Here is a 109411-nt window from a genome sequence, read left to right as displayed (position 1 = left end):
ACCCATTGGAGAAAACTGAATCATCCATCGGTATAGACTTAGGCATCACTGACTTTGCTATTCTTTCTGATGGTCGCAAGATTGACAATAATAAGTTCACATCAAAAATGGAAAAGAAACTAAAACGTGAACAGCGAAAACTTTCAAGACGTGCGTTAAATGCTAAAAACAATGGTATTAACCTTCTTGATGCAAAAAACTATCAGAAGCAAAAACGTAAAGTTGCTAGATTACACGAAAGAGTCATGAACCAACGTGACGATTTCCTTAATAAGTTAAGTACAGAAATAATCAAAAACCACGATATTGTCTGTATCGAAGACTTGAATACCAAAGGAATGTTACGCAATCATAAGCTTGCAAAATCAATCTCTGATGTATCATGGTCTGCTTTTGTATCGAAATTAGAATACAAAGCGAAATGGTACGGTAAAACAATCGTGAAAATAAGCAGATGGTTTCCGTCTAGTCAGATATGTTCCGATTGTGGACATCAAGATGGCAAGAAATCTCTTGAAATAAGAGATTGGACTTGTCCTGTTTGCCATGAGCATCACGATAGAGATATTAATGCCAGTAAAAATATCCTAGTCGAAGGCTTAAGAACCTTAGTTTTGGCTTAAACAAAATATAGAACCGTAGGAATCTACGGGGATAGCTTGGTCAATAAGAGAAACCTCTGTTGGCAAAGAAATATGTCAACAAGTACGCTCTGTTCCCAAGAATCTCCCACTTCAACTAGACCGTAAGGTCAGTAAGTGGGGGTAGTTCAAGCTAGGTCTAATATTAATTGTCATTGCGTCTGTCCTGGCCCCTTTTTCTCCAGGATTCGGCTGGTTGCTTGGTTTTCGAATGATCCAAGCGATAGGCAGTTCTACATTGTTTCCGGCTGGAATGGGAATCATTCGCCATGTGATTACCGAAAACCAAGCAAAAGCGTTAGGGACACTCTCAATCTTTTCATCTGTTTCAGCAGCGTTTGGGCCATCTATTGGTGGATTCTTGATACATTTTGGAGATTGGCCAGCGATTTTTTTGATCAACTTTCCATTTATCATCGTGTCTTTTCTATTAGCGATTAAGGTTCTCCCAAAGGACCCTGTCCGTGAGAAACAACAAATCAAGCTAGATTACATTGGAATTTTACTATTTACAGGAATGATTGTTAGTTGGTTGTTATTCTTGCTTGGACTAGAAACTGCCTTTAGCTGGTGGAAATTAGCTCTAAGTATCCTGTTATCAATTATATTTTATTTATTTGAAGCTAAAAACAAAGAGCCGTTTGTGGATGTCTTGGCTTTACAGAAAAATAAGAACGTAACGTTCGTTTATTTGCAATTTATTTTAATCAACATTGTTTTTTACTCCGTCTTTTTCGGTGTCCCGACCTTCTTGCAGGACAAAATGCATCTTGAATCGAATATCACCGGAATTTTAATGTTGGCTGTAGCAGGTTTTGGTGTCATCATTGCCCCACTTGCAGGAAAATGGATTGATGCTAATGGTTCGAAACCAATTTTATTAGTTGGTTCCGTGAGTATTATTTTAGGAACCTTAATGTTACTTACGATTCGTCCTGATTCGAGCTATGTCTGGATTTTCTTTGCCCTTTCTATTCTCGGAGTGAGTAACGGTTTTAATAATATTGGGATGCAAACAGCCTTATACAGTTTTGTAACTCAAGAAGAAACAGGAACAGCGTCCGGACTATTTATGACTTCCCGCTATATTGGAACCATTCTATCTTCCAGTTTGTTAGGGATTTTGTTTGGAAAAGAAGTAACAACGAGTCACTTTCATATGATTGGGGTTGTTGGCGCAATCGTAGGAATCGCAGTCCTCTTATTAACGATAAGGATGCCTAATAAAAAGAAGGCTAATTCGACTGCGTGATTGGATCCTATTAAAATACTCAACTGAAGTTTTAGCTATTGATTTAATATGATAGAATGGTGAAAGACGCTAGGAGCCATTCGGAAGTTTGTTTTGGTTTTTTGCTGAAATCGTAAAAGGGGAGCTTGTGAAATCAGGCTGAGAGGATAGCTAGTTTGCTGTCGACCATTTGACCTGATCTGGGTAATGCCAGCGGAGGGAATATGTCTTATTACATATTCTACCTCTCACGCTTATTATAAAGCGTGATTTTTTTTAAAAAAAAGAGGGGGAAGTATATTGGGAAATGAAAAAATTGAAATTGGTATTGATGAAAAATTGCCTATTAGGCAAGGAATATTGTATGGATTACAGCATGTATTTGTTTCTAATGTTTGGCTTGACCCAATCTTTGTCGCAGCGATGATTGGCCTGCCATTGACACTTTCGGCAAATATTGTTAATGCCGTATTTATCTCAGCAGGGCTTGTGACCATTGTCCAAGCAACGAAACTTGTCCGATTGCCGATTATTCAAGGTCCATCTGCGGCATTTGACTCGATTATGATCGCTGCGGGGAAAGCAAATGGACTTGCCGCAGCAAGCGGCGGAATATTCTTAAGCGCAATCATTGTCTTTTTCTTATCGATTACTGGATTAATCGGCAAATTAAAAGCATTGTTTACCCCAGTTATTACGGGCACAGTAATCTTTGTAGTGGGGATTTCATTGTCGGGTTTTACGTTATATGAGTTTTTAGGGGGCACACTTGGAATGGAGACCTTTGCGACAATTGAGACGCTATCGATGTCTATTCCAACAGCGATGATCGTTATTTTTTTATCACTTTTTGGCAAAGGTAAGTGGAAATCATTCTCATTTCTTATTGGACTAGTGATCGGGGATATCATTGCTTTTACCCTCGGAAAAACGAATTTTTCCATGATTGCAGATAAAGGCTGGTTCGGTATGCCGCATTTTTTGCCATATGGTAGCTTAGCATTTGAATGGGGAACATTTTTGACGTTTTTTACCGCCTATATCGTTGCGATTATTGAGACAATGGGAGTATATGAAGCGTCTGCTGACATGCTAAAAATAAACTTAGATTCAAAGCGAATCCGCAATGGCTTTGCTGGAGAATCAGCAGGTTCCCTTGTGTCCTCTTTAATAGGAGGATTTCCTACAACTGCCTACGGGCAAAACGTTGGGTTATTACGGCTTACTGGTGTCGGATCGAGGCAACCAGTTTTAATAGCTGGAATTATTTTCCTTATTTTAGGTTTTGTGCCAAAGGCTGGCGCTTTGCTTGCGTTGACACCAGATGCAGTTGTCGGTGGGATTTTCTTGCCAGCTGCCGCAAGCCTTGTGTTTACGGGAATCTCTATTCTTGGAAAAACAGAAAAAACAGAAACCAACTATATGATTATCGGGTTATCATTGCTTTTAGCAATTAGTTTACCAACATATTTTAAAGATCTTACAGGTACTGCGGGAACATTTTTTTCGAATAGTATTTTTATTGCAGCTATTTCATCCATTGTATTGCAACTCGTTTTAATAAATTTGCCAATGCATTTTAAAAAAGGAGTGAGTAGATGAGACAGGATTCAATTATCATGGCCAACCAAATACTCTCATTCATTGAAGGAAATAGCGAAACTAATTTTAACGGATTGGCAGTAACTTTGTTTCAATATCAATTTCAACATAATCTTCCATATAAAAAATTTTGCCAGACGAAGAGGAAAACGCCATTGACTGTAAAAAAGTGGGATGAAATTCCTCCAATGCCGATCCAAGGGTACAAAGAGTTAATGCTTGCTTGCGAGCCGCCCGAGGAAGCGGCAGCCGTTTTTATGACAAGTGGGACAACGAATCCGGAGACCAAAGGGAAAAATTATCATCCGACACTTGCTGTTTGGGACGGTTCAATGAAAGCTCCGTTTAAAAAGTTTGTCTTACCGGATGTTGATAAAATGATGATTTTTGTTTTATCGCCAGCTGCTGATCTGAATGAACATTCATCCCTTTCTCGTTATTTATCAAATGCGGTAACATACTTTGGCACAGAAAACAGCCGTTTCTTTTTTACGGAAGCTGGGTTGGAAATGGAAACAGTCGCTTCTGCATTGCGTGAGTGCGAGGATCGCGGAGAAGCAGTGATGTTAATGGGAGCGACGTTTGCCTATGTTCATTTATTGGATTATTTTCTAGAAAAAAACCTTCGCTTTCACCTGGCAGCTGGTAGCCGGATTTTTGATACTGGCGGCTTTAAAGGGCAAACACGTGAAATTGAAATGGATAAATTATACGGGATGTTTGCTGAAATTTTCAATGTTAAGCGAAATATGTGTATCAATATGTACGGGATGACCGAATTAAGTTCGCAAGTCTATGACCAAACCATTCTTTCCACATATGAAAGTGGGCAGACCATTTTTGATAAAACGGGGCCCGCTTGGTTGAAAACGATGATTCTTGACACAGACACATTAGAACCTGTGCCAAATGGCAAGTCGGGAGTAATTGCTCACTACGACTTGGCCAATTGGAATTCATGCCTAGCGATATTAACAGAAGATATCGGTTATCGCACCGAACATGGTTTTGTTATACTTGGAAGGGTGCAAGGTTCGGAAGCAAGAGGCTGTTCCATTGCTATTGATCAGCTAATGCAGTCGAACGAGTGATTAGCAAAGGAGCGACATGAATCATGCAAATTTTGCAGGCATATTGGATCCCAAAGGCTGTTGATGTTCCAATTGTTCGTGAACAGTTGATCGGTTCCGCTTACCAACTGGAGTACCCTGTAGTAACTAGTGAAAAGATTCGAGAAATCACTGCTCTAATTCAGCAAAATCGGGTAGATTATTTACAGCGCCTTACAACTGGTGATATCGTCAACAAGATTGATCAAGCCATTCAAAAATGGCTTAACCCTGGTTATCCGCTTCGGATACAGGCAGAAGCTCTGCTTCCAATAATCACTGGGTATGATCCGGAAATGGTTCGGCTTGAATTGAAAAAATATATGAGGACCTTTCGGAAAAAAGAATTACTGCGCTTTTTAGATGAAGAATTTGACCAAGCGGCGATGCTGGATGAATTTCGTCCACGAAAAAGTGGTGGATTAAGCCGAGTCTATGGCCCGCGGTCGATTTTTCATGTTTTTTCCGGAAATGTTCCTGGTGTGCAAATATGGAGTTTGATTATGGGCCTCTTGCTTAAATCAGCTAATCTTGGCAAAACATCTACAGCAGAACCTCTGTTGCCAGTTTTATTTACTCAATCGCTTGCCGAGGTAGATCCGCAATTGGCCGAAACGATAGCGATCCTTCCGTGGAAAGGTGGGATGACGGAACTTGAGAAAGCAGCAGTAAATAGCGCTGAGGCTGTGGTCGTTTATGGATCGGAAAATACAGTAAAAGCAGTCCGGAAAATCGTGCCTTTGTCAAAAACGTTTATAACATATGGGCATAAAATCAGTCTCGCTATTATTGGCAAAGAAGCGCTTAGACCAGACTGCTTCTATGAAACAGTACATAAATTTGCCGAAGATATATCCATTTATGATCAGCAGAGCTGTCTATCACCGCAGGCGGTTCTTGTTGAAGCTGGCAGTGCAATCAGTCCAAAGCAATTTGCACAATTGCTTGCAGCAGAACTTGCTCGTTACGCCCAAAAAAGACCGAGAGCAACGCTTTCTGACGAAGAAACGATGTCGATCCAAAATTTGCGACACCAAACTGAACTGGAAGCAATTAAGAATGAAAATATAGCCATCTATGCAAGCAAGCAAAATACATCGTGGACAGTTATTTATCATCATCAACCTGGTTTTGATGGCTCACCATTGAATCGATTTATTCATGTTTTTTATTCAGAAAAATTAGAAACGGATCTAGGTAAAATGCAACCGTTTGAAAACTATTTACAATCTTGTGGACTTGCAGTCTCGCCCGAGAGGCTTTTCCCGATTGCTGAGCGTTTGGGTGAACTTGGAATGAATCGACTCACGCAAGTTGGAAAAATGAACAGTGCCAAGCCAGGATGGCATCATGACGGGCGGTTCAATTTACTGGATTTTGTGCGTTTTACCGACATAGAACGTGGACTTGAAGATGCTTTAGAGCGATTTGACCCTGATGTAGAGTAGAAGTGAATGATTTTAAGACTTGTTGTTCAATTAGCTGTGAAATAGTGAAAGGAGAAACTAGTATGATGGTTAAAAATAAAGTTGCCTTAGTTACAGGTGCAAGCAGGGGTATCGGAGCAGCGATAGCGAAGAAGTTGGCTAGAGAAGGGGCATTTGTTGGCGTGAATTTTTTTAAAAATCAACAGCTAGCAGAAAACGTAGTTAACGAAATTAAAACATTTTCCGGTCAGGCAGAAGCCTTTCAGGCAGATGTCCGAAACCCAGAACAAGTGCAAGCAATGGTAGCGAAATTGGCAGACAGTTTTGGCGGGATTGATATAGTTGTCAACAATGCCTTAAGCCATTATACGTTTAATCCGAAAACAAGGAAAACAGCGTGGGAAACGAATTGGGACGACTACCAACAGCAATTGGATGGCAGTGTTAAAGGAGCTTACAACATATGTCAATCAGCAATGCCTTTTATGAAAGAACAAATGTCTGGAAGACTAATCAATATTGTCAGTAATTTAATCGATTTCCCTGTCATTCCGTATCATGACTATACTACTGCTAAGATGGCACTATTAGGCTTTACCCGATCATTAGCAGCTGACCTTGGCTCTTTCGGGATTACTGTGAATGCAGTTTCTCCTGGGCTTACTTACCCAACGGATTCTAGCGTGGAAACAACGGAAGATGTTCGCGAATCAATTATTCAGCTGACGCCAATGAGACGTTTGGCAACTCCTGACGACATTGCTAACGCCGTTGTTTTTCTTGCTTCTGAAGGTTCGTCGTTTATAACCGGACAATGTTTAAACATAGATGGTGGATTAGTGATGAGGTAGCTCTAACAAATCACTAGCCGCTAGCATAAATAAGCTTGCGGCTTAAATTTTTTCGTGTTCCTTTTGTTGTATAATTCGCTTTTCATTCAAAGGGGTAGTCTACCATTTTCTGAAAATATGGAACCCACCCTTTAAATCCCAATAGATGGATAAGGTTTAAAAGTTCTTTAGTTGTATTGGCCGTCTTTCCAAAGAATCGTAGTACCATCCTCTAAACTTCTTTGTACATCGATAATTCGTTGATTGGACGAACCTCTGAATAAGATGCGTAAGTCCTTTTTTGCTACTTCAAACCGCCCATCAACAATTACATCAAGATAAGGTAATATCTCTTTTTTAGTCTCAGGCAACTCTTCAAATATATAACCAGTATATAACCATATATTCTTGTTTGTTTGCGCTTTTATTTCCTTAACTAGCCTCAACGTATCCTCATATTGAAAAGTAAGACTATCTCCACCACTTATTGTTACATCTGAGATAGTATTTTCTTCGATAATGTCTATTAATTCATTTATACGGAACTGCATCCCATGGTTTACATTCCAAGAGGAGGGATTATGACATCCCTCACAATAATGTATACAACCTGAGACATAAATGACAGTACGAATACCGTTTCCATTATCTGTTGAATCAGTGTCGATTTTCATAATTCTCATTTCTGATACCCATGTTTTACTCTGTTTTTTTCTTCATTCCATTTTGAACTGTTCCATTTGTCCATGCTTCCTACCAAGTATCCAGTTATTCTTCTTATGCGTTCAATGTTATGTTCCTCGTAATTATTACACTTAGGGCACTCATTATAAATTACACCATTGAACCCGCATTGAAGGCAGCGATCAACTGGTACATTAAAACTGCCATAACCAATCCCATTTTCTTTCATAGCAACAACATAAGTTTCTAGAGCATCAATATTCTTTGAAGCATCTTCAGTTAATTCAATATATGTAATGTGACCGGCGTTTGTTAAAGCATGATAAGGTGCTTCCTTCTTAATTTTATTGATTGCATTAATCCTATACTCAACTGGAACATGATTACTATTCGTAAACCATTCCTTGTCTGTTACTCCTTTTATGATCCCATGCTTTTTGCGAGCAAGTCTTAAAGCTTTGCCTGCATAGGATTCAGCAGGTGTTGCTAGCAAGGTATAATTTAATTTTGTCATCTCTGTAAAATGGTCCATCTTTTCCTTCATAAAAGAAACAATTTTTAACCCTAGTTCCTGAGCATCATCGCTTTCCCCATGATGTTTCCCTGTCAGGGCAACTAATGCCTCAGCTAAACCAACATACCCAACGGACAATGTACCTTGACGAAGAACCTCTTTTAGAGAGGCATCTTTATTTAGTTTTTCTGAATCCCTCCAAATGCCTTGACCATATAAGAATTTGAAATTTACAGGTGTCTTGTTCGATTGATATAAGAATCTTTCAAATAATTGTTGACTTGCTAAGTCCACATAATGCTCTAGCTTCTTGAAAAATTCTTCTAAGCCATCACTTTCTAACGCAATTAAGGGCAGGTTAATAGAAGTGAACGATAGGTTTCCTCTGCCCACCGGAGTGGACTTACCATTCACATTGGCTAATACTCTTGTTCTACAACCCATTGTTGCAATATGAGTTTCAGGGTCGTCTTCTTTATAGTAGGGTAAATTAAAAGGAGCATCCACAAATACATAATTTGGAAAAAGTCGTTTTGCTGTTGTTTGAAGTGACAATCTGAATAGATCGTAATTGGCATCACCTTGATTAAGATTAATACCATCTTTTACTTTAAAAATTTGAATTGGGAAAATCGGTGTTTCGCCACTCCCTAATCCTTTTTGAGTAGCAAGGAGCATATTCCTAACAAGCATTCTACCCTCCCTTGAAGTATCTAACCCATAATTAATACTAATAAAAGGGACTTGCCCACCACCCCGACTATGCATGGAATTACTATTATGAATAAACGCTTCACAAGCCTGATAAACCTCTCGATCTGTTAGTTCCCATGCTTTTTCTTCAATGTCACAGCCGGCTTGAACGTCTTCTAATAATTGAACATTTTTCTTGTACGTCTTATATACATAAGGGGCTAAATCAAAATCGAAGTTACTCATAGCTTGACCACCGTGTTGTTGATTTTGATTAGATTGAAAAATAATAGAGACTAATGCCATGGCAGAAACAATGCTTTTTGGTTCGCGCATATGTCCATGACCAGTATCAAAGCCATTTTTTAATACTTTTCCTAATGCGATTTGAACGCATGTTGTTGTTCCAGTTACATAATAATCCAAGTCATGAATATGTATATAACCATCCTCATAAGCTAGTTTTACTTCTTTAGATAATATATGTTCAATTGCGTAAAACTTTGCACTAGTAGAGGCAAAGAGTCCCATCATTCCCATAGGGCTTTTGCCATCGACATTTGCGTTTTCTTGTATTAAGTCTTGATTCTTACTGCCTGTAATTTCCTTGAATACTTCTAATAGATTTAAAGGGTTTTGCTTTGTTTCCATTCTTTTTCTCCTCCTAAATAACTATTATCACTTATACTTGATTTTTTCTAAATATTATCGAATTTTTAAATCGTAAAGTTTCATGTAACCCCTTCTTTCCTTAATATAAAAAAGCTGCCTATTCAGTAATAGGCAGCATAAAATGGAAACGTTCAGAATTTAAGAAAGTGAATCGTCTCCATTTCTTACTCCCCGAAGAAATGTTTAAATTTGTTTTATATAGGCAGGTCTCCTGGCTTAGCTTCATTCTCCGATTCCCTTCCCATGCGATTGCATAGTGGCATTGAATCATCGTCAGCTTTACAGTTGCGGGGACAGCGTCGGAATTGCACCTAACTTCCCTATTAAACTACATATAGTAGTACCTATATATAACTAAACACCATATATTGTTGTAGAGAAATCAAGTTTATCATTTTTCTAATAAAAAGTAAATCTATCATATACTCAGAAAATAATTCAAGGATTTACGGAGGTAACGTCAAATCTTTTGAGAGGAAAACAACTTTTAATCAAACGTTTTCGAGTTGGCAAACGGGGAAAGATGTTTCAAAAGTATTATCATCGTTATAAAGTGGAAAAGGGAGTAAGCTGTTTAGATTTCCTTATCAATAAAATTATGGAATAATAAAGGAATAAGGGAAGGACAGGTTCTACGGTGATATTGAAATCGAGAAAAAACTTTTTTGTCTCCTTCATAATTCAAGAAATAGGGTGCTATATAAAAACATGATCATCTATATACTATTTATTTTTATCGGGATTATTGGACTTGGGTATGCGGTTGTGAAGATTCATCCGACTTTTGGCGGAAAGCAGTCAAAAGAGAAGATGGAATTATTCGCACAGTCTCCGCAATATCAAAAGGGGAAATTCATTAATCTGAACAGAAACGAGTGGGATACGAGTTTTGGGTCGATGCTTTCCATGATAAGGGAATTTTTAAAAAGTAAGGTCGAAAGAAAACCTCGGACTCCCCTTTCGATCGTACCCTATTCTCCAGGAATAGATCGTTCTAATTCAGCAAGAGTTACCTGGTTTGGTCACTCGGCTTTCATGCTTGAGGTAGAGGGGAAAACGATTCTGTTTGATCCAATGTTTGGGAAAGCGCCAACACCGTTTCCAATCAAAAACCAGCGGTACAGCAGAAAGCTTCCTTTCAAAATCGAGGATCTGCCAGCAATCGATGCTGTGGTACTGTCGCATGACCATTATGATCATCTTGATTATGGTTCAATCATGAATATGAAAGAAAAGGTAAAACAGTTCATCACTCCTCTCGGTGTTGGAAGCCATTTGGCAAGATGGGGAATTCCAGAAGAGAAGATCAGTGAACACGATTGGTGGAATGAATATACTTTCGAAGGCCTTAAGCTCGCGTGCACCCCGGCTCGCCATTTTTCTGGCCGCGGACTTGCCGACCGTAACTCAACGCTTTGGTGTTCTTGGGTCATCATTGCCCGGGATACAAAAATATATTTCAGTGGCGATGGCGGTTATGGTTCGCATTTTAAAGAGATTGGCGAGAAATATGGCCCGTTTGACCTGACGCTGATGGAATGCGGCCAATATGACGTACGCTGGGCAGATATTCATATGCTTCCTGAAGAAACGGTACAGGCACATCAGGATGTGAAAGGAAAGCTTCTTCTTCCGGTACATTGGGGGGCATTTACTCTGTCGCTCCATGCCTGGCATGATCCAATTGAACGGGCAGTCCGGGCTGCAGAGGAATCTGGAGTCGAGATTGCGACTCCGAGAATTGGGGAAACCGTCATCGTAGGTGAAGACCAGTTTCCGGACCTTGCCTGGTGGAGGACAGAATCCTATAGAGTTTTTAATGATGAAACGTAATAAAAACCGCATGGATTAAATCCGTGCGGTTTCTTTCCTTATATCAACTTCTCGAGATTTACTCGTTTATGGATTGCGAGCATTACGGGAATACCGATAGCCATTACGATAAATTCACCCGCGGCTGTTGTTAGCCATGTGAACCAGAACGGCAGCTGGAATGCGAGATTCAATTCAATCGCAATCAGGAACATCGTGAAGGTGAATAACACTGTGTTTACAATCATTCGCCCGATAATACTTTTAATGTATTTAGCGGATAAGATCGTAACCAATAAAGAAATTACTGACTGGCCAACTCCAAACACAAGGTCATAGGCGACCATCGGGGAAAAGAGCAGGTTTGTTAAAAACACGCCTAATACAATCCCAAAGAAATACTTTTTGTTAAAAACAATCAGGTGGTTGAACATTTCCGAAATTCGAAATTGTACATTGGTAAAACCGAATGGCTGGATGACAGCTGATACAGCGATATACAAAGCTGCCAGAATCCCGTTACGGACAATCGTTCTTGTGTTCATTATTCATCTCTCCTAGTTTTTTTACGTGGGATGGTTACGAACCACGATATTTAAACACCAATTATATATTATATAGGATAATAGACCCTGTCACAACAGAATTTTTCAGAATAAAAGAGTAAAGGAATTACTTTTTAACAGATAGAAAAATCTATCAGGAAAAGCAATCTTAGTAAAAAAAAATATTTATTTTTACTCGGCAATTAAGTATGATAAAAATAGAATTAAAATCCGATAAAGGCAAACTCAGGGGAACCTGAGGACGCAAAACTACAGGGGCTAAAGTCTTGACCAGCCAGCCAGTTGCCGAAGCTTCACATAGTCATCTTATGTGTGCTGATCTTCGGATAGCACTTTTTTTGATTTTAATTCCAATATATTATGGGGGGAATTGGAATGAATAAATTAGTCGCATCAACCATTTTAACAGGATTGCTTGCTTTTGGTACGGGTGTCTCGGCGCAGGGTGTCGTAGAAACGGCTGATCCTGGGACGACACCTGACGAGTTTTTATTTACGTTTGATCAATTACTGGAAGAATTGCAGCTTTTTCTTACCTTTGATAATGAAAAGGAGGCTCAGCTACTGCTTGACTTTGCAAACGAGAGACTTGCTGAGGCGTCAGTTATGTCTCAAGAAAACAAGAGAGAACTCGTTCAAGAGACGTTTAAGGATTATTTAATAACGCTTAAGAAAGCGCAAGAGAAGGTCACAGAGGTTATTGTTGAAAAAGAGACCGATGCCACTGGGGAAGCTCGATTGGCAGAAGAGTTGGAAAAAGCAGCTAATCTTGAGGAAGGGATTACTGAAGAACTTGAAGATGGACTAAAGGAATCAGTTACAGAGGAAACAGAGCAAACAAAAATTGTCGCGAACGTAGTAAAAGAGCTTGATCGTGAAATGGTCTCCAAACTGCGCGAACAAAACTTAGGCTATGGACAAATCGCACAAATCTTTTGGCTTGCAAGAACAGCTGGCAAGACAGTAGAAGAGGTTGCCGTGGTATTTACTGAGGAAAATGCTGGACTTGGTCAGGCAGCAAAGCAACTTAAAGTCCATCCTTCGCAAATGAATGGACTCGTATCAGGCAATAAAAAATCTTCTGATGAAGAAGAAATGGATACCGATAAAATAGACGAGAGATCAGTTGATGAAGGGTCTGATGCAGCAACACAGGCTGAAGAAGCGGATACTACAAAAGAACCAGATTTGACTGTACAGCAAGTTAGTACTGGAGTGGCTTCAATCGCAAGTACGGTGATGAGTACGAATGCTTCCGATACAGAAGAAAAAAAGGCAGATACAGAATTGAAAGCGAAGGCAGACACTGTGAAGGTTGCTAAAAAGGAAATGGAAACAGAAAAGAAAGCTGTAGAACAAAAACGTGAAGTGAGAGAGAAGGACGAAGAAAATCAAAAAGAACAAGTGATCCAAGCAGAAGAGAAGCAAGAAGAGAAAACAACAGAAAAAGAACAAGCCAAGACGAAAGAAAGGAAAGAGAATAAAGAGAATAAAGAGAAGCATGATGAAGAAGAATCAGAAGAAGACGACCTCAACGACGAGGAAAGCCAGGATAAGTAAAACAAAAAACAGATAGTAAGGTTTGTAGGGTAAAAACTTGTACTACATTCCTATTATGCGATATGATGATTAATAACAGTCCCTAATAGAATACTTAAGTTTAGATTGATAGGTGATCATTGTCATAGAACATATGGAGGAATCGGAATGACCACAGAACTGCAAACCATAGGTGAAGCAATAGTTAACAGAAAAAATCAAATTGCGAAGGCAGTGCATGAAGACAGGTTTTCAGACGGTGTCTTAACGGAAGCACAGAAACATGATTTTGAGAAAGTTGAGCAGCAAATACTTGAAGTCAGGGCCAACTTTATTGAACTGTTCGGTGAAGCCTTGATCGAGCACGAAGACCCTAAAGGGGTTTTCGATAAGCTGACAACATGGGGAAAAGAAACGGGTGAATATATTTATAATCTTGGTGCCTCTCTTGATGAAGCACTAAAGGATTCTACCTATTATCGTGAACATATTTGGCATGCGATTAGAGAAGTGGCTAAGGACATGTCCACTGCTGTCTTCTTTGATGTTTTGGATATTATTGACCCGTTGATGGACCATGCAATATACAGCTTTAGTCTCACATTTGTTGAAGCACATCAAAAGAGTCTAGAAAATGCCAAAACAGCATTGCTTGAACTTTCCGTACCGGTTGTTCCGTTAATGCCTGGGGTCGGTGTCCTGCCTCTAGTTGGGAATGTGGATACAGAAAGAGCGCGGTTATTGATGGAAGAAACGCTAAGCCAAGCGGTGAAGCTAAAGCTGACCCATCTTATCTTTGATGTATCCGGCGTTATGATTGTAGATACGATGGTTGCCGATCAGCTATTTAAAGTCACTAGCGCCCTTTCGCTTGTTGGTGTAAAAACCATTATGACCGGCATCCGTCCAGAGGTGGCTCATACGATGGTGACACTCGGACTGAATCTGGAAGGAATCATGGTGAAATCTAATCTACACCAGGCTTTTAAGGAAATTCAGCACTTACAAAAAGCATATTAATTGGAAAAAAAGCTGCCATGGCAGCTTTTTTGGCTTATAGAACAGGGACTTGATTTGCCGAGTCGGATTTCGTGTATTTTGCTGGATTAACACCTATACTATAATGTGATTTGATTAAGAGGAGGATTCATAATGCAAATTGAAATGTGGACAGACTTTGCTTGACCATTTTGCTATATTGGCAAAAGGCGTCTGGATGACGCTATTAAACAGATTGACCACCCAATTGAGGTAACGTACCGCTGCTACGAGCTAGATCCAAACAAGGAGCGAGGTATAGATCTCAATATGTATGAATCTCTCTCCAAAAAATATGGGATGAGCATCGCCCAGGCAAAGGCGAGTACGCAAAATATCGTGCAGATGGCGAAGGAATCTGGTCTGGAATATAATTTTGATACGTTGATTTTAACAAATACATTCGATGCCCATCGCTTAGCAATGTTCGCGAAAAGCCATGGATTAATGGCTGAGATGACGGAAAGGCTGTTGCGTGCCTATTTTACGGATTCAAAGGATATTGGAGACCACGAAACATTGGTGGACTTAGCTGGAGAAGTCGGACTGAATCGCGAAGCTGTAGAGAAAATGCTCGCAAGTAATGAAATGGCAGAAGAAGTTCGTGCTGATGAAAGCACTGCCCAACAGTATGGGATCACAGGTGTGCCATTCTTCTTGATCAATAAGAAGTATGCTATTACTGGTGCCCAGTCTACTGAAACGATCGTCCAGACGTTGAAAAAAGTCATCGCTGAGAGTGAAATCACTATTTTGAACAATGATGATGGAATGATTTGTGACGACGATGGTTGTGAAATTCCAAAAAAGAACTAGTCGGAAGTGTTTCATTATAACCTCGATAACAGACAGAAAGACGAGGATGGATATATATTGAAAAGAAGCTGCCTGTTTTTGCAGGCAGCTTTTATCCATGTACAAATTTGATTAGCTTATCTTCTGTTCGAGATCGGCGATGGCTCTTGCATTACGTGACCTGATGAAGAAGACTGTCGTGACGGTAATGGCCAATACTCCAAAAGTGACGCTCATCTAGCATCAAGCAGGAATCCGGTAAGGGGCAGCACTGCCTGAAAGATAAATCGGTCCATCATGTTTCTGAACGAGAAGAAGCGGCCATGGAAATCCTTTGGCACCCTCGTTTGGAAGATTGTCGCAGCAGTCGGGAAAAAACTGCCAACGGAAAAACCGAATATCAGGAAGGAGACAATTGTCAGCACTGGCTGATCGGCAAAATACAACATCAACTGTGAAAAACCCGATTAGCATCGAACTGGAAAACAGAATTTTATAAGGGGAGAATTTATGGCTGATTCGTTTGATCAGAAACGCTCCGGTCATGAACGCAAGTCCTTCGGCAGTATAGATCTAGCCTTTGATCGCAGAACTTTCCTGAAGTTCACTGATATTGATGATGACAAGATTAAAGCCTCCTAAGAATAGGAGTGGAACTAATGTCAAAACCAAGGTCATCATGACAATTGGCAATTTTAAGATAACAGGGAAGACATCTTTGAATCCCTGCTTCTGGTTTTCCGTGACTGTCATGTGCGTCTTCTTTTCTTCAAATTGTAATAACCATGTAAGACCAAAAAGGATAAGATAGGCAGCCATTGATTGAGATAGACAGAATTCAATGGCATGGCCACCAGGAGGATTCCAGCTGCTGCAGTCCCAATGATCCGTGATACTGTAGATACATTCATATAGACGCCGTTCAACTGCAATAAATCCTTTTCCTCTATTTACAAAAATTCGTAAAGCCAAATAAAAAAGATGATAAGCGACCGGTATCGTCAGGGTGGTATGTTTGTTTAGAAAAGTTGTTTAATCCAGTCATCGTAAAAAATGAAGCTAGGATATCTTCTATTTCAAAGTTTGATCATGACCTCGGTACCATCTTGCAATCTTGCATCAACAAGCAATGTTCCTTTATGTCTGCCTAATTCACGGATAAGTTCATTCAGCAGCTGCCTGTTTAGTAGAGTAGTGAAAAGTGCGGCTGGAATTTGATATTGTTCATTATTCTGATTTGCCCATTTATGCATCTGGGTCTGGAACTTTTTCGATCCAATAATCATACTGCCAGCTTTTAAGAAGGTGTAAGGGACAGGGAGGGAGAATGCGACTTTATTGGTTTTTATTTTTATTTTTAACATTTTTTTACTCAATGACGACTTTCACTGTATCGCCATTTGCCGATTGGATATCGACAATGTTCCCATCGAGCTCGTTTTCAATTGCATCGATCAGCAGATTGATATCAAGGTCTTTGACGTATTGCTGGGATTGAGGGATTCCGGCCGCTATGCTGTATCCAGTTTTGAGAAGTGCCTTTACTAATTTGATCGGCACGTTGACGTTTACATTGTCATTTTCCTTGGATACAATGCGGATTTTTAAGGTTTTATCTAAGTAATTATTAGGTTTTTGTGCAAAGACAGTAGATTCTTTTTCCTTGAGTACAGCAATTAGCTGTGCCCCTTTATCTGAATCAATTTTTCCTTCTTGAACCATCGTTAAAATTTTTGAAATTTCTTCTCTCATCAAAAACGCCTCCCTATTCCCCTTTTAAAAGTTTGATTGCATCCTCTGGTGAAATTTCACCCTTCTCCAGCATAGCAACGATTTTCTTTTCGTCCAGTTCATTCTTCTTTTGAGTGTCATATCCAAGTGCAATGATAATATCGTTCAGTTTCCCCCTGACAGTCGGATAAGATATTCCAAGTTCTTTTTCCACTTCTTTAATATTTCCCCGGGAAACGAGAAAGATCTCGATGAACTGAAGCTGGTCCCTGGTTAAAGAAGCAAGCCTTGATAGTTCAAATTCATTTTCAATTGTTGTATCACAATGATTGCATTGCAGTTTGGTAATTTTAAGGGTCTGGCTGCAAACGGGACATTTCGTTAAGACAGGATAAGCCATGACTGCCTCCTTTCTATATTAATGATATTAAATGTTAAAATTAATAAAGTAAAGATAAATTTATAAAATAATAAATAATATTAATACTTATATTAATTTTTAGTGAAAAAAACGAATAATACGCAACCTTTCATTGGATATAAAATTAAAATACTGATTTTTCTATGATTTCTGGTAATATAATATTGAAGTGTTTGTTTCGATTTTTTCTAAGAAGGTGGTGTTCATTCGTGAAAGTATTAATTTCAGGCTTTGAGCCGTTTGGGAAGATGAGTATAAATCCAACTGAAAAATTGCTGTTGGAAGCAGAGAGGTTTTCGCTGGAGAATGTGGAAATTGAAACGATTTTGCTGCCGGTTCAGTATGACAAATGTGCAGAAGAACTGATCAAAAAAATGGCGGAAGCCCAGCCCGATGTAGTGATTGCCTGTGGACTTGCTGCAGGCAGGACGGCAATCACCCCTGAGCGGATTGGAATCAATATAAAGGATACTGGTTCAGGCGATCCTTATCCTGATAATCGGGGAAATACTCCAATGGATGAGGTGATTGATGAGCAAAGTCCAGATGGCTTATTCTCAACATTGCCGAATCGATTAATCGAAAAGAAGCTGAAAGATCTGCAGATCCCGGCCGCCATTTCGAATAGTGCGGGTACATTTATCTGCAACAACACATTGTACGCCGTTTTGAATTATATCCGTAAACATAACCTGGCAATCAGCGCTGGATTTATCCATTTTCCGGCTTCGACAGAAATGTCTGCCCGTAATCCCTCTTTGCCATCCTTGCCACAGGAAGTGATGACACAGGCCTTGAAGGTAATTATCGAGACTTGTGCCCATCATCACTACCATTGCTTCGGTTCGTAATTCAAGTCGCTGAAAAGCTGCTGCTTCTCCTTTTTGCTCAGGTCACGCCATTGGCCGATCGGCAAATTGCCTAGATGGATGTTCATGATCCGAATGCGCTGCAGTCTGAGGACTTCGTAGCCAAGCGTTTCACACATGCGGCGGATTTGCCTGTTCAATCCTTGTGTGAGAGTGATATGAAATTCGTATTTTGACTGCTGGACGACTTTTGCAGGCAATGTTTTTGTTCCAAGAATCCTGACACCTTCAGACATCGCCTTGACAAATTCGGGAGTAATCGGCTTATCCACTGTTACAATATATTCTTTTTCATGCTTGTTCTCCGCCCTGAGGATTTCATTAACGATGTCGCCGTCGTTTGTAAGCAGGATCAGACCTTCTGAATCTTTATCAAGCCTACCAATGTTGAAAATCCTTAGCGGGTGGTTGACAAGATCAACGATGTTGCCCTTCACATTTCTTTCCGTAGTACTTGTGATGCCGACTGGTTTATTCAAGGCGATATATACATAGTTCTGCGACATCCTGATTTCTTCGCCACTAAGCTTGACGACATCACCTGGTTCAACCTGGCTGCCGATTTTTGCGATAGTGCCGTTAATTGTCACGCGTCCTTCTTCAATGAGACGGTCAGCGCCACGTCTGGATGTTTTTCCTGTTTCGCTGATGAATTTATTGATACGCAGGTTAATCCCACCCTTAAACAACTTAAATTATACAATTAAGAATATGCCACTCACAGAATATTTTCAAGCTTGGTCTCTATGAGCGGCAGCGGCTACGAAAAAATGTTCAGGTTTAGTGGGAAAAGGCGAAAAGCTGTTCGAACTAAGGTCAACTTCGGACAGGTTTTGGGGGAAAAGGGGAAAAGTAGTCCGAACTGGAGCGAACTTCGGACGGGTTTAGTGGGAAAAGGGGAAAAGTAGTCGGAACTAGAGCGAACTTCGGACAGGTTTTGGGGGAAAAGGGAAAAAGTGGTCCGAACTGGAGCCAACTTCGGACTACTTTTGCCGGAAAAGAAGAAAAGCGGTCCGAACTAAGGCGAACTTCGGACAGGTTTTGGGGGAAAAGAGGAAAAGTAGTCCGAACTAAGGCGAACTTCGGACTGGTTTTGGGGGAAAAGAGGAAAAGTAGTCCGAACTAGAGCGAACTTCGGACAGGTTTTGCCGGAAAAGAGGAAAAGTGGTCCGAACTAGGGCCAACTTCGGACAGGTTTTGCCGGAAAAGGGGAAAAGTAGTCCGAACTAAGGTCAACTTTGGACAGGTTTTGGGGGAAAAGAGGAAAAGTAGTCCGAACTAGAGCGAACTTCGGACAGGTTTTGGGGGAAAAGGGAAAAAGTGGTCCGAACTGGAGCCAACTTCGGACTACTTTTGCCGGAAAAGAAGAAAAGCGGTCCGAACTAAGGCGAACTTCGGACAGGTTTTGGGGGAAAAGAGGAAAAGTAGTCCGAACTAAGGCGAACTTCGGACTGGTTTAGTGGGAAAAGAGGGAAAGTGGTCCGAACTAGGGCCAACTTCGGACAGGTTTTGGGGGAAAAGAGAAAAAGTGGTCCGAACTGGAGCGAACTTCGGACAGGTTTTGGGGGAAAAGAGGAAAAGTGGTCCGAACTAGGGAGAACTTCGGACAGGTTTTGGTGGAAAAGAGGAAAAGTAGTCCGAACTAAGGCGAACTTCGGACAGGTTTAGCAGGAAAAGGGGAAAAGTAGTCCGAACTGGAGCAAACTTCGGACAGGTTTTGGTGGAAAAGGGGAAAAGTAGTCGGAACTAGAGCGAACTTCGGACTGGTTTTGGGGGAAAAGGGAAAAAGTGGTCCGAACTGGAGCCAACTTCGGACTGGTTTTGCCGGAAAAGAGGAAAAGTGGTCCGAACTAGAGCCAACTTCGGACAGGTTTTGGTGGAAAAGAGGAAAAGTGGTCCGAACTAGGGAGAACTTCGGACAGGTTTTGCCGGAAAAGGGGAAAAGCGGTCCGAACTAGGGCCAACTTCGGACAGGTTTAGTGGGAAAAGAGGAAAAGTGGTCCGAACTAGGGCCATCTTCGGACAGGTTTTGCCGGAAAAGAGGAAAAGTAGTCCGAACTAGAGCGAACTTCGGACAGGTTTAGCAGGAAAAGAGGAAAAACAGTCCGAACTGGAGCTATTCAGACTGCTTTTTTAAGAATTATCTCTTGTTGCGTTCGTTTTAAGGAATTATTAATCATTTCATGAGTGGAGCATTTTATCGTAAATATCAACATTCGCATAGACAGCGGACAGGGTAGGTGCCGCTGTTTGAAGGTCCGCTGCTTTCTTCAGCAAAAAGCCGAATAAGTGGTCTCCTTCTGTCGGGAGAGATTTTTCCATATCACGCTGAAGGGAGGATTTCATGCCGTCGCCAATATCGTTCAGCCTGTTCCATGTCGCATCCATAGCTCCTTCGGAAAGCGGGGCACCGATCGCTGTCATAATCTCGACAGTCTCATGCAGTAGGCGCTTGAGCGTATCGGCCCCCTGTGCTTGATCCCGAATGGGACCGATCGGAGACCTGAACAGGGAGGTGATGCCGCTTAATGGTGTGATGAATAGGTATTTTTGCCACATTTCCTGTTCGATTTTTTCCGAAAGACGGAAATTAGCCTTCGTACCTTCAAAAGTGGCTTGGAGCTGTAGAATTCTTTCTGAACGCTCGCCATTTCGTTCTCCAAAAATCAAATCCTGAACAGGGCTGGTTTGAATTACTTTTCCATTTTCATCCAGTGTTGTTTCGATAAAACAAAGTCCCCCGATCACCTTTTTCGATCCGAAAGCTTCGGATAAAGCATCGAGATGGGCTATCCCATTCAACAATGGAAGAATCATCGTCTTGTCGCCAACATAGGGACGGATGCTTTCAATAGCTCCATCGAGATGATAGGACTTAGTAGAAACGAGAATCACATCATATGGCTCTGGATGCGATCCCGATACAATTGTCTGTGGATCTGGAACATGCAAATCGCCATGGATGCTTGTAACAACGAGACCGTGCTCCTTAAGCTGCTTCTGTCTTTTTTCCCGCACAAGAAATGTCACGTTTGCTTCCATTTCCAGGAGCCTTCCGCCAAAATAACCGCCGATTGCGCCTGCACCAACAATTAATATTTTCAAATCTTTCAACCTCCTGAATATGCCAATTCCCTGATCTTGAATTAAGCCTTTGCTTCAAAAAGTGATGCGATTTCCACAATGGTTTCAACAGATTTGAGCATGTTATCCACAGAGATATATTCGAACCTTCCGTGAAAATTCTCGCCACCGGTAAAAATATTTGGTGTTGGCAAGCCCATATAGCTAAGCTGCGAACCGTCGGTGCCGCCGCGTATCGGTTTGACAATCGGTTTGATCCCGCGGTTCTCCATTGCCTCATACGCGATATCAACGATTTCTTTTACTGGCTCTATTTTATCCTTCATATTATAGTACTGGTCGTTCATTTCAAGCTTAACACGAGTTTCGCCGTAAGTAAGCATCAGTTCATTGGTGATTTTCTGCATCAACTCTTTGCGTGCCTGGAAGCTGTCACGATCAAAATCACGGATGATATAGGTCAGTGTTGTTTCCTCGACATCTCCATTAATCGAGATGAGGTGGAAGAAACCTTCATATCCTTCAGTATGTTCAGGCGCTTCTTCACTAGGAAGTTTGCTGTTGAATTCCATAGCGATTTTGGCTGAGTTCACCATTTTGCCTTTTGCCGTGCCTGGGTGGACGTTCTGTCCTTTAAAAGTTAGCTTAGCACTGGCGGCATTAAAGCTTTCATACTCTAGCTCGCCAAGTGGACCGCCGTCCACCGTGTAAGCAAATTCAGCATGAAACGCTTCTACATCAAATTTATGAGGCCCTCTGCCAATTTCCTCATCGGGAGTGAAAGCAACACGAATTTTGCCATGCTTGATTTCTGGGTGCTTGATCAAATAAGCCATTGCCGTCATGATTTCAGCAATTCCTGCTTTGTTGTCAGCCCCGAGAAGAGTTGTTCCATCTGTTGTTATCAAAGTATGGCCTTTATATTGAGGCAGTTCAGGAAAATCTGCTGGTGACAGAATGATATTCTGCTCCTTATTCAGGATGATTGGATTGCCATCAAAGTTTTCGATAACTTGAGGATGAACATTTTTTCCGGTAAAATCAGTAGCCGTATCAAGGTGCGCCAGGAAGCCGATTGTTGGAACTTCTTTAGCAGTATTGGCGGGGAGTGTCGCCATCACATAACCATTTTCATCAATCGTGACGTCCTCCATGCCGATTGACTTTAGTTCTTCCCCAAGCATATTAGCAAGGGTAAGCTGTCCTTCAGTCGACGGAGTTGACTCACTGTTTCCATTCGATTGGGTATCGATTTTTACATAAGAAGTAAATCTTTCTATTAACTCGGTTTTCATTGCTTTCATCTCCTATCCGTATGTATATTTTCATAGTAGCATAAATAACGAAAAACTCCACTTTAAAAAGAATGAAAATTCCATTTTTTGTTGTATAATACAAGAAAGGGGGCTGGACAGTGTGAGTTATGTTTTCACGTTTATTGTACTGTTTGTTGTGTTTTATTTGATTATGAAGGTCACCCGCTCAAGAAATTTCCCAAGCAATGATTACACTCCATTTGACAATTTAACCGAAGGGAAGAAGAAAGATGATTGATCTTGGCGTTGTGATTGTTTTGATGCTGTCACTCTGGTCCATTACGGTTACCCTAAAAAAATTGACTGCAAGTATTCTCCAAAAGCAGGATCAGCAACTCAAGCTTCTGGAAGAAATCAAGGATAAATTGAAAAATATTAGTTGATGAGCTCGACCCTTTACATATAAAGCAGAAAGAGTTACGATTAAAGGAACTGAATATTCCATGTTCTACTAGGGGCGCCCTGTTGCGGGCTGAGAGGAAGATGCTAAGTCTTTTAACCCTTCGGACCTGATCTGGGTAATACCAGCGTAGGAAAGTAGCGTGAGAGATGTTTTCTTACTTTGCTTTTAAGCCAGGTCCATTAGTTGGAGCTGGCTTTTTATATTTAGGCTAAAATTTTAGGGGGGTAAACGAATGGAAATCAAAGATCAAGTTGTGTTAGTAACTGGAGGCAGCCGTGGGCTTGGTGCCGAAACAGTAAAAGCTTTTGCAAGAGAAGGTGCGAAAGTTATTATTAACTATTTTCAAAACGAAGAAAAGGCAAGGAAGCTGGCAGAAACGATTGGGGAAAATGCACTCGCTGTCAGAGCAGATGTCAGAGATCCAGCGCAAGTTCAAAGCATGTTCCGGATGGCACAAGAGCATTATCGAACACCAGTAACAACGATCGTGAACAATGCGCTTGTCCACTTCAAATTTGACCCTGTAGCCAACAAGGATGCTTTTGCCGTTGGCTGGGCAGATTATCAACAGCAGTTTGAAGGAGCGGTCCGCGGTGCATTGAATACCATTCAAGCTGGGCTGCCAGATATGAAAGAAGCGAAATTTGGCAGAATCGTCAATATCGGCACGAATCTGTTCCAGAACCCGGTTGTCGCCTATCACGACTACACAACAAGCAAGGCGGCTTTGCTTGGATTCACGAGAAATATGGCGAATGATCTCGGCAAGTACGGGGTAACTGTCAATATGGTTTCTGGAGGGCTGCTAAAAATGACCGACGCAAGCTCTGCTACTTCGGATGAGGTATTCAAGCTGATCGAAGCATCAACACCGGTCCGAAAAGTTACTGATCCTGCTGAAGTTGCAGATTCGATTTTGTTTTTCGCCTCTCCATGGTCGCGTGCGGTAAATGGACAAAACCTGGTCGTAGATGGCGGCCTCGTAATGGATTAAAATTCGCAGCCTGAGGAATGGAGGAGGAATTTTTATGGAAAAACGAGAAATTGCTGGTTTGCTGGAAAAGGTGCGCAAGGAGAATCCGCTCATACATAACATCACCAATGTTGTGGTCACGAATTTTACTGCCAATGGGCTTCTTGCTTTGGGGGCATCGCCGGTGATGGCTTACGCACAGGAGGAAGTTGCCGAAATGGCAGGCATTGCGGGTAGCCTTGTGCTGAATATTGGGACATTGCTTCCTGAAATCGTCCAGTCGATGGTGATTGCCGGGAAGGCGGCAAATGAACAGGGAGTTCCTGTTATTTTTGATCCAGTCGGTGCCGGGGCAACTGCTTATCGAACCGAGACAGCAAGAAGGTTGATGGAAGAACTGGAGATTGCAATTATTAGAGGAAATGCTGCAGAAATTGCCAATGTTGCTGGGGAGAACTGGAGCATCCGCGGTGTTGATTCTGGGGAGATTGCCGGAGATGTTTTCAAGCTTGCCGTTTCCGCTGCTAAAAAGCTCGAGACCATCGTCGTGGTTACAGGCAAAGACGATATTGTTACGGATGGTCGTTCAGCATTTGTGATCCATAATGGGCATTCCATCCTGACCAGGGTGACGGGAACAGGCTGTCTGCTAACATCGGTCATTGGTGCTTTTGCGGCCGTTGAAAAAGATTTGCTTAAGGCTGCAGCAGCGGCGGTAACCACCTATGGAGTGGCAGCCGAAATCGCTGCAGAAAAATATGCAGACCGTGGACCCGGGAGTTTCCAAACTGAATTTTTGAACCAGCTATACCTTATCAATGAAGAAGATATTAGCAGCAAAAGTAAGTATGAGAAGCAGGGGGCTGATTGATGTGAAAAGAGCGATGACAATTGCAGGTTCGGACAGCGGCGGTGGCGCCGGAATCCAGGCTGACTTGAAAACATTCCAGGAATTAAAGGTATTTGGCACGTCGGCATTGACGGCTGTTACCGCGCAAAATACGCTTGGTGTTCAGGGGGTTTTTCCAATGGAGCCAGAAGCGGTAGCCAGTCAGATTCAATCAGTGGGAGAGGACATTGGAACGGATGCCTTGAAAACGGGAATGCTTTTTAATGCGGGAATTATTCAAGCGGTATCGGAAAAAATAAAGCAATTCGGCTGGGAAAAAGTCGTTGTCGATCCTGTCATGATTGCGAAAGGAGGAGCCTCTCTGCTCCAGCAAGAGGCTGTTTCAGCCTTAAAAAACCAGCTGCTTCCGCTCTGTCTGATCATCACTCCCAATATTCCTGAAGCTGAGGTGCTGACAGGTATGTCCATTCGCAGTATGGATGACAAAAAAGAAGCGGCCAAACGAATCCATGCCCTTGGCGTAAAAAATATTGTGATAAAAGGCGGGCATGATACGGAAACTAACGAATCTGTTGATATCCTTTTTGATGGCAAGGAATTTGTATTCTTCTCCACGCCAAGAATTGAAACGAATAACACCCATGGTACAGGCTGCACTTTTTCAGCGGCGATTACCGCACAGCTTGCAAAAGGGTCTTCGGTTCGTGAAGCGGTTTCCATTGCGAAGGAGTTCATTCAGGCCGCTATTGCCAATCCGCTGGGCATCGGAAATGGGCACGGGCCGACAAATCATTGGGCTTTCAATAGCAAAACGGAAAGCGGGGTCATCTCATGGCAAGAGTAAGTCCTGACCAAATGAGAAGCTTGCTGAAGGTTTACTTTATCGCAGGCAGCACGAATTGTATCGAGGATCCTGTAAAAGTGCTGGAAGACGCGATTCGCGGAGGGATTACGATTTTTCAGTATCGAGAAAAAGGCGAAGGCTGCCTCGTGGATAAGGAAAAGCTTGCCCTAGGCAGAAGGCTGCAACAGGCTTGCAAGGAGAATGGAATCCCTTTCCTTGTAAACGACGATTTGGAACTAGCATTGGAGCTTGATGCAGATGGCGTCCATATCGGCCAGGAGGATGAAGATGCCGCACGGGTTCGAGAAAAAATTGGCGATAAGATTCTTGGGGTATCGGTCCACAATCTAGAGGAAGCGGAAAAAGCGATACAATCAGGCGCTGATTATTTCGGAGTCGGTCCGATTTTTCCAACGGCAACTAAGAAGGATGCAGGAGCGGTCCAGGGAACAGCTATGATCGAAGAGTTAAAAGGCTTTGGCATACCAATTGTCGGAATCGGCGGGATAAATGCGCATAATGCAGAGATGGTAATGGAGGCTGGTGCAGATGGCGTTTCAGTGATCACAGCGATCAGCCATGCCAAGGATGTAAGGACAGCAGCAACGCAATTAAGCGAAAAAGTCAAGGGAGGCCAAGCATGAGACATACTCAAAAGCTTACCCTCACTGCAATGATGATGGCAATTGGAACATTGACAAGTCATATGCTGTTTATTCCGCTTGGAATCGTGAAGGTGTTTCCAGTGCAGCATTTCATCAATGTATTATCGGCTGTACTGCTGGGACCATATTATGCCGTTTTTCAGGCATTTGGCATTTCTTTGCTCAGGAATGTTATGGGGACCGGATCGATCTTTGCGTTTCCTGGCAGCATGATCGGTGCTTTTCTAGCTGCCTATTTGTATAAAAAAACGGCGAAAGTCGGCTTTGCGTTCGCAGGAGAAGTAGTTGGCACCGGGATCATTGGCGCGATTGCCAGCTATCCGATTGCCACATTGTTTCTTGGCAGAGAGGCCGCGTTGTTTGGTATGGTACCGGCATTTTTCGCCAGCACACTTGTCGGTTCGGCACTTGGTTTTGTGCTTTTGAAAGTGTTTATGAAAAATGCAGCAGGATCGATAGGAGTTGAGCAGCAAACCGCTGTCAAAGAATAAAATCATCTGCCTTTTCGGCCATCCGTTGGTTGAAAAGGTATATTTTTGTGAAAAAATGTTTTTCGTGGTAAAATTGCGAAGAAAATTTTTTAAGAATAGTAATTTTCTAATAAAGAGGCGAGATGCGTACATCACCAAGATTCTTGAAACGAGGGCAGACAGTATGGATAAAACACAAGAGAATGAATTGCACCGAGGTTTAGAGCAAAGGCATGTTACACTGATGGCTTTAGGGGCAGCAATCGGAGTCGGACTGTTCTTGGGATCAGCGACTGCCATTCAGCTGGCGGGTCCAGGGATTCTGCTCGGATATGCGTTCAGCGGGATGATCATGTTTTTTATTATGAGAGCACTCGGAGAAATGGCAATCCAAAATCCGGTTGCCGGATCCTTCAGTAAATATGCCAGGGATTTTCTAGGGCCGCTGGCAGGGTTTATTACAGGATGGAATTATTGGTTTTTATGGATTGTAACCGGCATGGCGGAAATTACTGCAGTCGGGATATACATGGAATACTGGTTCCCAGATATTCCGCGCTGGATTTGGGCGCTGGCTGCGCTAGTGATCATGGCCTCCGTCAATTTCCTGGCGGTGAAAGCATATGGAGAACTTGAATTTTGGTTTGCGCTAATCAAAATTGTAACGATTTTAGCGATGATTGCCTCAGGAGTCGGCATGATTATTTGGGGATTCGGCAATGGTGGAATTCCAACTGGGATTCAAAATTTATGGGTGAATGGCGGCTTTTTTCCTAACGGGGTTCAAGGTGTGCTATTAGCACTGCAAATGGTCATGTTTGCCTACCTTGGAATCGAGATGATTGGCGTTACCGCTGGTGAAGTCAAGAACCCTGAGAAAACGCTTTCCAGAGCGATTGATTCAGTGTTCTGGCGCATTCTGATCTTCTATGTCGGGGCATTGTTTGTGATTATGTCCATTTTTCCATGGAATGAGATTGGAGAAAAGGGAAGTCCGTTTGTTCTTACTTTTGAACAATTAGGAATTCCTGCAGCAGCTGGCATTATCAATTTCGTCGTGCTGACTGCAGCATTATCATCCTGCAATAGCGGGATTTTTAGCACAGGTCGAATGCTGTTCAACCTTGCCAACCACGGAGAAGCGCCACAAAAATTTAGCAAGCTGACAAAGAACGGGGTTCCGGGATATGCTATTTTCGCATCAGCTGGGGTATTGCTGGTTGGAGTCGCCTTAAACTATGTCGTCCCCGCAAAAGTTTTTGCCTGGGTGACTAGTATTGCAACTTTTGGCGCGATTTGGACTTGGGCAATCATTCTCCTTTCGCAAATACGTTCCCGCAAAAACATGAGCAAAAATGAAGTGGACAAGCTGAAATATAAGCTGCCACTGTTTCCGTACACATCTTATTTATCTTTGGCATTTCTCGCTTTTGTTATCGTGTTGATGGCTTTCAGCCCTGACACAAGAATTGCGATTATCATCGGCCCGCTCTGGCTGGTGCTATTAATCGGCGTTTACTACGCGAAAGGTTTTCATAAAAAAGAGCAAGAAAGGCAAAAGTAAAAATGCGCCATATTTGGCGCATTTTTTATATAACATAAAAATAGACACTGATAAAATGGGAAAGGGTTCCGAGCAAGATGAATATGTGAAATATTTCATGAAAACCAAGATACTTTGAGCGAAGGAAATTAGGTTTAAACGCATAAATAACGCCTCCGATGGTGTAGAAGATCCCACCAGCTACAAGCGCGTAAATCCCTCCAGGACTTACTATCGAGGAGAGAGGAGCGATTGCGAAAACCATTATCCAGCCCATAATGAGGTATATGGAGGTGGAAAGCCATCTCGGACTCCTGAACCAGATCATTTTGAACAAAATCCCAGACAAAGCAGCAACAGTGATGATGCCAAAAAGCAGCCAGCCAGTTGTTCCATTTAAGCTGATCAGGCAAAAAGGGGCATAGGTTCCGGCAATTAGTACAAAAATCATCGAATGGTCTAATTTTCGAAGAAAGGCAATGATGCTTGGTCTGCTAATGACCATATGGTAGGTGGCTGATGCCGTATACAAAAGGATCATGCTCAATCCAAAAATGGTTACGGATGTGATCGTTTGTGGCGAACCGGTTGTGATAGAAGCCTTGATGACGAGTGCAAGTAGCCCAGCGAAGGATAGCAAAGCACCGGCCAGATGAGTAAGTCCATTGATTGGTTCGCGGATGTAGCTATTCATAGTATAACCTCCATATCGCTTTAAGTAGTTTTAATAACTACTTATAATAATATTACCATAACGACAAGTAGTCAAGGTTTACGTCTATCTTTTTTTGCCTTATAATAATAATAAAAAATACGAGGGATTTAAATTGAATCATTTAGCCAGCCTGCTTGCCGAGCTTGATCTTAGCAGCCGTATCGCGCTTGAAGACATTCCGGAAATTGATTTATATATGGATCAAGTCATCCAGTTGTTTGAAAAAAAATACGGCAGTTCAACAAGAAATAAAGAAGATAAAGTCCTGACGAAAACAATGATCAACAACTATGCGAAGGGAAAGTTATTCTTTCCAGTTAAAAATAAAAAGTATTCAAGGGAACAGCTGATCCTGATCAGTTTGATTTACCAGCTAAAAGGCGGCCTGTCCATCCAGGATATCAAACAGACACTTGAAGGCATCAACCAGAGGACTGAGTCTGGACAATTCGAATTGAACAAGTTTTATCAAAGCTATTTAAAGCTGCATGAAAAGAATATCGAGATTTTTAACGAGGACGTTCTAAAAACGGAACAAGATGTTAAACACGAAGTAAAGATGCTCGAGGCGGATGAACCAGAAGAACTAGAAACAATATTATTGATCGTATCATTGATCAATATCAGCAATTTTTATAGAAAAACAGCTGAGAAGCTAGTCGATCAGCTTGCAGCCAAAAAAGTAAAAAAGGACTGAACTGTTTTGTACTTGACTATAAAAGAAGCGGCAGAATACTTATCGATCCCTGAGGCACAGGTGGAGAACCTAATCTTTCAGCGGAAAATCAGAGCCATCCACGATGGGGAGCAATATTTACTCAATAAAGACCAATTCAATACCCATCTGAAGCAGATGGAGACATATAAAAAGTTGGTACAAGAGATCATGAATGAACCAGTGCCTGATGACATCGACATCAAGGATGAAGATTAAAAAACGCGAAAGGTAGATTCCTCTCGCGTTTTTCCTTTAGTCGTTTTTCACTTTTTCTCCATGCTTGATTGGCAATTGGACAGTAACCTCTGTCCCTTTTTCCGGCTCGCTGCTGAATTTAATGGTCCCGTTATGGGTTTGGACAATTTTGAAGCTGACGGTCATTCCAAGTCCAGTTCCTTTTTCCTTAGAGGAATAAAACGGCTCGCCGATTCTTTCAATCAATTCTTTCGAAATCCCGATGCCATAGTCCTTGACCTTGATGACGACATGAGTATCAAACCTCTCCAGAGTGATCAAGACCGCATCTCCACCAGTAGAAGCTTCAATTGCATTTTTGACAATGTTGATGAATAGCTGTTTGAGTTGGTTCGGTTCACATTCAATCAAGACAGGATCGTCTTTTAACTCAAATTCCATTTGAATATTATGGAGGCTTGCCTCTGTTTTTAACAAGGAAATGACATCGTGAAGAATCATCTGCAAATCTGCTTCTGTATATTTGATTTGCTGCGGTTTCGCCAACAGGAGTAGTTCACTGACAATGTAATTGATCCGGTTCAGTTCATCGATCATTATTTGATAGTAAAGCTGGTGCTTCTCATCCTCCATTTGAAGCAATTGAACGAGTCCTTTTAAGGAAGTGAGCGGATTGCGGATTTCGTGAGCAACGCTTGCGGATAACTCGCCTACGACAGACAGCTTGTCCGTACGGCGCAAGCGCTCCTCTGTTTCGCGAAGCTCTGTGACATCCCGGGAATTGCAGATGATCCCTGCAATTTTTTCGTTGACGATAATTGGAAGAGAAGTGCTTTGGAAAATGAGCGTTTTCCCAGTTTCATGCTTGAACTCATGCTCAAACATTTGCGGGCTGCGGTTTTCAACTACACTCGCTACCTTTTCCAAAACCTTCTGTCTATAGGAAGTTGGAATCAAGTCTGCATATTTTCCCCCGGTATATTCATCCTGGCTGAATCCAGTTATTTTTTCGAACTGAGGATTCATATTGGTGATTGTTCCATTCAAATCTAGCATCGAAACGATATCTGGACTGTATTCAAACAAGGACCGGTATTGCTGCCGGCTTTCTTCAAGCAGAGTTTCAACATTTTTTCGTTCGGTAATGTCCCGGCCAATAATAACAAGCCCCTGACGGCTGCCATCATCATGAAAGAGAGGGACTTTAATTGTATCAAATGTTTTGACGGATCCATCTGGCTGGGGCAAAATTTCCTCGATATGAGTGATTCCACCTGCTTTCCAGGCCGCTTCATCGGAAATCTCGCAATATGTTAGCACATCGCTGAAATGGCTGCTATACTCTGCCAGGTCTGAATCCGTTTTGCCTCTATAGTCTACGTTCTCTATGTTAAATAGTTTTAATCCAAAATCATTGGCCTGGATCCACCGGCCTTCTCCATCTTTGAAAATAACGAAATCCACCATTGAATTGATCAGAGTAGAAAGTCGCTTTTCTTCTTCTTTTGAAGCGCTAAGTTCTTCCATTTTCGAGATGAAATAATAGAAAAACCATCCTGCAAGCAAAACGTAAAGAAACTCCTTCAAGTGCTCGATCATCTCAACAAAATCTGAAGGGGCGTATAAACTGAGCAGATAGTTTGTCCCATAAATCCAGACTATGCTGAGAATGAAAAACATAAGAACATATTGCTGTTTTTTCATATTTGACTCCTAAATAAGCAGAAAAGCCTGCATGATTTCAAAAAATGTTGCCAATCTATCATAGCACAATTTCTTCTATTTTTATGAATAAAAATGAACCAAAGCCTTTTCTAGTTTGGAGGAAAAGAAACAAAAAAATACCACTTGTTTTATAAGTGGTGTAGCGATTATCAGGAAATTCTTCTCTGCTTTCAAATCTGCTCGTCCTAAGCACCGCCATTTAGCATGGATGCTAATCAATATCCGGCTTAAATCCAATCAATTTCGCTTTTTTATCAGCCTGAGGATTGGTGTCTGGGAAAGAAATGACGGATGTGATATAGTCCCAGCGCAGAAATAGATGGGTAGTGCACATCTCTTCCACCTGGTCTTAGGAAGGAATAGGACTATAAAAATAACACCATTAAATTGTCATCATAATAGGTCCCCTCAATTCTCATGGCATTTTTCTCAATTCCATATGCTTTGAAACCAAGAGAAGCATAAAGTTTTTTAGCGGGTTCATTGCTAGAAGTCACCGTGAGATGGATCTGTTCCACGCTGTTTAATTGTGTTGCTTGTTGAATCGCTGTTTTTACGAGTGCCTTGCCAATGCCTCTGATACGCTGGGAGGGAGTCACATACATGGCAAAAATATTTGCTTTGTGCTTTAGCTTAACTTTCCCCTCTGGAACGAGTGTAACAACCCCAACCAGCTGGTCTTCGTCAAACGCACCAAATGTATAAGTAAGTGCGTTTTCTAGTCTTTCCCTGTAATGTGCCGCTTCGTTACCATTTTCATCTTCAAAACTGGAGCTGAAGGATTCAGGATTCTTCAGTAAGGCCTCAAGACGAAGGGTTCGATAACTCTCTGCGTCCTCACCTGTTAATTTTCGAATTTCCAAACTACTCACCTCATCTAAATTGATTGCTATACTTTACTTCTATATGAAGAGGAGATATCCTTTTTATAATCTTGACAGGTTTGGGGTTAAACAGGGGAAAGTTGTCAAAATCGAATCAGTGCTATGTCAGCTTTAAAGGAAAACCCCACCGCTGTACAGACTCGCTAACATTTATAACCACAAAAAAACCTCCCTGGAATCGTACACCCATGGGAGGCCAAATTATCAACAGATTAAAGTTTAAACGAGCTCTTAAGCGATACAATTCGATTAAAGACTTTCTTATCTGCTGTGGTGTGCTTCGGATCGACGTTGAAGTAGCCGTGACGGAAGAACTGGAATTTGTCTTGCTTTTGTGCGTCCCTCATGTTGGGCTCGATAAAGCCGTTCAGGATTTCCAAAGATTTTTCATTTACCTGATCAAGGAAGGAAATGTTCTCGCCTTCTTCTGCTTCATCATCAAGGATCAGTGGCTCATACAGGCGGAATTCTGCAGGAAGGGCATGTGTTGCTTCCACCCAGTGCAGTGTCCCTTTAACTTTTCGGCCAGTGAAACCGGATCCGCTCTTGGTCTCAGGGTCGTAAGTGCAGTGAAGCTCGACGACTTCGCCATTTTCGTTCTTGATGACGTCATTGCATTTGATGAAATAAGCATGCTTCAGACGGACCTCGTTGCCAGGGAAGAGTCGGAAGTACTTGGCGGGCGGATTTTCCATAAAATCATCCTGCTCCACATAAATCTCGCGGGAGAATGGAATCATGCGTGTGCCCATTTCTGGATTTTCCGGGTTAATATCGGCATCAAGCCATTCAACTTCACCTTCAGGATAGTTAGTAATAACAACTTTTAAAGGACGAAGTATAGCCATCGTTCGAGGTGCCTTCAGCTTTAGATCTTCACGGACAAAATGCTCGAGCATTTGGGCGTCAACTGTAGAATACCCTTTGGAAACTCCTGCCGCTTTTATGAATTCACGGATTGCTTCTGGTGTGAAACCACGCCTTCTCAAACCGGAGATTGTTGGCAGACGTGGGTCATCCCAGCCATCGACAAACTTTTCTTCCACCAGCTGCCTCAGTTTGCGCTTGCTCATAACGGTGTTTGTCAAGTTCAGGCGACCGAACTCAATTTGCCGCGGAGTTGCTTCCATTTCGGTTTCACGGACAACCCAATCGTAAAGTGGCCGCTGGTCCTCAAACTCGGTAGTGCACAAGCTGTAGGTAACGCCTTCGATAGCATCCTCAATCGGATGGGCAAATGCGTACATTGGATAGATACACCACTTATCCCCAGTATTATGATGGGTCGCATGCGAAATTCGATAGATAACTGGATCGCGCAGGTTGATATTCGGTGAAGACATGTCAATCTTGGCACGCAATACTTTTTCCCCATTGGCAAATTCGCCATTCTTCATGCGTTCAAACAGTTCAAGATTCTCTTCCACTGAACGATCGCGATAGGGACTTTCCTTGCCAGGCTCCGAAAGGGTCCCGCGGTATTCGCGGATTTCATCGGCCGATAAATCATCGACATATGCCAAACCTTTTTTAATCAAAAGGACAGCACGGTCATACATTTCATCGAAGTAGTCAGATGCAAAGAACAAGCCTTCCCATTCATACCCAAGCCATTCGACGTCTTCCTTGATAGCATCGACGTATTCCTGGTCTTCTTTCAGCGGATTCGTGTCATCGAAACGAAGGTTTGTCCTGCCGCCGAACTCATCTGCGAGCCCAAAATTAATGACAATCGATTTTGCGTGTCCGATATGTAGGTATCCGTTTGGTTCTGGAGGGAATCGGGTCACGACTTTATCCCGCTTGCCGCTCTTCAAATCTTCCTTAATAATCGTTCTTAAAAAATTCGAGTTCTCTTCCAATTGAATCAGCCTTTCCTTTGATCAGTCCTTATACTTATTTTAATGATTACCATACTATATTTCCACTGAACTATATAGTAATAAGAAAAAAGCGGAAAAACAAGAGGTGATCGAAAAAAGGTTCATCTGGATAAGGCAGCTGAAACTTATTTTGCTAAAAGCTTCTTGATGACCTCATTGGTGAGATTTGGGACAATTCGAACAGAAAAGTCAATTTCCATCCTTTCATACCGTTTATGGGCATCCAGCCCGTATGGCCCAATGTTAACGACTGGGATATTCAGTTCGCGTATTTCTTGATAGTCAACAAAAAACTTTGTTCCCCAGCTAGGATTATTACGAGCGGCAGCATCCAACGCTTCATCATCATCGCTCAAGCCGACAAAGCTCATATCAGATATATATGGAAAGAAATTGCGAATGACAATTGGTTCTTCGTATTTCGGCTGAACTGTTTGCACAGCGTATTCCAAAGCTTCAATCAATCTTTGTTCTCCAGCTGTCTCTCCAGTCATTTCAATTCTTGGTGAGTAGAGGGAGGAGTAGAAAACGATCACTGCCGGGCTTTTGTCAGGCATCCATTTCCATGCCTCCTCCACCACTCTCGCAGCATACATTCTCAGGTCAAGTGTTCCATCTAGAAGCAGGTTTTCCTTGAATTCTACCATATGGGCTGTGTATTCCGAATTATGCACCTTGATCAGTTCCGTTTCCATCTCTTCGAATGTCATTACCCGTGGCTGCCAAGGAAGTTGCCTGCAAGGCTCGCCGCTGATTTTACAAAAATGTTTGTAGCGGTCCTCGAACAGCTTCAACCCGTTAGCAAAAGCGATCCGTGCTTGCTCTTTCATTTTTTCGAGAACATCCTTTGGAGTCCAGGAATGAATAAAGAAATTGTAATATACATACGCCGCCAGCGCCGTCTGCACAGTGTAGTTCGGCTTAAGGTCCATCTGCTTTAAAGAGACTGGCGGCATCGTCGTTTCCCCAAAAGCCTCGTTGCAAAGCTCAGGATTATAATCAATTTGTCGCGTAAGTTCTGCTGCAATCAAATTTGGATCCAAGCCCTCGAATGCTGAGCCAACATGTGTTTCAGCACCTGTGATGAAAAAGGAAGGGAGAAGTTTTCCAACTGTCCCCTTATAAATATAGCGACTGCTGTCCCCGGGAAATCTAGGGGAAACGAAATCGCTGTTCACAAGCGCGATATACTCAAAATGATGTTCTTCCTTCCAGTTATGAAGATCCTTAACCGCGGAGAGAATCCCGTTCGAGCTGTCCTCTTCGTCACATTCTGCCAAAAAGATAAGATTTCCTTCAAGTTCATCTGGATGCTCGGAATAATACTTCAGCAAATAAAGATTCGAGGCAACTCCGCTTTTCATATCCAGTATTCCGCGGCCAAACATCCAATCACCTGATTCAGCCTGTTCCTTCACAAGTGGAGGCAATTTTTCCTTTTTTAACTCAAGAAGAAGCTCATCCGGATGGAACGCAAAGCCAGCAAGCTGTGTAAAATCTTCTATCCCGACCGTGTCCAGATGTCCCATTAGTATCACCGTACGGTTGCTGCTGGCTTTTGTCCCTTTTACAAAAGCCAGTACATTGTACCGTTCGAGCTCATCATTCAGAGTTTGCGATTTGATGACATTGGTAGGATTCTCTTTAAAATAAGGAAACGATGCAATCATCGTATAAAGTGCCTGAGCAATTTCAATTTCTCCATTCGTATTGACGATGCTTCCGATATTCACAAGCTGTTTTGTATAAAATAGTACCTCATTCTGACAATCAAGCATCAAAGCATCTCCTTTCAGAAAATTCGCGTTTTCCTTAAAACTAAACCATATTTACTCGAAATACAAGATTTGGAGGAGTAGCTTATGTAAAAAGTACTAATTAACATAATGTTCACTATTTCACAATATGTCCAAAGCTTCTCGACTCTTTTGTGACCTTTCGTTCTCTGTGCAGAAAACTAGCGAAAAAAGGGTAAAATGGAAGTGTAAAAAGAAAGGAGCGAATATCATGCCAAAAGAAATCATTAAAGCCACAGCTTCATTGCAAGAAGGAGTAAAGGTGGATGTTCAGGCAAGAAACTTTCACATCACCATCGATGAGCCTGAAAAGTTAGGTGGGACCAACGAGGGGATGAACCCAGTTGAAATGCTTCTTGGTGCATTGGGTGCATGTCAAACAATCGTTGCGCGCGTATACAGCCATAAATTCAAAGTGGAACTAGAGGAGTTTCGCGTTGAAATAGAAGGAGATATTGATACTGATGGGTTTATGAATAAGTCCGATGTACGCCGTGGCTATTCGGATATCCGCTACACCTACTATATAAAGTCACCATCTCCAGAAGAAAACATCAGGGAATTAGCAGATTTCATTGCTAAAACCTGCCCTGTAGATGATACGATTTCTAATCCAGTCCATGTATCAAGAACAAATATTGTTATTGAAAAATCAGTTTAAGTCAGCCGTTTCATGGCTGGCTTTTTCTTTTATTGCTAATATACTCGTTTTTGATTTAAACTGATAAAGAAATTAATAACGTTCGGATTGGTATGTGAGGATCATTATGGATAATCAGGATCAAACATTTGAAGTGATGCGGGCCTGTTTGCTGGCAGGGAAAATTATGCTCCGCAGCGGCGCGGAAACGTATCGCGTCGAGGATACGATGTCGCGGATGGCTTCTGCGCTTGGCATCGCCAAGACCCACAGTTATGTGACTCCGACTGGAATTATTTTTTCCGTGGAAGGTGTCGGGCCAGAGAGGACGAAGCTTGTAAGGATCTCAGACAGGACGACTGATCTCAGAAAAGTAGCCATGGTCAATGCTGTTTCACGAAAAATCAGCAGCGGCGAGGTAGGGCTTGCCCAGGCGTGCAGGCTTCTTGAGGAGATTGAAGAAGCGAATCTAGCTTACTCGTTTCAGATCCAAATTATCGCAGCTGCGATTGCAAGCGGCTGTTTTACAATTATGTTCCTAGGTAGCTGGCTTGATTTCCTACCCTCGATGACCGCAGGGGGAATCGGTTTTTTCCTGGTCGTTTATTTTCACAGAATTGTACCTGTAAAATTCTTTGCTGAATTTCTGTCGTCCTTCTTTATCGGGATGATCGCCTTTTTGTTTGTGAAATTCGGGCTCGGCCAGGAGCTTGATAAAATCATCATCGGTTCCGTGATGCCACTTGTGCCGGGGCTGCTAATTACAAATGCGGTCAGGGATCTGATGGCAGGCCATTTGGTTTCTGGGTTGTCAAAAGGAGCAGAAGCACTATTAACGGCGTTTGCGATCGGCTCAGGGATAGCGGCAATTCTATCTTTCTTTTAGACGGGAGAAAAAGCGATGGTTTATATCGAACAGCTAGTTACTAGTTTTATTGCTTCGGCAGCCTTCGGGATCATTTTTAACGCACCGAGAGAGTCCTTGGTGAAGTGCGGAATATCCGGGACGGTCGGCTGGATAGTTTATTTTTCACTGGATAAAAACGGATCCGGCACTGTTTTTGCGACATTGATGGCCTCCTTTTTAATTGCAGTCGTCAGCCAGTTGTTTGCGAAGGCATACCGAATGCCGAGCATCATCTTTAGCGTCGCCGGAATTATCCCGCTTGTGCCTGGCGGACTGGCGTATGATGCGATGAGGAATTTTGTGGAGAATGACTATGGAGCTGCCGTTTCGCTCGCTGCGAAAGCATCCATGATATCTGGAGCAATTGCCGTTGGACTTGTTTTTTCTGAAGTAATCAACCAGGTGATCAGAAGGTCCAGCCTGGGGCCGGTAAAATAATCATCCGAAAGTGCTAGCTGGCAGTAAGGAAACAACTTGCAGGGTGAATGGAATAACTAGATTAATAGTGGCTTTGTGCAGTGTATAAAATTGAATGGAATAAAAACAGCCCGAATTCACAGAATTCGGGCTGTTTTTTCCTGCTAGAAGTCGGTTGGGTTAATCTTCACAATGGTTCTGCCGCGGTTTTCGCCTTTTAAAATGCGTGTAAGGACGGCTGGCAATTCTTCCAATGACACTTCACTTTTGATGGTATCCAACAGTCCCTCCGGCTTCAAATCTGTGGCCATTCGCTGCCATAGAAGCTTTCTTGTTTTCATCGGGCAGTATACGGAATCGATGCCAAGGAGGTTGATTCCTCTCAGGATGAACGGGAATACCGTTGTTTGGACGTCTGTTCCGCCGGTCAACCCGCTGACTGCGACTGAACCGTTGTAATCGAGCTTAGGCAGGATGGCCGACAATGTCTTGCCGCCAACTGGGTCGACAGCCGCTGCCCATAACTGCTTATCAAGAGGTTTTATTTTTTCTCCGACTAATTCTTCCCGGGTGATGATCTCTGCTGCCCCGATTTTACGGAGGTATTCATGCTCTGATTGTTTTCCTGTGCTCGCTACCACGTGATACCCGCGTTTGGCGAGCATCGCGACTGCTACGCTGCCAACTCCGCCGGTTGCTCCTGTCACAAGGACTTTTCCTTTTTTCCGGAGTTAGACCGTTTTCTTCCAGACGATGGACAGACAAGGCTGCCGTAAATCCCGCGGTTCCGAAAACCATTGCTTCTTTTAAAGTAAGACCTTCAGGCAATGGGACAATCCAATCCCCTGGTATCCTCGAATACTCGCTGTACCCACCATAGTGGGTAACCCCTATCTCATAGCTGGTCGCAATCACTGCCTCTCCTTCCTTGAAACGGCTGTCGTCAGAGGCGACAACTGTCCCGGCAAGGTCGATTCCAGGGATAAAAGGGTAAGACCTAACAATCTTGCCGTTTGGGATGCTCGCCAGCCCATCCTTATAGTTGACACTGGAATAGGCGACTTTGATCAGCACATCTCCTTCAGGAAGGTCCTTCCGTTGGATCGTCCTTACTTCAGCAGAAAAATCCTCTTCCTTTTTGTTTACGATAAAAGCTTTGAAATTGTCCATAATTTCCAACCTTTCTTGGCTTGATAGTTCTAGTATAAGGAAAACTTTGCCTTGCTACTAATAACTCCACTTTACTAAATAGAATTGTTAACTCCGACGAAAACTTATTACGATTTTGTGTCCAGTTAGAATGGTGTGACGGACTTCACATATCTTTTAATCTGCCTCCCTTAAGATTTAGGTACGTAAGGTGCTCAGTGAGGGTAGGGCTGGAAAATAGGAGCCTATCAATTTTTCACTATCCGCAATTTATTTACAATTTCACCCTATTTTATCTGTTTTTCCTATTTTTTAAATCGAGTACGATTTTACTGGAGGTAGCAAGCTTGTATAAATTCGAGAAATCCTTTTACTCCAAAACAAGTATGTATTCCTTTGTCGCTGTGATGATTTTATTTTTCTCTATGTGGTTTTCCACTTCAAACTTTGTCCATATTGACATGGCGCTTTTGGGATATGCCATTTCGTCAGCGGTTTTCGCGATTGGCTTGACAATCAGGATGAGCTTCTGGATGTGGCGCAAAGCGACGAACAGAGTGGCTAAACGAAGCATCGGGAATCTTTTTACGAAAGAAAGAATGAAACGGAATGGAAAAGCGCTAGTCAGAACATTGATCGATAACATCATCTTGCAGAAATTCATTTTTAAGCGCGGATTATACCGTGGGATTCAGCACTTGATGATTTCATGGGGCTGTATCATTTCATTTGGGATCACTTTCGGATTGACGTTTGGATGGATGCGCTTCGACTTGATCGATTCGGAAACATACCAAATTATCGTGTTCGATATGCCAACCATCACGATGGCAGCGGACGGGATTTTTGCAGAAATAGTCTACAACGGCCTGAATATCGGAGCGATTATGGTGTTAATCGGCACGGGGATGGCCCTTTACCGACGGATTACTGACTACGATGTAAAGGTCACACAGCGCTTCGAGTTCGATATTTTGCCATTGATTATTCTGTTGGCAGTAACAGTTACAGGGTTGTTCTTAACCATCATGTACACTTTCCTGGGTGGCTGGATGCACCATTATATGTCATTGATTCACCAGGTTACAGTTATCATTATGCTAATGTACTTTCCGTTTGGTAAATTATTTCACGTGCCAATAAGACCGCTCGCTACAGCTGTACCAATGAGTTATCAAGAGGTGATAAAGGTGGATACAAAATCATGTAAAAGCTGCGGACAGCCATACAGCAATGATGACCAGATCGCGGATGTCCAGGCTATTTTAAAAAGCCAAAATTTCGATTTGCAGCTTGCTGATGGCACCTATCTTTCCGATTACTGCACAGGCTGCCGCCGGAGGATGAGGGCAATGAAGCAAATGAATCTTGAATCTCCACAAGGAAACCCATACGGACCAGTAAACACAAATAATGGAATTCACTTATCAGGCTTCAGCAAAAAACGCTCGGAAGAGTTCTATGGACTTGACCAGGATGCAAAGGAGGAAAAAATCGATGAACCAATATCTCGTTAAAGAAGGCGTAAAGAACCAGATTCGCAAAGGGGAAAAGCTTGTCTCAACGCATTGCTGCTATTGTGGCATGCAGTGTGGCATGCACATTCGTGTTGATGAAAAGAACAATAAGGTTGTCGGTGTGGAACCACGTTATGACTGGGTTTTAACAAAAGGGAAAATGTGCCCAAAAGGGGTAACGGCTTACCAGACAATTGATCACCCAGACCGCATTAAGACCCCTTTGATTAAAAAGAACGGCCAGTTCGTCGAAGCAACTTGGGAGGAAGCGCTGGACTTGATTGAAAGCAAATATCGAGGACTCCAGGAAAATTACGGGAAAGATGCAATCGGCGTTTACGGCGGCGTATCGATGACGAATGAAAAATGTTACCTTGTCGGCAAATACGCCCGCGTAGGTCTTGGAACTCGCTATATTGATTACAATGGTCGCTATTGCATGAGTTCTGCTGCTGGTGGTTTTAACAAAACGCTTGGAATGGACCGCGGCTCAACACTTCCTTGGACGGAGCTTGAGCATTCAGATACCTTTTTTATGGCAGGATCCAACACTGCGGAATGCCACCCGACAAGCATTCAGTGGTTTTGGAAAGCGAAGGATAAAGGTGCGAAATTTATCGTCGCTGACCCTCGGGAAACGACAACTGCCCGCTTGGCAGACGTTCACCTCGATCTTCTGCCAGGAACAGATGCAGCGCTGGCAAATGGCATCATGCATCTTTTGATTAAGCATGATTATGTCGATCACGAGTATGTCCGGGAACGCTGCAATAATTTCGAAGAACTAAAAGAAATGACAGCCAAATTCACCCCAGAATATACGGCGAAAATTACCCGTGTGGCAGAAGAAAAAATTATCAAGGCTGCACACATCTTTGGGAAATCTCCTCGTTCAGTCGTCATGTTTGCGCGCGGAGCGGAACAGCAGACTGCGGGTGTTGATAACGTAAGCTTATACACATCCATGGCATTACTAAGAGGACAAATCGGAAAATTCGCTTCAGGTGTGGCTACTTTTACCGGTCAGGGCAATGGCCAGGGCGGTCGCGAACACGGACAGAAGGCAGATGCTCTTCCCGGATACCGTAAAATTGCAAATCCTCAGGATGTGGAGCATGTTGCAGGAGTTTGGGGCATCAAGCCAGAAGAAATGCCGAAAGAGGGCGTATCTGCATATGAAATGTTCCATCTAATGCAAAACAAGACGATCCGCGCTTTGCATGTCATCTGCTCGAATCCGGTTGTTTCATCGCCAAATATCAACTATGTCCAAGATTCATTAGAGAAGCTCGACTTCTTGGTTGTAAATGATTTCTTTATGTCAGAAACAGCGGAGCTAGCGGATGTCGTACTTCCGGCTGCAACCTGGGCTGAAGATGAGGGAACAACAACGAACATCGAAGGACGTGTGATCAGAATTCGTAAAGTAGTCGAGCCACTTGGCGAATCGAAGACTGACTGGGAAATCATGAGCTTGATTGCAGAACGGCTAGGAAAAGGAAAATACTTTGACTACAACGAACCAAGAGAGATTTTTGACGAGCTTCGGCTTGCTTCAAAAGGCGGAAAAGCAGACTACTTTGGGGTAACTTACGAAAAAATTGATGAGCAGGATGGCGTTTTCTGGCCAGCACCTACGGAAGACCACAAAGGAACTCCATCGGTATTCCAGGAGCGTTTCGCGACGGAAGATGGAAAAGCTAACTTGGCTGTCTGTGATTTTAAAGGACCGTCAGAAGTTCAATCCAAGGATTATCCATTATGGCTGACAACAGGACGTGTCGTCTATCACTATTTAACTGGCAATCAGACAAGACGCGTTGATTTCCTGATGGAGCAATGCTCTGAGCCATTCGTAGAAATGCATCCTGAATTAGCTAGCCAGTACCAGGTCGAGAACGGGGAAAAAGTGAAGCTTTCCACCCCGCGCGGCGAGATGATCACTCCGGTAAAAATTACAAAAGCAATCCGTAAAGACACTATGTTCGTCCCTTACCATTGGGGGAAAAAGCTATCAGTCAATCAATTGACCAGTCCGGCCTTGGATCCATATTCGCGGATGCCTGAATTTAAAGTCTGTGCTGTAAAACTCGAAAAGCTGACTAAATAGGAGGAACGGCTGTTATGAATAAAATTATGTACCTGGAATTTGAACGCTGTATTGGCTGCCGTGCCTGCCAGGCAGCCTGCCGAGAGTGCGGCGACCATGATGCAAAAGAACGGAACTTTGTAGAATATGTTGACTTTACCGAATCCCGCCAGACCTTCCCGATGCTGTGCATGCAATGTAAAGACCCGGCATGTGCCCGCGTCTGCCCGGCAAACGCGATCCAGATCACGGAAGAAGGCGTCGTGCTTTCGGCAATGGAAGAAAAATGCATCGGCTGCCGCAACTGTACGTTCGGCTGTCCATTCGGTATCCCTAAGTTCGATTTCGAAACGAACAAAATGTACAAATGCGATATGTGCTATGATCGAACACGTAACGATATCGCGCCAATGTGTGCATCTGTTTGTCCAAGTGATGCAATTCGCTTCATCGACTTTGAAGAAATGCAGCAATTGCGCAGAAAACGTACGCAGATGAATCTTGTCGAAGGCAAAAAGCCGCAAGAAGGCAACAAATGGGATTATGTACCGGAATTTTTCGGTGTTTATACAGATTCACAATCATAATTCATAAGATCCGTCTCCGTCTTTTATGATATTGGCGAAAATCTGATTTTATTGGCGGTTTTCACAAGTTTATTGGCGAAAAAATAATTTTATTGGCGAAAACCAAGATTTATTGGCGAAAATAAAATTATATTGGCGAACTGGAAATTTTCAATGATTTTTTCCAGTTTGATTTTAAAGAAAGTCAAAAAGAGGTGCTTAACATGCTTAAAGGTAATGTCCTGGCGGTGGCAAGCGGAAAAGGCGGAGTCGGCAAGTCTTCGTTATCGGTTAATCTTGCACTCGCTTTGCAAAAGCTTGGCAAGTCAGTGGCGATCATTGACCTTGATATATATGGATTCAGTATCCCGAAAATCTTGAATATAGATACCAAACCAAAAACGTTCAACGGAAAAATCATCCCGGTTGAGGCGCACGGCATTAAAGTAATGTCCATGGGCTTCCTTGTGAAGGATAATGAACCGATTGTTTGGCGCGGACCGATGCTTGGAAAAATGATTCAGCACTTTACCGAGGATGTGCTGTGGGGAGAAATGGATTATTTCATCCTCGATATGCCACCTGGAACGGGGGATGTTGCGCTTGATATGCACCTGATGATCCCGCAGAGCAAGGAACTCGTCGTGACCACTCCGCACAAAGCGGCCTCCTTCGTTGCGGAACGCGCAGGTTCGATGGCGATCAAGAGCAAGCATGAGGTCATCGGCGTGGTTGAGAATATGTCCTACTTCAAACCGGAAGACAGCGAACAGAAGTATTATATTTTCGGTAAAGGCGGCGGGGAGGAGCTGGCTGCACAGCTTGGCACGGAATTGCTGGGGCAGCTGCCGATCCAGGAAGCAGATGGAGAGAGTGAGACTCCAGCGATTGCGGCGGAAAACACGCTGCTTTTCAAGGAATATCTGAATCTGGCAGAAAACATCGATGCGAGGTTTCAGCTTTAGGAACAGGAGGATTTACCGATGAGTGAGGAAAAAAAGAACCATCATGAAGATGATAAAGATATGATCAAGCTGATCGATAACCTGAACAGGAAAGACGATGTCCACTTGAACAGAAGGGCGTTCCTGAAAGCTTCCTTTGGTGCAACCGTTGCGATCGGGCTGGCGACGACTCCATTCGGGATCTTCACATTCCTGCGGGATGAAAACGGCGAAGTGAAGCGCGTGGAAGTCACTGATGTGAATGATCTGGCAATCGGGGAATCAAGAAATTTCAACTATCCGACAAAGACTGAGCCAGCCATTCTTGTCAGAACACCGGAAGACAAATTCGTTGCCTATAATAATAAATGTACACACCTTCAATGTCCTGTTTTTTACGAGCATAAAGAAAATGTCCTTCTCTGCCCGTGCCACAAAGGCTATTTCAATGTTGACAGCGGTCAGCCAATGGCGGGGCCGCCACAGCGCGAGCTACCGAAAATCCTGCTTGAAATCAAGGATGGAAAGGTATTTGCGGTTGGGAGGGAAGTAAGACATGGATAAAAAAAGAATCGCATTCCTCTCGATTTTTCTGTTTCTAGCGGTTAATGTCGTCGCCCTCTCAAACGCGATTGAAGGTTATTACGGACAGGAGGATGAGCGAGTATATGGCGCGGTTATTGTCGCTTTGATTTCAACCGGTTCGGCGACAATCGCTTTTTTCATCTGGAAAGGAACTACAAAACGAACAAAGCAGCGGAATGGATGAACTGCAAAAGAGTAAATAAAAAAGAGCAGCGGCTAAATCGCTGCTCTTACTGTTTAACCGAACTGATTAGTTGGCACGATCTTTATTTTCTCCGCTGCAAATTTCCTTTCGCCAAACAAGGTGATCAAGGTACAATTTTCAATCCGGAATGGAGTATCTCCGAGTTGGTATTCAGCAAGAATCCCGGAACCAAGCTCTTCCCCGTTTTCATTTAAAGCTTGCACATTCTGGCCCTCTAATGTCTTGAGTTTCGCTTTCATTAGGAATGCTTTCCATTCTTCCCAATTCTTGATTAAAAAGGCCTTTTCTCCATTCTCCAAGTAACCGAGCTGACAGCCACTTTCATCGATGGCATCTTCCATCCCGTAGCTTACCTCCACGATAATATCCCGCAAAAATTGGAATTCATCCAGGTCTAGATAGGGGTCGATGTGGAATTCCACTTCCTTTCCTATTCCTTTGATGGTGGCAAGTGTTTTATTGTTCATGATCACAGTTTTGTTTTTAATATGTTCTGATGTAATATTCTCGATGGGCGTGCCCAGTATTTTTAAAGTCAGCATGATAATCTCCTTTTCACTCCGCTTGTACTTTTCATTATAATGGTTTTGTCCTGTCAAGAATGTGACAAACTTCATTTTATCCCCAGAAACACGAATCCTAGTTCGAAAGATATAGAAGAAACCGATAATCCGACAAAAATTGACAAAACACTGGATGAATTATTAAAATCATTACATGTTTTTCATGACTTGTAGCACAACTGAAAGCTTACTGAAATCTTGAATGAAATATAGTTTGATAGAATACAATGATAAGGTTTGAGTGCCTCCCGCAAAAGGGAACAAGAATGGTATCTGAACAATTTTCAAATTTTTTTAACGAATAGATCGTATCAAGAGGTCGGAGGAAAGCCATGACAGTTGAAGAGCAATTAATCAAAAAATCTTATTTTGAAATCTATATGGAATCAGGAAACCGGACACATCCAGTCCAGGTACTTGGAGAGCTTTACCTTGCTGAGCAAAAGAAGGATATGCCGGATTTAGCAAAGATTCGTTATGCGCAGGGAGAGGTTTATTTTCATCATAAAGATTATGAAGCGGCAATTTTTAAATGGGAAAATATCACGAATGAGTTGGAGCCATGGGCAAAAAAGAACATGGGGGATGCTTTCCTGGAGCTTGGTTTGCTGACATCGGCGGAAGAGCTATACCTTTCGATTGAGACAGACAGCGATGTCTTGAAAATGGAAAGCGGGCTGCAGCTGTTATCCGTTTACATACAGCAGGGAAAACTCGAAAAAGCAGTTGCTGTCATCAAACAGGCTGTCGCGCTAAATCCGGATTATCCGGGGGTGACTGAAATTGCCCGTACCTTTTTCGAGGAGCAAAACGATTGGGAAAATGGGGTGGAGCTTGCCGTCAATGAGGGAATCCGGACGGGGTCGCCAAAATGGTTTGATGTCTTGAACCATTATGTTGAACAGGGCTACACCGTCCAGTTCGCGCCTGACTATTTTAGCGAGGCATTATCTGTCTTATTCCAAGTCGACAGAGGGCGATTTGAGCAGCTCGCTGTATCCCTATGGCAAAGCTACCGAAACGAGAACACCTACATGGCATGGATAAGGGAATTCAATCAATTATTCAGCGGGATGGACGGAAACAGGAGAGATGGCTGGATTCAGCTTTCAGCAATCTATCAGGAAAGCTATTTCGAGTTGATTAATGGAGACAGGCTGATCAAGGAAATTTCGCCGCTGATTCCGGAATTATTGACTAATTGGCTGAAAATAACTAGCCCAGTGAACAGCCTTGTAGCAGCATCATCGATCATTGCCTGGAATGAGGTGTTCCCTGGAACCATTACCGATTCGGCAATCCACGACGCGGAGACATTAGTTCTGCATTCCAATGAGTACCATGATGGTTATCAGGATAGCCTGATGTTGTTTGACTCGATCATGAAGTGGGCCGAAGAACATGACATTGAGGTTGGCAACAAGATTAAGTGGATGGTTCAGGAGCTACATGAGACAAATGTTCATAATATGCTGGTCGCCGGTTTGTCAGGCAATGGAAAGTCTTCCTTCATCCATACGATCTTGGGGGAAGACTTGCTTACAGCCCCGACTGCAGCTGTCATTCGTTTCATGGATCAGGGAAATCCGGTTGCCTATGAAATTACCGATACGGAAATACGGCAGATCACAGATGTGGAAGATTTCAAGGAGGCTGCAGGTGTCAGCCGCAAGAATCATCAAAATGAAACCATTATTGATTTCAAAGCTGACTTCCCATTCCTGCGAGAACATAACCTGGCATTAATGGATACTCCAGGGGTCAACCGCAATAATTACGATAAGCACCCGCTCTATCAGTACTTACGGTTTGCCGATAGTTTGCTATACGTCCTAAATGCCGCCGAGCCTTTTACGGAGAAAGACAAGGAAATCCTTGAGAAAATAGCAGAGTATTTCCCGGATCTGCCGATTCACTTCCTGCTGAATAAAATGGATGTAATATACGGCCAGCAGGAGGCGGCGGAAGTTTTTGACCAGACATTGGCAGAAGTCAGCCAATACTATCCGGATGCAAAAATGTTTGCTTTCTCATCCAATTATGACAATGCTCAGGTGTTGAACGATTTTTCTCATTTCATCAAAGCAACTAGAAGTACAGTCGATCTTGACCAGGAACGGACCGCGAAACTGCAGTTCTTCGTCAGACGTGCCATTACCTATTTGCTTGATAAACGAGTTGAAATGGAGAAAAATCATCTGGAGTCGATCAGTTGGAATGAGGAAATGGTGAGCAAGCTGAATGGCGCACTCCATCAGTTAGCTGATATAGAAGAGGAGAAGGCTCGCTCTATTCAAAAGGCATTTCGGAAAATCAAGGATGAAACGCGTGCGGAAATCATCGAAAAGGTTCCAGAATTACTGCGCAGCTGCTCTGACATGGTGACGGAGGACAGCGATTTTGGGAAAATTCATTTAAAAATAGACGAGGAAATGAACAAGCGAATCGAGGAATATCTGAAAAAAAACGTTTTGCCAAAATTCCATGCCAATTTGAATGACTGGATCCAATTTTCAAAAGAGGAATTTGACCAAAGCCAAAATTATTTGGATGAAATGGCAGAGGGGTTCAACTCGTTATACGGGGAAGATAGGATCAATCTTGCCTGCGATTTCAAGGTACTCGATGACTGGCGCCGCGACGCAGACAGGATGTCGAATGGGGTTCATTTTGAGAAGGTCAACATCATGAACCGTTCGACGCCGCAAGCGTTTTTTCTGAAAAGTGCCGGTAAGCTATTTGGCGCGTTGCCGCAAAACAATCCAATGCTTCATACTAGATATAGATCCTACGTAGAGACAGGGGATTATTATCAAGTTGCCGTAACAATTGCTAAAAGCTTCCTGCAGCAATTCGAATTCTTCGAAAAGTCAATGGAACGCGATGTAAATCTATTCTATAAACAGCCATTCCGCGTGCTTGAAGAATCTGCAGAAGAAGCGCAAAGCGAAATCGAGCACGGAAAGAACGAAATGGAAAAATTAAGAGTTAACCCTGAATGGTACCGTGATCCATTAACACTGTTTGAAGTAAAACTTCGCCAGTACGAATGGATGACCGCAGCCGGCAGGGGTTGATGGTTAGTGAAAGGAAGACTCCCTTTAGATTTTTTGGGGTCTTCTTTTATATTTGCTTCTGGAATACGGAAATTATTTTTCAAATAGATTCCCTCTTCTTGTCGAAGAAGGTTGATTAATCAACTTTGCAGGTGAAAGATACCCTTATGCAAGCGAACCTGTCCCCATAAGGGTACCATTCTGGATGAAAGATACCCTTATGCAAGCGAACCTGTTCCCATAAGGGCACCATTCGAGGTGAAAGATACCCTTATGCAGGTGAACCCATCCCCATAAGGGTACCATTCGGGTCGAAAGATACCGTTAATTTTTTCGAATAGGCTAAAAGAGGGCTATTACATAGCGCTTTTTCGGTTTTATAGCGGCTTTTCAAAAAACGGACGATTGGCATAGTAATACATCCAGCCCATCATGATTCCGCCGCCAATCAGGTTCCCGAGCGTCACTGGGATTAAATTGTGGATTACACCTGCAAATGTAACTGACTGTGGATCGTCAAGAACCATGCTGATCGCAAAAGTACACATATTGGCGATGCTGTGTTCATAGCCGGAAATGAAGAAGCAGTACACAAAAAACACCATTGCGAACATTTTTGCTCCGTCACCCTTCATCGACATCGGCAGGAAGAACGCTAAGCAGACGAGCCAGTTACAAAGAATTCCCCTGAAAAATAGTTCTGAAGTTGATGCGAGGGTCTTTTTTTCAGCGACGCTTAACAAGAATCCATTTACAGAATGATCATTAAACAAACCCGTTGTATAAATTAATAAAGCAAACGCCGCTGCACCGATGATATTGCCGATATAGCTGAAAATCCACATTCTAATTACTTGGGCCCAGGACATCTTTTTCCTCAGTGCCGCAAAGGTATAATAAAAGGTATTCCCTGTGAATAAGTCTCCACCACCGTAGGCAATCAGGATGATCGCAGCTCCGAAGGTAATGGCCGCAATAGGGTAAGCAAACGGTGAATGTTCCATGTAGAATGGATTCCCTGTCTTGAATGCAACAATTACCCCAAATCCAATAAACATCGACGCTAAAGCGGCCCGTGCAAGATAACGACTTTTGCTTTGCCTGAAAATTGCAACCTTCTTCAGGGCTAGCTTTTCAACCTCTTGAAGCGCTTGTACTTCCAAATTAAAACCACCCGTCGTCAATTTGTAATAAAAGTATTTTGCCTTAAACTTTCTCTCCTATGTAAACTTCCCTAAGAGAAAAGGGAAAAAACGCAAAAAAAGACTAAATCTGCTTGCAAGATTCAGTCTCGACTATTATTCACAAAGTATCCCTAACAAACTGCGGATGTCGCTGCATGGAAGCGAACAGGACGATCCCGCTTACTAACAGAAGGCTGCTCGTAAAGACGAATACCGACGTGAAGCCGAGGTAGCCCGAAAGGAATCCGCCGAGGACGGGTCCGATAATGTTTCCGAAGAAACGAAGACTGGTGTTATAGCCAAGTACTTCGCCCTGCATTGCGACCGGAGCCTCCTGCCTAATATAGGCAATCCTGACAGGGATGACACCTCCAATAGTAATACCAAGTAGGAAGCGAATCAGGACTAACTGCCAAATATTCGTGACAAAGCCGCCTGGAAAATAAATGATGGCGGATAAGAATAGGAGGAGGACAAGGATCTTGATATAGCCAATTTTGTCTGCAATCTGTCCCCATTTCCGGGCCATCAGCAAGTTTCCAAGTCCCGCTGCCGAAAAAGCGATTCCGGAAAAGAATGCCAGGTTTTCATGGCCATGCAGCTCGCCGACATATAGGGAGAGAATGGGCTGGATGCTGAAATGAGCAATCTGTACGAGCATGGACATAAGCAGGACATTAAGCATGATTGGATTTTTGAGGATATGTTGAAGCACTTCTTTCCGGCTGTAATTTGTTTTGCTGCCTTCCTTTACATCAATTCGGTATTCCATGACCAGGAATACAAGCAATCCGGACACGATGATAAAGGCGGAAGTTGAATGAAAGGTAAAGGCATAGCCTGATGAGTCGGCGAGGACACCGCCAATCATCGGACCAAGCAAGGATCCAGTAATAGAGCCAGTTTGCAGAGTCCCCAGTGTTTTACCAGCGTGTTCTTTTGGCGTCTGGGTTGAGACAAGTGCCTGAGATACCGGAATGAAGCCTGAAAACAAACCCATGAACATTCTGAGCAAAAATAGTTGCCACACGGAAGTGGCAAAACCGAGCAAGAAGACAGATAATCCCATTCCAAAGGCCATAAAAATCAGAATGCGCTTGCGGCCGAAACGGTCACCTAGCCGTCCGATGAAAGGAGAGAAGAGAAACGCGGTAACGAATGTGATGCTGAAAGTAAGGCCTGACCAATTCTGAACATATTTTTCCGAAAAATCTCCAAATGACTCAATGTATAAGGAGAGAAATGGCATTACCATTGTCATACTGCCTGCGATGAAGAAATTGGCGAACCACATGATCATCAAGTTTCGTTTCGCCATTTGCTGCTGAGTCATTACATCAACACTTCTTTCTCAGTACGAATATTTCGCTTTTCTAAATAGTATACCAAAATTTTGCTGTCTTGAAAACCGATACATCTGCAGAAAAACTCTCGGAGCATAAGCAAACGAAGGTTTTACTTGAAACAGGAATCATACGGCGAATGCGAGGGGGTTAAAAAAATAATATAATCAATATCATGAACAAAGCCTGCAGCGTTTATCACACTGCAGGCTTTGTTTTTTTTATAGGTAGGCATCGCTTGTTCGAGGCTGACCAAGGCGCCCTGAGCTTTCTTTATCAGCAGCAGCGCGAAATTTTACCGCCTTTGCCGCTGTATCTTGACTCCTGTGCTTCACAGAAGAATTCTTTTCTTGATTTCACTGGTCCATTTGGATGGTGGTGCGACATGTGATCAACATATTTTTCGTAACTTGGCATACCTACAAGCAGGCTGATAAATTGTTTTCTGTATCGAAGCATGCTTTTCACGATTTTAAGCATAATGTTTCAGGTCTCCTTCATTCCGTGGGATATAAGGATCCTCATGGAGTTCATACTTCTGGTTTGTCAAAACCTTGATCCAAATCCGAATTGCCGAAATCAATACTGTGATAACAACGATCATGAAAAATGCCGTTAAACCAGCATCAATATAATCGTTTAGCATTACTTGCTTCATTTCTCCAATAGAGGCTGCAGGTGCGAGAATTTTGCCGCTATCCAGTGCCTCTTTAATCACTTTAGAGTGGGCAAGGAATCCGATTTTCGGATTTTCATGGAACAGCTTTTGCCAGCCAGCTGTCATCGTCACGATCAAAATCCAGGTAGTCGGAATAAGAGTAACCCACACATAAGCTTTTTTCCCCATTTTATACAGAATAGTCGTTCCTAATAACAGGGCAATTGCTGCGAGCATCTGATTGGCAATTCCGAATAGCGGCCAGAGTGTGTTGATTCCACCGAGAGGGTCAATGACACCCTGGTATAGGAAATAGCCCCAGCCTACTACACAAAGAGTCGTAGCAATGATATTAGGGATTAATGAATCAGTTCTGGCAAATGGTTTGTAAGCAGTTCCGATGATATCCTGAATCATAAAACGGCCAACACGGGTTCCTGCATCAACCGTCGTCAAAATGAACAATGCTTCAAAAAGGATGGCGAAATGATACCAGAAAGCCATCAAGGATGTACCACCAATAATTTTTGAGAAGATAAACGCCATTCCGATGGCAAGAGTTGGCGCTCCGCCAGTACGGGAAAGGATGCTCTCTTCTCCCACATCATTTGCAATTTTTGAAATATCGTCTGGTGTGATTGTAAAACCCCAGCTGGAAACAGTTTGTGCTGCTTGGATGACATCTGTTCCAATCACTGCAGGGGGACTGTTGATAGCAAAGTAAATCCCTGGTGTAAGAACAGAAGCAGCAATCATCGCCATAATAGCGACAAATGATTCCGTTAGCATCGCCCCAAAACCGATCGGCTGTGCGTGTGACTCTGTCTCAATCATTTTAGGTGTTGTGCCCGATGATATTAGGGCATGAAATCCGGATACAGCACCGCAGGCAATCGTAATAAATAAGAAAGGAAACATACTGCCTGAAAATACCGGTCCAGTTCCATCGACAAATTGAGTTACAGGTGGCATAGCGAGATCTGGTGCCACAATGAGAATACCGATTGCAAGCGCTAAGATCGTCCCCACCTTAAGGAATGTACTTAAATAATCACGAGGAGCAAGCAGCATCCAAACAGGCAATACCGAAGCCACAAAACCATAGATAATCATCATGATGGCAATCGTTTTGCCATCAAAAGTGAACATGGCTGCCAAAGCTGGAGTCTCCGCAACGGTTTGTCCGTACATAATCGAGAAGAGCAGCAGGACGACGCCAATTGCAGATGCTTCCCCAACACGGCCCGGACGTATATATCTCATATAGAAGCCCATGAACACAGCAATCGGGATGGTTGCCGCAATCGTGAACATTCCCCACGGACTTCCTGTGAGCGCTTTCACTACAACTAATGCTAATACTGCTATTAAAATAATCATAATTCCTAGTATTCCGATCATTGCGATAAAGCCTGTTACTTTTCCTATCTCATCCTTAATCATTTCACCAAGCGATTTGCCATTCCTGCGCATGGACCCGAATAGGATGATAAAATCCTGGACTGCTCCAGCTAAAACAACTCCGACAATAATCCAGAGTGTTCCTGGCAAATACCCCATCTGGGCTGCGAGAATTGGCCCTACAAGCGGACCTGCCCCAGCAATTGCCGCAAAATGGTGCCCAAAGAGAACCCATTTGTTAGTTGGTACATAGTCTTTTCCATCATTATGGATTTCCGCGGGAGTTTTCCTGTTGTCATCAAGCTCGAATACCTTCCTTGCCATGAATCGACTATAAAAACGGTAAGCGATTGCATAAACACTGACTGCTGCAGTCAATAGCCAAATGGCGTTGACGCTTTCTCCGCTGTTCAAAGCTATAACGGCAAAAGCGATGGCACCGAGAGCAGAGACTAAACCCCAAATAATGATTGATTTGATTGCTTTCAACTTTCTCCCCACCTTTTCTTTGATATGATCACATTATATTTTATAATTACAAATTTTTAAACAAAAAAAATTATTTAGCAGGAATAAAAAACCATTGATTTAACTAATATCATTAGTTAAAATAAAACTAACGATAGTAGTTTAAATTGGAGGGTTCCGAATGAGGATCATAAAAGAAGGCTTTTTGTATCAGTTAACATTCATGCCAAGAGTTTTTCCAGTGAATTGTTATTTTATTGAGGAAGAGGAAGGGCTGACCTTAATTGATGCCGCGTTGCCAAACAGTGCCAAACCAATAATTCATGCAGCAGAACAAATTGGGAAACCAATCAATCGAATTGTTTTAACCCATGCTCACAGCGACCATATTGGAGCACTTGTGGAATTGAAGAAAAAGCTGGATGTCCCGGTTTATCTATCTGTACGTGATTCACGCCTTCTTGCCGGTGATACCTCACTAGACCCATCTGAACCTCAGACTCCGATTCGCGGAGGAGTACCGAAGAACATCAAAATAAAACCAGATGTGGTCCTAACGGAAGGGGATGAAATCGGCTCGTTAGTCGCATTTGAAACACCAGGACATACACCAGGATCGATGGCTTTTCTGGACAAAAGAACCCATTCTCTAATTACAGGTGACGCCTTCCAAACTAGAGGGGAAACAGCTGTATCTGGGGTGATAGTACCATGGTTTCCTTTTCCGGCGATGGCTACTTGGAACAGGAAACTAGCATTGCAAAGCGCAAAAAAAATTCTCGGGATAAAACCAACAATTCTGGCTGTAGGTCATGGGGAATTGCTTCGTGAACCTGTCACTCACATAGAGAAAGCTATCCGAAAGGCAGATGCAATTTTACAAAAGAATGGAGCGTAGGAAATGTCACCAAGGCCAAAAATTGCCCTCGATAAACAAACTATTGTAATAGCAGCAGCACAGCTTGCGAATGAGCAGGGAAGTGATCGCGTAACGCTTGCATTGCTGGCAAAGAAGCTTAATATCAAACCACCATCGTTATATAACCATTTTAATGGCCTGCCAGGACTTAAAAGAGAGCTTGCCCTGTTTTCACTTGAAAAACTGTATAACGAACTTGAGGCAGAAGCATTGGAAAAGTCTCCCGGGGAGGAATCAGTTCTGGCGATAACAGACGCTTATTTAGCTTTTGCCAGGGAAAATCCTGGTCTTTATGAATTTGCTTTGTCAGCTCCTGACCCTTCTGATGAAAAAGTCAATCATGCTAGGGAGAAAATTGTCACGCTTGTCCTATCCAAAATCAAGCCTTTTCATTTCTCAGACGTGGAAGCGATTCATGCAGTGCGAGGATTAAGAAGTTTAATGCATGGTTTCGCTTCTCTCGAGCAAAAAGGTGGCTTTGGAATGCCCTTTGATATTAATGAAAGCTATAGGCTGGCGGTACAGACCTTTTTCCGTGGCATGAAAAAATCAGGTTAATTTTCATCTTCTGAAATAGTTTCAATGGGTACTCACATACATATGTATAGATGCTACTTTTAAAAGAACAGGAGGCGCGCTATGGATATATATGTGAGAAGAGGAGAATCATTTTGGTATTTCAGCAACCTTTTCAATATCCCGCTTCAGTTGATCATAGATTCCAACCGCGATGTCGATCCGAACGCACTGACTGTGGGCCAGGCTGTAAAGATTCCCGGTTATGCTGCCGTTGATTACCGAATCCGTGCGGGCGATACGCTCTGGCAGATTGCCCAGAGCAGAAATATCCATTTGGATGCTCTCGTGTTGGCCAATCGAAATAGTAACCCTAATCAACTGTACATTGGCCAGATGATCAAAGTTCCTACAAGGATTACCTGGAGGATTGTCCAGGGAAAGAAGAGCTACGATTCCCGATCTTTCATGAATGATGTAAGGCGCTTGGAAAGTATCTATCCATTTATGAAAGTGCCGTCCATCGGCAATTCTGTTTTAGGAAAAAGAATTCCTGAAGCCCAAATTGGCAATGGAAATAAAAAGGTCCATTATAATGGAGCATTCCATGCGAATGAATGGATCACTACTCCCATCCTCATGACGTTCATTAATGATTATCTCCTGGCGCTGACAAACCATTCCTCGATACGAGGGCTGTCCATGCTGAACTTATACACCCAGACGGCTTTGTCGATTGTCCCGATGGTCAACCCCGATGGAGTCGACTTGGTTCTTAATGGTCCCCCTGAAGAGGAGCCATGGAATGAAAGGGTAGTAGAATGGAATAAAGGCAGCATCGACTTCAGTGACTGGAAGGCGAACATAAGAGGAGTGGACCTGAATGATCAATTTCCGGCGGAATGGGAACGGGAAAAAGCAAGAAATCCAACCGAGCCTGGTCCGAGGGATTATGTAGGAGAAAAGCCATTATCGGAGCCGGAAGCAATCGCTATGGCAGAACTGACACGCAAGCGCGATTTCTCGAGAGTGCTTGCTTTCCATACTCAGGGAAAAGTCATCTACTGGGGATTTGAAAACCTTGAGCCGCCTGAATCGGAGGCAATCGTTCAAGAATTTGCCAGGGTAAGCGGCTACCAGCCGGTAAAATCAATCGAAAGCTATGCTGGATACAAAGACTGGTTCATCCAAGATTGGCGCCGGCCAGGCTTCACAGTCGAACTCGGTTTCGGCATTAACCCGTTGCCACTGTCTCAATTTGATGAGATCTATGAGGAAGCCCTGGGGATTTTCTTGGCAGGACTTTATATGTAAAGAAGGAGATTACCTGAAAAGGGGGATATAGTGAGCAGCGAAAAGCCCATTAGTAGCTCCCGACTCATAAATCGAGATCCAAAAGAAAAGGCATTTTCTGCTCTTGAAAAAAATTAGAAGCATCGGGCAATGGCCACGATGCTTCTACCAATTTATTTTTCGAAAATACTGTTGGACAGGAGACGGAAGAGATAGTCTGTGTGATCGCGAAAACCTGCTTCAAGGCCAATTAACGTCACATCTTTATCCTGTTCTTTTACAATCACAGCTTTTCCTTGCGCGGCAATATTGTTTTTCCAGTGTCCGGCAACAAAGAAGTCTGAGTTGTCGTCAAAAGTTGCAGAAACCTCATCGTTGCCTGTGTTTTCATACCAAACAGGTCGATAGACGAAGCCAAAATCGTCTGAGATGTAGCCGGCAGTTACCCCTTCTCCCTGGTAATCAACTTTAGCTATACCGTTGCTGTTGTAATCTCCGACAACAACAGTGTTATCTGTAAGACCTAACGTCTTCGTCGCATTCGATGCACCAGCACCAACTGCGATATATTTTCCACCGCTATTTAAGAACTCGTCTACATTAGCTTTGAAGCCATCAAACTGTGCTGGATTTTGGAAACCAAATTCTTTATTGCCAGCACGTGACTGGGTCCTGGCAATCAAGCTTTCCGTGCCGCTGTAAACAAATACATCAAAGCTGGAAAGACCTTGTTCTGCAACTTCTGCAGGAGATACTTCAGTAACAGCGAAGCCAAGGCGTTTGAGTGCGAGTTTTGTACCCGAGTGAGATTGGACCTTATTCATCCCGCCATCCTTTAAAATCGCAACCTTCATGCTTGCAACTTCAACGGCTTCGGCAGGCACCTTTGCTGATTCAATGTGCAGTCCGGATTGTTTGACTGTTGCTGAAATTGTGTTAGCGGCTGCTTCTGTATAAAAATTGCCTTTCTTATCACGTTTAACGTTGACTCCCTGAAGAAGGAGTGTATTCACCAGGTTGACAGCTTTCACGGAACTGTTTGGAATCAGGAATGGCCCTTTGCCGCTGACGCTGCCCTGGCTCTGTACTTGGTTCACTTTCGTCGCTGTTACTTCGAAATCACTCAGGACCGCAATCGCCTCGAAGCCCCAAAGTTCCGGCAGACTCCATGCTGAAATATCATACATCGCATCAACCTCTTCCGTGATGTCCTCGCCATCCCACAGCATCGTATTGGCAAGACCGGCCTTTGCCTGGTCCATTTTTACAATATATGTGCCTTTAGGATAAGATTGGCCGCCGGCTGTAAAATCCTTTGAAGCCTGGACAACTTCAATATCGTTTTTCTGCAAATGATTAACTGCCTTATGAGTTACCGTTGGATCTTTAGGATCAAGAGGCAGAACGTAGGCAGAAGGGAAGAATCCTTCATCATGGAATGGGTGGTCAAAATTGATGCCGCGCCTGAACATCTCGATTTGGTCTTTGATCATTTCCTGCTTGTTATCCGTCGCATTTTTCAGCGCGCCCATGATGGCGTCATACATCCAGCGAACCCCGTCCATGTCATTCGTAGGTGTTTCAAGCGTATGACCATATGCACCATGGTACATAGCATACATTGGCGTAAAGATTGGCGGGTAATCATCCCAGCCCTCCGCGTCATCACGCTGAGGAATGTAGGTTCCTTCCATTGACTGATACAGGCTGCCGGTAAAGCTTCCCTTATTGGACATGATTTCGGTTTCCATCGCTTCTGCCTGGTCCATTGCCCACTTTTCATAAAGGTCATATTCGTAATTTGGATTATGGGGGACAGTACATGGTTCAATTAGCCCCTGCTTGTTCGGTGCATAATTTTTCACATAGCCATGTGTATCAAGGAAGACCATTGGATTCCACTCTTTGATCAGTGCAACGGTTTCCTGTGTTTCCGGCTGTGACTGGGTGATGAAGTCACGGTTTAAATCAATTCCTTCTCCGTTGAATCGGGTAGCATTGATGCGCCCGTCAGGATTCTGAACGACATTGAAAATCAGAATATTATTCTCCAGAATTTCTTTCGTTGTCTCATCATTGTCAAATGAAAATCGTTCAATCAACTGAATGATCGCGTCACTGCCAACAAACTCAGTTCCATGGATCGAGCCATTGATCATGACAGGTACCTTGAAATCCGGATTGTTTGCAATCCAGTCCTGTGCTTTGTCAGGATTGTTGAACATCTGCTTTCTTAAAGCCTGAATTTTACCGAACTTGCCCTGGGAATCTGGAGAAGCAATTGTCACGACATAAAGGGGTTGTCCTGTTGATGACTGACCTTTCACTTCAACCTTAACTCTGTTGGATTGCTTTTCTATTTCAGTAAGTTTTACGCCAATTTCTGAGAACTTCATAAAATCATAGTTTTCACTGTTGAATAGACTTCCATCCTGCTCTTCGTATGTATTTACATAATTCCATTTTAACGATTCAGCAAGTGCCGGTGTCCAGGGGGAAGCAGCGAGCAAACTAGCAACGACTATTCCAGAGATTATTTTTTTATGCTTCATCGATTTATCCTCCAAAAAAGTATTTGTATATTTATACATAATAATAAATAAATATTATTTCTACAATCATACAAAATTCCTATATTAGCTTGAGGAATAAATCCTATAATTCTTGAAAATTTAGATGTTGGTAATAAATTGAAAAAGGAGATAGGTAAATAGTCATTAAAAAAAAGGGGACAGAGCCCCTGTTTATAGTAGTTGCATTGTCCGCTTACGTTTCCATTTTCTTGCTTTATTTTTTTGTTCAAGTTCCGCAACTGGCTTTGCAACCAATGCATTTTTGAATTCAACGGGTGTTTGTTTTATGGAAAAGACAACCGTATTGACAGCTTTCTTTTTCTTTTCAAAATTAGTCATTAGCTTTTGCTGTTTAAACTTAAGTGAATCTGTCTCTTCTATGATCGCATTCGTTTTGTTCTGGACACGGGTAACTGTCTCTTGAAGGCTATCAATCGTAGGTTTGGCATCTTTAAATGTTTTATAAGCTACATAACCAAGATACCCAATAGCTGCCAAGATTACAGCGATGCTAATATAAACAATGAACACAGAATCAGCCTCCTTTCCATTGCAAGATTTACCTATTTATACCCTTCTTCAGCAAAGAATAACAAATTTTAGCCGGAAGAGTAGTTTTAGGAACGATCCTGTTCTGCCTGATTGAGGCAAGAGAAAAAATTGTGTATCGCCAATAAAGTTGTGAAAATCGCCAATAAAATATATCATCATAGTCAATATCGCCAGAATGGAGACTGAACTAAGAAGAATCGCATTCGTAAACGATCGCTTTCGGGAAGAAAAGTTCGCCAGACTTTTTGAAGAAGCGAAAGTAGCAAGCACTCGCTCCTCGGCATTTTTTTCCTCAGCATCGAACTCCCCAGCACCTTCTTTCGCGACAGTTTTTTGCTCTTGCCCTTTTTTCAAAAAAGAGTAGAATGGAAATTATCGTTTAAATGAAGGAAGGAAACATCGTGAAAAATTCGAAAATCTACCTGATTCTGATCGGTATCATGTTCCTGTGGGGATTGAATGTGTCCGCACTTAAAGTAATAGTAGGGAATTTTCCGCCGATTACGATAACCGCGCTTCGCGTATTCACGGCCGGAGTCTCGGTGTTTATCATTCTCCTTTTTTTAAAAAAAATTCGCCTGCCATCAAGAAAAGAATGGAAATATATTATCGGTGGCAGCATCCTAAACGTAACCGGCCATCATCTGTTCCTGGGAATTGGATTGAACGTTACCTCGGCAGTTAATGGTGGTTTGATCCTTGGTTTAGGTCCGTTGTTAACCGCATTGATGGCTATTTTATTTCTCGGAAAAAAACTGACGTTTGTCCGGACTCTGGGATTTATTTTTGGAGGAATCGGGGTCTCCCTGACTGTTCTTGCAGGGGATACCAGCCTGTCAGGCATGTCAATCGGTGACTTTTATGTGTTTCTAGCGATTGTTTCACAAGCGATCAGCTTCATTATTATATCTAAAGCAGCGAAAACACTAGATCCTCGTCTGTTGACTGGCTATATGCTAGTCATCGGCTCGATTTTGTTGTTGTTGATCGGATTATGGAAGGAACCTGAAGGATTGGCGAGCCTAGGAAATGCTTCTGTCGGAATGTGGAGCATATTTTTCGCGTCGGCAATTTTTGCCACTGCAGTTGGGCACATGCTCTACAATTATGCGATAGGCCAGACCGGACCTGCAGAAGCGTCCATCTTTCTGAACTTGAATACATTCCTATCCATCCTGTTCGCAGGAATCTTCCTTGGCGAGCGGATCACATCCTCCCATATGCTCGGACTAATCTTCATCGTCGCAGGTGTCATCTTCGGATCAGGAGCACTTGAGGAACTGATGCTAAAAAACAGAGCGAAACGAAATGCAGCTTAATAGTAGAAACGGGCAGGGCTTCGGCTCTGCTTTTTGCAATGTGTCCATTCTCCAATGAAAACTGTCCGGATTTTGGACAGTTCCCCCTCTTAGTAGCTTTATTTTCCTGAAAAAATCCTTGGCATGATTCTTGCTTTCTATAAAAAGATAACTTTATAAAAGTGAGGTCAGGAAAAATGAAAATGAGCGAGATAAAAGCAATGGTGACTGGAGGCGCATCCGGGTTAGGGGAAGCGACGGTGCAAAGGATTGTCGAGCAAGGGGGAAAAGCGGCCATTCTGGATTTATCTGTTGAACGCGGTGAAGCTCAAGTGCAACAAATGGGAGAGAATGTTCTTTTTATCAAAACGGATGTGACGAGTGAGGAAGAAGTTAGGAATGCCGTTCATAAAGCAAGCGAGTCATTCGGTTCGATCAACACGGTTGTAAACTGTGCCGGGATCGGCGTTGCCGGAAAGCTGCTATCAAGAAAAGGCGTTCACTCCCTGGAGATGTTTTCAAAGGTCATTTCCATCAACTTAATTGGAACCTTCAATGTCATCAGGCTTGCGTCCGAGCAAATAGCTCAAAATGACCGAAATGATGTTGGCGAGAGAGGAGTCATCATCAATACTGCATCCGTTGCCGCGTTCGACGGTCAGATCGGGCAAGCCGCATACAGCGCTTCAAAGGCTGGAGTGGTAGGCATGACGCTGCCAATCGCAAGGGAACTTGCTGGATACGGCATCAGAGTGATGACGATAGCACCCGGTCTATTCCATACGCCAATGTTCGATTTGCTTCCAGCTGAAGCAAGGGAAGCGCTCGGAAAAACGGTGCCTTTCCCGCAGCGCCTTGGCTACCCGGAGGAGTTTGCTCAGCTCGTTGAAAGTATTATGGTCAATCCGATGCTCAACGGCGAAACAATTCGTCTGGATGGAGCAATCAGAATGCAGCCGAAATGATCATGATATCAAAACCTGCTCTTCACCTGGGCAGGTTTTTTCATGATTAAAAAGTGAAGTTTTTCTCAAAGTGTAATATAATTAAAATATTCAGAAATTTTTAACGGGAGGAGGGAAAAGAATGCTGGAATTCAGGGACATCGTGACCCCTGTGGACTGTCTGGTGACAGAGACAACCACTTTGCAAGAAGCGGTCGAAATCTTCATGGAAAAGAAATGGAATCTCCTACCCGTTACGGATCTTGAAAGGAATCTGCTTGGCGTTTTTACTCGCAGCGGTTTGTATCAAATGATCCTTGAAGGCAACCCCCTTGAAACGGCTATCCAACCATATATAAAGAAGGAAGCGCGATCGATTCGAATCGATACTCCTTATAATGAGATCGAGCAAGCGGTAAAAACAAGCCTGGTAGGTACTGGTGTAGTGCTGGATGAACAGGATAAGGTCATCGGTTTGCTAACGAAGACCGAAATGGTGCTCGCACTGCTAAAATCTGCGAATACTCTTAAGGAACAATTGGAAACAATCCTTCAACACTCCAATATCGGTGTGCTCATGACGGACGGCAGCCAGCAGATGATTTATGCGAATGAAGCGTTTGCGAAAATCAGCGGACGGACTGTTGCTTCCATTATGTCCCGGAAGCTCGGCGATATTTTTCCTGGATTGCTGAATGGAGATGACATGCCTCATCATTATGAAAAATTCAAATCAATTCTCCATGTTTCTTCCTATGAAACAGTGAATCATGAAGAAGGGAAAATCCTATTATTCCAGGATATATCCGAACTTGAAAAGATGGCAGAAGAACTAGAGACGGTCAAAAAACTCAAACTGACAATCGAAACGACACTGGAGTATGCATATGATGGAATCTTGATGACAGATGAAAAGAATAGAATCACCATGGTCAGTCCGCCTATGCTCGAACTGTTCAGCCTGGAAAAAAATGAAGTGCTGCACAAACCAGTCGAGCAAGTACTCCCGCAACTGAAGCTTGGCAATGTGTTCCAGTCGGAAATGGCGGAAGTCAGCGATTTTAACGAGATGAACGGAATTCGATATATTGTCAACCGAATTCCTATTAAAAAGGATGGCAAGGTGATTGGAGCAATTGGAAAAGTGATGTTTCGCCAGTTGAATGAGGTTAGCGAGTTGTTCAAGCGACTTCAAAAGGCGGAAAACAAGGCAAGCTTTTTTCATGAGCAGCTGCAGAAATCAGAATCGGCGAGGTTCACATGGGATCATATTTTCAGCAAGGATCCTTACATGGAAAAATTAAAGAAAAGTGCAGCAAAAGCAGCGAAAGGCAGATCCACTGTACTAATCAGGGGGGAAAGTGGTACAGGAAAGGAATTATTCGCGCATGCCATCCATAACAGCAGTGCCCGCAGTGAAAGGAAGTTTATTGTCGTCAATTGTGCAGCCATCCCAGAGGATCTGTTGGAATCAGAGTTTTTCGGTTATGAAGAAGGCGCCTTTACAGGGGCAAAACTGCGCGGCAAAATCGGCAAGTTTGATCTTGCGAATGGTGGGACGCTATTCCTTGATGAAATCGGCGATATGTCCCTGTCGCTTCAGGCAAAGCTGCTAAGAGTTCTGCAGGAACGGGAATTTTACAGGGTGGGTGGAAACGTGCGGGTGAAGGTCGATGTCCGTATCATTGCAGCTACAAACCGAAACCTGGAAGAGATGGTGAGACAGGGGAAATTTAGAGAGGACTTATATTATCGCTTGAATGTTATTTCGCTGAATATTCCGCCGCTGAGGGATCGTGTTCAAGATGTTGAATATTTAATTATGGAATTAATGAAGGAGTTGAATTCGATGCTTGGTACGAGCATCACAGGCATTGCTTCTTCGGCAAAAACTGCACTCCTTCGCTACGAGTGGCCGGGCAATGTGCGTGAATTGCGGAACGTCCTAGAACGCGCCATGACCTTTGCCGAGCATGGAAAAATACAGGCAGAGGACCTGCCGGATTACTTGCTTTCTCCACTTATCAAACAAATCAGCCTTGCAGAAGATGCTGAGCTTGGTGCGATCAGAAAGGCACTCTCCCAGACAAATGGCAACAAAGCAAAGGCAGCAAAACTATTGGGGATCAGCCGTTCAGGATTGTATGAAAAAATAAAGAAATACCAGCTGAGCGTGTAAGGGGCTTTATGAAAGATTTTTCATCTTGATTATTGAGAGTTGTACCAAACTGGGAAAAACACGTGTTTTTTTCCAGTTCGCCAATAAATCCTGGAAATCGCCAATAAAATGAAAAAATCGCCAATAAAGTTGTGAACTCCGCCAATAAAATGAAAAAATCGCCAATAAAAATGGGAAATCGCCAATATTGCTTTTATTTCACGTCTGAATTAACACCAATCAATATTTTATAAGCAATTTTCCGTCGAGTTGAACCTTCTCACTATATGTCCAAACACAGTGTCCAATTTCTGGACACTATGCAGCACATTCTCGCCAATTCCTGCCAGGTTTCATCGCGTTTATCACTTTTTGAAAATTGGCATAATTATTGCATATAAAAACATGAATGCGCTTTCAGAAATAACCAAGGAGGAAATATTGTATGGATATCGGATCCTATTTAGCACAAAATGCTAGGAAAACACCGGAGAAGCTTGCGATCGAATGTGAGGGAAGGAGCTATACCTACAAGCAGTTTAACGAGGAAGTAAATAAGCTAGCCCATGGACTGCTCAGGATGGGAATGAGCAAAGGCGATAAAATTGCGTTAATGATGAAAAACTCCGATCAATTTGTGTTTGCATTTTTTGCAGGCGCGAAAATTGGAGCGGTTATCGTACCGGTAAACTTCCGTCTGACAGCCTCCGAGGTTCATTACATACTCGAACAGTCCGGTACAGTGCTGGTTATATGCGATGATGAGTATGAGGAAATCATCACTTCAGCACGTGAAGGAACAAATGTAGCGCATGTCATAACAGCTGGAACTTCCAAAACGGTTGGACATCATTCCTTTGCGAGTGTCCTTTCCACCGATGTCACCAATCCACAAATGGAGATCAGCGAAGACGATGATCTTGAAATCCTCTATACATCTGGGACAACCGGCAGGCCAAAAGGTGCCCTTTTTGACCATAAACGGGTCTTTAATGTTGGTCTGACGATGATGATCACCATGGGCATTAACCAGGAGGAACGAATCCTCCACATCGCCCCGCTGTTTCACTCGGCTCAGCTTAATTTATTCCTGGTGTCAGGCGTCGTACTTGGCGCAACCCATATCATCCATCGAGATTTCCACCCGGTGACTACTCTGCAGTCGATTCAAGAAGATAAAATTACCCACTTTTTTGGAGTCCCTGCCATGTATAACTTTATCCTTCAGGTGCCGAATGCAGCAGATTATGATCTTTCGTCGATTAAAAGATGTGGCTATGGCGCTGCCCCAATGGCGCCGGAGCTCGTCCGTAAGAGTATGGAACTATTCAGGACGGACCAGTTTTACAATCTTTGCGGTTTGACAGAAGCTGGCCCAGGCGGTATCCTGCTTGGTCCTGAAGGCCATAAACATCACCTTGGCAAAGGAGGAAAAGCGGCATTCCTGACTGAAGCGAGGGTTGTCGATGGAGAAGGAATAGACATCATACCTGGTGCAGTCGGGGAGTTCATCATCAAAGGGGAATCGATTATGAAAGAGTACTATAAGAAGCCGGAGGAAACGGCGAAAACAATCAAGGAAGGCTGGCTGTACACTGGTGACTTGGCAACGATCGATGAAAATGGATATATTACGCTAGTCGATCGGAAAAAAGACATGATTATTTCCGGTGGCGAAAATGTCTATTCGATTGAAGTCGAAGAAGTCCTCTATGAGCACCCCGCCGTTTTGGAGGCGGCTATAATCGGACTGCCGGATGAGGTATGGGGTGAAGCTGTCTGTGCAGTCATTGTGCCTAAAAAGGATGCAATGGTGGATGAGCAGGAGCTGAAGAGTTTTTGCCGCCAAAAACTTGCAGGCTATAAAATTCCGAGAAAAATATTTATCGAAGAAGCATTGCCTAGAAATGCTTCAGGTAAAATTTTAAAATACCAGCTTCGCCAGAAACTAGTTTGAGAGGGGAGAAGCAGGATGAAACACCCTTATTTAACGGATGACCATGAAATTTTTCGCAGGTCACTGAGAAAATTTTTAGAGAAAGAGGCATACCCTTTCTACGACCAATGGGAAGAGGAGCGGATGATTCCACGCTCCTTCTGGAGAAAAATGGGTGATCAAGGCTATCTCTGCCCTGATATTGACGAAGCATACGGAGGAAGCGAAGTAGACTGGGGCTTTGCAGTTATCATTAATGAAGAACTCGAGCGGGTAGGCTCAGGCCTTGTTGGCATTGGATTGCATAATGACATCGTAGTGCCTTATATCACGGCTTACGGGACAGAAGAGCAGAAAAAACGCTGGCTGCCGAAATGTGCGACGGGTGAAATCATTACCGCGATTGCGATGACAGAGCCGGGGGCAGGATCGGACCTGGCAAATATCCAGACGACAGCAGTCCTTAACGGTGATCACTATATTTTAAATGGACAAAAAACATTCATCACCAACGGAATCCAGTCTGATTTGGTAGTTGTAGCCTGTAAAACCGATCCAAAAGCAAACCCAAAGCATAAAGGAGTGAGCTTGCTTGTCGTTGAGCGGGACACACCAGGCTTTTCACGAGGAAGAAAACTGAATAAGGTAGGATTGCACTGCCAGGATACCGCAGAGCTCATTTTTGAGGATTGTTTGGTACCAAAGGAGAACTTGTTGGGGGAAGAAGGAAAAGGTTTTGTCTATTTAATGGAAAAGCTTCAGCAGGAACGACTTTTGGTTGCGATTGCTGCCCAGATAACATCGGAGGTCATGCTGAAGCAAACAATCGATTATGTCAAAAGCCGAGAAGCGTTTGGCAAACCGATCAGCAAATTTCAGAACACGCAGTTCAAGATTGTCGAGATGGCGACAGAAATAGAAATGGGCAGAGCTTTCCTCGACCAGCTGATTGCCGAGCATATCGAAGGAAAGGAGGTTGTCACAAAGGTTTCGATGGCAAAATGGAAGCTCACAGACAGCGCGAGGAAAATTTCCGCGGAATGCATGCAGCTGCATGGCGGTTATGGATATATGGAAGAATACGAGATTGCGAGAAGATTCCGTGATATTCCGGTTGCCAGCATCTATGCCGGAACAAACGAAATCATGAAAACCATCATTGCTAAAAATATGGGGTTATAGATAAAAAGATTTTTGGAAAGGAAGAGGAAACATGCGTGAAGTGGTAATCGTTGAAGCTGTTAGGACACCTGTCGGCAGGAGAAAAGGGTTGTTAAAGGATATCAGGTCGGATGAGCTAGCGGCACTAGTTTTGAAAGAGGTAGTCAAGCGGGCTGGCATCGACGCCGGTCTTGTCGAAGATGTCATTTTGGGGTGTGTGACACAGTCAGGAGAACAGGCCGGAGATATTGCCAGGGTAGCTGCCTTGACTGCCGGTTTCCCAATTGAAGTACCAGGAACAACAATAGACCGCCAGTGCGGGTCTAGTCAGCAGGCCGTCCATTTTGCTGCGCAGGCAATTCTTGCAGGGGATATGGATGTCGTCATTGCCGGCGGCGTTGAAAATATGACTCGAGTTCCAATGGGTTCCAATTACCAGGATGCCCACCCTTTTAGTTCTAAATTAAGAGAACAACACGAGATGATTCATCAGGGACTATCTGCAGAACGAATCGCAGAGAAATACGGTTTTACCCGCCAGGAGCTTGATGAATTCTCTGCTGAAAGTCACCGCCGTGCTTTGAAGGCGCAGGCCGAGGGTTATTTTAAAAAAGAAATCATGCCCCTTGAGGTAACACTTGAAAATGGGGAGACCACTTGGATGTCGGAGGATTCCGGCCCGCGGGAAGGAACGACACCAGAGGTATTGGCCGGGCTGAAAACGGTGTTTAAAGAGGATGGTGTCATCCATGCTGGGAACTCAAGCCAGATCAGTGACGGTGCAGGAGCACTGCTGTTGATGAACCGTGAAAAAGCAGAAGAGCTCGGCTTGAAACCGCGCTTTAAGGTCCATACAAGGGTAGTCGTAGGATCAGACCCGACACTGATGCTGTTAGGGCCGATTCCGGCAACAGAAAAGGTGCTCGAAAAAGCCGGATTGAAGCTGGAGGACATCGATGTATTCGAAGTCAATGAAGCCTTTGCACCTGTGCCAATGGCATGGCTGAAGGAAACTGGTGCGGATCCTGAAAAGCTCAATCCAAACGGCGGAGCAATTGCGCTCGGACACCCTCTTGGGGCAAGCGGCGCCCGCCTGATGATCTCGATGCTGCACGAGCTTGAACGGACTGGTGGCAGATATGGATTGCAAACGATGTGTGAAGGCCATGGCATGGCGAACGCAACCATTATCGAGCGGTTAGATTAGATTTTTCTATTGGTGACCGAAATCAGCGAAATGGAGAAAAAGAGGTCACCAATCGGAGTTCCATATACAGCGCATAAAATGACATTTCATTAGGAGGAATGTAAATGAGCACAACAATCGGCAAAATTTTTGACCTGACCGTAATGAAGTTCCCGAACAAGGATGCCCTCTATGATGTCCGCAGAAATGTCCGTTATACGTACAGCGAATGGAATGATGAGGTAAATCGGCTTGCCAATGCGCTTCTCGCTGAAGGGGTGAAAAAAGGAGACAGGGTTTCTACCTTCACCTTTAACACAGAAGAGCTGGGCACCGCGTTTTTTGCTTGCGCAAAGATTGGTGCTGTTTTCAACCCTATTAATTTCAGGTTGCAGGGGGAAGAGGTCGCGTTTATTCTAAAAGACGCTGAGCCGAAGGTAGTTATTTTTGAAAAAGCAGTTGAGCCAGTGATTGCATCGATTGAAAACAGGTTTCCGCATATCTCTTTCTGGTTTATCGATGAAAATGCCCCAGAATATGCACAGAGTTATCACGAAAAAGTGAAAGCGGCTGAGCCTAAGCCAGTTGAAATGAATGTTCAAGAGGATGACCTGTACGCAATCATGTATACAAGCGGTACGACCGGCAGGCCAAAGGGAGTCATGCACAAGCATCGAAATATGGTCGAACAAAGCATGCTTGTTATCGGTTCAACGAAATTGGATGCAGGTGATAATGGCCTAGTGACTGCGCCAATGTTCCACTGCGCTGAACTGCATTGCGCTTTCCTGCCGAGAGTCCATGTCGGTGGCAGCAATGTCATCCTCCATCAATTTGCTCCGAAGAAAGTGCTTGAACTGATAGGTTCCGAAAAAATAACCAAGTTCTTCGCTGCGCCAACGATGTGGAATATGCTTTTACAGGAGAATCTATCAGACTATCATATTGAAAGTCTGAAGCTTGGATTATATGGAGCAGCTCCGATGGCGCCATCGCTTGTCCATGCCTGCCATGAGCGACTCGGCATCAAACTTGTTCAGGCTTATGGAATGACGGAAATGGGTCCGGCGATCGCCTTCCTTTCTGAGGATGACCAATTGACTAAAGCAGGTGCTGCTGGTCAAGCTTGCCTAAACCACGAAATCAGGATTGTCCGCCCGAATGAGGAGGGTCCGTCCGAACCGGAAGACGTCCTTCCGCCTGGAGAAAGCGGGGAAATAATCGTCCAAGGTCCATGCATGATGTCCGGCTATTTCAATCGAGAAGAAGCAACAGAAAAAGCGTTATACAAGGGTTGGTACCATTCAGGAGATATCGGTTACCTTGATGAAGATGGTTTTCTGTGGGTGAAGGACAGGGTGGATGACATGATCATCAGCGGCGGGGAAAATATTTATCCGCGCGAGGTCGAGGACGTACTCCATGCCCATGAAGGGGTACTTGACGTCGCGATTGTCGGGCAGCCGGATGACCGCTGGGGTGAATCCGTAACAGCCTTTGTTGTGAAAAAAGATTCTCAGCTGTCAGAAGAAGCTCTGGACGAATGGTGCAAAAATAGCGACAGCCTGGCAAATTACAAACGGCCTCGCAAGTACATTTTCGTCGATGTGTTGCCGCGGAATGCGAGCGGAAAAATCCAGAAATTCATGCTGCGTAAACAAATGGAAGATATGGTTTCAAAAGGGATGCTGACTTAACGGAAAGGAATGTAAAAACATGTTGAAGGATATTAAAATTATAGACTTCACGAATTATATCCCGGGTCCGTTTGCAACGCTGAGGCTAGCGGAATTTGGGGCAGAGGTGATCAAAGTCGAAGCACCTGAAGGAGATCCGGCGAGGAACTCAGGAGATGGGTATGTGTTCAACGCCCATAATCGCGGCAAAAAAAGCATCGTGATCGATTTAAAGCAGCAGGAAGGAAAATCACTTGCTCTTGATTTACTTGCGGAGGCGGACGTTGTTGTTGAAAGCTTCAGGCCTGGTGTGATGGAAAAGCTCGGGCTTGGCTATGAAGCTGTAAAAAAGCGCAATCCCGGCATCATCTATTGTTCAGTGACCGGATACGGTTCAGATGGGGAAATGAGCCGACTAGGAAGCCATGACCTAAATTACATGAGCTTGAGCGGTAGTTTAGCACAGTTAAAGGACAGTGCAGGAAGACCAATCCATCCAACCCATACGTTTTCCGATTATATCGGGGGATTGGCTGCGAGTGAACGGATTCTGGCAGCACTGGTGGCAAGGGGGAGAAGCGGAGAGGGGAGCAATCACTGCATCTCGATTGCCGACAGCATGGCTTCCCTGATGGCAAACCATGTGCTGATCGAAAAAGAAACGGGATACGAACATGGCGTTTCCGTCCTGAACGGTACGATCATCAGCTATGGAATTTACGAAACAAAAGACGGTCGCTATGTCAGCCTAGGGGCTCTTGAGCCAAAATTTTGGAACAATTTTTGCCAGGCTGTCGGACGGCCGGACTGGCAGCTAGCACATGATTCGAGACCAGAAGAATCAAATCCTGTTTTCACTGAGCTTGTTCAGTTGTTTAAAAGCAAATCGCTGTCAGAGTGGTCAGAATTCGGCAGGAAGATTGACTGCTGCCTGACTCCCGTCCTCGAAACAGCCGAGTTGAAAGACGATCCTTATTGGCGGGAAAGAAGCTTCATTCTTCCAGAAGGTCAAATTAAAATGCATGGCGATTTGACAGCACGGAAAAGTACGCCTCCGCCTGAAAAGGGAGAACAGTCAGAAGCGATTATAAAAGAAAGGAAGCAAAGAAAATAAATATGCGGAAGGGGAATGGTTAATTATGATGAATACTCCATTGACAGTAGGATCACTATTAGAAAGAGCTGAAAAGTTTTTCCCGAAAAAGCAGGTAGTGTCGCGGACACTATCAGGTATTCACCGGTTCACCTACAAGGAGATTGGCGAGCGGACCCGGAGGCTTGCTAGTGCGCTTGAAAAGCTTGGTATTGAAAAAGGCGACCGGGTCGGAACTTTTGCCTGGAATCATCATCGTCATCTAGAAGCCTATTTCGCCGCACCTGGTATGGGGGCTGTGCTCCATACGATCAATATACGATTATCCCCTGAGCATGTCTCTTATATCATCAATCATGCGGAAGATAAGGTATTGCTTATCGATGAGGATTTGGTGCCGCTGATTGAGCGGAGCAAGGATCAATTTAAAACGGTGGAAGCATATATTATCATGACTGACAAAGATGAGCTGCCGGAAACAACATTGGAACCTGTCTATTCCTATGAAAAACTATTGCGAGAATCCAGCCCTAAGTTCGAATTCGTAAAAAATATAGATGAAAATGACCCTGCCGGAATGTGCTATACATCAGCCACAACAGGGAATCCAAAAGGCGTAGTTTACTCCCATAGGGGCATTGTCCTCCACAGTTTCGCGTTTGGTCTGGCTGATACTGCTGCGTTATCGGAAACAGATGTCGTCCTACCGGTTGTTCCGATGTTCCACGCCAATGCCTGGGGTCTGCCATTTGCTGCGACATGGTTTGGTTCTACCCAGGTGCTTCCAGGGCCGCTGTTCACTCCAAAACTGCTGGCAGAATTGATCGATCAGGAGAAGGTCACCTTTACCGCAGGAGTACCGACGATCTGGCTTGGCCTCTTAAATGAACTGGAAAAAGGAAGTTATAATACGTCATCGCTCAGATCGATTGTCTGTGGAGGGTCTGCTGCGCCAAGAGGGATGATCAAAGCGTTTGAAACGAAGTACAAAATTCCATTCCTGCACGCTTATGGGATGACGGAAACGACTCCGCTGGCCACGGTTTCCCGTCTGAAAAGATACCAGATTGGCTTGGAAGAAGAAGAAATTCTCGATATCCGTTCCAAGCAGGGACTGCTCGTTCCAGGTTTGGAAATGAAGGTCATTAGCGGGAATGGGGAAGTGAAGTGGGATGGCGAAGAAATGGGCGAACTGCTGCTGCGGGGACCGTGGATTGCGGATGGATATTACAAGGATGAACGGTCCAAAGATGCATTCCGTGATGGCTGGCTTTATACTGGCGATGTCGCCACTGTAGATGAAGAAGGCGTCATCAAGCTTGTCGACCGAACAAATGACTTAATAAAGAGCGGTGGGGAGTGGATTTCCTCCGTTGACCTTGAGAATGCCTTTATGTCCCATGATGCCGTATTCGAAGCAAGTGTTGTCGCTGTTCCGCATGAACAATGGCAGGAACGCCCGGTCGCCTGCGTCGTCCTTAAAGAACAATACAAAGGTAAAGTCACAAAGCAGGAGCTGCTCGAGTTCATCGCACCGCAGTTCGCTAAATGGTGGCTGCCAGATGACGTAGTATTTATGGAAGAAATTCCGAAAACCTCCGTCGGAAAATTCCTGAAGCGGGCGTTGAGGGACCAGCTGAAAGACCATCTCGTACAAAATTCATAAATGTACAATATTTTCCTCCAATAAACCAGCCAGCTGTCAAAGTGCAGCTGGCTTTTTTATAATATCAGAATTATATATTGACCCTTTTTTGCGGGAAAATCGGGCGTGAATCCCAATATTCTTAAACGAATCTTTTTTGTTGATAGACCAAAGGCGAAAAACGTCTCGAGGAGTTAGCGGCAAACGGCTTGCCTAAGCCTTGGGCTATGTGCTAATGCTGGACAAGACTAGGTCTGGGTATGTAGAGCGAAAAGTTGTCAAGAAAGCCCCAAAAAACCGGTCCTGTGAGGGGTTGGGGTGAAATTATTTATTTGGATGGTGATAGACTTGGTTGCGATCGGAAAGGTTTGAGCGGAGCGAGAGGAGGCTCATCTGTCGCCCCGCGGAAAGCGAGTGTCATACGTTCCAATCAACAGCCCCGATTATCCACCAAACGAAAAAAGACCAGGCGGTTTTTGCCCGGTTTTTCTTATTGGACTCCTTTACAACAAAGTTTAGGATTGCAAAAAAACGCAAGAATGATTTTTTATTTAGTTAAATAACTAAGAGAGGAACAAAATGTGGACGGTCCAGAAAATGGACCGTTTTTGTTACTCTTTTCATTCAAAAAATATAAGAAAAGAGGTATGATAGAAGGTGTGAAATTCGGAAGTCGAAATAATAATGGGATGGGACAACAGGGGGCAGAATCTTCATGAGTATATTTTCATTTGTAAAACCATATCGCATACCAATTGCGGCTGCGCTAAGCTTAATGCTTGTCGAATTGGCTGTAGAGCTTATACAGCCGCTGTTAATTGCGAAAATTATCGATGAAGGAATTGTTGCCAAAGACCTGGACACGGTTATCAAATGGGGTGGAGTGATGCTCGGAATCTCTCTCCTTGCCTTTGTCTCTGGGATTGCAAACTCGTTTTTAGCAGCTCATGCAGGCCAAAGTTTTGGCTTCGACATTCGAGAAAGGCTATTTTCTAAGGTTCAGTCTTTTTCCTTCACTAACTTCAGCCATTTCTCATCATCGTCCTTGATTACAAGAATCACCAATGATGTAACCCAGCTTCAGAACACGTTCTTCATGAGCCTGCGGATGGCATTGCGCGCTCCGCTGCTGGTAATTGGGGGAATCGTTATGGCGATGTTGGTCCATGTGAAATTGGCAATGCCTTTTGTGATCATCATCCCGCCACTGCTGATTTTCCTTATTTGGATTATGACAAAGGCGGCTGGTTTATTTAAAAGTGTCCAGAGACGTCTGGACAGAGTCAATGGCGTAATGCGAGAAAATCTTGTAGGCATGAGACTGATCAAGGCTTTTGCCCGAGGGGATTACGAAGGCACAAGATTTGAAAAATCCAACGATCAGTTAAAAAATCGCACCGTATTTGCTTTAAGGGTAACGGAGTCAACGATACCGGTGCTGCTGCTTTTCATGAATTTAAGTGTCATTGTGGTTCTTTGGTTTGGAAAAATAGATGTCCAGTCCGGCAGAGTATCCGTAGGCGAAGTGGTCGCGATCGTGAACTATGCTGCCAGGATTACTGCAGCTTTTTCCATGTTTTCGTGGATCATCATGGTATTCTCCCGTTCCAGAGCATCGGCTGAGCGTGTTATGGAAGTACTGAATGAGGGAATCGATCTTGAAGATACCGCTGGGAGTCAGGATGGGTATGAAATTTCTGCAGGTGAAATCGAGTTTGACAAAGTTTCATTTCAGTTTCCAAACACCAATATTCCAATATTGGATGATTTGTCATTCAAAATCAGCAAAGGCGAAACCGTAGCCGTCCTTGGAGCGACCGGGGCGGGAAAAACGGCTATGTTCCAGCTCATTCCGCGGTTATATGACGTGACCAGCGGAGAAATCCGAATCGATGGCCGGAATATCCAGGAACTGAAGCTTAGAAGTCTTAGGGAAGCGATCGGTTACGTTCCTCAGGAGTCTGTGCTGTTCACCGGCTCGATCAAGGAGAATCTCGCTTGGGGCAAGCAGAATGCCACGGAAGAGGAATTGATCGAGGCAGCCAAAGACGCCCAAATTCATGAGACAATTGAGAAACTACCAAACCAATACGATACGCTTCTCGGACAAAAAGGTGTCAATCTTTCGGGCGGCCAAAAACAGCGATTATCCATTGCCAGGGCTTTGATTAAAAAGCCGAAAATCCTTCTGCTCGATGACAGCACAAGTGCACTCGATTTAAAAACAGAAGCAAAGCTGCTTCATGCCATTCGCAAATATGACTGTACAACGGTCATCATTACACAAAAAGTCAGCACCGCAAAAGATGCTGATAAGATCCTTTTGCTCGAGGACGGATCATTAATTGGCTTTGGCGAGCATGAGCATCTGCTAAAATCTTCTTCGCTTTATCAGGAAATCTATAGCTCCCAGTTTGGGGAGGTGAAGGCCGAATGGTAAAAATACAAAGAGAGAGACACGCAGGCAATCAAAAAAGCACAATTAAAGGAAGTGGCCGGACCATCAGGAGGATCTGGTCCTATCTTGCCGATGAGCGAAACTTGCTGATTCTTGTGCTGTTGATGATAGTGGCGAGCTCAGCGCTTGGATTGCTTGGCCCATTTCTAATCGGCTGGGGCATCGACAAGTACTTTGCAACCGGTTCAACGGATGGTTTTAGTTTGCTACTAATCGGCCTTGCCGCAGTTTATGTGATGCACTCCCTATCATTATGGTTTCAAAGCTACTGGATGATCGGAATTGCCCAGAAGACAGTCTATATCATGCGGAGGCAGCTTTTTAGCAAATTTCATCAGCTTTCGATTGACTTCTTTAACAAACGCCAGCATGGGGAATTGATGAGCCGGATCACGAATGATATTGAAAATGTCAGTACGACTCTGAATTCATCTGTCATCCAGGTTTTTTCAAGCGTGCTTACCTTAGTTGGAACATTGGCAGTCATGATTTGGCTGAGTCCTATGCTGACTTTGGTGACGATGATTATCGTACCATTAATGTTTCTGGGGATGAAATGGATTACGGGCCGTACCGGCAAGTTATATAAAGAACAACAGGGCCGGCTTGGCGAGATGAATGGATATATCGAGGAAATAATTTCTGGACAAAGAATTATCAAGTCATTTTCTCAGGAACCACAAGTTATTGAAGAATTCCGGATAAAAAATCAGCGGCTAAAAGAATCAGGTTACTGGGCGCAAACACTAACGGGCTTCATCCCAAAATTAATGAATATGCTTAATAACCTTAGCTTTACGATCGTGGCAACAGTGGGCGGCTTCTTCGCATTAAAAGGATATGTAACGATCGGAACGATTGTTATCTTTTCCGAATACTCCCGGCAGTTCACAAGGCCATTGAATGATCTGTCGAATCAGTTCAATACCCTACTTTCTGCTGTGGCAGGAGCCGATCGTGTTTTTGACATCATCGATACTGAAGAAGAAGCAGTGGATGAAAAGGGGGCCGTACCACTCCCTAACATGATCGGGAAAGTCGAGTTTAAGGATGTTTCCTTTTCCTATGAAAAGGGAGGAGATACCGTTTCCAATTTAAATTTCTCCGCACAGCCGGGCGAAACGATAGCATTGGTTGGTCCAACAGGTGCTGGCAAGTCGACGATCATCAACTTGATTTCCCGTTTTTATGAACCGGAACAGGGGCTGATCTTGTTTGATGGGCACGACAGTAAGAAAATCACCCGCGACAGTCTTCGGAAACAAATGGGGTTCGTCCTTCAAGATTCCTTTCTTTTTCAGGGAAGCATCAGGGAGAATATTCGCTACGGAAGACTGGACGCTACGGATGAAGAAGTAGTAAAGGCTGCCAAAGCTGCCAATGCCCATTTCTTCATTCACCGATTGCCGAAAGGGTATGATACCGAGCTTAGTCAGGATGATGCCGGGATCAGTCAGGGGCAAAGGCAATTATTATCGATTGCCAGAGCGATCCTTGCCGACCCAGCGATTTTGATAATGGATGAAGCGACAAGCAGCATTGATACGATCACGGAATTGAAAATTCAGGAAGCCCTTCAGCATTTGCTGAAAGGAAGAACAAGTTTTATTATAGCCCATCGCTTGAACACAATTAAAAATGCCGATCAGATCATCGTCATTGAGAGTGGCAAAATCGTGGAAAAAGGCAGCCATGAAGAATTATTGGCGAAAAAAGGTTTTTACCATGAATTATACACGAGCCAGCTTGAGAAGAATATCCTGCTGAAACCTTGAAAGCAATGGAACCAACAATTGAACCAGCAAGAGCAATCGGGGACTGTAGAGCATAGGACAAATAGAAAAAGCGAACCGTCCCCGGTTCGCTTTCAAGTAACTTGCTACTCCACAAGATGTATAATATATCATCCATTTATAAACTTTGCCGCGGTACAAAATTCCACTTGACCATTTTTAACCTAAACGACACAAGCCCTACCTCTCTTGTATCCTTACGGCTCCGAAGCCGATCCAGTGTGAATAAGTTGTTACCTAAAAATAAAAGCAGAACGCCATTAATTGTTTACATAGTATTGTTTGTGATTCAAGTTACTTCATTTTGACGTAGCTAATTAAGTATATTACATTTTCCAGCAGATGTCAAATGTTATTTAAAAAAGTCTTGTGCCTTACTGTTTTCGCAAAGTTTCCTGTGCCATTCTCACGAGCTCTTTAACCATATTTCCACCGAGTTTTCCGCCGATTTTTCCAGCTTCCCGGGTGGAAAGATTGCCGTTATATCCCTTATTAAGAGGAACACCTATCTCTTTTGCTGTTTCAAATTTTGCATCCTCCGCTTTCATAGTTCCGGCTACCTGTGCTTTCAGATCATCAAGCGCATTTCTGGATTCGGGTACGAGAATCTTATTGCTTCTGGCCATTGGTAATCCCTCCATTTTGATGATTGCTTATAGTATTCGCAATGAAGAAGATGATTATGAACAAAAAGCAGAATCATATCGATTCTGCTTTTCCTTGATGGGTTATTTTCTCCTGCTTTGGGCGCGCTGATCGGCAGCTTTTGAGCGTGCCATTGCTTCCAGGTCTTCATGGTCAGCTAAATCGCGATTAAATTCCACATCAAGTCCATCTGATTTCATATTCTTTGGAACTTGTGGGAGGGATGCTTTATTACGATCCCGCGTTTTATGTCCATGTGCTCTTCCCATTCGAAAAAACCCCTTTCAAATTGAAAAGTACGGAAATAGGTATTTCCGTACTTTTATGATCCTCCAAACGGAGGAGGGTTATGCCAATTATCTTTTTCCATTTGTATAGCCGCCGGCTCTGTCTGCTTTTTTGAATTCGCGGCTGTATGTAACTTCCTGCATGCTTGATAACGTGTTTTTGGTAGTATCTCTTTTCTTCTTTTCCATAATAAATCCACCCTTTCCAAAATAATTTACCTTACAAGTATTTCCTTGTTGAAAGGGATTAAACAGAATGATTCGCTAAAATATCTTTGAGAGCTTTTTCCAGTACAGGATACTTGAATGAGAAACCAGCGGTAAGCAGCTTTTCGGGTTTCACTTTCTGACCTTCTAATACAAGCACACTCATCTCTCCAAGAGCGAATTTCATTGCAAATACCGGAACGGGAAGCCAATGAGGCCGCTTCAAAACCTGGGATATCGTTCTGCCAAATTGATCCATCCTCACCGGTGAAGGGGAAACAAAATTGACTGCCCCCTTCAACTGCTTCTCTTCTATTGCAAAAATAATTCCGCGGATAACGTCTTCGATATGGATCCAGGAGAGCCATTGCGAACCGGTTCCAATTTTTCCGCCCGCAAATAATTGGTAAGGGAAAAGCATTCTTGGCAGTGCTCCACCAGTTTTAGCAAGAATCAAGCCGAATCGGCATAGAACTACCCTGATATTTGCCTCGTTTGCGGCAGCCTCCCAGTTTTTTACTGTGTCAGCGAGAAAGTCATGGCCTGGTTCTGATTGTTCATCAAATTCTCCTGTCAGGGATGTGCCATAATATCCGACTGCACTAGCGTTGATAAGTACATTTGGTTTCCTATTTAAAGCTGCAATGATTCTTTTCACTTCAGTGGTTGCTTTCATCCGACTTTCGATTATTTTCTGTTTGTACTCCTTAGTCCATTTGCTATTGATCGTGGCACCAGCAAGATTAACGATTGCTTCTACGCCAGCCAATTCATTTTCAGGCTGGTCTCCGGGATTGAGCCACTGGACAAATTTTGGATTATATCCCTTTTCTGTGACTTTCCGGGTTAAAATAACTACTTCGTGTCCACTTCGTACCAATTCGTTGCTTAAGGCTTTGCCGACTAGACCAGTGCCTCCTGTAATCGCAATTTTCATAAGATTCCTCCCGTTTCTTCGCTTGTCTATATAGTACTGCTTTTAATCATGATTAACCTTCATTAAATGTGTTAAAATTTCTTTAGAGGTGAAAAGCATATGCCAGTCATTACAAAAATCTCCGTTCAAAAACACAATAAAGACAGATACAGCATTTTTACTGACAGCGGAAAGGGAGAAGAATATGCCTTCAGTGTCGATGAAGATGTTTTAATCAAGCATAACTTGAAAAAAGGGATGGAGCTGGATGACTTTGCGGTGACGGAAGTGCTTTTCCAGGACGATATCCGGAAAGCCTATAATGCGGCAATCCAATATCTTTCCTATCGCATGCGGTCAGAGTCCGAAGTCAGGGAACATCTGAAGAAAAAAGAAATATCAGATTCAGTCATTAACGAAGCCGTGCATAAATTATATGAATTTAAATTCCTGAATGATGAGGAATTTGCCAATGCATTTGTGCGGACGCAATTGAATACAACAGATAAAGGTGCAGAAGTCATTAAGCTGGAGCTAAAGGGAAAAGGGATTGCCCCTGAGTTGATATCTAAAGCAGTCGATGACGTTTCGTTCGATGAACAGCTGGAAAAGGCCATCAAACTGAGTGAAAAATATGCTGTGAAAAATAAGAAGGACTCCTCAAGAGTATTGAAGCAGAAAATAGAGCAGATGCTGCAACGAAAAGGATATTCTTTTTCCATAATCCGGGCTGCTATGGACGAAACGGCAATGGCAAAAGAAGATGAAGCCGAAATGGATGCACTAAGGATGCAAGGGGAAAAATTGTACAACAAATACAGGAAGCTTCCAGACCGGGAGTACAGACAGAAGCTGAAGATGGCTTTATATCGCAAGGGATTCCCAATGGATATGATCGATGAATTTATACTGGAAAAAGAAAACGAATAATAAAAAATCATGACAATTGTCATGATTTTTTGGATTCTATAATAATTTCAGTTTTTTCAAGATTGTTTACAATGATTTCGGCAACTTCTGTAGCAGAACGAAACTTCGTTGGGTCTGCTACATGTTCGCTTTCTTCCCAAAAAGGTGTATTCATCCCGCCCATATAAGCGGCGACGAAACGGATGTCCGTTGCTTCGTACTCCTTCTGAAGGCTTTCGGTAAAACCTCTGACAGCGAATTTGCTGGCACAATAGACAGCTTCATGCTTTTTCCCCCGAAGGCCGGCCGTGGAAATAATGTTTACAACGAGACCTTTCTGATTTTGCTCGAGATATGGAAGGATTGCCTTCGTCATATGGATGGTTCCAAAAACATTTGTCTGGAATACCTCTTCCATTTCCGTGTCTGAGGTTTCAGAGAACGGACCGAAGTAACCGATCCCTGCGTTGTTGACGAGACCGGATAATGTATGCTTTTTGCTGAGTAATAACGCTATTTCCTTGATCTCCTCCAGATTTCGAAGGTCGAGCGCTTGTACAGTCGCACTTCCCCCTGATTGTTCAATCTGTTGTTTGACAGCATTTAGGGTATCTTCTGTTCTACCTGTTAAAATTACATGATAATCTTGTTTGGAAAGTAGCAATGCCAGCTCTTTTCCAAGGCCAGTTCCCGCGCCGGTAACAATGATTGCCTCCATGACAGCCTCCTTAAAAAACATGCTATAATCTAGTTATATCATTAATTGCATGAATCTAAAAGCGTAACAATTCAGGAGTGAATCGATATGGGTAGAGAAAAACGGTACAGCGAAATGACGGAATACGAATTGAACCAGGAAATCGCGAGCCTTCGGGATAAAGCAAGGAAAGCAGAGCAAATGGGGATGGGCAGTGAGCTTGCTGTTTACGAGCGGAAAATTGCTATGGCCAAATCTTATATGCTGAACCCGAACGACTTCAAGCCAGGGGAAATCTATGGCATTGAAGGCGACCCGGGAGCCTACTTCAAAATTGCTTATATGAATGGCGTTTTTGCCTGGGGGGCACGTCTCAATGGAGAGGGAAGAGAAGAAGCGCTGCCAATTTCCTTGTTGTTGGAGCAAAACCAGAAGTAAATAGCATCTGGTTTTGCTCCTGGCATAACTAAAGGAACAACAAGACATTAGTGATCTTTAATCACAGCTGAAGTATCATCTTCACGGTGAGATGAGGCGTACATACGCTCTTGCGGATGGGTATTGATGGTACCGTCAGCTCTTGTTGAAGCATATTCTGCTTTTGCGCGAGGCTCGCCCTCGAGCTTGGTGTTGTTCTGATTTGGGAAGTTCGTTACTTTATTTCGCATAATGTCCTCCGTGATGGATGAATTTACGTGTAATGCCAAAATGGCTGCACGCATTTATAGTATTCGAGTAATGATCGGGATTCATAACTACATTAAAAATTGGCAAAGGGTGATAAAGATGCAGGAAACTCATGAAAAGCTAGCCAGCTTGCTGCAGGAAAAGAACAGCGGTCTCACTTTTGAACAGGCCTTGAGGTGGGTAGAGCTTTTGTGGAGCGACTTCGAAGCCACATATGCAAAAGCCGGCCATAAATATATGGGCAGCGAAATGACCGAAAAAGTCGTCCGCCAGTGGATAGAAAATTACGGGGACCAGCTACACGAATTCGTTGCCAGAAATCCAAGATATAAGGATTTATTGGATAAAGCTAACCAATGATTCCCTATCCCCTTCTGTTATACACCACGCTACCAGCAATAAAAAAACCAGGTATAAAAAACACCCGGTTTATCCTTCCCCTGGAAGGAATTCTAATTTTTTACGTAATTTTTCCTCACTGTAAATCCAACCTGTATACGAGCTGAGGATTTCCAGATTTTTGTTTAAGTTCACAACTGCAACAAATGGATAGTGTCCGTTGCTGCGATAGCGTAAATCAATGAACCTGACTTCGTAATAATCGTCATATTCATCGCATTCCCAGCGGTAAACAGGTGAGAACGAAAGGAAAGCAGACAGATTCTTATCTTTCTTTGCTGCTTCAAGCACCGGAGTTTCAGGTACAGGTATACGGTTAAATTGGTCAAGGATCCTGACGAGACGTTTATTACCGCGGCCGACGAAGAATTGATGCTTGTTCATGACGGCTACTCGCCAATGGTTAAAGCGCATCGTCGGAGCGATTATGATTTCGGTCGCATCTGGAACGATTTTTTCAACGGCACACTTGATTCGATGCTTCATAACGAATCGGTATATATAGTAGAGAACAAGGATGCCATATATCGTTATGAATGTATAACCAGGGTTAGCTCCAAAAGCCCAGAGGAACAAACCGATGACATGAAGTGCAAATATTATCGGGTCAAAAGTATTAATGACTCCTAATGCGACCCATTTCGACGAGAAAGGCCTTAGTGCCTGGGTTCCATATGCATTAAAAATGTCGACAAAAACATGAAGGAATACAGCAATGAATGTCCAAATCCATAAGTGCAGCAAATTTACATTCGGTGAAAAAAAGGATATTATCCCGGTAATGAGCAGCGGCCACAAAAGGACAGCTGGGATAGAGTGAGTGACTCCGCGATGATTCCGGATATAAACAGCATTATTTTTTAGTTTCAGAACGGTATCTATATCAGGGATTTGTGATCCAACAAGAGTAGCGATCAATACGCTGCTGGCTGTAATGCTGCTTTCGCTGACAGCTGGATCGAGCGTCGCCAATCCTCCTAGAGCCAACCCCATGACAACATGTGTACCAGTATCCATGGAAACCGCCTCCTTTTTTGAGAGTTAATGAATGCAAAAGTATTAAAGGGCTGAATCAACACGGTCCTTTCAAAATGGATAAAGGAGCTGACGAAATGATTCAGATGATCATCCAATATGAAATAAAACAAAATCTGCTTGGCCAATATCTTGAGGCCATCAAACGAATTTCGGCGATGCTTCCCGAGTTTGAAGCGAAAATGTTTTCATGCAGACTGTCAGGCGAAAAAAATGTCTTTATTGAATCGTTTTTTGTGCCGACAGAAGCCCATTATCATGCGATCAAAAAGATGCGCCTTTCCCGGGGTCATTCTGTTTTTGGAATACTGGATCAGTATATTCCGGGAGGACTCGACCGCATAGGCTTCTTGGCAATAAAACAGAATCGTTAATAGTATATTCCCAAATTTCCGGAAAGATTAACACATGGAGGAACAAAAGTGGCAACTGACATCAAGAAATGCATAGCTAAAATGGATAAAAAATCATTTCAGGATGACTTGATCGAATGGTTTGTTAAGGAACAGCGAGAACTGCCATGGAGAAAAGATCAGGATCCTTATAAAATATGGGTATCTGAAATCATGCTCCAACAAACTAAAGTAAACACGGTCATCCCTTATTTTACACGATTTATGGAAGAATTTCCAACTATCGAGACGCTTGCTTCCGCTGATGAAGATAAGGTGCTAAAAGCTTGGGAAGGTCTTGGATATTATTCCCGAGTCCGTAACTTACAATCCGCAGTGAGGGAGGTTCACCAGCGGTACGGAGGCAAAGTGCCAGATTCACCGGAAGAAATTGCTTCGTTAAAAGGGGTGGGACCATACACAGCAGGTGCGATACTGAGCATAGCGTATGGGAAGCCTGAACCTGCCGTTGATGGAAATGTGATGAGAGTGTTATCAAGGATCCTGCTCATTTCGGAAGACATTGCCAGACCTGCATCACGGAAAATTTTTGAATCGGCTGTAAAGGAGATCATCTCTCATGATCACCCATCATTTTTTAATCAGGCTTTAATGGAGTTAGGGGCGCTCATTTGTACCCCTACCTCCCCTTCGTGCCTCCTCTGCCCGGTAAGGGATCATTGCCAGGCATTCCATGAAGGGGTACAAAAGGAATTGCCAATAAAAACAAAAAAGAAAAAGCAAAAAAACGTCCAGCTTGCAGCAGGTATTTTTAAAGACAGCCAGGGCAAAATCCTCATTCGGAAACGTCCGGAAACTGGTTTGTTAGCGAACTTATGGGAGTTTCCGACGGTTGAGTTAAACCTGGAATTTAAAAGGCAGCGAGAACAACTGAGTGACCACTTCAAAGACCTTTATGGTTCATTCCCAAAGATAAATGACACGATCGGCGAAATAGATCATGTTTTTTCCCATTTGAAATGGAATATTCATGTATTTTGTGGAAACATTCAAGCTGAAATACAGGAAACACCGTATGTAAAACTGGTTACCGAAACAGAGCTACAGGAATATGCTTTCCCCGTTCCTTACCTAAAAATGTTCCAACAATATCTGGAATTTACAAAAGCTTAAAATGCTTTGAGAACATTTATTGTCATATCAACCTGAAAAAGCTAAAATGAAACATATTCATGTAACAGATTAGGATCAGAAAGGAACGTAAACATGACGCAAAAAGTAGCACTCATTACTGGAAGCAGCCGTGGAATCGGCAAAGCAGCGGCCATCAGGCTTGCAAAAGAAGGGTATGACATTGTCATCAATTATGCCCGCAGCAAAACGGCAGCATTGGAAACTGCACAACAAATCGAAGCACTTGGACGAAAGGCTCTAGTTGTTAAAGCAAATGTGGGAGATGTCAGTAAAATTAAAGCGATGTTTGAACAAATCGAAGCAGGGTTCGGAAGGCTGGACGTGTTCGTGAACAATGCAGCATCAGGGGTACTGCGGCCTGCGATGGAACTCGAAGAATCACATTGGGACTGGACAATGAACGTTAATAGTAAGGCTTTGTTATTCTGTGCCCAAGAAGCCGCGAAGTTGATGGAACGAAATGGCGGCGGGAAGATAGTCAGCATCAGTTCTCTTGGGTCCATCCGCTATTTGGAGAACTATACGACGGTCGGAGTCTCAAAAGCAGCGCTTGAGGCCCTTACACGTTATTTGGCTGTTGAATTAGCACGCAAAAATATCGTCGTCAACGCAGTTTCAGGTGGTGCAGTCGATACTGAAGCACTGACTCATTTTCCAAATCGGGAAGAACTCCTCGCAGAGGCGAGAGAAAAAACACCTGCTGGTAGAATGGTCGAAATCGATGACATCATCAATGCAGTCCTGTTTCTTTTAAAAGATGAATCGAGCATGATTCGAGGACAGACAATCATTGTTGATGGAGGAATTTCGCTATTGGTTTAATTTTGGTTGAAATTTGTCGAATAGTATCCTCCTTAGATGGTTAATCTATATTTCGTGGAGGTGATAAACGATGGCAAAACAACCTAACCAAACTCAAGCAGGAACGAACATTCAAGAAGTACGCCAGCAAAACGCTCAATCTGCTGGAAGCCAAGGCCAATATGGTACAGAATTCGCGAGTGAAACAAACGCTCAAGAAGTTCGCAAGCAAAATCAACAGGCTGAAGCTCGTAAAGGGAAAAACTCTGGTCAACAAAGTTAATATCACTTAAATGAAAGGCACTCTTATTCGCAGAGTGCCTTTTCTATGGGCAAAAGTTCCAATCCTACTTTGTCATTCGACAAAGGTTCCCATTCCTCTACATAACTAGTCAAAGGATTTTATCTGCTGCCCGAGAATTCTTTAGGAGATCATTTTACAGGCGGTGAAAAGCATGGATAAATTTAACGATTTGGTATCTATTCAAATGCATACAATGGAAAAGCTTCTTTTTTTACAGTCTGAACTAGAGAGATGTCAGGAGATTGAACTGCAGCTGGATGCACTAAACCAAAGTGCTGAGTTAGAAGAACTTCACTTGGAAATTAACCGAAAAAAGCAGGAACTGCAGGAAATCCATCGGATGTTTGAAAAGCAGACGGAGGAGGTCATTCATACGTATCAGCAGCTGGCAGTAACCCACCGTTAACTTTTGCAGAGGAAAATAGGAAATTTAAAGAGTCATCGGTGGAATCGATGGCTCTTTTGTTTTAAATTCACTCGGTAACCGTTATAATAATAAAAAATAGGAATCGTTCTTTGTTGCCTTTTGTCGTTTTTAAGAAACCAAGATAAAGATACATGGATAGGTTGCAAAGTTTCGGGGAAAGGAAGTAGGAAGAAGAACATGGGCGTACCCAAAGAAGGTGAACCAATTCAAATCCATAGTTATAAGCACAATGGGCACATCCATCGAGTCTGGGAAGAAACAACCGTTTTAAAGGGCACACAGAATCTTGTAATCGGCGGAAATGATCGGACTGTCGTCACGGAGTCAGACGGCAGGACATGGATTACGAGAGAGCCGGCAATCTGTTACTTCCACTCTCAGCTGTGGTTCAACGTTATAGGCATGATTCGGGAAGATGGCGTATATTATTACTGCAATATTAGTTCTCCATTTATTTTTGACGGAGAAGCGCTTAAATATATTGACTATGATCTCGACATTAAAGTTTTTCCAGATATGACGTTTAATCTACTCGATGAAGATGAATACGAGCGGCATCGTCAGGAAATGCAGTACCCAGAAGTGATTGACAAAATTTTGAAATACAATGTAGAAAAGCTCAAACGCTGGATCAGGCAAAGAAAGGGACCATTTGCGCCTGACTTCATCGATATTTACTATGAGCGGTATTTAACTTATCGCCGCTGACATACAGGAGTAGACAAGCTTCAGCCTGTTGATTCGTTTCAACAGGTTTTTGTTTCGTGCACGAGCAAGGCTCCATAAGGGGGAACTAAAAGTTGGGCAGCATCCGCAGATACTTACAATTCGTCAAGCCATACAGGCTGCAAATCATCGGCACGATCATTATCGGAATCCTGAAATTTGCAATTCCATTATTAATTCCACTTTTGATCAAATTTGTGCTTGATGATGTCATCGGCAACGATACCTTGACCGAGAGAGAAAAAACAGATAAATTGATCTGGGTCATGGGTATTATGATCGTAGTGTTTGTCGTACTAAGGCCGCCGATTGAATACTATCGCCAATATTTCGCGCAATGGACCGCGAGCAAAATCCTCTATGATATAAGGGACAGACTGTTTTCTCATATGCAAAGACTCAGCTATAAATATTATTCTAATACGAGAGCCGGAGAGGTCATTTCGAGAATGATCAATGATGTCGAGCAGACAAAGACTTTCGTTGTGACGGGACTAATGAATCTGTGGCTGGATGTTGCCACAATCATGATTGCAGCTGCAATCATGTTTACGATGGACGTGAAGTTAACAGTTGTTTCCCTAGTTCTGTTCCCATTTTACGCTTTTTCGGTAAAATACTTCTTTGGGAATCTGCGCAAGCTTACAAGGGAACGGTCTCAGGCACTAGCGGGGGTACAAAGCTATCTTCATGAAAGAGTAGCCGGAATTTCAGTAATCAAAAGCTTTGCAATTGAGGATTATGAGCAAACACAGTTTGACCTCCAAAATAAAAATTTTTTGACAAAAGCGTTAGAACATACAAGCTGGAATGCAAAAGCGTTTGCAGTGGTAAATACGATTACGGATATAGCGCCCCTGCTTGTCATCGGATTTTCCGGTTATCAAGTACTTCAGGAAAACCTCACAATTGGGGAGATGGCAGCTTTCATTGCCTATATTGACAGATTGTACAATCCGCTGCGCCGCCTGGTCAATTCATCGACGACGCTTACGCAGTCGATTGCTTCCATGGACCGTGTATTTGAGTTCTTGGATGAAAAATATGATATTAAGGATGCTCCTGATGCCGTGGAATTGAAAAAAGTCCATGGTGATATTTCTTTTAAAAATGTCAGTTTCTCGTATGAAGAGGAAGGGGAGACGGTACTGAAAAGGATAAATATAGAGGTTGAAAAAGGGGAAACGATCGCGCTGGTTGGAATGAGCGGCGGCGGAAAATCATCGTTTGTCAGCCTGATTCCGAGATTCTTCGATGTTACCGATGGAGTGATCCTGCTTGATGGGAAGGACATCCGCTCCTTCAAGGTCCGATCCTTGCGCGATAAGATTGGGACGGTTGCCCAGGATAATATTTTATTCAGTGAATCGGTGAAATCCAATATACTTTTGGGCAAGCCAGGCGCAGGCGATGAAGAAGTCATCCAGGCTGCAAAAGCTGCCAATGCTCATGAATTTATAATGAATCTGCCAGAAGGCTATGATACAAAAGTGGGAGAAAGAGGAGTCAAGCTTTCCGGAGGCCAAAAACAGCGTGTTGCCATAGCACGAGTATTTCTTAAAAATCCGCCAATCCTGATTCTTGACGAAGCCACCTCTGCCCTCGATCTTGAGAGTGAACATCTTATTCAGGAAGCGATTGACAAGCTGGCAAAGGACAGGACAACCTTTGTTGTAGCCCACCGCTTGTCAACAATCACCCACGCCGACAGAATTGTCCTGATCGAGCATGGTGAAATCGTTGAAGTCGGAAGCCATGATGAATTAATGGCAAAACAGGGCGGCTATTATAGATTATTTCAGGTACAACAATTGGAGAAGTAAATGATTAGAAGCGGAACCGAAGCCAATTTGGCTTCGGTTTTTAAACAATTGAGAAAAGCGCAAGCGCCTTGGTCAGCCCCGACAAGCGCTGCCCGTCTAGAACGCCACGTCCTGTGGCTGGCGGGTCTAGCACATCCTGTGCCTCGGAGGGCCGACCATTGAAGTCGTTCTTTGACTTCATTGGGCGGACCGAAGAAGAAAAGTATAGCCGACTGCCCAGAAACGCAGAAACTGGAGACTCCTCCGGAAGAAGCGATTTTTGCTTCTGCCGGAGGAGTTGAAGTTTCGGAGTTTCTAGGAGGCGACACTAGACAATTCGAAATGCGAAGGCGACTGTTCAACTCCGACAAGCGCTGGAGGGCCTGACAGTGAAGTCGTTCTTTGACTTCATTGGCAGGACCGAAGCGTCTCGAGGAGTTAGGAGCCGCAGCTAGACAAGCGACTCGAGGGGCTAGGAGTCTGTCCGACGGAGTGAAATCCACGTATTTTTATTCAAAATGAATGTTTTATACAATAAAACGGATGAATAGGAAGCATTCTCGCATAATTATACGCTAAAAAATTTTTATCGGACAGACTCCTAGGCGCTGGAGCTAGACAATTCTCAAAGTGAATTTTATACTTTCTTATTCTTTGAGAAAAATCAGTGGACTCTTTGAGGTCCTTTAATATAAAATGTTTAAAACAGACTGAATATTATATTTAGAAATACTATTTCGAAAATAGAAAGGAGTAGGATAGTGGCAGATGCTCCGGTTTTAGAAGTGAAAAATCTCAAGACTTCCTTTTTCACAAAGGAAGGAGAGATTCCTGCAGTAGAGGATGTTAGCTTTTCAGTTAATAAAGGAGAAATTCTCGGAATAGTCGGAGAATCAGGCAGTGGCAAGAGCGTAACGTCCTTGTCGGTCATGAAGTTGATTCCTCAGCCGCCGGGGAAAATTACCGGCGGGGAAATCCTGCTCAATGGGGAGGATTTAGTCCATGCTTCCGAGTCAAGGATGAGAGCGATCCGCGGAAATGAAGTGGCGATGATTTTCCAGGAGCCGATGACTTCGCTGAATCCCTTATTCACAATTGGGGAACAGCTAGTTGAAGCGTTGAAAATACATAAAAAGCTTGGCAAAAAATTGGCAAACCAGCAGGCTGTTGAGATGTTGAAGCTTGTTGGTCTTCCTAGAGCAGAGCAAATTGTCAAGGAGTACCCTCACCAGCTTTCCGGTGGGATGAGACAAAGGGTCATGATTGCGATGGCACTCAGCTGCCACCCGCGGGTCCTGATTGCAGATGAACCGACAACAGCACTAGATGTGACCATTCAGGCACAGATCCTGGCATTGATGAAGGATTTGAATGAAAAGCTTGATACAGCAATCATCTTGATCACTCATGACCTTGGTGTCGTTGCCGAAGTATGCCAGCGCGTTGCTGTGATGTATGCAGGAAAAATTGTCGAGGAAGGGCTGGTTAGGGATATCTTTAAAAATCCAAAGCACCCGTATACGCTTGGTCTGCTTAAATCAATTCCTGACATCCGGGATAAAAAAGAGCGATTATATTCGATACCTGGGAATGTGCCAAAGCCTGGTTCCATTAAGACAGGCTGCCGATTTGCGGCTAGATGCGATTTTGTGATGGACGAATGCCTGAGTGTGGACCCGGAACTGTATGAAACTGAAAGTCCAGGTCATACTGTTCGCTGCCTGTTGCATCGGAAGGAGGGGATAGCCGATGGCAGAAGTACTGTTAAAAGTTGACGGTCTTAAAAAATACTTTCCGATTACAGGTGGAATCTTTGGGAAACAGACAGGTGCTGTAAAAGCAGTTGATAATATCAGCTTCTGGGTCAACAAAGGAGAAACACTTGGATTGGTTGGAGAATCTGGCTGCGGGAAGTCGACAACGGGCAGAATGTTGATGCGCCTGATCGACCCGACAGAAGGACAAGTCGTGTTCGAAGGGAAAGATCTTGTAACCCTCTCGGACAGTGAAATGCGCAAAGCTCGGAAGGACATGCAAATGGTTTTCCAGGATCCTTTTGCATCACTTAATCCGAGGCATACTGTGGAAAAAATTTTGGAAGAGCCCCTCATTGTCCACGGAATCGGGACGAAGAAGGAACGAAAACAAATGGTCAGGGAAATGCTCGAGGTAGTCGGTCTCAGCAGTTACCACGCTAAACGGTATCCCCATCAATTCAGCGGCGGACAGCGCCAGAGGATCGGGATCGCACGGGCGCTGATGACGCGGCCAAAGCTGGTCATTGCTGATGAACCCGTTTCTGCACTGGATGTATCCATACAGTCTCAAGTCTTGAATTTGCTGAGAGATCTGCAAAAAGAATTCCAGTTAACCTATATTTTCATTGCCCATGATCTAGGTGTCGTAAAACATATCAGCGATAGAGTAGGAGTAATGTATTTAGGCAGACTAGTAGAAATCACCGAAGCGGATAAGCTGTATGAAAAGCCGCTTCACCCGTATACTAGGGCATTGCTTTCAGCGGTGCCGATACCTGATCCAGATATAAAAAGCGCTGGGGAGTTGCTCACCGGCGACCTTCCAAGTCCATCGAATCCTCCGCAGGGATGTGCCTTTCATACGAGGTGCAAGGAGTGTATGGAAATCTGCAAGACAGACAGACCTGAATTACGGGAGCTTGAACCAGGTCATTTTGCTGCCTGTCATTTGTACTCCTGATCAAAGAGGAATGCAGACAGGAAAAACAGCATAGATGATATAGAACATGGACTGGACAAATGATCCGGTCCAAAATAAAAAACGAGGGGGAAGAATATGAAAAAGCGTATTAGATTCATGTTTTTGGCGTTTATCTTTATTCTTAGCATTGGGCTTGCCGGCTGTAATAATGATTCCGGAGGCAAAAAAACAGGCGGTGAATCGGGCGCTGATGGCGGATCATCGTCAGGGGGAACCTTGGTATTTGGCCGTGGTGGTGATTCAACATCGCTTGATCCGGCAATTACTACAGAAGGGGAATCGTTTAAAGTAACGAAGAACATCTATGAAACTCTCATCAATTTCGGTGAGCAGGATACAGAAATACAGCCAGGACTTGCTGAGAGCTGGGAAGAATCTGCGGATGGCTTGAAACACACATTGAAATTGCGTGAAGGAGTTAAATTCCATGATGGAACAGACTTCAACGCCGAAGCCGTCGTCTTCAATTTTGAGCGTTGGAAGGCAGGAAATGCGGAACAATTCTATTATTATAACTCACAATTTGGGGATGTGATCAAAGAAGTAAAAGCAGTGGATGAATATACGGTTGAATTCACTTTGAACCGCATTTTGGCACCTTTCTACAAAAACCTTGCGATGTCTCCTTTCGGGATTGCAAGTCCAGAAGCAGTTAAGAAACATGGTGATAAGTATAATGAAAACCCAGTAGGTACCGGGCCATTCAAGTTCGTGGAATGGAAGCGAAATGATAGAATTACTTTGGTGAAGAATGAAGACTACTGGCAGGACGGGCTTCCGAAGATGGATGAAGTGATTTTCCGTGTCATCCCAGAAAACTCTGCCCGTATGAACGCATTAAACACCGGAGAAGTGGATATTATCGACGGAGTGAACTTTAGCGATGTCGAGTCAATTGAAAGCAATCCAGAACTTCAGACATTTTATCGACCGTCTTTAAACGTTGCCTACCTTGGGTTGAACACCGAACGAGGACCGCTTAAAGACAAGAAGGTCCGCCAAGCACTAAACTATGCAGTGAATAAGCAAGCGATAATCGATGCTTTCTTTGCTGGTGCTGCCGAGCCTGCAAAGAATCCAATGCCAAAAACGGTAGCTGGTTACAATGATGACGTCGAACCATATGAGTACGATCCTGAAAAAGCAAAGGCGCTTCTTAAAGAAGCAGGCTTTGAAGATGGTTTCGAAATAGAGCTATGGGCTATGCCGGTTGCAAGACCTTATATGCCTGATGGAAAGAAAGTCGCAGAAGCCATTCAGAAAGATTTTGAAGATGTTGGCGTAAAAGCAAAGATCGTTTCTTATGAGTGGGCAACTTACCTTGAAAAAACCCGTGTCGGTGAAGCAGATACTTTCTTGCTTGGCTGGACAGGCGACAATGGTGATGCTGACAACTTCCTGTATGTGCTTTTAGACCAGGATAACATCGACAGTAATAACTATGCACGCTATGCCAACCAGGAAGTACATGATCTGTTTATCAAGGCTCAATCTACCAATGACCAGGCTGAACGGGAAAAACTTTATAAAGAAGCTCAATTGTTAATCAAAGAAGATGCTCCTTGGATTCCACTAGTCCACTCCGAGCCTGCTCTTGCAGGCAGGGCTGATATAACTGGCTTCAAGCCGCATCCAACAGGATCAGACCTGCTTGCAACGGTTGAATTCACGAAATAATGCATCAGGAAAAGGGAGAACATATGCATTCTCCCTTTTTTTAAGTTGCAGGTGCTTGCCTGTTTATTAGAGAGGAGGCGGGAAGGTTGTTTACCTATTCTGTCAGAAGAATATTTTCATTAATACCAGTGCTATTTGGACTTTCTCTTATTGTATTTTTCATGATCCGGGCAATTCCTGGTGATCCTGCCCAAGTCATTCTCGGTCAGCTGGCGACCAAAGAGGCAATCGCGGATTTGACTAGAGAGCTGGGACTCGATCAGCCTTGGTATGTGCAATATTTCCATTATCTCGGCGGACTGCTGACCGGCGATCTTGGTGAATCATTAAGAACAAAATCTGCGATCAGCACGGAGGTCTGGCCATATCTCGCAGCGACAATGGAGCTTTCCTTTGTGGCAATGATGATTGCAATTGTAATTGGTGTAAACGCAGGCATCATCAGTGCTTGGTTTCAGAACTCTTGGTTTGACTATGCAGCGATGGTACTAGCTCTTATTGGCGTATCCATGCCAATTTTTTGGTTAGGTTTGATGGAACAGTGGGTGTTTGCAATCAATCTGGATATTCTGCCAACCTCTGGGCGGGAAGAAGTCCGCAATCCTGTAGAGGCGATCACGAATTTTTATCTAATCGATACGCTAATTCAGGGTCAGACTGCCCAGTTTGTCGAAGTGCTGAAACATCTTGTGCTGCCAGCAGCTGCGCTGGCAACAATCCCTATGGCTATCATAGCGAGAATCACGCGCTCCGCGATGCTCGAGGTCATGAGATCTGATTTTATTAGGACAGCCAGAGCAAAGGGTTTGAGCATGTTCTGGGTTGTGTATAAACATTCATTGAAAAATGCCATCATTCCAGTTTTGACGGTCATCGGTCTGCAAACTGGGCTTCTCCTTGGCGGAGCAATTCTAACGGAAACAATCTTTAGTTGGCCGGGAATTGGCCGTTATATTTACGAAGCAATTGGTTACCGTGATTATCCCGTCATTCAGTCCGGGATTCTTATCATAGCCTTGATTTTTGTCCTAATTAACCTTGTCGTTGACTTATTGTATGCAGCAGTTGATCCGAGGATTAAATACCATTGATGGAAGGGGAGAGATAGATGGAGATTTCAACTCAAAAACAAATGCCGCCGGCCGTACAGGCAGAGGAAAAAGTGGCGTCTCCCTGGGCAGAAGCATGGTATAGTTTCAAGAAAAATAAACTTGCGGTTATCGGAATGATGATCGTCTTGTTCTTTATTTTGTTGGCAATTTTTGCTCCAGTGATTGCGCCAGAGGGGATCAATGACCAGAAATTGGATGCCCGTCTTCAGGCTCCGTCAGCAGATCACTGGTTTGGGACTGATGACTTTGGACGTGATATCTTTTCCAGGGTTGTTTTTGGAGCAAGGATTTCTTTATGGGTAGGAACTTTTGCCGTGATGGGTTCGATCGTTATTGGCTGTTTGCTAGGAATTCTTGCCGGTTATTATGGAAAATGGATCGATGCAGTCATTTCAAGAGCATTTGATATAATGTTGGCCTTCCCTAGTATCCTGCTGGCAATTGCCATCGTTTCTGTTCTTGGACCTTCCCTGCAAAATGCGCTCATTGCGATTGCTGTTATTAATATCCCAAACTTTGGCAGACTGATTCGTTCCAGGGTTCTTAGTGTGAAAGAAGAAGAATATATTATGGCTGCCAGGGCGGTTGGAATGAAGGACAGCAGGATTTTATTCCAGCATATCCTTCCAAACAGCATGGCACCGATTATTGTTCAGGGAACACTGGCGATTGCGACGGCGATTATCGAAGCTGCTGCACTTGGATTCCTTGGGCTAGGGGCAGAAGCGCCAAATCCCGAATGGGGAAAAATGCTGGCTGACGCAAAGCAGTTCATGATCCAGGCACCATGGACAATGATTTTTCCAGGGATTGCGATCATGCTGACTGTTCTTGGCTTCAACCTGATGGGTGATGGCATGAGAGATGCACTGGACCCACGAATGAAGAGCTAACAGAATTTAAAAGCAGCTGAAATCTCAGCTGCTTTTAAATTTCTGTATTTTGTTCGATCGTGACCTTGCCATCGTCTTTATGGTAAGACTGGAAGCTGGTCACAAGTTTATCGAGGTGTTCCACCTGCTCGCCATATTCCATGATGATCGAGACTAATTGCATGACGTGGTACTGCAACTGGCTGTTTGTCTGGTCCAGCCCATGTTTTTGCGTCAGAAACAATTCAAATAGCTGTTTTTTATTCAGGCATACATCCCCTGAGATATAGGTCGGTTCAGGGCGGACTTTGCCGACATACTTGAGCATTACTTGTTCATGATGATTGATCAGGCAGTCCAGCTGATGCTGGATGACTTCCTGGAATTCTTCTGGAAGCTGATTGAATTCATTCTCATATCGATGAAGTCTCTTCAGTGTTTCCAATGACTTTTTTACCGCACTGATCATCTGTCTATAAATGACGAGCTTACGGGATTTAGCGAGTTTATTGTTTTTAAAATAATCCCGTTCTTCTTTGTACATCATGTACAGCTGATCAAGCTTGATAATGCCTTCACGAAGTGTCTCAATATCTACCTTAAGCAGCTGATGCTCGGAGGCGTGACGGGTGCTCAATCTGATCCATTTCGTAATTTCTTCTGATAAAATAGAACTCTTATAATAAAGTTTGTTTTCATACTTTGGGGGCAGGAAAACAAGATTGACGATGAACGCCGATACAACCCCAAGCATGATAGTTGAAAAACGGATTATGGCAAACTGGATGAAATTATCGCCAGGAGTTTCCATAATCGCAATTAAGGTTACTAGGGAAAGGGCGATCGTCTTTTCTAAATTCAGCTTAAGGTTTATCGTAATCACCAATACAGCTGCAAGACCGATAATGAAAATGCTGTTGCCAAAAGCCATGACGAACAACACTGCGATGGCTGCACCGATCAGATTGCCCTGAATATGTTCAATAATCGATTGATAAGAGCGATATACAGTTGGCTGCAGGGCAAAGATTGCCGCAATTCCGGCAAATACTGGTGACGGCAGATGAAAAAGATTCGATAAAAATAATGCAAGCGTAATGGCAATTCCCGTTTTCAAGATGCGGGCACCAAGTTTCATTGGGTAAATTCCTTTCATAAGAGATAAAAAAACTATCTCATTCGTTAACTAAAAAAAGTGAAATTATTACTACTTTAAACCAATTCATTTAAAACTAAACAATTATGTACTATACAACGGATCCGGAAGAAGTTCAAGCGACAATTCACCAAAAAGCAAACCTTTTTTAAATGAAAGTGTTTACAGTTGGTTTTTTCATCTGTTTTTCCGAAGTGAGTACCAATTGATACGAAAACTGGCCCCGTTTCTGCAACGGGGCCAGTTTCAATTTGCTATTATTCTGTCGATACAGCTGGATCTGCCTGTTCTTTGACAGGAAGGACCTGGACAAAATGATCTTCTGGTTGTTCCATTATTAATGCGAGAGCTTTCGCTTCGTTTTCCTGGCCATGGCGTACCAGCATTTCCATGTAGGCAGTAAGCATTTCCGTTACATCTTGGATACCTTTTGCGGAAAGTGATTCGATTGAAACCTTGGCACCTTTTGCTATCCGGCGGGTGAGGGCTGCTTTTGTTAAGCCCATTTCTGGCTGGTGTCTCAGGTAGACGACACCGCCGGTCATCCCTGCGCAAATCCATGGTCCCGGATCGCCGAGAACAAGTCCGCGGCCATTGGTCATATACTCAAACGCAAACCCTTTGATATTGGCGCTTGTTCCGATGTTGCCGAATTCTTTTTCAGGGATTGGTTTTTTCACAAGTCCGCCGATAATCATATCTGCACCAGATAAACGGATACCGGCACGTGCATCGGCATTACCCTGAGCGATGAGCAATCCTTTCTGTGCTCCGTAGCCGAATCCTTTACCGACTGAACCATTGTAGTAACCGCCATCCTTGCCAGGGGATTTTGCGATTGAAATCGCACCGCCAAAGGAAGTCTTGCCGACTCCGTCCTGACCGCCGCCGTCAATTTCGATGTTGATTCCTTCTGTGTTATAAGCGCCAAGTCCGTTTCCAAGAATAGAACCTTTGTAACGGAGTGTGACTGGCTGCAGCTTGCGATAGGAGCCATCCAGTCTGCCGCGGACACGGTGGCAGGAAACCCTGCTGGCCAACACTCGCTGTTCGGCAGTGACTGCCTGGAATTCGCGTGACTGATGAAGCTCCTCATCAATGGCATCAAGATACTCAGCTCCGGCAGCGACTTGAAGCTGTGCCGATGCCATTGCCGCAGCAGCTTCTTTGTGGTGCATAATCTGTTTAATTTCAAGCGGCTTCAGCAGGTAGGACAAATCAAGCAAGTCTTCTCCTTTAATCTGTTCGAGCAAGTCGGAGCGTCCAACCGCATCCTGCAGATTCTTAATTCCGGCCGATGCAGCTAGCGCCTTCAATTCGTTTCCGAATGCAGTGAACAAATTCATGATGCCCTGGACTGCAAGATCGAATTGTCGCGGTACGAAACGGCGCAATCCATGTTCCTTCGCCTGTGCTTCCGTGTCAATTTGCGTTGCAATTCCAACATGGCATGTATCCAGGTGGCAGCCGCGGCAAGTTGTACAGCCGATGGCAAGCATCGATAATGTGCCGAAGCCTACGCGGTTTGCACCTAGTAGCATGTACTTGATCACATCCTGGGCACTCTTCACACCACCGTCAGCCCAGATTTCGACTTTGTCGCGCAATCCTGCTTCAAGCAAAGCGTTGTGTGCAGCCTTAATGCCGATTTCTGCAGGCAAGCCGACGAATTGCAGTGCGTGTATGCGGGCAGCGCCTGTACCACCGTCAAAACCACTCAAGGTGATAATATCAGCACCTGCTTTGGCGATTCCGACAGCAATTGTACCGATATTCGGAACGACTGGGACCTTAACGGCAACACGTGCCTGATCATTGGCTGTTTTGAGCTCATGGATCATTTGCGCAAGATCTTCAATGGAATAAATATCATGGTTGTTAGATGGTGAAATCAAATCGGAACCTATGGTTGCATTCCTTGCTTCTGCAATTTTTGCCGTAACCTTTGAACCAGGAAGGTGTCCACCTTCGCCAGGCTTCGCTCCCTGACCAATCTTGATCTCAAGCAGATTGGAGGAGTTCAACAGCTCAGCATTCACTCCGAAACGTCCGGAAGCAATCTGCTGGCCACGCGTACGTGGATACTTGCCTAGCATATCCTTGATTTCACCGCCCTCCCCATTCATGCTGACCATATTCAAACGGTCAGCGCCTTCAGCGTATGCACGGAAGGCGATTTCGTTTTGCGAACCGAATGACATAGATGCGATGACAAACGGAAGGCTGTGGTCCCCTACACCGATGTCAACTTCTTCTGGTGAAACTTTTCCGTCTCCCTTTTTCAATCCAGTTAAATGACGGATCGTCGTCGGGTTACTAACTTCCTGTTCGGCAATTTTGTCGCGGTAGACATTGTAGTCACCGGTAGCAGCAACCTCACTAATTGCTTTCCAGATACGAGGAAAGAGGTGGAACGTCTTACCGATTCGTTCTTTTTCGTTTTGAAAATCCTTCGCTCTTATCCATGCATCTTCTTTCATGGCGTGGAAATTGTATGCAAGTTCATTGGAACCAAAGAAGTTTACAATCACTAAATAATCTGCTATCTCATCATTCAGGCCAATAGCTGAGAAGAGACGTCCGTATCCGCGCAATTCATGGATACCGATCGTGGAAATCACCTTTTCCAGACCCTTCGTCAGGGCGCTGTACAGATTCACAAGCGGTGTGATGGACTCATCAAGCACAGTCATAAACATATAATATGGACTGACTGCGTCTGCGCCGAGTCCGAGTGCAACAATAATATCATGCAGCGATCTTAAGGAAGCGGAACGAACCAGGAGAGAGCAGTCGCGTCGCAACCCTGCTTTTACAAGAGCCTGATCGATCGCCGAAACGACCAGATGCGGATCGAGCCAGAGCGCATTCTCCTGATGGGCCATTGCATCGTCAAGAACTAGCAATGTTTTGCCATCCTTCACAGCAGCAATTGCCTCATTAGCTAATCTCTCAAGCCCATCCTTCACCGTTTCGTCATTATGGAAAACTGTTTCCAGGTAGGCCGCTAGCCTGTCATCCTGATAGCATTGGATAACCTGATCCATACTTGGCTGGCCTGTTTGCAACGATGCCTCATAGCCAGCTTTGCCTTCAATGAGAAGAGGGGTATGCAGTTCGATGACCTTTCCTGTTTCCGTTTTTGCAAAAAGCGAAGGGCGCTTGCCGAGTACCGTCCGCGTAGAAAAATGTTCTGCCTCGCGGTCACGGTCTATTGCTGGATTTGTTACAACAGCGACACTTTCTTTGATAAAATCAGCAATATTTTTTCGTTCCGGATTCATGGCAGCGAGTGGAGCGTCATGCCCAAGAGAGCGGATTGGCTCTGCTCCTTTTTCAGCCATCTGTTCGACGAGCTGGATGTGATCACGCTCCCAACCAAACGCTTTGTATTGGCCGTTATGAATTTTTTCTGGGTAGGTCATGGTTATCGTTTTGGCAAACTTTGAACCATCTAGGCGATGGCGTGCTTCCTGGAAAGCAAGGCGCTCTGAAAAACGCTGAAAGACCGCACTCTGAAATTGCTCCATTTCATAAACTTCGATTTTGTCCCCGTTCCATTTCAGGCCGACCTTTTCTCCTGGTGCAAGTGGCTTAGGATCATTGGTATACTCCGATGATGAAATGATTCCCGGCTCTGACGAGAACAGGTAGGAGCTTTCCGTTTCAACCATCCACAGCGGGCGAAGTCCAAGTGCGTCTACACTGAAAACTGCTTCATCGGCAAATCGTGAAATGATGCCGGCAGGTCCTTGGGCGAAATGTCCCCATGCTTCGCGGATATAAGTATATAAGTCTTGCAGATGTTCAGGATAAGCTTTCATTTCATTAATGATTGGCGGGAACATCATGTCCATTGCTTCAAACAAAGAGAATCCATCACGGCAGATGAATGTTTCTATAGTACGGCTTAAATCCTGTGAATCACTTCCGTCTTTGACAAGTGGGACATTAACCATTCGCGCTTCGTCGCGCAGTCTTGCAATTGTATTGATTTCTCCATTATGACCAAGGACGCTAAATGGCTGTACACGAAAAAAACTGGATAAAGTGTTCGTAGAATAACGGTTGTGCCCAAGAGTCATCGTGGATGCTACATGTGGGCTTGCCAGGTCATGATAGTATTTCGGCAAAATGTCCCCTGCGCCCATTACTTTGTATACAGCATGATACTGGCTGAGAGAAGCGACATGCACTTGGTCGTTTTCCTCGAAATCTATGATCATCTGAAACAATTTTTTTGAAAGCTCCTGTCCGGTGACATCAGCTGAACATGCAAACTGCCAAAAAACAGGATTTTCCTGGATGGCAATCGGGCCAAGCGCTTCAGGATTGGTTACTTCAATTGATGAAAAGAGCGGCTTTATGTTTTGGTTTTCCAGCTTTGCAATAAGGTTAGTTACGATTGCTTCTGCCTGATCCGTTCTCGTGATGAAAACATGTCCAACCACAAAGTTTTCGTTGTCGACAACGCTTGCGTCTGTACCAGAATCAATGAGCTTTTTTTTCCAGAGCGCCCGCGGAATGTCGATGTGCACACCGACTCCATCCCCTTCACCATTTATAAAGCCTGCACGATGGTTCATGGTGACAAGTCCATCAATACAGTTAAAAATATTTTCGCGCGTAGGCAGCTTTCTTTTTTCAATGCTGGCTACAATTCCGCATGCATCGTGTTCGAATCTTGAGAAATCTTTAAATTGGGAAGGATTCCATTGTGTTGTCATAAAAGTCGGCTTATAAAGTTTCCCTTAAAGCCGGTTCACCTCCTGAAAAATAATCTATGATTTGGCGTTTAATCGCTTCGTACATGAGGGTAAAAACTCTTTTGACGGGAAGGCAAAGTAAGGAATGAAAAGCGGCCATTTAAATGGCGAATTTATCGAATATTAATAGCAACTATAACATAAGAATTTTCAGATATCAATTATTTATACATTGTTTTGGATGAAGAAATATTTTTTGATAGAAAGCGATGATGAATAAAGGGATAGTATTGTAAACGTTTTCATTGTGGGAACCTAAAAAAACAGACATCGGATGAATGTCTGTTTTTTATAAAATATTGTATATTTATTCATTTACCATTGAATAAAATGCCTGATCAACTGCATTCAGGGTCGCTTCGATATCTTCCTGTGTATGAGCAATTGTAACGAACCACGCCTCATATTTGGAAGGGGCTAGATTGATTCCCTGCTGAAGCATAAGGTTGAAAAAACGCGCAAACATTTCACCGTCTGTGTTCTCTGCCTGCTCATAGTTTTCAATCTTTTCAGTAGTGAAGTAGATGGTAAGCGCTCCTTTCAGACGATTGATCGAGATGGAAATGCCATGCTTGTTTGCAGCGGAAGTGATTCCTTCCTCGAGCATCGCTCCAAGCTGATCAAGGTACTCGTACACCCCATCCTGCTTCAAAACTTCAAGGCAGGCAATTCCGGCAAGGATGGAAGCAGGGTTGCCAGCCATTGTACCAGCCTGGTATGCAGGACCAAGCGGAGCGACTTTCTCCATAACTTCAGACCGGCCGCCGTAAGCGCCAATCGGCAGGCCACCACCAATAATTTTGCCCATCGCGGTTAAGTCTGGCGTGATCCCCAATAAGTCCTGCGCTCCTCCGTACTGAAAGCGAAAAGCAGTGATCACCTCATCAAAAATAATCAGCGCTCCTGCCTGGTGTGTAAGCTCCTTCACTGCCTCAAGAAAGCCTGGTTTAGGCTCGACAATTCCAAAATTACCGACAATTGGCTCGACTAAAACGGCCGCTATCTGGTCTCCCCATTTTTTTAGAGCTTCCTTGAAAGGTTCAATATTATTGAATGGCACCGTAATTACTTCCTGGGCAATGCTTTTCGGCACACCAGCCGAATCAGGGGTACCAAGAGTGGATGGCCCTGAGCCAGCTGCAACAAGTACCAGATCTGAATGGCCATGGTAGCAGCCAGCAAACTTGATGATTTTATCCCGACCTGTATAAGCGCGGGCGACGCGAATTGTCGTCATGACTGCTTCTGTCCCTGAATTCACAAAACGAACTTTATCAAGTGCAGGCATTGCTTCCTTCAGCATTTTCGCAAATTTCACTTCATGTGGCGTTGGCGTACCATATAATACGCCGGTTTCGGCCGCTTTTTTAATTGCCGCGGTGATATGCGGATGGGCATGTCCAGTGATGATCGGGCCGTATGCTGCCAAAAAATCAATGTATTGATTGCCGTCAACATCCCAGAAATAAGCACCTTGGGCACGCTCCATCACCACAGGTGCGCCGCCGACTGCCTTGTAGGATCGCGAGGGACTATTTACGCCACCCACGATATGTTCCAGTGCTTCATTATGTATTCGCTCAGAATTTGTTCTTTGCATCATTAATCCTCCTAAATATAACTGCTTCCTTATTTTATCATGAATTTTAGTTATTACCACGTGTGTACTTGCTGTCATACTCCAATTTTCACCAGCGTATAGTGAAGAGAAGAGAGGAAGGGAATGAGGCGTGAAGATGCAATTTTACTTTTCCGTTTTCTTGATTGTTTTAGCGATATTTTTGAGTTTGCGTACATTATTCATTCCTCAAAAGCTTAAAGGCAAGCATGTCTCGTTCGAGAATTTTTTCACATTTGCCCTGATTTATGCAACGGTGATGGCTGGATTTGGATTACTGTATTATTTGCTTGATTTGAAGGGAATTTGGGTACTATCTGATGAGAGCATGCGTCCGAGCACTTCATCGTATGAAAGGATGTCTACGAGTATGTACTTCAGTGCGATCACCCTGTTTTCGGTAGGATATGGTGATATTGCGCCAGTAGGAGTCGGCCGAGCGATTGCTGTTTTTGAAGCACTAGTCGGTTATACAATCCCTGCAGCGTTTGTGACGAGAGCGATGTTAGACCAAAATCGTTCCTGAAGTGTCCTTGATTTGTATTCCAATCCGAAATTAGATAGTCTAATGATAGTAGATCCATTTGTTTGGATTTGTAGAGAAGTCGATAAAATAACGGAACCGATTGGAGGGAGAAAAATGAATTTGGAAATAGGAGAAAAGGCACCCGAATTTGAATTGTTATCTAACAAGAACGAATTAATTAAGTTATCAGATTTTGTAGGGAAGACAGTGTTGCTTTATTTCTATCCTAAAGATATGACGCCAGGGTGTACAACTCAGGCCTGTGATTTTCGAGATAATTACTCACAGTTTCTAGACCTTAATTGTGTTATTTTAGGAGTGAGTCCGGACTCACAAACAAAACATGAAAAGTTCATAGAGAAATATCATTTACCTTTTCAATTATTAGTCGACGAAAACCATAGGGTTGCGGAAGAATATGGAGTATGGAAATGGAAGAAGAATTTTGGAAAAGAATATATGGGAATAGAAAGATCAACATTTGTTATTGATAAAGAAGGTTATTTAGTTAAGGAATGGAGGAAGGTGAAAGTAAAGGACCATGTAAAAGAAGCGCTCGAATTCATTAAAAAAAACCTTTAAAACTCTAAGGCAGCCAAAAATGGCTGTCTTTTTTGCTGTTTTGCTAGTAGGTATAAGGTATAATTATTACTATGACCAGTCAGTCAATTGATATTGTGTATCGGAGGTGATGAAGATGAAGGAAAAAGAAAAAGCAATCATCGAAGCAGCGATTAAGCTATATGCGACGAAAGGGTTCACCGCAACCTCCATTCAAGAAATTGTCACGGAAAGCGGAATATCCAAAGGTGCTTTTTATCTATATTTCAAATCGAAAGAAGCTTTATTGATCGCAATTCTCGAATATTATTTTGATTATATCCAAAAAAAGCTTGAGGTGTTTGATAGTTATGTTCTACCTCCAAGGGAAAAGTTTTCACTAAAGTTGACCGCTTTATTCCATGCGATGCTCGAGCATAAGGAATTCATTATCATGCAATCAAGAGAACAGGCTATTCCCTTGAATAAAGAGGTAAAAGAATTGATGATCCGCAAATATTACGAAGCACAAATGTTTTATCAAGACAGCCTGCGGGCAATTTATGGAAAAAAAGCCGAACCGCATCTATGGGATATGGCACTTATGCTCGAGGGTGTCATTAATTCTTATATAAAACTGCTTCTATTCAATCCCGATGGATTCAAGATTGATGAATTAGTTGGATACATTCTTAGAAGAGTGGATTCATTGGTTGATGGATTGCAGGGAGAGGAGCCGCTGGCAACAAAAGAAAAAGTCGATGAACTGATAAAAAAGACAAAGGCATATTTCCTAACTGAAGGCCAGGACATTAAAAAGATGATCAATGAAATGAAAAACACAGTTGCTGATCTTCAGAATAGAGAAGACTTATTAATCACGCTCGATGTACTCGAGAGGGAGATTGATATGGAACTGCCCCGAATCCCGGTAATTCAGGGAATGCTGTCCAATCTGAAGGACGAACCTTCGCTTGATTTATATCGGGAAACAATCGCGAGCAAATATAACATAAAGGGGTAAACCCACTGCCTATTTTTACCGAAACAGGCTACTGTCCATTCATTCCAGCAGGAAGTGAATATCATTGTATTAGGGCATACCTCCTCAAAACTTTTAGCGGACTTAATCGGTCCGCCTTTTTTATGAGAAAAACAGAATTTAAAGCCCGGAAATTACGTCGGATTTCTTTTTTAGTTGTTAAATTAAAAGAAAATTAATACAATTAATAGTACGACAATAGAACGAAGGGTTTGGTAAAAATGAATATTTACTCCTCGATTCTTCCAGCTGAGTCGCTGCAGGAAGAAGTGAAAAGGGAATTTCCTCAAGTGAATTTTGAATTCCATAAAGGGATAAAAGATGATTTATTTCTGGATGCAGAAGTTTTCCTTACTTATGGGGAAGATGTAACGGAAGAAATGATCGACAAAACAGATAAACTCAAATGGATTATGGTCATGTCAGCGGGTCTGGATAAACTGCCGTTTGAAGCGTGTAAAAACCACGGAATTCTGGTTACGAATGTGCGAGGAATCCACAAAATCCCGATGGCTGAGTTTGCCATCGGAATGATGCTGCAGCATGTCAAACAGATGAAGACGTTATCGTCAAACGAACGAAACAAAACTTGGGAACGTAAATTGCCAATGGGAGAATTGTACGGTAAGACATTGCTCATTCTAGGAATAGGTGCGATCGGCGGAGAAGTTGCCCGCTTGGCAAAAGCATTTAATATGCAAACGATTGGTGTCAACCGGAGCGGCCGTCAAGCTGAATGGGCCGACGAAATGTATACAATGGAAACCTTCAGGCAAGCATTGCCAAAAGCAGATTTCATCGTTTCAGTATTGCCAAGTACACAAGAAACGAAGCATTTCCTCGACTTGAACGATTTTGAATTAATGAAAGATTCCTCTGCATTTATTAATATTGGCCGTGGTGATTTGGTACAAGATGAGGTGTTGTTGGCCGCGCTTCAGGAAAAAAAGATCGCTCATGCTTATCTGGATGTTTTCTATGAAGAACCATTAATGGAAAGTCATCCATTCTGGACGATGGAAAATGTTACCGTTACGCCACATATTTCAAGTATAACCAAAAATTATTTGCCAAGGTCGTTTGAAATTTTCAAGCAAAACCTTCATACATATGTATGGAAAGCCAATGATTTTATCAATGTCATTGACCTGGATAGGGGGTACTAGGAATGAAAATCTATACAAAGACAGGGGACAAAGGAACAACTTCGCTGATTTACGGAACAAGAGTATCAAAAAGTGATAAACGCGTTGAAGCTTATGGTACATGTGATGAAGCGAATTCAATGATTGGATTGGCACTCAGTTATCTGAATGGAGAATTTTTCAACGGAAAAGAAGAAATGCAAAAAACTTTCCATAAGATCCAGACCGGTTTGTTCCATGTCGGAGCTGAACTGGCCACCCCTCCTGGTAAAGAAGTAAAATGGGTGCTTGAAGCAAAGGATATAGACGAATTGGAGAAGAAAATCGATGATTGGGATGCGGCTCTCCCGCAATTGACGAACTTTATTCTGCCTGGGGGCCACCAGGCAGGTGCTGCGCTTCATGTCGCAAGGACAGTTGCTAGAAGAGCGGAACGCCAGGCTGTGGAACTGGGAGATGAGATTAACCCGCTTGTCCTGTCCTATTTAAATCGCCTTTCAGACTTCTTATTTGTTGCCGCCAGATATGTGAATATGAATCTGGGAGCACAAGAACAAACCTTGCATCAAGAGTAAGCTGTAGTAATATTGACAAAAGCAGATAAATATTAGTACACTATTTATAAGTATTATAAAATAAGAATGATAATCTAAAAAGAAATGAGGTGCATGGCGGTGGTACAGAGTCAGTTAAAAGAAGCCCTTGATACCTTGAAGGATACAGGAGTCCGTATTACTCCGCAACGTCATGCGATACTCGAATATTTAATAAACTCCATGTCGCACCCTACAGCTGATGAAATCTATAAAGCGCTAGAAGGTAAATTCCCTAATATGAGTGTAGCGACGGTTTATAACAATTTGAGAGTATTCCGTGAAGTTGGATTGGTCAAAGAACTGACATATGGGGATGCCTCCAGTCGTTTTGACTTTGTAACATCTCAACATTATCATGTGATCTGTGACCGATGCGGAAAAATCGTCGACTTCCATTACCCAGGCCTTGACGAAGTGGAACATTTAGCTTCCCATGTAACAGGTTTTAATGTTGGGCACCACAGAATGGAGATTTACGGCATTTGTCCGGAGTGTTCCGCTAAAGAAAATCATTAAAACTTAAAGCTGATGGCGGTTGCTATCAGCTTTTTCATAATATCAGAATTTATATGCTTAACCTTTTTTGTAATTGCAGGAAAATCGAGACATGGAGCCAAATATTCTTAAACGAATCTTTTTTGTTGATAGACACGAAGGTGAAAAACGTCTCGAGGAGTTAGCGGCAAACGGCTTGCCTAAGCGTTGGGCTATGTGCTAATGCTGGACAAATTTATTTTGACAGGTTTGAAGGTGTAGAGAGGAAGTAGTCAAGAAAGCCCGGTTATCTTGACAGATTCTATGTTCTTAACAAAAAACCGATCCTGTGAGGGTTTGGGGTGAAATTATTTATTTGGATAGTGATAGGCTCGGTTGCGATCGGAATAGGTTTGAGCGAAGCGAGGAGGAGGCTCGCCAGTTGCACCACGGAAAGCGAGTGTCTGGAGTGGAAATCGATTATCAGCCAAACCAAAAAGGACCGGGCGGCTTTTGCCCGGTTTTTCTTTATTTCTTTGAGAATGGTTCAGCTCCAGCTTAGGAATAAAATCCATGTATTTTCATTCGAAATGAATGTTTTTATATAATAAAAACGGATGAATATTAAGAATTATAGCTGAAAAATTTTCATCAGACAGGCTCCTCAATCCTCGATTCGCTTATCTATGTGCCGCTCCTACAAATTCGAAACTTCTACTCCGCCTGGCAAGGCTGTGGAGTTGAGAGCTATGTCCGCCTAATGAAGTCCAAAATGACTTATTCAGGCGGACATCCGAGCCCAGGTAAGCTAGCAATGATGTTCATCAGGATAGTGGCGTTAGATGGTAGTCGTTGTCTGCGTTTAGCTAATCAGGGAGACCTGCGCCGCCTACCTATTCTTTCGATTGTACTGTTCATCGAATTCCTTGCCTTCGAGCGAAGCATCTAAAGTTAACGGTTCGTTGCAATACATGCAAATATCCACTCTGCCAAGCATTTTCGTTTGTTTTCCACAATTAGGACAAACTACTTGCACAGTCTTTGTCGATAACAATCCGATCCAAAAATAAACTACTGTGCTGGCAATAATAAATAGCAATCCCAAAATCATGAAAATACTCATAACCAAAAATGAACTGCGAAAGAAAATCCCGGCATACATCACAATGAAGCCAATGAAAATTAGGCTTAATGCAAAGGTGCGGATTTTATTTATTTTACTAGAGTACTTACCCATTTGAAATTTCCCTCCCTAAAATCTAACTATATCATACTTTTTTTGCCGAATAATCATAAAAAGTCCACCACTGTATTCGAAAATTGGCTAGATGAAATGCAGGAGATTTGATATCATTGTCGAACATATATGCTAACAAACCAATGGAGGAGTTTATTATGGAGGATATCCTTCGTTCAATTTATCAAGAACGGGCAAGCCATCCAAACACGATAGGAGTGGTTGCGGTGGAGAAACGGCACAAAGCGCTCGCTGCAACCGATACATTTGATGTCATTCTGCTGATTATAGTTAAAGAAAATATGGACCCTGTTTTTGTTAAACATTATTCCTATCAAGACAAAAAAGCAGCGATGCATATTGTTACCGAAAAGCAGATCCATGAATGGCTCCTAACTGGCAACAATAAAAAGATCTTTGATTGGCTTTACAATGGGAAGATCGTTTTTGACCGAAATGAAAAAATTGCTGAGTTGAAACATGAACTGAAAGAATTCCCGTTTATGGGTCGTAAAATTAAAATAGGGATTGAATTTGCCAAACTGATTAGAAGGTACTCAGATGGCAAGATGCTATTTGATAACCTTAATTATTTGGATGCCTATAATTATGTTGTTCATTCCTTGCATCACCTTGCGAGGCTTGCGGTCATAGAGAATGGGTTTCATCCCGAAGTGACCGTCTGGCATCAAGTGAAGCAGATTGAGCCAGAAATCTATAAATTATATGAAGAGTTGATATGCAGTGAAGAAACAATAGAAAAAAGATTGGAGCTCCTGTTCCTCGCTAGCGAATTCCTGATTCATAAACGGACAAAAATTGGTAGCCAGCATTTGGTCGAAGTGATGGAAGGAGCAGATTATTGGGCGTTCAGTGATCTAATGTCCCATCCGGAACTTTTGCCTTATTCGGTGGACCTAGGAATTCTTGTAGAATATTTAATTGAAAAAAAAATACTCGAAGTTGTCAACGTTGAAACAAAAGGGCAAAGTATTTATCACAGATATTATAAGGTTGCTGAAAAGTTATCCTAAAAAAACGAAAAACCTATTGACCAATCGAAAAATACTTGGTATATTAATAACCGTCGCTGCTGAGCACAGTGAAAATGTTTTTGCGGCAGACGGTTAATTACAAAAAACTTTTTTTGAAATGGCATTGACAGAAAAAATGTCAGATGGTATATTAGTAAAGTCGCTTCACGGTGATAAGCTAACTAACTTGTTCTTTGAAAACTAAACAAACAAGCGTCAACAAACAATATTTATAGTGACTTCTATTATATAGAGGATCACTAGCCAACGTTTTAACTTATGAGCTAAACTCATACTCTTTTTTGGAGAGTTTGATCCTGGCTCAGGACGAACGCTGGCGGCGTGCCTAATACATGC

Annotated in this window: 102 protein-coding genes, 1 rRNA gene, 1 pseudogene and 5 riboswitches; of the genes and pseudogenes, 68 read left to right on the top strand and 36 right to left on the bottom strand. The window is 43.3% G+C overall.

Annotated elements, in window-relative coordinates; translation table 11 throughout:
- From J2S25_RS10970 to J2S25_RS10945, 6 genes are all read left to right on the top strand, one after another.
- Positions 1 to 623 (top strand): RNA-guided endonuclease TnpB family protein (locus tag J2S25_RS10970; RefSeq protein ID WP_307191886.1); only part of this gene is annotated, 623 nt, incomplete at its 5' end.
- Positions 624 to 783: 160 nt separating this feature from the next.
- Positions 784 to 1893, top strand: a complete 1110-nt coding sequence (locus J2S25_RS10965; RefSeq protein WP_307191889.1) for an MFS transporter — start codon at positions 784 to 786, stop codon at positions 1891 to 1893.
- A 107-nt stretch (positions 1894 to 2000) separates the two neighbouring features.
- A riboswitch (TPP riboswitch) is annotated at positions 2001 to 2112 on the top strand.
- A gap of 60 nt (positions 2113 to 2172) precedes the next feature.
- Positions 2173 to 3474 (top strand): solute carrier family 23 protein, encoded by a 1302-nt coding sequence (locus J2S25_RS10960; RefSeq protein ID WP_241768410.1) that lies wholly within the window; start codon positions 2173 to 2175, stop codon positions 3472 to 3474.
- Positions 3471 to 4565 (top strand): LuxE/PaaK family acyltransferase, encoded by a 1095-nt coding sequence (locus tag J2S25_RS10955; protein WP_307191885.1) that lies wholly within the window; start codon positions 3471 to 3473, stop codon positions 4563 to 4565. Before J2S25_RS10960 ends, J2S25_RS10955 begins: the two co-directional genes overlap by 4 nt.
- Before the next feature lie 23 nt (positions 4566 to 4588).
- The gene (locus tag J2S25_RS10950) at positions 4589 to 6031 is read left to right on the top strand and encodes an acyl-CoA reductase (RefSeq protein ID WP_307191884.1); all 1443 of its coding nucleotides are present in this window, start codon (positions 4589 to 4591) and stop codon (positions 6029 to 6031) included.
- 62 nt (positions 6032 to 6093) lie between these two features.
- A complete protein-coding gene (locus J2S25_RS10945) occupies positions 6094 to 6861 on the top strand; it encodes a 3-oxoacyl-ACP reductase (RefSeq protein WP_307191883.1) in 768 nt (255 codons plus the stop codon).
- 167 nt (positions 6862 to 7028) lie between these two features.
- Here J2S25_RS10945 and nrdG read toward each other — a convergent pair whose 3' ends face one another.
- A complete protein-coding gene (gene nrdG, locus J2S25_RS10940) occupies positions 7029 to 7523 on the bottom strand; it encodes an anaerobic ribonucleoside-triphosphate reductase activating protein (RefSeq protein WP_044390860.1) in 495 nt (164 codons plus the stop codon).
- Entirely contained in the window at positions 7520 to 9382 is a 1863-nt protein-coding gene (locus J2S25_RS10935; RefSeq protein ID WP_307191882.1) for an anaerobic ribonucleoside triphosphate reductase, read from the bottom strand. Before J2S25_RS10935 ends, nrdG begins: the two co-directional genes overlap by 4 nt.
- Before the next feature lie 205 nt (positions 9383 to 9587).
- A riboswitch (cobalamin riboswitch) is annotated at positions 9588 to 9766 on the bottom strand.
- Positions 9767 to 10111: 345 nt separating this feature from the next.
- Here J2S25_RS10935 and J2S25_RS10930 point away from each other — a divergent pair.
- Positions 10112 to 11236, top strand: a complete 1125-nt coding sequence (locus J2S25_RS10930; RefSeq protein WP_307191881.1) for an MBL fold metallo-hydrolase — start codon at positions 10112 to 10114, stop codon at positions 11234 to 11236.
- 38 nt (positions 11237 to 11274) lie between these two features.
- Here the strand turns inward: J2S25_RS10930 and J2S25_RS10925 are convergent, their stop codons facing one another.
- Positions 11275 to 11760, bottom strand: coding sequence for a QueT transporter family protein (locus J2S25_RS10925; RefSeq protein WP_044390864.1), 486 nt, complete (start codon positions 11758 to 11760; stop codon positions 11275 to 11277).
- A gap of 6 nt (positions 11761 to 11766) precedes the next feature.
- Positions 11767 to 11811, bottom strand: a riboswitch (PreQ1 riboswitch).
- Between the two features lie 178 nt (positions 11812 to 11989).
- Positions 11990 to 12071, top strand: a riboswitch (cyclic di-GMP riboswitch).
- 85 nt (positions 12072 to 12156) lie between these two features.
- Here J2S25_RS10925 and J2S25_RS10920 point away from each other — a divergent pair.
- The 3 genes from J2S25_RS10920 to J2S25_RS10910 all read left to right on the top strand — a co-directional run bounded on the left by J2S25_RS10920 (position 12157) and on the right by J2S25_RS10910 (position 15174).
- Positions 12157 to 13341, top strand: a complete 1185-nt coding sequence (locus J2S25_RS10920; protein ID WP_307191880.1) for a DUF5667 domain-containing protein — start codon at positions 12157 to 12159, stop codon at positions 13339 to 13341.
- Positions 13342 to 13488: 147 nt separating this feature from the next.
- Positions 13489 to 14340, top strand: a complete 852-nt coding sequence (locus J2S25_RS10915) for an STAS domain-containing protein (RefSeq protein ID WP_044390866.1) — start codon at positions 13489 to 13491, stop codon at positions 14338 to 14340.
- Between the two features lie 177 nt (positions 14341 to 14517).
- Positions 14518 to 15174 carry a DsbA family oxidoreductase gene (locus J2S25_RS10910; protein WP_277813871.1) on the top strand — a complete coding sequence of 219 codons (657 nt, stop codon included), beginning with the start codon at positions 14518 to 14520 and terminating at the stop codon, positions 15172 to 15174.
- A 212-nt stretch (positions 15175 to 15386) separates the two neighbouring features.
- Here J2S25_RS10910 and J2S25_RS10905 read toward each other — a convergent pair whose 3' ends face one another.
- The 5 genes from J2S25_RS10905 to J2S25_RS10885 form a co-directional block, all read right to left on the bottom strand.
- Complete coding sequence (locus J2S25_RS10905) at positions 15387 to 15605, bottom strand: hypothetical protein (RefSeq protein ID WP_307191879.1); 219 nt, start codon at positions 15603 to 15605, stop codon at positions 15387 to 15389.
- Between the two features lie 121 nt (positions 15606 to 15726).
- A complete protein-coding gene (locus J2S25_RS10900) occupies positions 15727 to 15906 on the bottom strand; it encodes a hypothetical protein (RefSeq protein WP_307191878.1) in 180 nt (59 codons plus the stop codon).
- 323 nt (positions 15907 to 16229) lie between these two features.
- A complete protein-coding gene (locus J2S25_RS10895; protein ID WP_307191877.1) occupies positions 16230 to 16517 on the bottom strand; it encodes a hypothetical protein in 288 nt (95 codons plus the stop codon).
- Between the two features lie 4 nt (positions 16518 to 16521).
- Positions 16522 to 16905 carry an SHOCT-like domain-containing protein gene (locus J2S25_RS10890; RefSeq protein WP_307191876.1) on the bottom strand — a complete coding sequence of 128 codons (384 nt, stop codon included), beginning with the start codon at positions 16903 to 16905 and terminating at the stop codon, positions 16522 to 16524.
- Between the two features lie 13 nt (positions 16906 to 16918).
- On the bottom strand, positions 16919 to 17284 hold the full coding sequence (locus J2S25_RS10885) for a DUF2089 domain-containing protein (protein ID WP_307191875.1): 366 nt from the start codon (positions 17282 to 17284) through the stop codon (positions 16919 to 16921).
- A gap of 230 nt (positions 17285 to 17514) precedes the next feature.
- Between J2S25_RS10885 and J2S25_RS10880 the strand changes: the two genes are divergently transcribed.
- A complete protein-coding gene (locus J2S25_RS10880; RefSeq protein WP_307191874.1) occupies positions 17515 to 18156 on the top strand; it encodes a pyroglutamyl-peptidase I in 642 nt (213 codons plus the stop codon).
- On the opposite strand, the gene rluF is transcribed toward J2S25_RS10880, so the two are convergent.
- The 3 genes from rluF to pepT all read right to left on the bottom strand — a co-directional run bounded on the left by rluF (position 18135) and on the right by pepT (position 22553).
- Entirely contained in the window at positions 18135 to 18842 is a 708-nt protein-coding gene (gene rluF / locus J2S25_RS10875) for a 23S rRNA pseudouridine(2604) synthase RluF (RefSeq protein WP_439117497.1), read from the bottom strand. The two genes, J2S25_RS10880 and rluF, sit on opposite strands and share 22 nt — an antisense overlap.
- Positions 18843 to 20355: 1513 nt before the next feature.
- Positions 20356 to 21279 carry a ketopantoate reductase family protein gene (locus tag J2S25_RS10870; RefSeq protein ID WP_307191872.1) on the bottom strand — a complete coding sequence of 308 codons (924 nt, stop codon included), beginning with the start codon at positions 21277 to 21279 and terminating at the stop codon, positions 20356 to 20358.
- 41 nt (positions 21280 to 21320) lie between these two features.
- Entirely contained in the window at positions 21321 to 22553 is a 1233-nt protein-coding gene (gene pepT, locus J2S25_RS10865) for a peptidase T (protein ID WP_307191871.1), read from the bottom strand.
- Between the two features lie 121 nt (positions 22554 to 22674).
- On the opposite strand from pepT, the gene J2S25_RS10860 reads away from it, so the two are divergent.
- From J2S25_RS10860 to J2S25_RS10825, 8 genes are all read left to right on the top strand, one after another.
- Positions 22675 to 22812, top strand: a complete 138-nt coding sequence (locus J2S25_RS10860; protein ID WP_157841606.1) for a DUF3951 domain-containing protein — start codon at positions 22675 to 22677, stop codon at positions 22810 to 22812.
- Positions 22805 to 22957 (top strand): hypothetical protein, encoded by a 153-nt coding sequence (locus tag J2S25_RS10855; protein ID WP_198528147.1) that lies wholly within the window; start codon positions 22805 to 22807, stop codon positions 22955 to 22957. Before J2S25_RS10860 ends, J2S25_RS10855 begins: the two co-directional genes overlap by 8 nt.
- A gap of 60 nt (positions 22958 to 23017) precedes the next feature.
- A riboswitch (TPP riboswitch) is annotated at positions 23018 to 23127 on the top strand.
- Between the two features lie 82 nt (positions 23128 to 23209).
- Positions 23210 to 23971 (top strand): 3-oxoacyl-ACP reductase, encoded by a 762-nt coding sequence (locus J2S25_RS10850; protein ID WP_307191870.1) that lies wholly within the window; start codon positions 23210 to 23212, stop codon positions 23969 to 23971.
- Between the two features lie 34 nt (positions 23972 to 24005).
- Complete coding sequence (gene thiM, locus J2S25_RS10845) at positions 24006 to 24821, top strand: hydroxyethylthiazole kinase (protein ID WP_307191869.1); 816 nt, start codon at positions 24006 to 24008, stop codon at positions 24819 to 24821.
- Positions 24799 to 25644, top strand: a complete 846-nt coding sequence (gene thiD / locus J2S25_RS10840; RefSeq protein ID WP_307191888.1) for a bifunctional hydroxymethylpyrimidine kinase/phosphomethylpyrimidine kinase — start codon at positions 24799 to 24801, stop codon at positions 25642 to 25644. Before thiM ends, thiD begins: the two co-directional genes overlap by 23 nt.
- Positions 25632 to 26288, top strand: a complete 657-nt coding sequence (gene thiE, locus J2S25_RS10835) for a thiamine phosphate synthase (protein WP_307191868.1) — start codon at positions 25632 to 25634, stop codon at positions 26286 to 26288. Before thiD ends, thiE begins: the two co-directional genes overlap by 13 nt.
- On the top strand, positions 26285 to 26800 hold the full coding sequence (thiW, locus tag J2S25_RS10830) for an energy coupling factor transporter S component ThiW (protein ID WP_307191867.1): 516 nt from the start codon (positions 26285 to 26287) through the stop codon (positions 26798 to 26800). The genes thiE and thiW overlap by 4 nt, the downstream gene beginning before the upstream one ends.
- 163 nt (positions 26801 to 26963) lie before the next feature.
- Entirely contained in the window at positions 26964 to 28343 is a 1380-nt protein-coding gene (locus J2S25_RS10825; RefSeq protein ID WP_307191866.1) for an amino acid permease, read from the top strand.
- Positions 28344 to 28368: 25 nt separating this feature from the next.
- Here J2S25_RS10825 and trhA read toward each other — a convergent pair whose 3' ends face one another.
- A complete protein-coding gene (gene trhA, locus J2S25_RS10820; protein WP_044390887.1) occupies positions 28369 to 29016 on the bottom strand; it encodes a PAQR family membrane homeostasis protein TrhA in 648 nt (215 codons plus the stop codon).
- A 133-nt stretch (positions 29017 to 29149) separates the two neighbouring features.
- Here trhA and J2S25_RS10815 point away from each other — a divergent pair, with 133 nt between their 5' ends.
- Both J2S25_RS10815 and J2S25_RS10810 read left to right on the top strand, forming a co-directional pair.
- Entirely contained in the window at positions 29150 to 29734 is a 585-nt protein-coding gene (locus J2S25_RS10815) for a DUF1836 domain-containing protein (protein WP_044390889.1), read from the top strand.
- Between the two features lie 6 nt (positions 29735 to 29740).
- A complete protein-coding gene (locus J2S25_RS10810) occupies positions 29741 to 29971 on the top strand; it encodes an excisionase family DNA-binding protein (protein WP_044390891.1) in 231 nt (76 codons plus the stop codon).
- 36 nt (positions 29972 to 30007) lie between these two features.
- Here the strand turns inward: J2S25_RS10810 and J2S25_RS10805 are convergent, their stop codons facing one another.
- The 5 genes from J2S25_RS10805 to J2S25_RS10785 all read right to left on the bottom strand — a co-directional run bounded on the left by J2S25_RS10805 (position 30008) and on the right by J2S25_RS10785 (position 36220).
- The gene (locus J2S25_RS10805) at positions 30008 to 31654 is read right to left on the bottom strand and encodes a PAS domain-containing sensor histidine kinase (RefSeq protein ID WP_044390893.1); all 1647 of its coding nucleotides are present in this window, start codon (positions 31652 to 31654) and stop codon (positions 30008 to 30010) included.
- Positions 31655 to 31886: 232 nt separating this feature from the next.
- Positions 31887 to 32009 (bottom strand): hypothetical protein, encoded by a 123-nt coding sequence (locus J2S25_RS10800; protein ID WP_307191865.1) that lies wholly within the window; start codon positions 32007 to 32009, stop codon positions 31887 to 31889.
- 31 nt (positions 32010 to 32040) lie between these two features.
- Positions 32041 to 32547 carry a GNAT family N-acetyltransferase gene (locus J2S25_RS10795; protein ID WP_307191864.1) on the bottom strand — a complete coding sequence of 169 codons (507 nt, stop codon included), beginning with the start codon at positions 32545 to 32547 and terminating at the stop codon, positions 32041 to 32043.
- Between the two features lie 224 nt (positions 32548 to 32771).
- Positions 32772 to 34421 (bottom strand): glutamine--tRNA ligase/YqeY domain fusion protein, encoded by a 1650-nt coding sequence (locus J2S25_RS10790; RefSeq protein WP_044390897.1) that lies wholly within the window; start codon positions 34419 to 34421, stop codon positions 32772 to 32774.
- 146 nt (positions 34422 to 34567) lie between these two features.
- Positions 34568 to 36220, bottom strand: coding sequence for a M20/M25/M40 family metallo-hydrolase (locus J2S25_RS10785; protein WP_307191863.1), 1653 nt, complete (start codon positions 36218 to 36220; stop codon positions 34568 to 34570).
- Between the two features lie 229 nt (positions 36221 to 36449).
- Between J2S25_RS10785 and J2S25_RS10780 the strand changes: the two genes are divergently transcribed.
- From J2S25_RS10780 to J2S25_RS10770, 3 genes are all read left to right on the top strand, one after another.
- On the top strand, positions 36450 to 36899 hold the full coding sequence (locus J2S25_RS10780; protein ID WP_044390901.1) for an OsmC family protein: 450 nt from the start codon (positions 36450 to 36452) through the stop codon (positions 36897 to 36899).
- A gap of 106 nt (positions 36900 to 37005) precedes the next feature.
- On the top strand, positions 37006 to 37764 hold the full coding sequence (locus tag J2S25_RS10775; RefSeq protein ID WP_044390902.1) for a threonine/serine exporter family protein: 759 nt from the start codon (positions 37006 to 37008) through the stop codon (positions 37762 to 37764).
- A 15-nt stretch (positions 37765 to 37779) separates the two neighbouring features.
- Positions 37780 to 38223 carry a threonine/serine exporter family protein gene (locus J2S25_RS10770; RefSeq protein WP_044390903.1) on the top strand — a complete coding sequence of 148 codons (444 nt, stop codon included), beginning with the start codon at positions 37780 to 37782 and terminating at the stop codon, positions 38221 to 38223.
- Between the two features lie 143 nt (positions 38224 to 38366).
- On the opposite strand, the pseudogene J2S25_RS10765 reads toward J2S25_RS10770, so the two are convergent.
- A pseudogene (locus J2S25_RS10765) lies at positions 38367 to 39372 on the bottom strand (NADPH:quinone oxidoreductase family protein).
- A 326-nt stretch (positions 39373 to 39698) separates the two neighbouring features.
- On the opposite strand from J2S25_RS10765, the gene J2S25_RS10760 reads away from it, so the two are divergent.
- The 6 genes from J2S25_RS10760 to J2S25_RS10735 all read left to right on the top strand — a co-directional run bounded on the left by J2S25_RS10760 (position 39699) and on the right by J2S25_RS10735 (position 45236).
- Entirely contained in the window at positions 39699 to 40868 is a 1170-nt protein-coding gene (locus tag J2S25_RS10760; RefSeq protein WP_241768412.1) for an MFS transporter, read from the top strand.
- On the top strand, positions 40849 to 42978 hold the full coding sequence (gene fdhF / locus J2S25_RS10755) for a formate dehydrogenase subunit alpha (protein WP_307191862.1): 2130 nt from the start codon (positions 40849 to 40851) through the stop codon (positions 42976 to 42978). Before J2S25_RS10760 ends, fdhF begins: the two co-directional genes overlap by 20 nt.
- A gap of 14 nt (positions 42979 to 42992) precedes the next feature.
- Positions 42993 to 43544: a 4Fe-4S dicluster domain-containing protein gene (locus J2S25_RS10750; RefSeq protein WP_044390925.1), complete on the top strand. Its 552-nt coding sequence runs from the start codon at positions 42993 to 42995 to the stop codon at positions 43542 to 43544.
- A 203-nt stretch (positions 43545 to 43747) separates the two neighbouring features.
- Positions 43748 to 44488 (top strand): Mrp/NBP35 family ATP-binding protein, encoded by a 741-nt coding sequence (locus J2S25_RS10745; protein WP_307191861.1) that lies wholly within the window; start codon positions 43748 to 43750, stop codon positions 44486 to 44488.
- 18 nt (positions 44489 to 44506) lie between these two features.
- Complete coding sequence (locus J2S25_RS10740; protein ID WP_307191860.1) at positions 44507 to 45031, top strand: QcrA and Rieske domain-containing protein; 525 nt, start codon at positions 44507 to 44509, stop codon at positions 45029 to 45031.
- Positions 45024 to 45236, top strand: coding sequence for a hypothetical protein (locus J2S25_RS10735; protein WP_307191859.1), 213 nt, complete (start codon positions 45024 to 45026; stop codon positions 45234 to 45236). The genes J2S25_RS10740 and J2S25_RS10735 overlap by 8 nt, the downstream gene beginning before the upstream one ends.
- 53 nt (positions 45237 to 45289) lie before the next feature.
- Here J2S25_RS10735 and J2S25_RS10730 read toward each other — a convergent pair whose 3' ends face one another.
- Entirely contained in the window at positions 45290 to 45874 is a 585-nt protein-coding gene (locus tag J2S25_RS10730; protein WP_307191858.1) for a hypothetical protein, read from the bottom strand.
- Between the two features lie 278 nt (positions 45875 to 46152).
- Between J2S25_RS10730 and J2S25_RS10725 the strand changes: the two genes are divergently transcribed.
- Positions 46153 to 48897 carry a dynamin family protein gene (locus J2S25_RS10725; RefSeq protein ID WP_307191857.1) on the top strand — a complete coding sequence of 915 codons (2745 nt, stop codon included), beginning with the start codon at positions 46153 to 46155 and terminating at the stop codon, positions 48895 to 48897.
- A 356-nt stretch (positions 48898 to 49253) separates the two neighbouring features.
- On the opposite strand, the gene J2S25_RS10720 is transcribed toward J2S25_RS10725, so the two are convergent.
- The 4 genes from J2S25_RS10720 to J2S25_RS10705 form a co-directional block, all read right to left on the bottom strand.
- Positions 49254 to 50039: a formate/nitrite transporter family protein gene (locus J2S25_RS10720; RefSeq protein ID WP_307191856.1), complete on the bottom strand. Its 786-nt coding sequence runs from the start codon at positions 50037 to 50039 to the stop codon at positions 49254 to 49256.
- 139 nt (positions 50040 to 50178) lie between these two features.
- Positions 50179 to 51393: an MFS transporter gene (locus J2S25_RS10715; RefSeq protein WP_307191855.1), complete on the bottom strand. Its 1215-nt coding sequence runs from the start codon at positions 51391 to 51393 to the stop codon at positions 50179 to 50181.
- A 286-nt stretch (positions 51394 to 51679) separates the two neighbouring features.
- On the bottom strand, positions 51680 to 51883 hold the full coding sequence (locus J2S25_RS10710) for a YbdD/YjiX family protein (protein ID WP_044390938.1): 204 nt from the start codon (positions 51881 to 51883) through the stop codon (positions 51680 to 51682).
- Positions 51876 to 53951 (bottom strand): carbon starvation CstA family protein, encoded by a 2076-nt coding sequence (locus J2S25_RS10705; RefSeq protein WP_044390940.1) that lies wholly within the window; start codon positions 53949 to 53951, stop codon positions 51876 to 51878. The genes J2S25_RS10710 and J2S25_RS10705 overlap by 8 nt, the downstream gene beginning before the upstream one ends.
- 160 nt (positions 53952 to 54111) lie before the next feature.
- Between J2S25_RS10705 and J2S25_RS10700 the strand changes: the two genes are divergently transcribed.
- The 3 genes from J2S25_RS10700 to J2S25_RS10690 all read left to right on the top strand — a co-directional run bounded on the left by J2S25_RS10700 (position 54112) and on the right by J2S25_RS10690 (position 56679).
- Positions 54112 to 54828 (top strand): MBL fold metallo-hydrolase, encoded by a 717-nt coding sequence (locus J2S25_RS10700; RefSeq protein WP_307191854.1) that lies wholly within the window; start codon positions 54112 to 54114, stop codon positions 54826 to 54828.
- 3 nt (positions 54829 to 54831) lie between these two features.
- The gene (locus tag J2S25_RS10695) at positions 54832 to 55407 is read left to right on the top strand and encodes a TetR/AcrR family transcriptional regulator (RefSeq protein WP_307191853.1); all 576 of its coding nucleotides are present in this window, start codon (positions 54832 to 54834) and stop codon (positions 55405 to 55407) included.
- An 81-nt stretch (positions 55408 to 55488) separates the two neighbouring features.
- Positions 55489 to 56679 (top strand): M14 family metallopeptidase, encoded by a 1191-nt coding sequence (locus J2S25_RS10690; protein WP_307191852.1) that lies wholly within the window; start codon positions 55489 to 55491, stop codon positions 56677 to 56679.
- Between the two features lie 152 nt (positions 56680 to 56831).
- Here the strand turns inward: J2S25_RS10690 and J2S25_RS10685 are convergent, their stop codons facing one another.
- On the bottom strand, positions 56832 to 59210 hold the full coding sequence (locus J2S25_RS10685) for a M14 family zinc carboxypeptidase (protein WP_307191851.1): 2379 nt from the start codon (positions 59208 to 59210) through the stop codon (positions 56832 to 56834).
- Between the two features lie 192 nt (positions 59211 to 59402).
- On the bottom strand, positions 59403 to 59762 hold the full coding sequence (locus J2S25_RS10680) for a DUF948 domain-containing protein (RefSeq protein ID WP_307191850.1): 360 nt from the start codon (positions 59760 to 59762) through the stop codon (positions 59403 to 59405).
- A gap of 422 nt (positions 59763 to 60184) precedes the next feature.
- Here J2S25_RS10680 and J2S25_RS10675 point away from each other — a divergent pair, with 422 nt between their 5' ends.
- The 11 genes from J2S25_RS10675 to J2S25_RS10625 all read left to right on the top strand — a co-directional run bounded on the left by J2S25_RS10675 (position 60185) and on the right by J2S25_RS10625 (position 77113).
- The gene (locus J2S25_RS10675; RefSeq protein WP_128721476.1) at positions 60185 to 61102 is read left to right on the top strand and encodes a DMT family transporter; all 918 of its coding nucleotides are present in this window, start codon (positions 60185 to 60187) and stop codon (positions 61100 to 61102) included.
- A gap of 176 nt (positions 61103 to 61278) precedes the next feature.
- The gene (locus J2S25_RS10670) at positions 61279 to 62046 is read left to right on the top strand and encodes a 3-hydroxyacyl-CoA dehydrogenase (protein ID WP_307191849.1); all 768 of its coding nucleotides are present in this window, start codon (positions 61279 to 61281) and stop codon (positions 62044 to 62046) included.
- Positions 62047 to 62167: 121 nt separating this feature from the next.
- Positions 62168 to 64204: a sigma-54-dependent Fis family transcriptional regulator gene (locus J2S25_RS10665; RefSeq protein ID WP_307191848.1), complete on the top strand. Its 2037-nt coding sequence runs from the start codon at positions 62168 to 62170 to the stop codon at positions 64202 to 64204.
- Positions 64205 to 64628: 424 nt separating this feature from the next.
- On the top strand, positions 64629 to 66140 hold the full coding sequence (locus J2S25_RS10660) for a class I adenylate-forming enzyme family protein (RefSeq protein WP_307191847.1): 1512 nt from the start codon (positions 64629 to 64631) through the stop codon (positions 66138 to 66140).
- Between the two features lie 15 nt (positions 66141 to 66155).
- Complete coding sequence (locus tag J2S25_RS10655; RefSeq protein WP_307191846.1) at positions 66156 to 67301, top strand: acyl-CoA dehydrogenase family protein; 1146 nt, start codon at positions 66156 to 66158, stop codon at positions 67299 to 67301.
- A gap of 31 nt (positions 67302 to 67332) precedes the next feature.
- On the top strand, positions 67333 to 68487 hold the full coding sequence (locus J2S25_RS10650) for a thiolase family protein (protein ID WP_307191845.1): 1155 nt from the start codon (positions 67333 to 67335) through the stop codon (positions 68485 to 68487).
- A gap of 104 nt (positions 68488 to 68591) precedes the next feature.
- Positions 68592 to 70163 carry a fatty acid--CoA ligase gene (locus J2S25_RS10645; RefSeq protein ID WP_307191844.1) on the top strand — a complete coding sequence of 524 codons (1572 nt, stop codon included), beginning with the start codon at positions 68592 to 68594 and terminating at the stop codon, positions 70161 to 70163.
- Positions 70164 to 70182: 19 nt separating this feature from the next.
- Entirely contained in the window at positions 70183 to 71256 is a 1074-nt protein-coding gene (locus tag J2S25_RS10640) for a CaiB/BaiF CoA transferase family protein (protein WP_307191843.1), read from the top strand.
- A gap of 25 nt (positions 71257 to 71281) precedes the next feature.
- Complete coding sequence (locus tag J2S25_RS10635) at positions 71282 to 72901, top strand: long-chain fatty acid--CoA ligase (protein ID WP_307191842.1); 1620 nt, start codon at positions 71282 to 71284, stop codon at positions 72899 to 72901.
- Positions 72902 to 73595: 694 nt separating this feature from the next.
- Entirely contained in the window at positions 73596 to 75320 is a 1725-nt protein-coding gene (locus J2S25_RS10630; RefSeq protein ID WP_307191841.1) for an ABC transporter ATP-binding protein, read from the top strand.
- A complete protein-coding gene (locus J2S25_RS10625) occupies positions 75314 to 77113 on the top strand; it encodes an ABC transporter ATP-binding protein (protein WP_307191840.1) in 1800 nt (599 codons plus the stop codon). The genes J2S25_RS10630 and J2S25_RS10625 overlap by 7 nt, the downstream gene beginning before the upstream one ends.
- A 392-nt stretch (positions 77114 to 77505) precedes the next feature.
- Here the strand turns inward: J2S25_RS10625 and J2S25_RS10620 are convergent, their stop codons facing one another.
- The 4 genes from J2S25_RS10620 to J2S25_RS10605 all read right to left on the bottom strand — a co-directional run bounded on the left by J2S25_RS10620 (position 77506) and on the right by J2S25_RS10605 (position 79207).
- A complete protein-coding gene (locus tag J2S25_RS10620; protein ID WP_044396164.1) occupies positions 77506 to 77757 on the bottom strand; it encodes an alpha/beta-type small acid-soluble spore protein in 252 nt (83 codons plus the stop codon).
- 102 nt (positions 77758 to 77859) lie between these two features.
- On the bottom strand, positions 77860 to 78045 hold the full coding sequence (locus J2S25_RS10615; protein ID WP_044396162.1) for a YfhD family protein: 186 nt from the start codon (positions 78043 to 78045) through the stop codon (positions 77860 to 77862).
- Positions 78046 to 78132: 87 nt separating this feature from the next.
- Positions 78133 to 78252 (bottom strand): YfhE family protein, encoded by a 120-nt coding sequence (locus J2S25_RS10610; protein WP_084221900.1) that lies wholly within the window; start codon positions 78250 to 78252, stop codon positions 78133 to 78135.
- Positions 78253 to 78310: 58 nt separating this feature from the next.
- On the bottom strand, positions 78311 to 79207 hold the full coding sequence (locus tag J2S25_RS10605; RefSeq protein ID WP_044396159.1) for a TIGR01777 family oxidoreductase: 897 nt from the start codon (positions 79205 to 79207) through the stop codon (positions 78311 to 78313).
- A gap of 99 nt (positions 79208 to 79306) precedes the next feature.
- Here J2S25_RS10605 and recX point away from each other — a divergent pair, with 99 nt between their 5' ends.
- Positions 79307 to 80116, top strand: a complete 810-nt coding sequence (gene recX / locus J2S25_RS10600) for a recombination regulator RecX (RefSeq protein ID WP_044396157.1) — start codon at positions 79307 to 79309, stop codon at positions 80114 to 80116.
- Positions 80117 to 80135: 19 nt separating this feature from the next.
- Here the strand turns inward: recX and J2S25_RS10595 are convergent, their stop codons facing one another.
- Positions 80136 to 80813: an SDR family NAD(P)-dependent oxidoreductase gene (locus tag J2S25_RS10595; protein ID WP_044396155.1), complete on the bottom strand. Its 678-nt coding sequence runs from the start codon at positions 80811 to 80813 to the stop codon at positions 80136 to 80138.
- An 87-nt stretch (positions 80814 to 80900) separates the two neighbouring features.
- Between J2S25_RS10595 and J2S25_RS10590 the strand changes: the two genes are divergently transcribed.
- Complete coding sequence (locus J2S25_RS10590; RefSeq protein ID WP_044396153.1) at positions 80901 to 81230, top strand: YfhH family protein; 330 nt, start codon at positions 80901 to 80903, stop codon at positions 81228 to 81230.
- 47 nt (positions 81231 to 81277) lie between these two features.
- Here J2S25_RS10590 and J2S25_RS10585 read toward each other — a convergent pair whose 3' ends face one another.
- Positions 81278 to 81460: a small, acid-soluble spore protein K gene (locus tag J2S25_RS10585; protein ID WP_044396151.1), complete on the bottom strand. Its 183-nt coding sequence runs from the start codon at positions 81458 to 81460 to the stop codon at positions 81278 to 81280.
- Positions 81461 to 81578: 118 nt separating this feature from the next.
- On the opposite strand from J2S25_RS10585, the gene J2S25_RS10580 reads away from it, so the two are divergent.
- Entirely contained in the window at positions 81579 to 81839 is a 261-nt protein-coding gene (locus J2S25_RS10580) for a YfhJ family protein (RefSeq protein ID WP_044396172.1), read from the top strand.
- Between the two features lie 69 nt (positions 81840 to 81908).
- Here the strand turns inward: J2S25_RS10580 and J2S25_RS10575 are convergent, their stop codons facing one another.
- On the bottom strand, positions 81909 to 82895 hold the full coding sequence (locus J2S25_RS10575) for a metal-dependent hydrolase (protein ID WP_044396148.1): 987 nt from the start codon (positions 82893 to 82895) through the stop codon (positions 81909 to 81911).
- A 95-nt stretch (positions 82896 to 82990) separates the two neighbouring features.
- On the opposite strand from J2S25_RS10575, the gene J2S25_RS10570 reads away from it, so the two are divergent.
- The 12 genes from J2S25_RS10570 (at position 82991) to J2S25_RS10515 (ending at position 94941) form a co-directional block, all read left to right on the top strand.
- A complete protein-coding gene (locus J2S25_RS10570) occupies positions 82991 to 83287 on the top strand; it encodes a hypothetical protein (protein ID WP_052807100.1) in 297 nt (98 codons plus the stop codon).
- Positions 83288 to 83368: 81 nt separating this feature from the next.
- The gene (mutY, locus tag J2S25_RS10565) at positions 83369 to 84439 is read left to right on the top strand and encodes an A/G-specific adenine glycosylase (protein ID WP_307191887.1); all 1071 of its coding nucleotides are present in this window, start codon (positions 83369 to 83371) and stop codon (positions 84437 to 84439) included.
- 93 nt (positions 84440 to 84532) lie between these two features.
- On the top strand, positions 84533 to 85282 hold the full coding sequence (gene fabL / locus J2S25_RS10560) for an enoyl-[acyl-carrier-protein] reductase FabL (protein ID WP_044396676.1): 750 nt from the start codon (positions 84533 to 84535) through the stop codon (positions 85280 to 85282).
- Positions 85283 to 85352: 70 nt separating this feature from the next.
- Positions 85353 to 85544 carry a gamma-type small acid-soluble spore protein gene (locus J2S25_RS10555; protein ID WP_044396679.1) on the top strand — a complete coding sequence of 64 codons (192 nt, stop codon included), beginning with the start codon at positions 85353 to 85355 and terminating at the stop codon, positions 85542 to 85544.
- 172 nt (positions 85545 to 85716) lie between these two features.
- Positions 85717 to 85971: a YgaB family protein gene (locus J2S25_RS10550; protein ID WP_044396681.1), complete on the top strand. Its 255-nt coding sequence runs from the start codon at positions 85717 to 85719 to the stop codon at positions 85969 to 85971.
- Between the two features lie 198 nt (positions 85972 to 86169).
- A complete protein-coding gene (gene ntdP, locus J2S25_RS10545; RefSeq protein ID WP_044396683.1) occupies positions 86170 to 86700 on the top strand; it encodes a nucleoside tri-diphosphate phosphatase in 531 nt (176 codons plus the stop codon).
- A gap of 92 nt (positions 86701 to 86792) precedes the next feature.
- Positions 86793 to 88541 carry an ABC transporter ATP-binding protein gene (locus tag J2S25_RS10540; RefSeq protein WP_044396685.1) on the top strand — a complete coding sequence of 583 codons (1749 nt, stop codon included), beginning with the start codon at positions 86793 to 86795 and terminating at the stop codon, positions 88539 to 88541.
- Positions 88542 to 89281: 740 nt separating this feature from the next.
- Positions 89282 to 90295 carry an ABC transporter ATP-binding protein gene (locus J2S25_RS10535; RefSeq protein ID WP_044394079.1) on the top strand — a complete coding sequence of 338 codons (1014 nt, stop codon included), beginning with the start codon at positions 89282 to 89284 and terminating at the stop codon, positions 90293 to 90295.
- Complete coding sequence (locus tag J2S25_RS10530; protein ID WP_044394078.1) at positions 90270 to 91238, top strand: ABC transporter ATP-binding protein; 969 nt, start codon at positions 90270 to 90272, stop codon at positions 91236 to 91238. The genes J2S25_RS10535 and J2S25_RS10530 overlap by 26 nt, the downstream gene beginning before the upstream one ends.
- 96 nt (positions 91239 to 91334) lie before the next feature.
- Entirely contained in the window at positions 91335 to 92936 is a 1602-nt protein-coding gene (locus tag J2S25_RS10525; protein WP_044394077.1) for an ABC transporter substrate-binding protein, read from the top strand.
- Positions 92937 to 93022: 86 nt separating this feature from the next.
- Positions 93023 to 94027: an ABC transporter permease gene (locus tag J2S25_RS10520; RefSeq protein WP_044394076.1), complete on the top strand. Its 1005-nt coding sequence runs from the start codon at positions 93023 to 93025 to the stop codon at positions 94025 to 94027.
- 17 nt (positions 94028 to 94044) lie between these two features.
- Positions 94045 to 94941 carry an ABC transporter permease gene (locus tag J2S25_RS10515; RefSeq protein WP_044394074.1) on the top strand — a complete coding sequence of 299 codons (897 nt, stop codon included), beginning with the start codon at positions 94045 to 94047 and terminating at the stop codon, positions 94939 to 94941.
- Between the two features lie 34 nt (positions 94942 to 94975).
- Here J2S25_RS10515 and J2S25_RS10510 read toward each other — a convergent pair whose 3' ends face one another.
- From J2S25_RS10510 to J2S25_RS10500, 3 genes are all read right to left on the bottom strand, one after another.
- On the bottom strand, positions 94976 to 96058 hold the full coding sequence (locus tag J2S25_RS10510) for an FUSC family protein (RefSeq protein WP_044394072.1): 1083 nt from the start codon (positions 96056 to 96058) through the stop codon (positions 94976 to 94978).
- A 275-nt stretch (positions 96059 to 96333) separates the two neighbouring features.
- Positions 96334 to 100803, bottom strand: a complete 4470-nt coding sequence (locus tag J2S25_RS10505) for a glutamate synthase-related protein (protein ID WP_044394070.1) — start codon at positions 100801 to 100803, stop codon at positions 96334 to 96336.
- A 346-nt stretch (positions 100804 to 101149) separates the two neighbouring features.
- Positions 101150 to 102442 (bottom strand): glutamate-1-semialdehyde 2,1-aminomutase, encoded by a 1293-nt coding sequence (locus J2S25_RS10500; RefSeq protein ID WP_044394068.1) that lies wholly within the window; start codon positions 102440 to 102442, stop codon positions 101150 to 101152.
- A 136-nt stretch (positions 102443 to 102578) separates the two neighbouring features.
- Here J2S25_RS10500 and J2S25_RS10495 point away from each other — a divergent pair, with 136 nt between their 5' ends.
- The 6 genes from J2S25_RS10495 (at position 102579) to perR (ending at position 106825) form a co-directional block, all read left to right on the top strand.
- Positions 102579 to 102986: a potassium channel family protein gene (locus J2S25_RS10495; RefSeq protein ID WP_044394066.1), complete on the top strand. Its 408-nt coding sequence runs from the start codon at positions 102579 to 102581 to the stop codon at positions 102984 to 102986.
- A 114-nt stretch (positions 102987 to 103100) separates the two neighbouring features.
- Positions 103101 to 103568 carry a thioredoxin-dependent thiol peroxidase gene (gene bcp, locus J2S25_RS10490; RefSeq protein ID WP_044394064.1) on the top strand — a complete coding sequence of 156 codons (468 nt, stop codon included), beginning with the start codon at positions 103101 to 103103 and terminating at the stop codon, positions 103566 to 103568.
- Between the two features lie 115 nt (positions 103569 to 103683).
- Positions 103684 to 104550, top strand: coding sequence for a TetR/AcrR family transcriptional regulator (locus J2S25_RS10485; protein WP_044394062.1), 867 nt, complete (start codon positions 103684 to 103686; stop codon positions 104548 to 104550).
- A 239-nt stretch (positions 104551 to 104789) separates the two neighbouring features.
- Positions 104790 to 105734, top strand: a complete 945-nt coding sequence (locus J2S25_RS10480; RefSeq protein ID WP_044394061.1) for a D-2-hydroxyacid dehydrogenase — start codon at positions 104790 to 104792, stop codon at positions 105732 to 105734.
- A 2-nt stretch (positions 105735 to 105736) separates the two neighbouring features.
- A complete protein-coding gene (locus J2S25_RS10475) occupies positions 105737 to 106288 on the top strand; it encodes a cob(I)yrinic acid a,c-diamide adenosyltransferase (RefSeq protein ID WP_044394059.1) in 552 nt (183 codons plus the stop codon).
- Between the two features lie 93 nt (positions 106289 to 106381).
- Positions 106382 to 106825: a peroxide-responsive transcriptional repressor PerR gene (gene perR, locus J2S25_RS10470; RefSeq protein WP_044394058.1), complete on the top strand. Its 444-nt coding sequence runs from the start codon at positions 106382 to 106384 to the stop codon at positions 106823 to 106825.
- Positions 106826 to 107672: 847 nt separating this feature from the next.
- Here the strand turns inward: perR and J2S25_RS10465 are convergent.
- Positions 107673 to 108020, bottom strand: a complete 348-nt coding sequence (locus J2S25_RS10465; protein ID WP_044396728.1) for a YgzB family protein — start codon at positions 108018 to 108020, stop codon at positions 107673 to 107675.
- A 158-nt stretch (positions 108021 to 108178) separates the two neighbouring features.
- Here J2S25_RS10465 and J2S25_RS10460 point away from each other — a divergent pair, with 158 nt between their 5' ends.
- Positions 108179 to 109054, top strand: a complete 876-nt coding sequence (locus tag J2S25_RS10460; RefSeq protein WP_044396726.1) for a nucleotidyltransferase-like protein — start codon at positions 108179 to 108181, stop codon at positions 109052 to 109054.
- A 299-nt stretch (positions 109055 to 109353) separates the two neighbouring features.
- Positions 109354 to 109411, top strand: a 16S ribosomal RNA gene (locus J2S25_RS10455); the annotation flags it as partial.

The organism is Mesobacillus stamsii (genome assembly GCF_030814065.1).
GTDB classification, from domain to species: Bacteria; Bacillota; Bacilli; order Bacillales; family Cytobacillaceae; genus Mesobacillus; species Mesobacillus stamsii.
The sequence above is the reverse complement of the archived record's forward strand: the minus strand, read 5'-3'. Positions and strand labels throughout refer to the sequence as shown.

Bases quoted from the DNA above. Each gene is read 5' to 3' on its own strand.
- thiW (WP_307191867.1), top strand. From the start codon at position 26,285: ATGAGACATACTCAAAAGCTTACCCTCACTGCAATGATGATGGCAATT.
- bcp (WP_044394064.1), top strand. From the start codon at position 103,101: ATGAATTTGGAAATAGGAGAAAAGGCACCCGAATTTGAATTGTTATCT.
- J2S25_RS10780 (WP_044390901.1), top strand. From the start codon at position 36,450: ATGCCAAAAGAAATCATTAAAGCCACAGCTTCATTGCAAGAAGGAGTA.
- J2S25_RS10775 (WP_044390902.1), top strand. From the start codon at position 37,006: ATGGATAATCAGGATCAAACATTTGAAGTGATGCGGGCCTGTTTGCTG.
- mutY (WP_307191887.1), top strand. From the start codon at position 83,369: ATGGATAAAAAATCATTTCAGGATGACTTGATCGAATGGTTTGTTAAG.
- J2S25_RS10500 (WP_044394068.1), bottom strand. From the start codon at position 102,442: ATGCAAAGAACAAATTCTGAGCGAATACATAATGAAGCACTGGAACAT.
- J2S25_RS10515 (WP_044394074.1), top strand. From the start codon at position 94,045: ATGGAGATTTCAACTCAAAAACAAATGCCGCCGGCCGTACAGGCAGAG.
- J2S25_RS10920 (WP_307191880.1), top strand. From the start codon at position 12,157: ATGAATAAATTAGTCGCATCAACCATTTTAACAGGATTGCTTGCTTTT.
- J2S25_RS10770 (WP_044390903.1), top strand. From the start codon at position 37,780: ATGGTTTATATCGAACAGCTAGTTACTAGTTTTATTGCTTCGGCAGCC.
- J2S25_RS10630 (WP_307191841.1), top strand. From the start codon at position 73,596: ATGAGTATATTTTCATTTGTAAAACCATATCGCATACCAATTGCGGCT.
- J2S25_RS10855 (WP_198528147.1), top strand. From the start codon at position 22,805: ATGATTGATCTTGGCGTTGTGATTGTTTTGATGCTGTCACTCTGGTCC.
- J2S25_RS10550 (WP_044396681.1), top strand. From the start codon at position 85,717: ATGGATAAATTTAACGATTTGGTATCTATTCAAATGCATACAATGGAA.
- J2S25_RS10475 (WP_044394059.1), top strand. From the start codon at position 105,737: ATGAAAATCTATACAAAGACAGGGGACAAAGGAACAACTTCGCTGATT.
- J2S25_RS10510 (WP_044394072.1), bottom strand. From the start codon at position 96,058: ATGAAACTTGGTGCCCGCATCTTGAAAACGGGAATTGCCATTACGCTT.
- J2S25_RS10800 (WP_307191865.1), bottom strand. From the start codon at position 32,009: ATGTGCACTACCCATCTATTTCTGCGCTGGGACTATATCACATCCGTC.
- J2S25_RS10725 (WP_307191857.1), top strand. From the start codon at position 46,153: ATGACAGTTGAAGAGCAATTAATCAAAAAATCTTATTTTGAAATCTAT.
- J2S25_RS10610 (WP_084221900.1), bottom strand. From the start codon at position 78,252: ATGGAAAAGAAGAAAAGAGATACTACCAAAAACACGTTATCAAGCATG.
- J2S25_RS10825 (WP_307191866.1), top strand. From the start codon at position 26,964: ATGGATAAAACACAAGAGAATGAATTGCACCGAGGTTTAGAGCAAAGG.
- J2S25_RS10655 (WP_307191846.1), top strand. From the start codon at position 66,156: ATGAAACACCCTTATTTAACGGATGACCATGAAATTTTTCGCAGGTCA.
- nrdG (WP_044390860.1), bottom strand. From the start codon at position 7,523: ATGAGAATTATGAAAATCGACACTGATTCAACAGATAATGGAAACGGT.
- J2S25_RS10740 (WP_307191860.1), top strand. From the start codon at position 44,507: ATGAGTGAGGAAAAAAAGAACCATCATGAAGATGATAAAGATATGATC.
- J2S25_RS10640 (WP_307191843.1), top strand. From the start codon at position 70,183: ATGTTGAAGGATATTAAAATTATAGACTTCACGAATTATATCCCGGGT.
- J2S25_RS10460 (WP_044396726.1), top strand. From the start codon at position 108,179: ATGGAGGATATCCTTCGTTCAATTTATCAAGAACGGGCAAGCCATCCA.
- J2S25_RS10635 (WP_307191842.1), top strand. From the start codon at position 71,282: ATGATGAATACTCCATTGACAGTAGGATCACTATTAGAAAGAGCTGAA.
- J2S25_RS10900 (WP_307191878.1), bottom strand. From the start codon at position 15,906: ATGACAGTCACGGAAAACCAGAAGCAGGGATTCAAAGATGTCTTCCCT.
- J2S25_RS10590 (WP_044396153.1), top strand. From the start codon at position 80,901: ATGGGTAGAGAAAAACGGTACAGCGAAATGACGGAATACGAATTGAAC.
- J2S25_RS10805 (WP_044390893.1), bottom strand. From the start codon at position 31,654: ATGAAAAAACAGCAATATGTTCTTATGTTTTTCATTCTCAGCATAGTC.
- recX (WP_044396157.1), top strand. From the start codon at position 79,307: ATGCCAGTCATTACAAAAATCTCCGTTCAAAAACACAATAAAGACAGA.
- J2S25_RS10620 (WP_044396164.1), bottom strand. From the start codon at position 77,757: ATGGCCAGAAGCAATAAGATTCTCGTACCCGAATCCAGAAATGCGCTT.
- J2S25_RS10605 (WP_044396159.1), bottom strand. From the start codon at position 79,207: ATGAAAATTGCGATTACAGGAGGCACTGGTCTAGTCGGCAAAGCCTTA.
- J2S25_RS10890 (WP_307191876.1), bottom strand. From the start codon at position 16,905: ATGAGAGAAGAAATTTCAAAAATTTTAACGATGGTTCAAGAAGGAAAA.
- perR (WP_044394058.1), top strand. From the start codon at position 106,382: ATGGCGGTGGTACAGAGTCAGTTAAAAGAAGCCCTTGATACCTTGAAG.
- J2S25_RS10695 (WP_307191853.1), top strand. From the start codon at position 54,832: ATGTCACCAAGGCCAAAAATTGCCCTCGATAAACAAACTATTGTAATA.
- J2S25_RS10660 (WP_307191847.1), top strand. From the start codon at position 64,629: ATGGATATCGGATCCTATTTAGCACAAAATGCTAGGAAAACACCGGAG.
- J2S25_RS10495 (WP_044394066.1), top strand. From the start codon at position 102,579: ATGCAATTTTACTTTTCCGTTTTCTTGATTGTTTTAGCGATATTTTTG.
- J2S25_RS10575 (WP_044396148.1), bottom strand. From the start codon at position 82,895: ATGGATACTGGTACACATGTTGTCATGGGGTTGGCTCTAGGAGGATTG.
- J2S25_RS10915 (WP_044390866.1), top strand. From the start codon at position 13,489: ATGACCACAGAACTGCAAACCATAGGTGAAGCAATAGTTAACAGAAAA.
- J2S25_RS10685 (WP_307191851.1), bottom strand. From the start codon at position 59,210: ATGAAGCATAAAAAAATAATCTCTGGAATAGTCGTTGCTAGTTTGCTC.
- J2S25_RS10730 (WP_307191858.1), bottom strand. From the start codon at position 45,874: ATGAAGTTTGTCACATTCTTGACAGGACAAAACCATTATAATGAAAAG.
- J2S25_RS10930 (WP_307191881.1), top strand. From the start codon at position 10,112: ATGATCATCTATATACTATTTATTTTTATCGGGATTATTGGACTTGGG.
- J2S25_RS10925 (WP_044390864.1), bottom strand. From the start codon at position 11,760: ATGAACACAAGAACGATTGTCCGTAACGGGATTCTGGCAGCTTTGTAT.
- J2S25_RS10665 (WP_307191848.1), top strand. From the start codon at position 62,168: ATGCTGGAATTCAGGGACATCGTGACCCCTGTGGACTGTCTGGTGACA.
- J2S25_RS10645 (WP_307191844.1), top strand. From the start codon at position 68,592: ATGAGCACAACAATCGGCAAAATTTTTGACCTGACCGTAATGAAGTTC.
- J2S25_RS10690 (WP_307191852.1), top strand. From the start codon at position 55,489: ATGGATATATATGTGAGAAGAGGAGAATCATTTTGGTATTTCAGCAAC.
- J2S25_RS10465 (WP_044396728.1), bottom strand. From the start codon at position 108,020: ATGGGTAAGTACTCTAGTAAAATAAATAAAATCCGCACCTTTGCATTA.
- J2S25_RS10505 (WP_044394070.1), bottom strand. From the start codon at position 100,803: ATGACAACACAATGGAATCCTTCCCAATTTAAAGATTTCTCAAGATTC.
- J2S25_RS10530 (WP_044394078.1), top strand. From the start codon at position 90,270: ATGGCAGAAGTACTGTTAAAAGTTGACGGTCTTAAAAAATACTTTCCG.
- thiE (WP_307191868.1), top strand. From the start codon at position 25,632: ATGGCAAGAGTAAGTCCTGACCAAATGAGAAGCTTGCTGAAGGTTTAC.
- J2S25_RS10555 (WP_044396679.1), top strand. From the start codon at position 85,353: ATGGCAAAACAACCTAACCAAACTCAAGCAGGAACGAACATTCAAGAA.
- J2S25_RS10580 (WP_044396172.1), top strand. From the start codon at position 81,579: ATGCAGGAAACTCATGAAAAGCTAGCCAGCTTGCTGCAGGAAAAGAAC.
- J2S25_RS10950 (WP_307191884.1), top strand. From the start codon at position 4,589: ATGCAAATTTTGCAGGCATATTGGATCCCAAAGGCTGTTGATGTTCCA.
- J2S25_RS10525 (WP_044394077.1), top strand. From the start codon at position 91,335: ATGAAAAAGCGTATTAGATTCATGTTTTTGGCGTTTATCTTTATTCTT.
- thiD (WP_307191888.1), top strand. From the start codon at position 24,799: ATGAGAAGCAGGGGGCTGATTGATGTGAAAAGAGCGATGACAATTGCA.
- J2S25_RS10735 (WP_307191859.1), top strand. From the start codon at position 45,024: ATGGATAAAAAAAGAATCGCATTCCTCTCGATTTTTCTGTTTCTAGCG.
- J2S25_RS10885 (WP_307191875.1), bottom strand. From the start codon at position 17,284: ATGGCTTATCCTGTCTTAACGAAATGTCCCGTTTGCAGCCAGACCCTT.
- J2S25_RS10895 (WP_307191877.1), bottom strand. From the start codon at position 16,517: ATGTTAAAAATAAAAATAAAAACCAATAAAGTCGCATTCTCCCTCCCT.
- J2S25_RS10585 (WP_044396151.1), bottom strand. From the start codon at position 81,460: ATGCGAAATAAAGTAACGAACTTCCCAAATCAGAACAACACCAAGCTC.
- J2S25_RS10955 (WP_307191885.1), top strand. From the start codon at position 3,471: ATGAGACAGGATTCAATTATCATGGCCAACCAAATACTCTCATTCATT.
- J2S25_RS10935 (WP_307191882.1), bottom strand. From the start codon at position 9,382: ATGGAAACAAAGCAAAACCCTTTAAATCTATTAGAAGTATTCAAGGAA.
- J2S25_RS10570 (WP_052807100.1), top strand. From the start codon at position 82,991: ATGATTCAGATGATCATCCAATATGAAATAAAACAAAATCTGCTTGGC.
- J2S25_RS10715 (WP_307191855.1), bottom strand. From the start codon at position 51,393: ATGACTCAGCAGCAAATGGCGAAACGAAACTTGATGATCATGTGGTTC.
- J2S25_RS10625 (WP_307191840.1), top strand. From the start codon at position 75,314: ATGGTAAAAATACAAAGAGAGAGACACGCAGGCAATCAAAAAAGCACA.
- J2S25_RS10745 (WP_307191861.1), top strand. From the start codon at position 43,748: ATGCTTAAAGGTAATGTCCTGGCGGTGGCAAGCGGAAAAGGCGGAGTC.
- fdhF (WP_307191862.1), top strand. From the start codon at position 40,849: ATGAACCAATATCTCGTTAAAGAAGGCGTAAAGAACCAGATTCGCAAA.
- J2S25_RS10595 (WP_044396155.1), bottom strand. From the start codon at position 80,813: ATGGAGGCAATCATTGTTACCGGCGCGGGAACTGGCCTTGGAAAAGAG.
- J2S25_RS10480 (WP_044394061.1), top strand. From the start codon at position 104,790: ATGAATATTTACTCCTCGATTCTTCCAGCTGAGTCGCTGCAGGAAGAA.
- pepT (WP_307191871.1), bottom strand. From the start codon at position 22,553: ATGAAAACCGAGTTAATAGAAAGATTTACTTCTTATGTAAAAATCGAT.
- J2S25_RS10945 (WP_307191883.1), top strand. From the start codon at position 6,094: ATGATGGTTAAAAATAAAGTTGCCTTAGTTACAGGTGCAAGCAGGGGT.
- J2S25_RS10785 (WP_307191863.1), bottom strand. From the start codon at position 36,220: ATGCTTGATTGTCAGAATGAGGTACTATTTTATACAAAACAGCTTGTG.
- J2S25_RS10710 (WP_044390938.1), bottom strand. From the start codon at position 51,883: ATGCTTAAAATCGTGAAAAGCATGCTTCGATACAGAAAACAATTTATC.
- J2S25_RS10850 (WP_307191870.1), top strand. From the start codon at position 23,210: ATGGAAATCAAAGATCAAGTTGTGTTAGTAACTGGAGGCAGCCGTGGG.
- J2S25_RS10750 (WP_044390925.1), top strand. From the start codon at position 42,993: ATGAATAAAATTATGTACCTGGAATTTGAACGCTGTATTGGCTGCCGT.
- J2S25_RS10670 (WP_307191849.1), top strand. From the start codon at position 61,279: ATGAAAATGAGCGAGATAAAAGCAATGGTGACTGGAGGCGCATCCGGG.
- J2S25_RS10615 (WP_044396162.1), bottom strand. From the start codon at position 78,045: ATGGGAAGAGCACATGGACATAAAACGCGGGATCGTAATAAAGCATCC.
- fabL (WP_044396676.1), top strand. From the start codon at position 84,533: ATGACGCAAAAAGTAGCACTCATTACTGGAAGCAGCCGTGGAATCGGC.
- J2S25_RS10650 (WP_307191845.1), top strand. From the start codon at position 67,333: ATGCGTGAAGTGGTAATCGTTGAAGCTGTTAGGACACCTGTCGGCAGG.
- J2S25_RS10700 (WP_307191854.1), top strand. From the start codon at position 54,112: ATGAGGATCATAAAAGAAGGCTTTTTGTATCAGTTAACATTCATGCCA.
- thiM (WP_307191869.1), top strand. From the start codon at position 24,006: ATGGAAAAACGAGAAATTGCTGGTTTGCTGGAAAAGGTGCGCAAGGAG.
- trhA (WP_044390887.1), bottom strand. From the start codon at position 29,016: ATGAATAGCTACATCCGCGAACCAATCAATGGACTTACTCATCTGGCC.
- ntdP (WP_044396683.1), top strand. From the start codon at position 86,170: ATGGGCGTACCCAAAGAAGGTGAACCAATTCAAATCCATAGTTATAAG.
- J2S25_RS10485 (WP_044394062.1), top strand. From the start codon at position 103,684: ATGAAGGAAAAAGAAAAAGCAATCATCGAAGCAGCGATTAAGCTATAT.